The 115,343-nt window shown below is 33.1% G+C and carries 102 protein-coding genes (1 of these 102 running past the window's edge); 41 read left to right on the forward strand and 61 right to left on the reverse strand.

Features of this window, described 5'->3' with window-relative positions; all coding sequences use genetic code 11:
- Window positions 1-617: 617 nt before the first annotated feature.
- Both GSY47_RS21840 and GSY47_RS21845 read right to left on the reverse strand, forming a co-directional pair.
- The gene (locus tag GSY47_RS21840) at window positions 618-1,853 is read right to left on the reverse strand and encodes an ABC transporter permease (protein ID WP_179001685.1); all 1,236 of its coding nucleotides are present in this window, start codon (window positions 1,851-1,853) and stop codon (window positions 618-620) included.
- 95 nt (window positions 1,854-1,948) lie between these two features.
- Window positions 1,949-2,443 (reverse strand): YkgJ family cysteine cluster protein, encoded by a 495-nt coding sequence (locus GSY47_RS21845; protein WP_179001687.1) that lies wholly within the window; start codon window positions 2,441-2,443, stop codon window positions 1,949-1,951.
- 72 nt (window positions 2,444-2,515) lie between these two features.
- Between GSY47_RS21845 and GSY47_RS21850 the strand changes: the two genes are divergently transcribed.
- Window positions 2,516-3,223 carry a class I SAM-dependent methyltransferase gene (locus GSY47_RS21850; RefSeq protein ID WP_179001689.1) on the forward strand — a complete coding sequence of 236 codons (708 nt, stop codon included), beginning with the start codon at window positions 2,516-2,518 and terminating at the stop codon, window positions 3,221-3,223.
- A 19-nt stretch (window positions 3,224-3,242) separates the two neighbouring features.
- Window positions 3,243-3,788 (forward strand): YfiT family bacillithiol transferase, encoded by a 546-nt coding sequence (locus GSY47_RS21855; RefSeq protein ID WP_179001691.1) that lies wholly within the window; start codon window positions 3,243-3,245, stop codon window positions 3,786-3,788.
- A 60-nt stretch (window positions 3,789-3,848) separates the two neighbouring features.
- On the opposite strand, the gene GSY47_RS21860 is transcribed toward GSY47_RS21855, so the two are convergent.
- The 8 genes from GSY47_RS21860 to GSY47_RS21890 all read right to left on the reverse strand — a co-directional run bounded on the left by GSY47_RS21860 (window position 3,849) and on the right by GSY47_RS21890 (window position 10,315).
- Window positions 3,849-4,481 (reverse strand): 7-carboxy-7-deazaguanine synthase QueE, encoded by a 633-nt coding sequence (locus GSY47_RS21860; protein WP_179001693.1) that lies wholly within the window; start codon window positions 4,479-4,481, stop codon window positions 3,849-3,851.
- 99 nt (window positions 4,482-4,580) lie between these two features.
- Window positions 4,581-6,248 carry a tetratricopeptide repeat protein gene (locus GSY47_RS21865; RefSeq protein ID WP_179001695.1) on the reverse strand — a complete coding sequence of 556 codons (1,668 nt, stop codon included), beginning with the start codon at window positions 6,246-6,248 and terminating at the stop codon, window positions 4,581-4,583.
- Between the two features lie 16 nt (window positions 6,249-6,264).
- The gene (locus GSY47_RS21870; RefSeq protein WP_179001697.1) at window positions 6,265-7,188 is read right to left on the reverse strand and encodes a PstS family phosphate ABC transporter substrate-binding protein; all 924 of its coding nucleotides are present in this window, start codon (window positions 7,186-7,188) and stop codon (window positions 6,265-6,267) included.
- Window positions 7,189-7,193: 5 nt separating this feature from the next.
- Complete coding sequence (locus GSY47_RS26245; protein WP_246611375.1) at window positions 7,194-7,421, reverse strand: hypothetical protein; 228 nt, start codon at window positions 7,419-7,421, stop codon at window positions 7,194-7,196.
- Window positions 7,421-8,224 carry an energy transducer TonB gene (locus tag GSY47_RS21875; RefSeq protein WP_091494873.1) on the reverse strand — a complete coding sequence of 268 codons (804 nt, stop codon included), beginning with the start codon at window positions 8,222-8,224 and terminating at the stop codon, window positions 7,421-7,423. The genes GSY47_RS26245 and GSY47_RS21875 overlap by 1 nt, the downstream gene beginning before the upstream one ends.
- A 30-nt stretch (window positions 8,225-8,254) precedes the next feature.
- Entirely contained in the window at window positions 8,255-8,818 is a 564-nt protein-coding gene (locus GSY47_RS21880) for an ExbD/TolR family protein (RefSeq protein WP_179001699.1), read from the reverse strand.
- 17 nt (window positions 8,819-8,835) lie between these two features.
- Window positions 8,836-9,447, reverse strand: a complete 612-nt coding sequence (locus GSY47_RS21885) for an ExbD/TolR family protein (protein ID WP_109190732.1) — start codon at window positions 9,445-9,447, stop codon at window positions 8,836-8,838.
- Between the two features lie 43 nt (window positions 9,448-9,490).
- On the reverse strand, window positions 9,491-10,315 hold the full coding sequence (locus GSY47_RS21890; RefSeq protein WP_008464979.1) for a MotA/TolQ/ExbB proton channel family protein: 825 nt from the start codon (window positions 10,313-10,315) through the stop codon (window positions 9,491-9,493).
- A gap of 381 nt (window positions 10,316-10,696) precedes the next feature.
- Here GSY47_RS21890 and GSY47_RS21895 point away from each other — a divergent pair, with 381 nt between their 5' ends.
- Window positions 10,697-12,214 (forward strand): helicase HerA-like domain-containing protein, encoded by a 1,518-nt coding sequence (locus GSY47_RS21895; RefSeq protein WP_179001701.1) that lies wholly within the window; start codon window positions 10,697-10,699, stop codon window positions 12,212-12,214.
- 159 nt (window positions 12,215-12,373) lie between these two features.
- On the opposite strand, the gene GSY47_RS21900 is transcribed toward GSY47_RS21895, so the two are convergent.
- Window positions 12,374-13,717: an FAD-dependent oxidoreductase gene (locus GSY47_RS21900; RefSeq protein ID WP_179001703.1), complete on the reverse strand. Its 1,344-nt coding sequence runs from the start codon at window positions 13,715-13,717 to the stop codon at window positions 12,374-12,376.
- A gap of 302 nt (window positions 13,718-14,019) precedes the next feature.
- Here GSY47_RS21900 and GSY47_RS21905 point away from each other — a divergent pair, with 302 nt between their 5' ends.
- From GSY47_RS21905 to GSY47_RS21930, 6 genes are all read left to right on the forward strand, one after another.
- Window positions 14,020-14,613, forward strand: coding sequence for a GNAT family N-acetyltransferase (locus tag GSY47_RS21905; protein WP_179001705.1), 594 nt, complete (start codon window positions 14,020-14,022; stop codon window positions 14,611-14,613).
- A 78-nt stretch (window positions 14,614-14,691) separates the two neighbouring features.
- Window positions 14,692-15,483 carry a helix-turn-helix domain-containing protein gene (locus GSY47_RS21910; protein WP_179001707.1) on the forward strand — a complete coding sequence of 264 codons (792 nt, stop codon included), beginning with the start codon at window positions 14,692-14,694 and terminating at the stop codon, window positions 15,481-15,483.
- Window positions 15,484-15,566: 83 nt separating this feature from the next.
- Window positions 15,567-17,096, forward strand: a complete 1,530-nt coding sequence (locus GSY47_RS21915; RefSeq protein WP_179001709.1) for a serine hydrolase — start codon at window positions 15,567-15,569, stop codon at window positions 17,094-17,096.
- 26 nt (window positions 17,097-17,122) lie between these two features.
- Window positions 17,123-17,599, forward strand: a complete 477-nt coding sequence (locus tag GSY47_RS21920; protein ID WP_246611376.1) for a nuclear transport factor 2 family protein — start codon at window positions 17,123-17,125, stop codon at window positions 17,597-17,599.
- A 208-nt stretch (window positions 17,600-17,807) separates the two neighbouring features.
- Complete coding sequence (locus GSY47_RS21925) at window positions 17,808-19,259, forward strand: serine hydrolase domain-containing protein (RefSeq protein ID WP_179001713.1); 1,452 nt, start codon at window positions 17,808-17,810, stop codon at window positions 19,257-19,259.
- Window positions 19,260-19,409: 150 nt separating this feature from the next.
- Window positions 19,410-19,859, forward strand: coding sequence for a hypothetical protein (locus tag GSY47_RS21930; protein WP_179001715.1), 450 nt, complete (start codon window positions 19,410-19,412; stop codon window positions 19,857-19,859).
- A 111-nt stretch (window positions 19,860-19,970) separates the two neighbouring features.
- On the opposite strand, the gene GSY47_RS21935 is transcribed toward GSY47_RS21930, so the two are convergent.
- Window positions 19,971-22,361, reverse strand: a complete 2,391-nt coding sequence (locus GSY47_RS21935; protein WP_179001717.1) for a penicillin acylase family protein — start codon at window positions 22,359-22,361, stop codon at window positions 19,971-19,973.
- A 120-nt stretch (window positions 22,362-22,481) separates the two neighbouring features.
- Here GSY47_RS21935 and GSY47_RS21940 point away from each other — a divergent pair, with 120 nt between their 5' ends.
- Together GSY47_RS21940 and GSY47_RS21945 are read left to right on the forward strand one after the other, a co-directional pair.
- Window positions 22,482-24,038 (forward strand): hypothetical protein, encoded by a 1,557-nt coding sequence (locus GSY47_RS21940; RefSeq protein WP_179001719.1) that lies wholly within the window; start codon window positions 22,482-22,484, stop codon window positions 24,036-24,038.
- A gap of 293 nt (window positions 24,039-24,331) precedes the next feature.
- Complete coding sequence (locus GSY47_RS21945) at window positions 24,332-26,140, forward strand: hypothetical protein (RefSeq protein WP_179001721.1); 1,809 nt, start codon at window positions 24,332-24,334, stop codon at window positions 26,138-26,140.
- Between the two features lie 58 nt (window positions 26,141-26,198).
- On the opposite strand, the gene GSY47_RS21950 is transcribed toward GSY47_RS21945, so the two are convergent.
- The 21 genes from GSY47_RS21950 to GSY47_RS22050 form a co-directional block, all read right to left on the reverse strand.
- On the reverse strand, window positions 26,199-26,633 hold the full coding sequence (locus GSY47_RS21950; RefSeq protein ID WP_179001723.1) for a YMGG-like glycine zipper-containing protein: 435 nt from the start codon (window positions 26,631-26,633) through the stop codon (window positions 26,199-26,201).
- A 297-nt stretch (window positions 26,634-26,930) separates the two neighbouring features.
- Window positions 26,931-28,208, reverse strand: a complete 1,278-nt coding sequence (gene kynU, locus GSY47_RS21955; RefSeq protein ID WP_179001725.1) for a kynureninase — start codon at window positions 28,206-28,208, stop codon at window positions 26,931-26,933.
- Window positions 28,209-28,411: 203 nt separating this feature from the next.
- The gene (gene queA, locus GSY47_RS21960; RefSeq protein WP_109190745.1) at window positions 28,412-29,461 is read right to left on the reverse strand and encodes a tRNA preQ1(34) S-adenosylmethionine ribosyltransferase-isomerase QueA; all 1,050 of its coding nucleotides are present in this window, start codon (window positions 29,459-29,461) and stop codon (window positions 28,412-28,414) included.
- A 368-nt stretch (window positions 29,462-29,829) separates the two neighbouring features.
- Window positions 29,830-31,059, reverse strand: coding sequence for a 3-phosphoshikimate 1-carboxyvinyltransferase (locus GSY47_RS21965; protein ID WP_179001727.1), 1,230 nt, complete (start codon window positions 31,057-31,059; stop codon window positions 29,830-29,832).
- Between the two features lie 98 nt (window positions 31,060-31,157).
- Window positions 31,158-31,484 (reverse strand): nucleotide pyrophosphohydrolase, encoded by a 327-nt coding sequence (locus GSY47_RS21970; protein WP_179001729.1) that lies wholly within the window; start codon window positions 31,482-31,484, stop codon window positions 31,158-31,160.
- 3 nt (window positions 31,485-31,487) lie between these two features.
- Window positions 31,488-33,479, reverse strand: coding sequence for a DUF3857 domain-containing protein (locus tag GSY47_RS21975; protein WP_219071536.1), 1,992 nt, complete (start codon window positions 33,477-33,479; stop codon window positions 31,488-31,490).
- Window position 33,480: 1 nt separating this feature from the next.
- Window positions 33,481-35,490, reverse strand: coding sequence for a DUF3857 domain-containing protein (locus GSY47_RS21980; RefSeq protein WP_179001733.1), 2,010 nt, complete (start codon window positions 35,488-35,490; stop codon window positions 33,481-33,483).
- 109 nt (window positions 35,491-35,599) lie between these two features.
- The gene (locus tag GSY47_RS21985; RefSeq protein WP_219071537.1) at window positions 35,600-37,603 is read right to left on the reverse strand and encodes a DUF3857 domain-containing protein; all 2,004 of its coding nucleotides are present in this window, start codon (window positions 37,601-37,603) and stop codon (window positions 35,600-35,602) included.
- A 35-nt stretch (window positions 37,604-37,638) separates the two neighbouring features.
- The gene (locus tag GSY47_RS21990; RefSeq protein WP_179001737.1) at window positions 37,639-39,546 is read right to left on the reverse strand and encodes a DUF3857 domain-containing protein; all 1,908 of its coding nucleotides are present in this window, start codon (window positions 39,544-39,546) and stop codon (window positions 37,639-37,641) included.
- 64 nt (window positions 39,547-39,610) lie between these two features.
- Window positions 39,611-40,063: a D-aminoacyl-tRNA deacylase gene (gene dtd / locus GSY47_RS21995; RefSeq protein ID WP_179001739.1), complete on the reverse strand. Its 453-nt coding sequence runs from the start codon at window positions 40,061-40,063 to the stop codon at window positions 39,611-39,613.
- A gap of 165 nt (window positions 40,064-40,228) precedes the next feature.
- Window positions 40,229-41,206: a ribosome small subunit-dependent GTPase A gene (gene rsgA, locus GSY47_RS22000; protein ID WP_179001741.1), complete on the reverse strand. Its 978-nt coding sequence runs from the start codon at window positions 41,204-41,206 to the stop codon at window positions 40,229-40,231.
- A 259-nt stretch (window positions 41,207-41,465) separates the two neighbouring features.
- Window positions 41,466-42,548, reverse strand: coding sequence for a bifunctional 3-deoxy-7-phosphoheptulonate synthase/chorismate mutase type II (locus GSY47_RS22005; RefSeq protein WP_091494827.1), 1,083 nt, complete (start codon window positions 42,546-42,548; stop codon window positions 41,466-41,468).
- A gap of 13 nt (window positions 42,549-42,561) precedes the next feature.
- Complete coding sequence (locus GSY47_RS22010; protein WP_179001743.1) at window positions 42,562-43,419, reverse strand: prephenate dehydrogenase; 858 nt, start codon at window positions 43,417-43,419, stop codon at window positions 42,562-42,564.
- 160 nt (window positions 43,420-43,579) lie between these two features.
- Window positions 43,580-44,725: a pyridoxal phosphate-dependent aminotransferase gene (locus tag GSY47_RS22015; protein ID WP_179001745.1), complete on the reverse strand. Its 1,146-nt coding sequence runs from the start codon at window positions 44,723-44,725 to the stop codon at window positions 43,580-43,582.
- Between the two features lie 160 nt (window positions 44,726-44,885).
- Entirely contained in the window at window positions 44,886-45,713 is an 828-nt protein-coding gene (locus GSY47_RS22020; protein WP_012022608.1) for a prephenate dehydratase, read from the reverse strand.
- A gap of 437 nt (window positions 45,714-46,150) precedes the next feature.
- On the reverse strand, window positions 46,151-47,314 hold the full coding sequence (locus tag GSY47_RS22025; protein WP_179001747.1) for a DUF1501 domain-containing protein: 1,164 nt from the start codon (window positions 47,312-47,314) through the stop codon (window positions 46,151-46,153).
- Between the two features lie 12 nt (window positions 47,315-47,326).
- Window positions 47,327-48,724, reverse strand: a complete 1,398-nt coding sequence (locus GSY47_RS22030) for a DUF1800 domain-containing protein (RefSeq protein WP_179001749.1) — start codon at window positions 48,722-48,724, stop codon at window positions 47,327-47,329.
- Between the two features lie 175 nt (window positions 48,725-48,899).
- Window positions 48,900-50,162 carry a reverse transcriptase domain-containing protein gene (locus GSY47_RS22035; protein WP_317197946.1) on the reverse strand — a complete coding sequence of 421 codons (1,263 nt, stop codon included), beginning with the start codon at window positions 50,160-50,162 and terminating at the stop codon, window positions 48,900-48,902.
- 693 nt (window positions 50,163-50,855) lie between these two features.
- Entirely contained in the window at window positions 50,856-53,249 is a 2,394-nt protein-coding gene (locus tag GSY47_RS22040; RefSeq protein WP_179001753.1) for a ribonucleoside-diphosphate reductase subunit alpha, read from the reverse strand.
- 263 nt (window positions 53,250-53,512) lie between these two features.
- Window positions 53,513-54,490 (reverse strand): ribonucleotide-diphosphate reductase subunit beta, encoded by a 978-nt coding sequence (locus GSY47_RS22045; RefSeq protein ID WP_179001755.1) that lies wholly within the window; start codon window positions 54,488-54,490, stop codon window positions 53,513-53,515.
- A 335-nt stretch (window positions 54,491-54,825) separates the two neighbouring features.
- Window positions 54,826-55,395, reverse strand: a complete 570-nt coding sequence (locus tag GSY47_RS22050; protein ID WP_091494802.1) for a DUF3109 family protein — start codon at window positions 55,393-55,395, stop codon at window positions 54,826-54,828.
- A 318-nt stretch (window positions 55,396-55,713) separates the two neighbouring features.
- On the opposite strand from GSY47_RS22050, the gene GSY47_RS22055 reads away from it, so the two are divergent.
- The 3 genes from GSY47_RS22055 to GSY47_RS22065 all read left to right on the forward strand — a co-directional run bounded on the left by GSY47_RS22055 (window position 55,714) and on the right by GSY47_RS22065 (window position 57,212).
- Window positions 55,714-56,292: a MarC family protein gene (locus GSY47_RS22055; RefSeq protein WP_091494800.1), complete on the forward strand. Its 579-nt coding sequence runs from the start codon at window positions 55,714-55,716 to the stop codon at window positions 56,290-56,292.
- Window positions 56,293-56,401: 109 nt separating this feature from the next.
- Window positions 56,402-56,605: a hypothetical protein gene (locus GSY47_RS22060; protein ID WP_132987565.1), complete on the forward strand. Its 204-nt coding sequence runs from the start codon at window positions 56,402-56,404 to the stop codon at window positions 56,603-56,605.
- Window position 56,606: 1 nt separating this feature from the next.
- A complete protein-coding gene (locus GSY47_RS22065) occupies window positions 56,607-57,212 on the forward strand; it encodes an FAD-dependent oxidoreductase (RefSeq protein WP_179001936.1) in 606 nt (201 codons plus the stop codon).
- A gap of 2 nt (window positions 57,213-57,214) precedes the next feature.
- On the opposite strand, the gene GSY47_RS22070 is transcribed toward GSY47_RS22065, so the two are convergent.
- From GSY47_RS22070 to GSY47_RS22095, 6 genes are all read right to left on the reverse strand, one after another.
- A complete protein-coding gene (locus GSY47_RS22070) occupies window positions 57,215-57,832 on the reverse strand; it encodes a hypothetical protein (RefSeq protein WP_218651376.1) in 618 nt (205 codons plus the stop codon).
- Between the two features lie 37 nt (window positions 57,833-57,869).
- Window positions 57,870-58,187, reverse strand: a complete 318-nt coding sequence (locus GSY47_RS22075; RefSeq protein WP_179001759.1) for a hypothetical protein — start codon at window positions 58,185-58,187, stop codon at window positions 57,870-57,872.
- 89 nt (window positions 58,188-58,276) lie between these two features.
- Entirely contained in the window at window positions 58,277-58,642 is a 366-nt protein-coding gene (locus GSY47_RS22080) for a nuclear transport factor 2 family protein (protein WP_179001761.1), read from the reverse strand.
- Window positions 58,643-58,658: 16 nt separating this feature from the next.
- Window positions 58,659-60,236 carry a S41 family peptidase gene (locus GSY47_RS22085; protein WP_179001763.1) on the reverse strand — a complete coding sequence of 526 codons (1,578 nt, stop codon included), beginning with the start codon at window positions 60,234-60,236 and terminating at the stop codon, window positions 58,659-58,661.
- Entirely contained in the window at window positions 60,237-60,668 is a 432-nt protein-coding gene (locus GSY47_RS22090) for a deoxycytidylate deaminase (protein ID WP_179001765.1), read from the reverse strand.
- 5 nt (window positions 60,669-60,673) lie between these two features.
- The gene (locus tag GSY47_RS22095; protein ID WP_179001767.1) at window positions 60,674-61,267 is read right to left on the reverse strand and encodes a HupE/UreJ family protein; all 594 of its coding nucleotides are present in this window, start codon (window positions 61,265-61,267) and stop codon (window positions 60,674-60,676) included.
- Window positions 61,268-61,434: 167 nt separating this feature from the next.
- Between GSY47_RS22095 and GSY47_RS22100 the strand changes: the two genes are divergently transcribed.
- Window positions 61,435-61,866 (forward strand): TerB family tellurite resistance protein, encoded by a 432-nt coding sequence (locus GSY47_RS22100; RefSeq protein WP_179001769.1) that lies wholly within the window; start codon window positions 61,435-61,437, stop codon window positions 61,864-61,866.
- A 205-nt stretch (window positions 61,867-62,071) separates the two neighbouring features.
- On the opposite strand, the gene fbp is transcribed toward GSY47_RS22100, so the two are convergent.
- The gene (gene fbp, locus GSY47_RS22105; protein WP_179001771.1) at window positions 62,072-63,076 is read right to left on the reverse strand and encodes a class 1 fructose-bisphosphatase; all 1,005 of its coding nucleotides are present in this window, start codon (window positions 63,074-63,076) and stop codon (window positions 62,072-62,074) included.
- A gap of 262 nt (window positions 63,077-63,338) precedes the next feature.
- Between fbp and GSY47_RS22110 the strand changes: the two genes are divergently transcribed.
- Together GSY47_RS22110 and GSY47_RS22115 are read left to right on the forward strand one after the other, a co-directional pair.
- Window positions 63,339-63,827 carry a GNAT family N-acetyltransferase gene (locus tag GSY47_RS22110; protein ID WP_179001773.1) on the forward strand — a complete coding sequence of 163 codons (489 nt, stop codon included), beginning with the start codon at window positions 63,339-63,341 and terminating at the stop codon, window positions 63,825-63,827.
- A gap of 166 nt (window positions 63,828-63,993) precedes the next feature.
- Entirely contained in the window at window positions 63,994-65,253 is a 1,260-nt protein-coding gene (locus GSY47_RS22115; RefSeq protein ID WP_179001775.1) for an aspartate kinase, read from the forward strand.
- Between the two features lie 75 nt (window positions 65,254-65,328).
- On the opposite strand, the gene GSY47_RS22120 is transcribed toward GSY47_RS22115, so the two are convergent.
- Window positions 65,329-65,688: a helix-turn-helix transcriptional regulator gene (locus tag GSY47_RS22120; protein WP_179001776.1), complete on the reverse strand. Its 360-nt coding sequence runs from the start codon at window positions 65,686-65,688 to the stop codon at window positions 65,329-65,331.
- A gap of 490 nt (window positions 65,689-66,178) precedes the next feature.
- Here GSY47_RS22120 and GSY47_RS26470 point away from each other — a divergent pair, with 490 nt between their 5' ends.
- The 3 genes from GSY47_RS26470 to GSY47_RS22135 all read left to right on the forward strand — a co-directional run bounded on the left by GSY47_RS26470 (window position 66,179) and on the right by GSY47_RS22135 (window position 66,952).
- On the forward strand, window positions 66,179-66,403 hold the full coding sequence (locus GSY47_RS26470) for a hypothetical protein (RefSeq protein WP_379786789.1): 225 nt from the start codon (window positions 66,179-66,181) through the stop codon (window positions 66,401-66,403).
- Window positions 66,404-66,486: 83 nt separating this feature from the next.
- Complete coding sequence (locus GSY47_RS22130; RefSeq protein ID WP_179001780.1) at window positions 66,487-66,717, forward strand: DUF5808 domain-containing protein; 231 nt, start codon at window positions 66,487-66,489, stop codon at window positions 66,715-66,717.
- Between the two features lie 22 nt (window positions 66,718-66,739).
- Complete coding sequence (locus GSY47_RS22135; protein WP_179001782.1) at window positions 66,740-66,952, forward strand: hypothetical protein; 213 nt, start codon at window positions 66,740-66,742, stop codon at window positions 66,950-66,952.
- A 1-nt stretch (window position 66,953) separates the two neighbouring features.
- On the opposite strand, the gene GSY47_RS22140 is transcribed toward GSY47_RS22135, so the two are convergent.
- Together GSY47_RS22140 and GSY47_RS22145 are read right to left on the reverse strand one after the other, a co-directional pair.
- Window positions 66,954-69,191, reverse strand: coding sequence for a TonB-dependent receptor domain-containing protein (locus GSY47_RS22140; protein WP_179001784.1), 2,238 nt, complete (start codon window positions 69,189-69,191; stop codon window positions 66,954-66,956).
- 117 nt (window positions 69,192-69,308) lie between these two features.
- Window positions 69,309-70,370 carry a helix-turn-helix domain-containing protein gene (locus GSY47_RS22145; protein ID WP_179001786.1) on the reverse strand — a complete coding sequence of 354 codons (1,062 nt, stop codon included), beginning with the start codon at window positions 70,368-70,370 and terminating at the stop codon, window positions 69,309-69,311.
- 195 nt (window positions 70,371-70,565) lie between these two features.
- Here GSY47_RS22145 and GSY47_RS22150 point away from each other — a divergent pair, with 195 nt between their 5' ends.
- From GSY47_RS22150 to GSY47_RS22160, 3 genes are all read left to right on the forward strand, one after another.
- Window positions 70,566-74,000, forward strand: a complete 3,435-nt coding sequence (locus GSY47_RS22150) for a hypothetical protein (RefSeq protein ID WP_179001788.1) — start codon at window positions 70,566-70,568, stop codon at window positions 73,998-74,000.
- A 64-nt stretch (window positions 74,001-74,064) separates the two neighbouring features.
- Complete coding sequence (locus GSY47_RS22155; RefSeq protein WP_179001789.1) at window positions 74,065-74,661, forward strand: hypothetical protein; 597 nt, start codon at window positions 74,065-74,067, stop codon at window positions 74,659-74,661.
- Window positions 74,662-74,970: 309 nt separating this feature from the next.
- The gene (locus GSY47_RS22160; protein WP_179001791.1) at window positions 74,971-76,053 is read left to right on the forward strand and encodes a glycosyltransferase; all 1,083 of its coding nucleotides are present in this window, start codon (window positions 74,971-74,973) and stop codon (window positions 76,051-76,053) included.
- A 90-nt stretch (window positions 76,054-76,143) separates the two neighbouring features.
- On the opposite strand, the gene GSY47_RS22165 is transcribed toward GSY47_RS22160, so the two are convergent.
- The 3 genes from GSY47_RS22165 to GSY47_RS22175 form a co-directional block, all read right to left on the reverse strand.
- Window positions 76,144-77,454, reverse strand: coding sequence for a porin (locus GSY47_RS22165; protein WP_179001793.1), 1,311 nt, complete (start codon window positions 77,452-77,454; stop codon window positions 76,144-76,146).
- 163 nt (window positions 77,455-77,617) lie between these two features.
- Window positions 77,618-78,703, reverse strand: coding sequence for a sensor histidine kinase (locus GSY47_RS22170; protein WP_179001795.1), 1,086 nt, complete (start codon window positions 78,701-78,703; stop codon window positions 77,618-77,620).
- 193 nt (window positions 78,704-78,896) lie between these two features.
- Window positions 78,897-79,580 (reverse strand): response regulator transcription factor, encoded by a 684-nt coding sequence (locus tag GSY47_RS22175; protein ID WP_008465097.1) that lies wholly within the window; start codon window positions 79,578-79,580, stop codon window positions 78,897-78,899.
- A gap of 234 nt (window positions 79,581-79,814) precedes the next feature.
- Between GSY47_RS22175 and GSY47_RS22180 the strand changes: the two genes are divergently transcribed.
- From GSY47_RS22180 to GSY47_RS22195, 4 genes are all read left to right on the forward strand, one after another.
- Window positions 79,815-82,562: a TonB-dependent receptor gene (locus tag GSY47_RS22180; protein ID WP_179001797.1), complete on the forward strand. Its 2,748-nt coding sequence runs from the start codon at window positions 79,815-79,817 to the stop codon at window positions 82,560-82,562.
- A gap of 138 nt (window positions 82,563-82,700) precedes the next feature.
- On the forward strand, window positions 82,701-83,885 hold the full coding sequence (locus GSY47_RS22185) for a hypothetical protein (RefSeq protein ID WP_179001799.1): 1,185 nt from the start codon (window positions 82,701-82,703) through the stop codon (window positions 83,883-83,885).
- 189 nt (window positions 83,886-84,074) lie between these two features.
- Window positions 84,075-84,413, forward strand: coding sequence for a T9SS type A sorting domain-containing protein (locus GSY47_RS22190; protein WP_179001801.1), 339 nt, complete (start codon window positions 84,075-84,077; stop codon window positions 84,411-84,413).
- A gap of 126 nt (window positions 84,414-84,539) precedes the next feature.
- On the forward strand, window positions 84,540-85,520 hold the full coding sequence (locus tag GSY47_RS22195) for a LuxE/PaaK family acyltransferase (protein ID WP_179001938.1): 981 nt from the start codon (window positions 84,540-84,542) through the stop codon (window positions 85,518-85,520).
- Between the two features lie 6 nt (window positions 85,521-85,526).
- On the opposite strand, the gene GSY47_RS22200 is transcribed toward GSY47_RS22195, so the two are convergent.
- Together GSY47_RS22200 and tyrS are read right to left on the reverse strand one after the other, a co-directional pair.
- Window positions 85,527-85,871 (reverse strand): hypothetical protein, encoded by a 345-nt coding sequence (locus tag GSY47_RS22200; protein WP_179001803.1) that lies wholly within the window; start codon window positions 85,869-85,871, stop codon window positions 85,527-85,529.
- A 134-nt stretch (window positions 85,872-86,005) separates the two neighbouring features.
- Window positions 86,006-87,301: a tyrosine--tRNA ligase gene (gene tyrS / locus GSY47_RS22205; RefSeq protein WP_179001805.1), complete on the reverse strand. Its 1,296-nt coding sequence runs from the start codon at window positions 87,299-87,301 to the stop codon at window positions 86,006-86,008.
- Between the two features lie 222 nt (window positions 87,302-87,523).
- On the opposite strand from tyrS, the gene GSY47_RS22210 reads away from it, so the two are divergent.
- Window positions 87,524-88,516 (forward strand): NAD-dependent epimerase/dehydratase family protein, encoded by a 993-nt coding sequence (locus GSY47_RS22210; RefSeq protein WP_179001807.1) that lies wholly within the window; start codon window positions 87,524-87,526, stop codon window positions 88,514-88,516.
- Here GSY47_RS22210 and GSY47_RS22215 read toward each other — a convergent pair whose 3' ends face one another.
- From GSY47_RS22215 to GSY47_RS22225, 3 genes are read right to left on the reverse strand one after another with little or no spacing between them, the layout of a single operon-like run.
- Entirely contained in the window at window positions 88,517-89,020 is a 504-nt protein-coding gene (locus tag GSY47_RS22215; RefSeq protein ID WP_179001809.1) for a DUF4296 domain-containing protein, read from the reverse strand.
- A gap of 11 nt (window positions 89,021-89,031) precedes the next feature.
- Window positions 89,032-90,372 (reverse strand): dihydroorotase, encoded by a 1,341-nt coding sequence (locus GSY47_RS22220; RefSeq protein ID WP_179001810.1) that lies wholly within the window; start codon window positions 90,370-90,372, stop codon window positions 89,032-89,034.
- A 10-nt stretch (window positions 90,373-90,382) separates the two neighbouring features.
- Window positions 90,383-91,108, reverse strand: a complete 726-nt coding sequence (locus tag GSY47_RS22225) for a polyprenol monophosphomannose synthase (RefSeq protein ID WP_179001812.1) — start codon at window positions 91,106-91,108, stop codon at window positions 90,383-90,385.
- Between the two features lie 106 nt (window positions 91,109-91,214).
- Here GSY47_RS22225 and GSY47_RS22230 point away from each other — a divergent pair, with 106 nt between their 5' ends.
- The 3 genes from GSY47_RS22230 to GSY47_RS22240 all read left to right on the forward strand — a co-directional run bounded on the left by GSY47_RS22230 (window position 91,215) and on the right by GSY47_RS22240 (window position 93,360).
- Entirely contained in the window at window positions 91,215-91,883 is a 669-nt protein-coding gene (locus GSY47_RS22230) for a DUF4271 domain-containing protein (protein ID WP_179001814.1), read from the forward strand.
- 14 nt (window positions 91,884-91,897) lie between these two features.
- A complete protein-coding gene (locus tag GSY47_RS22235) occupies window positions 91,898-92,647 on the forward strand; it encodes a uroporphyrinogen-III synthase (RefSeq protein ID WP_091494726.1) in 750 nt (249 codons plus the stop codon).
- A 242-nt stretch (window positions 92,648-92,889) separates the two neighbouring features.
- Window positions 92,890-93,360 carry an Lrp/AsnC family transcriptional regulator gene (locus GSY47_RS22240; protein WP_091494722.1) on the forward strand — a complete coding sequence of 157 codons (471 nt, stop codon included), beginning with the start codon at window positions 92,890-92,892 and terminating at the stop codon, window positions 93,358-93,360.
- A 146-nt stretch (window positions 93,361-93,506) separates the two neighbouring features.
- On the opposite strand, the gene GSY47_RS22245 is transcribed toward GSY47_RS22240, so the two are convergent.
- The 3 genes from GSY47_RS22245 to GSY47_RS22255 form a co-directional block, all read right to left on the reverse strand.
- Complete coding sequence (locus GSY47_RS22245; RefSeq protein WP_179001816.1) at window positions 93,507-94,193, reverse strand: zinc metallopeptidase; 687 nt, start codon at window positions 94,191-94,193, stop codon at window positions 93,507-93,509.
- 102 nt (window positions 94,194-94,295) lie between these two features.
- On the reverse strand, window positions 94,296-94,925 hold the full coding sequence (locus GSY47_RS22250) for a response regulator (protein WP_179001818.1): 630 nt from the start codon (window positions 94,923-94,925) through the stop codon (window positions 94,296-94,298).
- A 17-nt stretch (window positions 94,926-94,942) separates the two neighbouring features.
- Window positions 94,943-96,931, reverse strand: a complete 1,989-nt coding sequence (locus tag GSY47_RS22255; RefSeq protein WP_179001820.1) for a sensor histidine kinase — start codon at window positions 96,929-96,931, stop codon at window positions 94,943-94,945.
- Between the two features lie 167 nt (window positions 96,932-97,098).
- On the opposite strand from GSY47_RS22255, the gene GSY47_RS22260 reads away from it, so the two are divergent.
- Window positions 97,099-97,500 (forward strand): MmpS family transport accessory protein, encoded by a 402-nt coding sequence (locus GSY47_RS22260; protein WP_091494716.1) that lies wholly within the window; start codon window positions 97,099-97,101, stop codon window positions 97,498-97,500.
- Between the two features lie 78 nt (window positions 97,501-97,578).
- Here the strand turns inward: GSY47_RS22260 and GSY47_RS22265 are convergent, their stop codons facing one another.
- The 4 genes from GSY47_RS22265 to leuS all read right to left on the reverse strand — a co-directional run bounded on the left by GSY47_RS22265 (window position 97,579) and on the right by leuS (window position 102,855).
- Window positions 97,579-98,175: a hypothetical protein gene (locus GSY47_RS22265; protein WP_179001822.1), complete on the reverse strand. Its 597-nt coding sequence runs from the start codon at window positions 98,173-98,175 to the stop codon at window positions 97,579-97,581.
- Window positions 98,162-98,635 (reverse strand): RNA polymerase sigma factor, encoded by a 474-nt coding sequence (locus GSY47_RS22270; protein ID WP_179001824.1) that lies wholly within the window; start codon window positions 98,633-98,635, stop codon window positions 98,162-98,164. The genes GSY47_RS22265 and GSY47_RS22270 overlap by 14 nt, the downstream gene beginning before the upstream one ends.
- 1 nt (window position 98,636) lies before the next feature.
- Complete coding sequence (locus GSY47_RS22275) at window positions 98,637-99,485, reverse strand: alpha/beta hydrolase (RefSeq protein WP_179001826.1); 849 nt, start codon at window positions 99,483-99,485, stop codon at window positions 98,637-98,639.
- Between the two features lie 475 nt (window positions 99,486-99,960).
- Window positions 99,961-102,855: a leucine--tRNA ligase gene (gene leuS / locus GSY47_RS22280; protein ID WP_179001828.1), complete on the reverse strand. Its 2,895-nt coding sequence runs from the start codon at window positions 102,853-102,855 to the stop codon at window positions 99,961-99,963.
- Window positions 102,856-103,044: 189 nt separating this feature from the next.
- Here leuS and GSY47_RS22285 point away from each other — a divergent pair, with 189 nt between their 5' ends.
- The 6 genes from GSY47_RS22285 (at window position 103,045) to GSY47_RS22310 (ending at window position 107,319) form a co-directional block, all read left to right on the forward strand.
- A complete protein-coding gene (locus GSY47_RS22285) occupies window positions 103,045-103,641 on the forward strand; it encodes a molybdopterin-dependent oxidoreductase (protein ID WP_179001830.1) in 597 nt (198 codons plus the stop codon).
- A 295-nt stretch (window positions 103,642-103,936) separates the two neighbouring features.
- The gene (locus tag GSY47_RS22290; protein ID WP_179001832.1) at window positions 103,937-104,812 is read left to right on the forward strand and encodes a cell division protein FtsX; all 876 of its coding nucleotides are present in this window, start codon (window positions 103,937-103,939) and stop codon (window positions 104,810-104,812) included.
- Window positions 104,813-104,922: 110 nt separating this feature from the next.
- Window positions 104,923-105,177: a DUF3098 domain-containing protein gene (locus tag GSY47_RS22295; protein WP_179001834.1), complete on the forward strand. Its 255-nt coding sequence runs from the start codon at window positions 104,923-104,925 to the stop codon at window positions 105,175-105,177.
- Window positions 105,178-105,254: 77 nt separating this feature from the next.
- A complete protein-coding gene (locus GSY47_RS22300) occupies window positions 105,255-106,052 on the forward strand; it encodes an undecaprenyl-diphosphate phosphatase (protein WP_179001836.1) in 798 nt (265 codons plus the stop codon).
- On the forward strand, window positions 106,052-106,747 hold the full coding sequence (gene truB / locus GSY47_RS22305; protein WP_179001838.1) for a tRNA pseudouridine(55) synthase TruB: 696 nt from the start codon (window positions 106,052-106,054) through the stop codon (window positions 106,745-106,747). Before GSY47_RS22300 ends, truB begins: the two co-directional genes overlap by 1 nt.
- Before the next feature lie 8 nt (window positions 106,748-106,755).
- Complete coding sequence (locus tag GSY47_RS22310; protein WP_179001840.1) at window positions 106,756-107,319, forward strand: hypothetical protein; 564 nt, start codon at window positions 106,756-106,758, stop codon at window positions 107,317-107,319.
- Between the two features lie 357 nt (window positions 107,320-107,676).
- Here the strand turns inward: GSY47_RS22310 and GSY47_RS22315 are convergent, their stop codons facing one another.
- Entirely contained in the window at window positions 107,677-108,282 is a 606-nt protein-coding gene (locus GSY47_RS22315; RefSeq protein WP_179001842.1) for a thioredoxin family protein, read from the reverse strand.
- 407 nt (window positions 108,283-108,689) lie between these two features.
- On the opposite strand from GSY47_RS22315, the gene pyrH reads away from it, so the two are divergent.
- From pyrH to GSY47_RS22330, 3 genes are all read left to right on the forward strand, one after another.
- Window positions 108,690-109,397, forward strand: coding sequence for a UMP kinase (gene pyrH / locus GSY47_RS22320; RefSeq protein WP_057115131.1), 708 nt, complete (start codon window positions 108,690-108,692; stop codon window positions 109,395-109,397).
- Window positions 109,398-109,548: 151 nt separating this feature from the next.
- A complete protein-coding gene (frr, locus tag GSY47_RS22325; protein ID WP_179001844.1) occupies window positions 109,549-110,112 on the forward strand; it encodes a ribosome recycling factor in 564 nt (187 codons plus the stop codon).
- 118 nt (window positions 110,113-110,230) lie between these two features.
- A complete protein-coding gene (locus tag GSY47_RS22330) occupies window positions 110,231-112,726 on the forward strand; it encodes a DUF5686 family protein (protein WP_179001846.1) in 2,496 nt (831 codons plus the stop codon).
- A 212-nt stretch (window positions 112,727-112,938) separates the two neighbouring features.
- Here GSY47_RS22330 and GSY47_RS22335 read toward each other — a convergent pair whose 3' ends face one another.
- Together GSY47_RS22335 and GSY47_RS22340 are read right to left on the reverse strand one after the other, a co-directional pair.
- Window positions 112,939-115,209, reverse strand: a complete 2,271-nt coding sequence (locus tag GSY47_RS22335) for a cation:proton antiporter (RefSeq protein WP_179001848.1) — start codon at window positions 115,207-115,209, stop codon at window positions 112,939-112,941.
- 113 nt (window positions 115,210-115,322) lie between these two features.
- Window positions 115,323-115,343: the end of a LytR/AlgR family response regulator transcription factor gene (locus GSY47_RS22340; RefSeq protein WP_179001850.1), read on the reverse strand. Its footprint extends 699 nt past the window's final position; only the last 21 of its 720 coding nucleotides appear in the window; its start codon lies off the right edge, out of view — the gene reads right to left on this strand; it ends in the stop codon at window positions 115,323-115,325.

The following is a 115,343-nucleotide window of genomic DNA, read 5'->3' on the forward strand; positions in this document are numbered from 1 at the left end:
TTGATCCTTATTTCCTGTCAGTATTTCTGTGAACGTTTTTCGCTGTTGCGGGTGCAAAAGTACACAACAATTCCAGTTACGCAAGGCTTTTTCCAAACTATTTTTATTCTTTTTCTTAACACTCTCATAACTCGCAGGTTATAATCGAAGTTTTTTCTGCTCCTTGTGGGGTTTTTCCTCGTTTGGCCATTGTTTCTCTTGTTTTACCGCAAAGGCGCCAAGTCACAAAGCCTTCTTTTCTACACTTTTTGATATTGAAAACACGCAAAGGCGCTGGGTTTTTAATTCGCTTTCTTGTCAAAACGTCTTTTGCTTCCGAAATTTTCTTCTGAAAACTGGTGTCCCAGCCCCGATAGCAGTGGAAATCCTTTTGTTTTTTCCTTTAAAAAGCAAAAGATTGAAGCGCATAGCGGGAAATAGCTCCTCAAAATTTAAATTCCAATTGCAATGCCTTAAATCCCATCTCTCTTTCATATCCATGATGCGCACTAGACGCACTGCGGTGCGTCTCTACGGAAAATCGGAATTACACTAATTATATATACATGTATAAAAACAAACCCGACAGGTTTTAAAAACCTGTCGGGTTGAAATCACACTTTAAACTCTTCTACTATTTAATCAAAGCGAATAGCTTTTACTGGAGATATCTTAGTTATTATATAGGACGGTATCAGCAGCACCATAAAACAAACTCCAACCGTAAGCAGATTTAATAAAAGAATATAAATCCAATTTAAATATACTGGCGCCTGATTCACATAATAATTTTCAGGATTTAATTGCACTATTCCGAACTGTTGCTGCACTAACAAAATCGAAATACCGATTAGATTTCCCCAAAACAATCCACGAAGGATTAAATAAAAAGCATTATATAAAAATACCTTTCTCACCGACCAATTGTTCGACCCCATAGATTTTAAAATCCCAATCATTTGAGTTCTTTCCAAAATAAGAACTAATAAAGCAACAATCATATTAATAGTAGCCACAAGAATCATAATCGCTAAAATGATTATGATATTAAAATCAAATAATTTTAGCCAATCAAAAATATAACTGTATTTCTCTATAATAGTCTTTGTATCTAAATTAGAATTTGTTTCTTGATAGATTTGATTGCCTACATTTTTAATATTATCAAAATCTTTTACAAAAACTTCAAATGCTCCTATTTGATCTGGATTCCATTTATTGATTCTCTGAATATGACGAATGTCTCCAATAATATACGTGGAATCAAAATCTTGAAATCCTGAATTAAATATAGCCGCAATCTTAAAACGACGACTATTTGGAAGTTTTCCTTGTTCTTCTTTTACAAAAAAAGTATTAAATTGATCGCCTACTTTTAAATTTAGCCGATCTGCAAGAAACTTTGAAATAATAACATCTTCATTCAATGTTTTCGTAAAATCCGGAAGTTTACCTTCTACTATATATTCATTAATATTATTCCAATCGTAGTCTGGACCTACTCCTTTAAAAACAATTCCTTCAAAAGCATTCTCTGTTCTGATAATTCCTGCCTTAGTCGCGATTGCCTGAATATGGCTTACTTCTGGCACCGATTTAAAATCAGGATAAAAATCTTGTTTTTTCGAAATCGGAACTAAAGTCACTTCAGAATTATTATTATCAAAATTCGAAATTATAATCTGCCCATTAAACGCCGAAACTTTGTCTCGTATTTTTTTCTGTAAGCCTATTCCCGTAGCAACAGAAACAATCATCATAATCATCCCTATCGCAATTGCGGAGATAGCAATTTTAATAATTGGTGCTGAAATACTGCTCTTATTTTCCTTTGCAGTTATTAATCTCTTGGCTATAAAATATTCTAAATTCAAATTGATAGTATTTCTTTAGATTGTTTAATCATTCTTTTTTCAAAAGTACACCTTAAAAAAAAAGAAAATGTTCTTTAAGACAATTAATCTAATTATTATAAAGGAAGTTTCTTTTTCATCTCTTCCACTATATTATAAGCAGCAGGACAAATCTCAACATTTTTTAATGTTAAGTTCGAAATCTGATAAAACTTATTTCGATCAGTATGCGGAAATTCACGGCAAGCTTTTGGACGCACATCGTAAATCATACAGTAATTTTCATTATCTAAAAAAGTACACGGCACACTCTGCAAAACATAATCCTTATCTTCATCGACTCTAAGATATTGTTCAATGAATTGCTGCGGCTTCTGTCTAAAATGTTTTGAAATTCTCTCAATATCTGCCAACGTAAATAAAGGACCTGTTGTTTTACAGCAATTAGCGCATTTCAAACAGTCTGTTCTTTTAAATTCCGCTTCATGCAAATCCTGCATAACGTAATCTAAATTCTTAGGCTGTTTCTTTTTGAGCTTATCGAAATACTTTTTGTTTTCGTTATGCTTATCTTTGGCTAACTTATGCAAGTTATTTAAAATCTGTTTCAAGTTTAAAATTTAAAGTTGATCTGCAAAATTAAACAACTTTGAACTTGAAACCTTAAACTTTGAACTAAAACAATGAAAGATCTTTTCGGAAAAGCCATATTTGATTTCCACACTAACAATTCACCTGAAGACATCATAACTGAAACTTCTATTTCCGAAGAAGACGAGATGAGCGTGGAATATCTTTTTCGTACTTATAATGAAATGCCAAAAATCGAACAAAAAGCGCTTCAACTGGCAAAAGGAAAAATATTAGATGTGGGATGTGGCGCAGGGAGTCATGCTTTATCACTGCAAAATGAGAGAAGTTTAGAAGTAACCGCTATTGACATTTCAGAAAAAGCAATTGAAACCTGTCTTTTAAGAGGAATCAAAAACGCCAAAGTTGAAAATATTTTAGATTTTGAAGGAGAAAAATTCGATACTATTTTACTTCTGATGAACGGAACCGGCATTTTTGGCAAACTAAAAAACTGTAATAAGTATTTAACTAAATTAAAATCTTTATTAAATCCTGGCGGACAAATTCTAATTGACAGCTCTGATATCATTTATATGTTTGACGAAGATGAAGATGGTGGAAAATGGATTCCTTCTGAAAATGATTATTATGGAGAACTTGTATTCAATATCAGTTATAAAAACGAGAAAGAAGAACCTTTTGATTGGCTTTATTTAGATTACAACACACTTCAAAATGCTGCAATTGCTAATGGATTAAAATGCGAACTCATTCTTGAAGGAGAACATTACGATTATCTAGCCAAGCTCTCTATTTAAACCAAACAAATTTAAACTCATGAAAGAATTAGATTTAGAAAAATTAAAATATCCCATTGGAAAATTCACAGCACCTAATGATTATTCATCCGAATATCTCTCTGGAAAAATTGAAGAACTGGAAACATTTCCAAAAAGATTAGAAGAAGAAGTTATTCATTTGACAGAAGAACAACTTAATACACCTTATCGTCCTGAAGGATGGACAATCAGACAAGTTATTCATCATTGCGCCGAGAGTCACATGAATTGCTATATCCGAATTAAATGGGCTTTAACTGAAAATAATCCAGTAATTAAAGCTTACGATGAAGTACTCTGGTCCGAATTAAATGATAATTTAACGATGCCAATTGAACCAACTCTCGAATTATTAAAAGGCCTTCATTTTAGATTAGGTTATATCATGAGAAATTTATCTGAATCTGACTTGGAAAAAACTTTTATTCATCCTTCAGACAATTCAGAAAACAAACTCAAAAAAATTATCGGAATGTATGCTTGGCATGGAAATCATCATTTAGCACATATTACCACTTTAAAAAAATATAAAAACTGGCAATAGCTTAAAAATACAACTGTCTTTTAAACAAAAAAATCTCTTCAATAGAAGAGATTTTTTTGTTTAAGGTATATTCAAATACTTATGTGTTTGTAACGAAACTCGCCATTTTGGATTATTCATGACATAATCGACAATAAGCGGTGTCATTTCTTCTTTTTTACTCCATTCCGGTTGCAAAAACAAAATAGCATTATCATTAACTAACTCAGCCTGTTCTTCTGCAAAGATAAAATCATGCTTATTATAAATAATAACCTTTAATTCATGTGCATTATCATACACCGTTTGGGTTGGCAATTTATTTTTTTTAGGAGAAAGACAAATCCAGTCCCAAGTTCCTGAAAGTGGAAAAGCTCCAGAAGTTTCAATATGAACTTTTAAATTTTTATCTTTTAATCTCTGCGTCAATAGTGTCATATCCCAAGAAAGAGGTTCTCCTCCTGTCACCACTACCGTATCAGCATATTTTGCTGCATTTTCCACGATTAAATCAATACTTGTCGGCGGATGACTTTCAGCATTCCAGCTTTCTTTTACATCACACCAATGACACCCAACGTCGCATCCACCAATTCTAATAAAATAAGCAGCTCTTCCTGTATGCGAACCTTCTCCTTGAATGGTATAAAATTCCTCCATCAAAGGAAGCATAGCTCCTTTATTTACCTCTAATTGTATTTCTTTTGATAACATTACTCTATTTTAAAGTGCAAAGATAGTCAATAATATACGTAACAAAAAAACCGATAGTTTATTGAACTATCGGTTTTCTATTTATTTTAAAATTCTAAATTATTTTAGAGCTTTAACAGATTGAGCAGCGTAAGTATTTGCTGGATCCAAAACTAAAGTTTTATTGAAATATTCAACAGCTTTAGCTTTATCTGTATTTGCATAAGCAGCACCAATTGCATTATAAGCCTCAATAACTTTTTTAGTTGTTGCAGGTTTTGCTAATTCTTCTGGACCTTTAGCAGTTATTTTAGCTACATACTCTTCATAGTTTTTGATGATCATGTCATCTTTATCTAATGCACTGTTGATTCTTCCTTTGTACAAGTAAGCTTCGTCATACGATGGAGATACTTCAAGAATTTTATCAAAAGTAGCATTTGCATTTTCTAAAGCAGCTTTATCACGGCTTTCAACAGGTTTACCAGCATTACCGTAATAAACAGAAATTCCATAATATACGGCATCATCTAAATAATTCTTAGATTCTTTATTATTTGCACCAAGCTCAAAAATTGCAGCTGCTTGATTGTATTGTTTTTTACCAAACAATTCTTTTCCAAAATCAGCAAATTCTTCAACTACTAAAGGCTCTAATTCAATTGCTTTTTTGATGTCAGCTAGACCTGCATCAAAAGCAGCTTGATCTATTGTACCGTCAGCAGCTGTTCCTTTTTTAATTTTTGACAATCCTAAGTAGTAGTAATCTCTACCAATAGCTTTATTCCCTGGCGCTTTAATAAAATCTTCAATAGATTTAATAGCCACATCAACATTTCCATTTTCGTAAGCTGCATATCCTAAATATCTGAAGATTCTAGGATTTACTTTATCTTCAGCAATCATTTTGTTTGCAACAGTTTCTAACTGTTTGTAATCTTTAACTAAGATCAAGAAATCTGCATGACGCATTTTAGAATCTAGAGAATAATCTGTTAGACTTAAATATTTCTCATAGTTTGTAATTGCGTTTTGCAAGTTTACTTTTGAAGTAGAAGGCTTGTTTCTTGCCCATTTGTAGTAAGTTTCAGCAAGCTCTCTATAAACTGGACCATAATTTGCATTTATAGCAATTACTTCATTGAATGATTTTATCGCTTCATCATAAGATTTAGCTCCTTTTAACAAAACACCTAATTGCATTTTTGCTCTTAACAAAGTATTGTCAGCAGCAAAAGCATCACGATATGATTTATAAGCATCATTTTGATTCTTATCACCATAGTATGCATCTCCAATAGCTAAAAGAGCTTGAGCATTTTGAGGATCAACTAATAATGCACGCTTTAAAACTTCAATAGCATTTTTGTAATCTGGATTATCAGAATTCATATATGCTCTCGCGATGTAAATAAACTCATTTACATCTTTTTTTCTCATGTCTTTAGTTGCTAGAGCAAAATTAGCTTGTGCTGCTGCTGTATTTTTAGCATCCAAATCCAATTGACCTAAACCAATATAGCTTAAGTTTTTCTTATCCGAAGCCTGCAATCCATTGTTGTAATAGATTTTCGCAGAGTCCACTACAGATTGATTTAAATAAACGTTACCTAAAACAAAATTTGCTTCTCCATCAGATGGTTTAGCTTTGATAATTGATTTAAGGATAGTTTTTGCCTTATCAAACTGTTCTGCATCAATTGCCTTTTTTGCTTCGTTGATGTCTTGCGCATTTGCCGCACCAGCTGAAGCAATCAATGCAAGACTAAAAATTTTAAATTTATTCATCTTTATCGTAATTAATTTATTCTTTATCTTTTATAATTTCATTTCTAATTTTAAGCTTACGCCCTGGAGTTTTATATGGCAACAAACCTGATTTCAAAACTATACGTTGACCGATATCTCCAGCTACAAATGAGGCAAATCCCATTCCAAGTCCTGTATAACCTTGACAATTAATAATAAACAAATCGCGTGCCAATGGATATTTTCCCAATGCCAGATCATCTTGCGTTGGACTATAATATTGATTATCATTCAAACCTTTTACACTTAAAACATTAATTTTCTTGATAGTCTCAATCATATCTGGAGTTGGTTGATACAACCAGTTAACTCCAATAACGCCAATCATTCCGTCATTTTCAGAAACAAACTTGATTACTTCATTGTTTGTTTTAAAAGAAAAAACTCCTGTCTTAGGAACTTCCGTTACTTTCGCCAGATCTTTCATATAACGCACTGTGCTTGAATTAGGATTGTCAAAAACTAAACCTTTAATTTTAGAGTCCGACTTTCCTTGTATAAAATCAATTACACTTTTCAACGCAATTAGTGTATCATTATTGTTTTTATTAGAAATAAATGCAATCGCATCATGAGCAAAAGGCGTTACACGAGGATTAATCTTATTTTTTTCAAAACGAGCTTTCTCTTCATTTGTTAAATCTCTTGTTGTGATAGCGACTTTAGATTTTTGATTTAATAAATCATTTATTACTTCAGCCTCTGACTTAGATTTAACATTAATTTTTGCATCATAGTAAGTCCCTTCAAATACAGCAACCTGATCATCTACAATCTGCTTTACGGTTTCATCAACCGCAACGTCAAGCGATCCTTTTAAAATGGTTTCTTTTTCAGCTTCATTTTTGCTTTTTTGGTTGCACATGGCAAACAAAAAGACAAAAACCACCAAACCTAAAGTCCTACTATATTTCAACATAATTATTATTCCTTTGAATTAATTAATCTTAAAAATCGTATTCCAGAATATACAATCAGTAAAGTTCCGAAAGCATATCTGTACTTCCATTCCATGTTAAGCGGGAGCTTTTCCCAAAACATGATCATTAAACCGAGTACAAGATAAATTAAAAAAAACAGTATTCCTAAAACAAGAAGAAATCGCTCTTTGAGCGATTTCTTCTGAATATTATTAAGTATATCTTTTAACATTATTCTGCAGATTGAATAGTAATAGGTAGAGAGTATAATACCCTAACTTTTTTACCATTTTGCTCGCCAGGAGTCCATTTTGGACATTTTTTAAGAACACGAATTGCTTCTGCCCCTGTACCGTAACCGATATCCCTTAAAACTTTAATGTCGGTTAATGAACCGTCTTTTTCAACTACAAACGTAACGTAAACTTTACCTTTTAAACCTTCTTCTTCTGGAGTTTTGTAATTGTTTCCTACGAATTTGTAGAATTTTTCAATTCCCCCTGGGAAATCTGGTTTTACTTCGATACCAGCTGTGTTATATACAGTGTTATCTTCTTGAATAACCTCTTGAACTGGTCCTTTACCAACTGGCTCATCAACAGTTAAAACTGCATCTGGATCTCCTTTGATGGTTTCTGCACCAACTTTTTTGTCTTTCAAATCCACAATTTTTGGTGGATCTTCAGTTACTTCTTCCGCTTTCGCAACCACAGGTTTTACGAATTTTACCTGATCCACTTTTGGTGGTGGTGGCGGTGGTGGCGGTTGATTTGGTTTTATTTCCTCTTTTTTCTTTGGAGGTAATTTTACCGTTGCAATCTTAATATCGTTGTTTACTTCTTCTTCTTGAGAATCAGGTAAAAAACTAGCAATAAGAGGTGCAGCAACAGCAAAGCTAAAAATAAGTGAACCAATAACAAGCGCTTTCACAGTTGTTTTTCCGTTCGATTTTCTCAGCTCGTATGCTCCATATATCTTATTACGTCCTTCGAATACGATATCAAGCCACTGATTTTTTATAATATCTAATTTCATATCTCTTGATTTTTAATTTGACAAAAAAGATTATTCCGCTTTTTTATCTATTAATTTCGTTTCCTCTGGTGAAAACTCAGGAACAATAGCGTAAGTATCTACTCCTGAAATTGCCATCTCGTCCAACATATCAACTAAATTACGGTAATTTGATTTTTTAGTTGGTTTAATGATTACGATAATTCCTTGATCAGGTTTTCCCTTAGCAGCAGAATAAGCTAAAACATTTTTCTTTTGTTTTAACAATTCTCTACGAATACCATCTTTACCATACGCAATGTCTTTAGGTCCTACTTTAGGAGTTGCTAATAATCCCATATAGTAAACAATTTTGTTATCACCACCTAACATTACTGTCATAGTACGATTCTCATCTACTTTAGTATCCTTTTGTTCCGGATTCTTATCATCTTTATCTGGCAACGACAAATCCATCGATTGAGGTTTTGACAACGAAGTAGTTAACATAAAGAATGTAATCAATAAGAATGCCAAATCCACCATCGCCGTTAAATCGACTTTCGAATTCTGCTTTTTACTTCTTACTTTACCGCCTTTACCACCACCGCCGTCGCCGGTATTTAATTCAGCCATTTAGTGTATTTTTTTAATTAAAAGTCTTTCCCTCTAGTTCCTGTAACTAAGTTAAAGGAATTGATTTTCTGATCTTGTAAAATATCCATAATTTTTTTGATTTGTGGATATTCTTCCTTCGCGTCTCCTTTAATAGCAATCTGCAATTCTTTATCATCTAAATCAATTGTAGCTCTTCTAGAAATAAGAAGCCATTCTTTTAATTGATTGTCTAATGAATCCAAAGGAATTCCAGGTTGATTTGCTTTGGTTCTGTCCGCCGCTTTCATGTCAATGATCTGCTTTAAACCTGTAACAGGAACACCAAAATCGTCCATCAATGCAAATTTGGTTTTATCGTCTTCAGAGAATTCGATACCATATTTTGCACCAATTCCTTCAAGAGTTCTTTTACGAATCTCTCTTCCTTTGATGTCAAAAAATACTTTTCCTTTTCCTACTGTAATAATTGCCAAATCAGTATCTGGTAATTTAGTTTGTACAGTAGATGCCGGAGTATCTACAGGAAGTGCTTCTGGCACTTTAGCAGTAGCGGTCAAAATAAAGAACGTTAGCAAAAGGAATGCAACATCACACATCGCAGTCATATCTGTCGATGTCGACTTTTTTTTCATTTTTATTTTAGCCATTATCTTTTATTTTATTTTTTTGATAGTAAATATCAAAAATTAATTATTGTCTTAAACTTCCTCTGAATTTTCTGTAAGTATTAACGATAGTAGTACCAGCCTCATCGATAGAGTAAGTTAAATCGTCAATTTTAGCAGTAAAGAAGTTGTAAGAAACAATTGCTAAGATAGAAGTAGAGATACCTGTTGCAGTGTTGATAAGTGCCTCAGAGATACCTGTTGCAAGAGCAGCTTGGTCAGGAGTACCAGCAGAAGCTAACGCACCAAACGCTTTAATCATACCAGATACAGTTCCTAATAATCCTCCTAATGTACCTAAAGATACTAAAGTAGAGATAATAGTCATGTTTTTCTCTAACATTGGCATTTCTAATGAAGTTGCCTCTTCAATTTCTTTGTGGATTACTTCTGAAGCTTCTTCGCTGTTGAATCCTTCTTTTTTAACATCTTGGTATTTTACCAAAGCAGATTTAATTGCATTTGCAACTGAACCTTGTTGTTTGTCACATGAAGCGATAGCAGCCTCGATGTTTCCTTCTTTAATACTTCCTTGAACACTTTTCATGAATTTGTCAAGGTTAGTTTTTCCAGCAGCTTTACCGATAACAATAAATCTTTCAATAGAAAAAACAACAACCATTAAAAACATACCTAATAATACTGGTACGATGAAACCTCCTTTATATACTTGTCCTAATGTATTGATTGGATGTCCTGTTTCTGGATTACCTCCTTCGAAGTTCGCAGAATCCCCCATGATTACTTTCCAAATAAACACCCCTACTAAGATACACGCTACAATAATGATTCCTGTGATCATTCCTCCGCCATTTGAAGTGCTTTCTTTTTTAACTTTAACGTTTGCCATTTTTTTTAATTTTAATAGTTTTAAATAATTTTTATTTTTTAGTTATATTTAACTTGTAGAGGAGCAAATTTATACGTTTAGTTTAAATAAAAAAACTTTTTTTAATTTAATTGACCGAAATTTAACTTCGATTTAAAAAATATCTCATTAAATTGCCAGCATCATTTTTTAAATAAAACAAAAAAAAGGACGATAATTAGAAAAATTACAACGTTTTAGTAAATATTCAAAGATTCCTTTGATATCTTCTTAAAAAGCTGCGAAATTTTTTTTTATTAATTTTTCAATCAAAAAAAGCTTTTTCTTACTAAAAAAAACCACATAAAATGAGCTCAAAAACAAAGCAATACTCATATAACCAACTAAATTACAAATAAAAAAATGAATAAAAAAGACAATTTTATTGCAGATATAAATAACGGATATTCTTCAAAGGGAGACAGCATTATTTTGGGAGGGGCAATCCTTGATGGTGAGCCAATTGCAGAAGCACATGTAAAGATCCCATTAAAGACTTTAAACCGCCACGGACTTATTGCAGGAGCAACTGGAACTGGTAAAACTAAAACAATCCAAGTGTTTTCAGAACAATTGTCTAATGCGGGAATTCCTGTTTTAATGATGGACATAAAAGGGGATTTTAGTGGTATTGCAAAAGAAGGAAAAGAAGAAGGTTTTATTACCGAAAGACATGCAAAAATAAATATACCTTATAATGTAAGCGCATTTCCAGTAGAACTGATGTCTTTATCAAAACAAAGTGGAGTCCGACTTCGCGCTACAGTTTCTGAATTTGGCCCTGTTTTATTTTCCAGAATCTTAGACCTTAATGATACTCAGGCTGGAGTTGTTGCTGTTATCTTTAAATACTGCGACGACAAACAAATGCCATTACTTGATTTAAAAGACATTAAAAAAGTAATCAATTATATTACCGAAGAAGGCAAAGATGAAATCGCCGCTAGTTATGGTAAAATCTCCACTGCTACTACTGGAACTATTCTTAGAAAAATAATCGAATTGGAGCAACAAGGCGGTGATTTATTCTTTGGTGAATTATCTTTTGAAACCGACGATTTAATGCGAATTGATGAAAACGGTAAAGGTTACGTAAATATCATCCGCTTGACGGATATTCAGGATAAACCTAAACTGTTCTCTACTTTCATGTTAAGTCTTTTAGCTGAGATTTATCAAAAAATGCCTGAAAAAGGAGATGCAGAACAACCTGAATTAGTAATTTTTATAGATGAAGCACATTTAATATTTAATGAAGCCAGCAAAGCTTTGTTAGAGCAAATTGAAACTATTGTAAAATTAATTCGTTCTAAAGGGGTCGGCGTCTATTTTGTAACTCAGAATCCGATGGATGTTCCTAGCGGTGTTTTGGCTCAATTGGGATTAAAAATTCAGCATGCATTAAGAGCTTTTACAGCAAATGATCGTCAAGCGATTAAAAAGACTGCTGACAATTATCCAACTTCACAATATTATAAAACGGATGAATTATTAACGAGTTTAGGAATTGGTGAAGCATTGGTTACAGCACTTAATGAAAAAGGTATTCCGACCCCGCTCGTTGCAACCATGATGCGTGCTCCTCAAAGCCGAATGGATATTTTATCTGCTTCAGAAATTGATGAAATAAACGGCAAATCGAAATTGGTTAAAAAATATGCTGAAGAGATTGACCGTGAAAGCGCTTTCGAAATCCTGACTAAAAAACTAAATGAAGCTGCTGAAGTTGCTTCCCAACAAGAAGAACAAGCTCCAGCTAGATCTTCAAAATCGGAACCAAGTACGGCTACTGTTGTTGGAAAATCGGTTTTAAAAGTCGTAACCAGCGCTACTTTTATACGAGGTGTTTTTGGCGTATTGAACAAAATATTTAAAAAATAAACTTTAAACCATATAAGTCATATAAGTTTATTTAATAATCAAATTGGAATTTTATATGATTTTCAAAAATAAACCCGACAGATTTCAAAAATCTGTCGGGTTTATAATTTACACTAAATATATTAAATGAACTTATATGACTTATATGGTTCAAAAAATTTATTTCTTTTGGAGTAACTCTAGAATTTTGTTTTCAACTTCTGGGCTGTTCCAAATGTTTTCGATGTTATCGATTCTTAAAACTTCTTCCATAATTCCGTTTTGATAATCTCCAATTGCTAAAGCTTCGGCATACGGACGATCACTGAAGGTTACTCGGCTGTAAAGCGGAATCCATTTGTCTGGATGTTTATCTGAAAAGACTTTTTCTATTTTCTTTTGCAGCAAGAATTTCTCATCTGCTGTTTTAGTACTCATTTCTAAGAAATTTCGATACGAAAGTTCTGCAATGGCATCTGCGTTTGGTTTACGTGAAATTTGATATTCTGCAAAAATCTTTTTCCAATCATCTCCGTACTTTTCAATCATTTCGTTTAAAACCGTGATATCTTCAAAGCCAGCATTCATTCCTTGCCCATAAAACGGAACAATAGCATGGCAAGCATCTCCAATTAGAGCGATTTTATTTTCAAAAGTCCACGGAAAACATTTCATGGTTACCAAGGTACTGGTTGGATTTTTGAAGAAATCATTTGCCAATTCTGGAATTACTTCAATTGAATCTGGAAAATTTTTCTCAAAAAAATCTTCTACCATTTTACGATCTGTAAGTGATTCGAAAGAGTTTGCTCCTTCAAAAGGCATAAATAAAGTACAGGTAAAACTTCCGTCCAAGTTTGGAAGCGCAATCAGCATGTATTCTCCCCTTGGCCAAATATGAAAAGAGTTCTTGTCCAGTTTATGTGTTCCATCTGAATTGGCTGGAATATTTAATTCTTTATATCCCATGTTTAAAAATTCCTGAGAATAATTAAACATACTCTGACGCTGCATTCTGTGGCGGATTCTAGAAAATGCTCCATCGGCACCAAAAACCATATCAAATTTTCTTTCCTCCCACTCGCCTCTTTCACTTTCTCCAATATGAAGTGTTGCGTCATTCAGCGTTACATCCCAAACTTTTTGTTCAAAATGAAATTCGGCTCCAGCTGCTTCCGCAAGATCAATCATTTTGCGGTTTAGCTTTCCTCTTGAAATCGAATAAATAGATTCTCCTTCCTGTCCATAGTTTTGAAAATTCAATTTATCCACTAAATGAATGGCGCGTTTGTCCATCGGAATCGCAATCTCACGCACTGAATCTCCAACACCGACAGCATCGAGAGCTTTCCAGCCACGATTAGACATTGCTAGATTAATAGAACGGCCAGAAAAGTTAATCTGACGAATGTCGGGGCTACGATCATATACATGAACGGTGTGACCAGCTTTTTTTAGATAAATTGCCAGCAGTGATCCTACAAGTCCAGAACCTACAACTGCAATTTTTAGTGAAGTTTGCATCAGGGATAATCTAATATTGGGTCGTAAAAATAACTAATAATTGTACATGAGCTTTAAAATAACTCAAATATTTGCCCATAAAGTCCAATATTTAGTTGGGCATGTCCCCGCAAAAAAATCGGGGTCGGGCTTTCGGCTATATCTTTTATTCCGTTTCACTTCATAAAAGGATACCGCCTCTATCCCTCATGCTAATCCGTTTTCATAACAAAATCCCGATTTATTCAATTTATTTAGATTTTCAAAAGAACTAATTTAGCTTCAACCACAACGATCTATCTTTCACTATTAAATTAAAATTGATGAACAGCGAACTTTTACAATCTGAGATTATTCTGGAAAACGAGAAAGTATTATTGATTCCATTTGAGAACGAAAGAAACATCGAACTCAAAGAAATTATTTTTAATGATGAAATCTGGAAATACATGGGAATGTATGTTCGAAACGATCAAGATTTCGAAAACTATATTCAAAGTACATTAAAACAAAAAGCAGACGGAATTTGCTATCCTTTTCTAATAATTGATAAAACAACTGACAGCGTTGCGGGAAGTACTCGTTACGGTTATATCAACCATGGAAGTGAAAAATGTGAAATCGGCTGGACTTGGTACGGCAAAGATTTTCAGGGAACTGGATTAAACAAAGCTTGTAAATATGAGTTGCTGCATTTTGGTTTTGAACAAATCCAGTTTAGAAGAATCCAATTCAGTGCCGATCTTGAAAACGAAAGATCGCAAAGAGCTATTGAAAATCTGGGCGCTTTAAAAGAAGGTTTGTTCCGAAACAATTATATCGATTCTCAAGGAAACAGTAGAGATGATGTTTATTATAGTATTATTTTGGAAGAATGGAAAAATACTAAACGAGATTATTTTGGGGAGTTTGTTTAATAAAAACTTATAATTAAAAAAGTGTTATTTTAGTCTGCGATTTAGTTATACAATAAACTAATTAAAGAACAAACTAAAATGAACCTCTATTCAGAACATTATCTATCTCAAAAAACAGAAAGGTTCATCAATAAGATTTGGTGTCTGGACAACAGCATCGGCGAAAGCCTGATTGAAAACAAACTCGTTTTACCAAATGGCTGTTTTAATCTCGCCATTGTAACTGGAAACGGAATCGAAGTCCATACGAGTAAAAACAAATACGAAATGAACGAAGGAATTTACTTCTGTTCTCAAATGACTAATAAAGTTTTAGTTAATATAAAGTCTAAAACTAAAGTCACTATTGTTCAACTTCATGCGTGGACACTTTCGATGTTTCCAAAATACGATTTAAGTAATTTTGTAGATTCGATTCTAAAAATTGACGCTTCAGAATTACCTTTTAAAATTGAGATTAATACTGATATTGAAACTTTATTAGAAACCATTAATCTTTATTTTGAAGAATTATCCAATACTAATCCAAACAAAAACAGTATTGAAAAAATAGCCGATTTTATTAAATCACACGAAGGCATTTCGGTTTCTGAAATTAGTTCTACGTTGAAGAGTTCACAGCGTTTATTGCAGATTAAATTTAAAGTTGCGACAGGATTAACCATTAAAAAATACATTCAGATTTTAAAGTTTAGAAAATCGGTTGACCAAATGGTGAATGCCGATTTAGAAAAGATGAGTCTGACCGAAATCGCTCTTTACAACAAGTACTTTGATCAGTCACATTTTATTAAAAAATTCAAAGATGTGACCAAAACAACTCCTAAAATGTTCGATCCAACTTCCTATTTCCTTTCTCAGAAAAGATAAGATTTCGCTTTTATACAATTTTGTGAATTCTGATTGGATTATTTTTGCAAAATCATCAATCAATCAATCAATCATCAATCACAATGAAAATTAATACTTCCTTTTTTCCATTAAAAATCTTTTTAGTAGGAATCTTATGTTTGCAATTCCAATTGGGAATTTCTCAGGAACAAAAAAACTCTCCATTGTACAAAACCATTATGACAAAAGACAGTCTTCTTTTTAATATTGGCTTTAATACCTGTGACATTTCTGTATCCGAAAGCCTTTGTAGCGATCAGTTGGAATTTTACCACGATAAAAATGGGCTTTCTAACAAAACGGATTTTGTAAAAACAATGAAAAACGGCTTATGTGCGTCTCCATCAACGTATCAATCTAGAAGAGAACTAATTGACGAAAGCACTAAAATTTATCCATTATATAAAAATGGGGTTCTGTACGCTGCTTTACAAAACGGAATTCATTATTTCTACGAAAATAAAACAAACAAAGGTGAGCCATTTTTAAAGGAAAATGAAAAACTAGTTGGAAAAGCGAGATTTTCCCATCTTTGGGTTTTAGAAAATAATGATTGGAAATTAAAACGAATTTTAAGTTACGATCACCAACCAACCAACTCTGTAGAAGAAAAAAGTGCTCTTTTTGACAATGAACAGGAAACCGAAAAATGGCTGAAAGAAAACAATGTTCCAACTTTAGGAATCGGAATTATTTCTGACGGAAAACTAAAACAGGTAAAAGTATTTGGCAAACTCAAAAGAAATGTTTCTGCTCCTTATAATACAATCTGGAATGTGGCTTCGTTAACCAAACCTGTTACAGCAGTTGTAACCTTAAAATTAATCAGCCAAGGAAAATGGGATTTGGATGAACCCCTTTCGAAGTATTGGACAGATCCGGATATTGCAAAAGATCCTTATTTAAAACTGCTAACAACGAGATTTGTCTTGAGTCATCAAACCGGTTTTCCGAATTGGAGATCTAATAATGAATCTAAAAAACTGGATTTCAAATTTAAACCGGGAACACAATATCAATATTCCGGTGAAGGTTTTGAGTATTTGAGAAAAGCTCTAGAAAAGAAATTCCATAAGACTTTAGATCAATTAGCATCTGAATTAATCTTCGAACCTTTAAAAATGAATGATTCTCAATTGGTTTGGAGTGATAAGATTGATCTTTCCAGATATGCCATGAATTATGACAATCAAGGAAATGCTTACGAACCCACAAAAAACAAAACTGCAAATGCTGCAGACGATTTATTAACGACAATTGAAGACTATGGCAACTTCCTTTGCAGTGTAATGAACAGTGAAGGTCTAAGCCCGAAAGTTTTTGAGGAGATGATTTCGCATCAGATTTCAACTAAAAAAGATAAATATTTTGGTTTAGGTTTTGAAATCTACGATCTCGGCAATCAAGATTATGCTTTATCTCACGGCGGTGCAGACAAAGGTGTTCAAACAATTGTTTTTATGCTTCCAAAAACCAAACAAGGTTTAATCATCTTTACTAATGTTGATGATGGTTATAAAGTTTATGGAAAGACAATTCAACATTATCTAGGAGAAATTGGAAACCGAATAATTTCCATTGAAACAAAGTAAATGTTAAATCATAAAATATGATACCGATGATCAATACATTAGTACTTTTTATGCTGTTTTTAAGCAGACAGGCGCTTGCCTATACGAAAAATGAACACATCCGAAAAAACCTTTTACATAACGAAATTATCGAAATGGATCATCAACTTTTTGATTATGCTTTTAATCAATGTGATGCTTCTCTTTTTAGAAAAATAATTGCAGATGATATCGAATTTTATGATGATCGATATGGATTAAACATCTCTAAAGGTGAAAATGTAAAAGATTTAATTGGCAGACAAACTCGTTTTCAAAAAGTGACAAGAAAGTTAAATTTCTGCTCGGTTGAAAAACTAGGTGATTTTGGTGCTTTGCAAATTGGTGAACATACCTTTTTATCTAATGATATTCCGCATTTAACTGGAAAGTTTATTCATGTTTGGGAACGAAAAGCTAAAAGTTGGAAATTAAAAAGGGTTATCAGTTATGAACACAAAGCCTTTCAGGACAATTTGGATTAAATTTTAAAATAAAAGTAAAAAAACTGATTGATTTATGAAACCAAATCAAAAAACGATCGTCTAAACTTTTGAGATCATTAATTTATTACAAGTGAAAAAATTGTAATTTAGATTTAAAACACTGAATATCTTTTCATTACAAAGTTTCAATCATCAATCAAAAACGAATCATTTTTATTAATCCAAAATCCATAATTATCAATCATTTATGAAAAAATCAATCAAACTTATTGTACTCTTTGTTGCTTTTCAATTCTCAACATTAAGTGTTTTTGCTCAAGATAAAGCAAAACAAATCGAACAACTTTTAAGCAAATACAACGAATACGGACAATTTAATGGCTCCGCGCTCGTAGCAGAGCATGGAAAAGTTATATTTCAACAAGGTTTTGGCCAGGCGAATATGGAATGGAATATTCCAAACCAGCCTGATACAAAATTCAGATTGGGTTCTATCAGCAAACAATTCACGGCACTTTTAATTGTAAAACTGGCCGAAGAGGGAAAATTAAAACTTGACGTTCCTATTACGACTTATCTTCCGGATTATCCAAAAGAAAACGGAGATAAAATAACCACTCATCACTTATTAACGCATACTTCAGGAATTCCAAATTATACCGATTCGCCAAATTTCTTTAAAGACAAAGCTCGAAATTATTATACTCCTGAAGCTTTTGTAAAAACATTTTCAAGTCTTCCTCTAGAATTTACACCAGGCGAAAAATTCAGTTATAGTAATTCTGGATACTTTTTATTAGGGTATATCATCGAAAAAGTGACTGGTAAAACTTACGAGCAATATTTACAGGAAGTTATTTTTACTCCTTTAAAAATGGTTAATTCTGGTTACGATCATAGCGATGTAATTTTAAAAAACAGAGCTGCCGGATACGAAAGAAAAGGTAAAATAATTACCAATGCCGCTTATGTTGACATGAGTATTCCATATGCTGCCGGATCTTTGTATTCTACTGTTGAAGATTTGTATTTATGGGATCAGGCATTATATACGACTAAACTACTTTCAGCAAAATCAATGGAATCGCTATTCAAGCCTTACATAAGTTTGGGAAGACCTGCTTATGGCTACGGATGGTTTATTGACGAAGTAGACAATGGAGATAAAGGAAAATTGAAAACTATTGGTCACGGAGGCGGAATTAACGGCTTTAACACTATTATCTCACGTTATCCTTCAGATAAAAACCTAATTGTTTTATTGAATAATACTGGCGGAACGGTTTTAGGCGAAATGAACGATGCTATTTGTGCCATTTTATACAATCAAAAGTTTGAACAGCCAAAAAGATCTTTAGCATTTGAGCTACTAGAAACATTCTCTAATAAAGGAACAAAAGCTGGAATAGACTCTTATAACAAATTAAAAAACGATCCGACTTATAATATTAAAGAAAATGATATGAATAGGGTTGGCTACCAATTATTACAAGACGGAAAAAAGAAGGAAGCAATTGAAATTTTTAAAATTAACGTTGAAACTTTCCCTAAATCTGGAAATGTTTATGACAGTTTAGGAGAAGCTTACTTAGCCGATGGAGATAAAAAACTGGCTATTGCCAATTATACAAAATCGGTTGAATTGGATCCTTCGAACGAAGGAGGAAAAAAAGCGCTCGCGGAGCTTTTGAAAAAATAAAATCTAATAATACTTTATCCATAGCACTTACAGAATCTTCTTAAAATTGATTTTGTAAGTGTTATTTTTTGTAACAACTTGATCATTCAGTTTGGAGATTTATTGTTGAAAGCACTATTTTAGCCCTACCCTAAAACAATAAATTAACCTATGAAAAATTTCAAAAAGCACAGTTTTCTGACTGTTTGTTTCTGCTTGTTTATTTCTTTTAAAAGCATATCTCAAACCAATTACACTTCTGCGAGAATGCCGTCTCAGCAAAATAAAATTATTATTGATAAAATTGTAGAAGCTACTCATTATAAGAATTATGTAGTCGATTTTTGTCTGTCTAAAATAAATGAAACTTCTGCAAAAGAAGGCTGGAACGAACAAAAAGCTATGGAAATTACCCAAAGCATTAATTATAAAAATTTCAGAGATGCCATCTACAACAGTTTTGTTGTTTTTGATGAAGTAGAACTGGAGACTTTATTGAAAGCATACGAAAAAGACACCGCTTATCAGACTAAAAATGTAATGACCAATAATAAAGTCCTCATTAATAATTTGAACATTTTTGCCAATGATATTGTTTTGGGGAAGTATGTTTCTAAGTAAAGGTTCAAAGTAACAAAGTAACAAAGGTTCAGAGGTTTTAAAAAATGAAAACCTCTGAACCTTTTTATTTTTAGATTTTAGTTAGAAAAACTTGAAACTTGAAACAAAAAACTAATTCTTCGGTTTCAGAACCAATTTAGTTGACGTTTTTATAATCTCTTCTTTATTTAGTTTCATTTTTCTGAATTTTCCAGCATTGTACATTTCGGCCTGATCATCATAATGTTTGCTGAATGGATTTCCGGATTGTCCTGTTGGCAAAATACTCCAGCTGTTTTCGATATCAGAGAAATCTACAATCCTTCTGGTTGAAGGCCCGCCTTTCGTATAATATTTTCCTTCCTCATTAAATCCGAAGAATAAATTATTGATGACTTCGTTTGAACCTGGAGAATTAAACGGACCAACATTAAATAATCCTCGAAGTGCTTTCACTTTTCCCAACGGATGTTCATGTTCAACTGTGTGAACTTGTCCCCATTTCCAATCTGAAACTTTATTTCCTAACTGATTTTGTAATGCTTTAACCGCATCGTGAAATGATTTAGTAACGATTTGTTTTCTAGTTTCTTTTACATTTTTGGTTTTAATATTATCCCACCAAACCGAATTTTCATTTTTAATCTGATTGGCGATAACTTGTTTTCCAACTGAAATTCCGAGAAATAAATTGAAGTTTTCTTTACCCATTTCGTCTTCAAAAGTATTTTTTAGATACAAATAAATCCATTTGTTGTAAATCGTTGGCGCAACATCTTCCAGATTGGTTGTGCCCTTCCAAGATTTTAAAACATTTATGACCTCTTTTTCTTCAGTTGAAATAGAAGTAAGATCCGTGTTCGCAATCAAATTCTTTACTGTTTCCACTGCAACATCCGAAGTATTATCGTAAATCATTTTACTGATGGCTTCTTTATCCCAATCTGATTTTGCATCCAGAATTCCAGATATCCTTTTCGCACGATCTTCCGGCAGATAATATCCAGGATACAAATAACCATCATCTATAGTTTCAGGCTGATTATTAGCAGAATAAACATAACCCCATTCTGGATTTTCTGCTGACGGATTTTGTTCGAAATCTAAATATTTTACAATATCATCTTTCCCGCTTGCGCCGTCTAAAATTAAATGGGTGTTTACACCTTCATTATGTCTGTATAATTTTCCTGTTGCCCACCAACCAACATTTCCTTTAGCGTCTCCATACATTACATTCAATCCCGGCGCTGCGATTAAACTGGCTGCTTTTTTAAATTCTTCTTTGTTTTTAGCATGCGAAAGTCCATATGCCGCATCCAGAATCTGAATGGGCTGATGCGTATAAGTCCACATCATTGCAATTGGATTTTTCTTTTCCAGACGTTCCATAAAATCATTCATAATTGGCCCATGACGACTCGATTTAATCGTCAGAACCACATCTGAAGAATCTTTTACTTTTATTGTTTTTTTTCTGATTTCATATTTTGCAAAACCAGTTGGTATCTGATATTGATTAGTATCGTCAGCTTTATTTTTTTCCTGATAAAAATCGATATCATCATTTTCAAACATCGTTAATCCGTAGGCATAATCACGGTTATGTGCCAGTAAAGGAAATGGAGTTCCGGCCAAATAACAGCCGTACAATTCATGTTGTGGCGTTACCAAATGCGCTTCGTACCATGTTGCTGGCTGAGAAAAACCAATATGTGGATCATTAGCAAAAATTACTTTTCCGCTTTTTGATTTCTTTGGTCCAACAACCCAGCTGTTACTGCCAATAAATGGTGGAATTGGAGACTGATTCAACATTGCTGTAATCGATTTTGAAATCTCGCTATATTCTTCTGTTTTTTCTTTTGAGATTTTAATTCTCGTAGTATTAAACTCGCCTTCAATGCCTAAATCTTTCAAATAAGAAGCTCCATATTTATTTTTAATATCAGTCAATAACGGGTCCGTTTTTTGAGCCATCGCAAAACTGAAGGACATATATCCGAAAATATTATAAACGTCTTTTATGGTAAACTTTTGTTTTTTAACTCCAACCAAAGTAAACTCAATTGGCGTTACGCCTTCTTCCATATATTGATTAATTCCGTCCAAGTAATCCTGAGTCAGTTTATAACTTTCACTGTTTTTGTCGAGTTTGGCAATCGCTTTCTCCGAAGCTTCTTCGATCCCAATTCCTGCAAAAAACTGATCATTTTTAAGTGCAACTCCACCAAAAATTTCAGCCAATCTTCCTGGAGCAATTCTTCGAAGCAATTCCATTTGCCATAATCTTTCCTGTGCATGTACATAACCAAGTGCTGTCATGGCATCTTTTTCTGAGTCGGCGTAAATATGTGGCACTCCAAATTCATCAAAATATACTGTTGTGGGTTTATCCAAATTTTTCAATTGTAACTCTCCTTCGTATTTGGGTTTTAAATGAAAAATATAACCACACAAACCAATTCCAAGAAGTACAATTAGTACCAATAAAACCAACAGAATCTTTTTAAGTATTTTCATATCGCACAAAAAAAATATAAATAAATGAATTCTAAAAAATGATGTAACAAAATTGAAGAATAATGTAAATATCCTTCTTTTTAAAACTCTAAATTTATGTATTTAAAATTAATAGAGTAAATGTCAATCTATAAAAAAATAGCAATCGGAATAATTTCTTTGTTTATCATTGTACTTTTAGCCAATTTTGGACTGAATTACTGGATTAAAAAACAGCTTCCGATTATTATCCATGAGAAGAATAAAACAGCCTACAATATCAATTACGAAAAAATAGAAGTTTCTCTTTTCTCCCGAAATATCTACGCACAAACTTTATTGGTCAATCCAAAAAACGAACCGAAAGACAGTAAAAATGGTCTTTTTACCAAAATAGAATCCATCACAATCAAACACTTTAATATTTGGGATCTGGCTTTTCGCGATATCATTCAGGCCGAAAGTATTATTATTAATAAACCCCGAGTAATTCTGTATAAAAAAGGCGAAAAACTTTTAAATAACAGCAAAAGCATTAAAAACGAAATCGTCGAACCATTTCAAAAAATTATAGGCGTTTCGAATATTTATCTGAATGACGGAACTGTTGATGTGGTTTCTTTGGATACTCAAAAACCTATTTTCAGCATTAAAAAAATCCTCCTGAAACTGGAAGGAATTTTAATTACCGATGCTACATTAAAAGAAAAAATTCCGCTTCAGTATAAAAGTTATGCTTTGGTCTGTGATAGTTTATTTTATCGCCCGAGCGAATTTTATCACATCACAATTGGTAAAATCAATACTGAAAAGAACTTTTTAGCAATTAATAATTTTGCTAATATTCCGCAGTTTTCCCGTCCAGAATTTGTGAAAAGACTAAAAACAGAGAAAGATATTTACACGCTGAAGGTAGATTCAGCCAGTATTCAAAAAATGGATTGGGGATTTAAAAATGATCGTTTTTTCTTTAAAGCCAACTCGATTGTGATAAATCACTTTGATGCGAATATTTATCGTGGAAAAATGCCAAAAGACGATTTGAGTAAAAAATATCTGTACAATCATTTATTACGAAATATAAAATTTCCGTTGCAAATTGATACGCTTCAAGTCTTAAAATCAAAATTGGTTTACGAAGAAGAAATAGATTTTTCTAAAGGCCCAGGAATTTTAACTTTTGACAAATTCAACTTGCAGGCAACCAATCTGCGAAGTGGTTTTGGGTTGAAAAAAACAGCTGATGTCAAAATCAAAGTAAAAACCATTTTCATGAAAAACTCTCCGCTCGATGTAGATTGGAGTTTTAATGTTTTGGATAAAAACGACGGATTTCATATTCAGGGCGTGATTTCAAATTTTGATGTGAGAGCTATGGGACAGTTCAGCAAACCTTATATGAATGCTTCCTTTACCGGAGTTTTCAATAAATACCGTTTTAATTTCTATGGAAATGATAATATTTCCAAAGGAAATGCTTCTCTCGATTATGATGATTTAAAAGTGAAATTGTACAAAAAGAAAAATCCGGAGAAAGAAGCCAAACTAAAATCGGCAATCGCTAATTTATTGGTAAAAAACGATTCTAAAGACAAAGCTAAAACTGCCGATGTTGAAATCGAACGAATTCAGGAAAAATCATTCTACAACTTTTTATGGCGAAGCATTGCGGAGTCTTTGAAGAAGATTTTGATATGATTTTTTTTCGCCACGAATTCACGAATTTTATTTAAAATGATTGTGTTGACAAACAATATTACGAATTGTAAATAAACATCGCCCATGGTTTCAATCACAGAGAACATATTGTGGGAATTCATTATGGAAATTCGTTGTTTTCCTGCGGTTTAAACCGCAGGCTATGCCGCCAGACATTTAAAATAAAATTCGTGAATTTGTGGCTAACAAAACTTTACCCGCAAACCTGACAATTATCAGGTTTTAGAAAAATGCTTTTTTCAATATTTGCCTTTATTTTAACCTAAAGACAAATGACAAAAACGCCTTTACACACTTTTCATATTCCTGTAATGGGGCTTGCGTACACGATTGACAGTCCGATTCGTGTGGCGCAGTACGGGATTTCGTCTGTTATTGCACTTGCTGATGATGACTTGATTGAAAAGATGCGTAATTTTTATAGCACTAAATTCAATATCCCGTACGAAGAAATCACACAGAAATTTCATGACTACCGCGCCGAAAGAATTACTTCTTATCTCAATTTAGTTGACAAAATCGTTAAAGAAAAATTCGAAAATTTCAAAACTGAACTAGCCGAAAGCAAAACATCTCTTGAAAATTTCATATCGATGTTACCTAATACTTCAGACATTAAAAAAGGTTTTCAGAATTTATTGGATGACGGAATTTCTTTTAAGGAAAACATTCAGAATTATATTGAATCACATCTTTTTCCAGGCGAAATTGATGTGAACATTATGACGAAATTGGACAAAGATAACTTCGAAAAAAACGAACAGCTTCCAGTTGAGTTCAACGATGCACACGCCGCCTTAAGAGGTTTTGCGAACAGTAATTTAGAATCTTCTGTGGTACTTTCAGCCGGAATGAATCCGAGATTGTTTGGTTATTTCGAAAATTTCGCAGCCTTTTTTCCAAATGAGAAAAACGAACTAAAAAAGAAAATTATCTTAAAAGTAAGCGATTTTAGATCGGCAATGATTCAAGGAAATTTCTTGGCTAAAAAAGGGCTTTGGGTTTCAGAATACCGAATTGAGTCAGGATTGAACTGCGGTGGCCACGCCTTCGCTACCGATGGACTTCTTTTAGGTACCATTTTAGAAGAATTCAGGCAGAAAAAAGAACAATTAGTACAATCTGCCCACGATTTAATGATTAAAGCTTTACAGGCAAAAAATCAAGCTTTCCCAGAAAAGCCTTTAGAATTAAAAATCACAGTTCAAGGCGGTGTGGGAACTTCGGAAGAACATGAGTTTTTATTGGACGAATACAAAGTCGATGCTGTTGGCTGGGGATCTCCATTTTTACTGGTTCCTGAAGCTACTTCTGTAGATCAAGAAACTCGTAATTTATTGATGAATGCCAAAGAAGACGATTTTTACCTAAGTAATATTTCGCCTTTGGGAGTTCCATTTAATACTTTGAAGGGGACAACAAATGAATTCCTGAAACAAAAAAGAATTCACGAGAATAAAGCGGGAAGTTCGTGCCCTAAGAAGTTTTTAGCATTAAGCAAAGAATATGATCCACATGGAATTTGTACCGCTTCTAAAAAATATCAGGATATTAAACTCGAAGAATTAGAAAACAAAAAAGACAGTTTATCTGCAGAAGACTTCGAAAAAAGCAAAATCAAAATAACAGAGAAATCGTGTTTGTGTGTTGGTTTAGCCAATGCTTCTTATCTTGAAAATGATATTAAAATAAAAGGTCAGGCACAAGGTGTAGTAATTTGCCCAGGGCCAAACTTAGCTTATTTTGATCAGGAAGTTTCTTTAAAAGAAATGGTACAGCACATTTATCAGGGAAAATCGGTTTTAAGAACCGACCGACCTAATTTGTTTGTGAAAGAATTAAAAATGTATGTGGATTATTTTAGAAATGAAATTGAAAATATTTCGGGAGAAGTAACTGCCATTCAAATAAAAAAATGGAATTCATTTAAAGCGAATATTTTAGAAGGAATCGAATATTATCATAAACTATTCTCTTCTACTTTTTACTTTAAAACGGATGAAAGGAAAATTAAAGACCAATTCGATTTTTATAAAACAGAATTAAATGCCATTCAAATTCCTACGCTGGAATTAGTATAAGCTAAACCGCCGATTTAGAAATTCTAAATCGGCGGTTTTATTTTATAGAAATTAAACTCTATTCTTTCTTTTTGTTTTTACTGTCAATAACAGCACCTGTTCCTGTTCCTAAAGCAGCACCGGCTAATCCACCAATAATAGCACCTTCGCCTTTTTTCTTACTCACAATTGCTCCGGTTGCAGCTCCTACTCCAGCACCAATTACAGCACCTTTAGCAGTTGCACTCCATCCTTTCTTTTTAGTCGTCGTTGTGGTAGTTGTAGTTTGCCCATTTGCTGGCTGTTGTACCACAACCACTTTTTGAGATTCAACTTTCTGCTCTTCTTTTATCTTCGCCATTTCAGTCTTCATTGAATCGATAACACGTTGTTTGTTAATTTCAACTTTCATGGAATCAATACTGGCTTGTTTGGCTTTGTTTACATCTTCTTTACTTTGATGCTGACATGAAGTAAAAATTATCGCTGCTAATAAAATATATAAGCCTTTCATGATTGTAGTGATTTAAAATTATACACTACAAAATACGGAATATCTGCTATAATAGTTATTACAGAATTCTTTTGAAAATTTATAAGATTAGAAGATTTTGTATTGTTTCTCGAAGAATTTTTACTGAAAGTTTAAATGATTTAATCTCGCAGAGGCGCAGAGGGGCAAAGTTTATTCTCATTTTTGTGGTTAAAGATTTTTTCACGCAGATTTAAAAAGATTTAAGCAGATGTTCGCGGATTATTTATAGAAATCATTTTAAATCTGCTAGAATCTGCAAAATCTGCGTGAAATAATTTACTTCCCTAAAATCCCTTTTTTCAGAATCTGTCCAAAGTCATACATATCTTCGTAAGAGCAATATAATGGAACTGGTGCCAGACGAATTACGTTTGGTTCACGCCAATCTGTGATCACTCCGTTTTTCATTAAATAGTCGAATAAAGCTCTTCCTTCTCCGTGCAAAAACACTGATAATTGAGAAGCTCTTTCTTCTGGGTTTGTTGGTGTAATGATTTCGAAAGTACTTTCGACCTCCTTGTCAATTTCGTGAAGAATAAATTCTAAATACGACGTAATATGATCGCGTTTTTTAATTAAAGCATCCATTCCAACTTCAGCAAACATTTCTACAGAAGCTAAGTAAGGTGCTAATGAAAGAACTGGAAGATTACTAATCTGCCATCCGTCTGCCCCATGAACGGGATCAAAGTTTGGTTCCATTTTAAAACGGCGTTCTTTGTTATGTCCCCACCAACCTGCAAATCTTGGAAGTTCAGAATTATGATGATGTTTTTCATGAACAAAACAACCAGAAGCATTTCCTGGACCTGAATTCATATATTTATAACTGCACCAAGCCGCAAAATCTACATTCCAATCATGCAGTTCTAATTTAATATTTCCTGCTGCGTGTGCTAAATCCCAACCTACTTTTGCTCCTGCTTTTTGTCCAGCTGCGGTTATCGTTTTAATATCGAAAACTTGTCCGGTATAATAATTTACGCCGCCAATTAGAACTAAAGCAAGCTCATCCCCAACTTCTTCAATTTTGGCTAAAACATCTTCCAAACGAATATTGTGTTCGCCTTCGCGACGTTTGATTTCGACAATTGCATCTTCTGGTTTGTAACCATGAAAATGAACCTGGCTTTGAAACATATATTGATCTGATGGAAAAGCTTTTTCTTCGCAGATAATTTTGTAACGTTTTCCTTTTGGCTGATAAAATGAAACCATCAACAAATGAAGATTCACCGTCAAAGTATTCATCACCGTAACTTCTGAAGGAAGTGCTCCAACAATTTTACTCAACGGTTCAGAAAATCTTTCTTGATAATCCCACCAAGGTTTCTCTGCATAAAAATGGCCTTCAACAGCAAGTTCTGCCCAGTCATTCATTACTTCATCTATGTAGGCTTTGGTACGTTTTGGCTGTAATCCTAAAGAATTTCCTGTAAAGTAAATTACTCGTTTGTCATTTACTTTAGGAAATATAAATTGTTCCTGATAATGGTTTAATGTGTCTTTCGAATCTAGCTCTCGTGCAAATTCGCGTGTATTTTGAAAAGTCATTGTGTTTTTGTTTTGTCTGCTAAAATAACACCTTTTGAAATATTTCGAATAAATTTAACAAGTTTTGCTTTTTAAAGTATTCAGTGATCAGATTTTTAGTGGTCAGAGCAATCTAAAACTGAATACTAAAAATCTGACCACTGAACACCATAAAAAAACCCGTCATCACTGACAGGTTTTTAAAATTCTGAAACAATCTCAGATTATAATATTAACATCGCATCTCCGTAAGAGTAGAATTTGTATCCTTCTTTGATTGCTTCTTCGTATGCTTTTTTCATTAAATCATGTCCACAGAAAGCAGAAATCATCATTAATAATGTTGATTTTGGTGTGTGGAAGTTTGTAATCATACAGTTTGCAATACTAAAATCGTGAGGAGGGAAAATAAATTTATTTGTCCATCCTTCGTAAGGATTTAAAGTATTTGCAGAAGAAACAGAACTTTCTATTGCACGCATAGAAGTTGTTCCTACAGCACAAATACGTTTTTTCTTTGCTTTTCCTTCGTTTACGATATCACAAGCTTCTTGAGTAATGATTAATTCCTCAGAATCCATTTTGTGTTTAGATAAGTCTTCAACCTCAACTGGGTTAAAAGTTCCTAAACCAACGTGTAAAGTTACCTCAGCAAAGTTTACTCCTTTGATTTCTAATTTTTTCAAAAGGTGTTTTGAGAAGTGTAAACCAGCAGTTGGTGCTGCTACAGCTCCTTCTTCTTTTGCGTAAATGGTTTGGTATCTTTCAGCATCTTCTGGAGTAACGTCTCTGTTGATGTATTTAGGAATTGGAGTTTCTCCAAGTTCTGTCAATTTGTTTCTGAATTCTTCATAAGAACCATCGTATAAGAAACGTAAAGTTCTTCCACGAGAAGTTGTATTGTCGATTACCTCAGCAACTAATGAATCGTCATCACCAAAATAAAGTTTATTACCAATACGGATTTTTCTAGCAGGATCTACTAAAACATCCCATAAACGTTGCTCTGAATTTAATTCTCTCAACAAGAAAACCTCAATTCTAGCTCCAGTTTTTTCTTTGTTTCCGTACAAACGTGCAGGGAAAACTTTTGTATTATTTAGAATTAAAACGTCTCCGTCATCAAAATAGTTGATCACGTCTTTAAACATTTTATGTTCGATTGTGTTTTTTTTACGGTCAATTACCATTAAACGAGATTCATCTCTGTTTTCTGCTGGAAATTCAGCCAAAAGTTCTTTCGGTAAATTGAAATTGAAGTGTGATAATTTCATATTTGAATTGTTGATTTTAGAGTGTAGCTTTTAGATTTGTTTATCTAAAAATTTAAATCGGATGCAAATATACGATTGTGAGATAGGCGTTGTCAAGTGTTTTGACGTTTATTTTCAAAAGTCCTTGATTTTGTGAGGTTTCGAGATGAATTAAAAATGCTTTTTTTGAACCATATAAGTTCATATTAACTGGATTTTTTAAAAACTGGATTCTATATATTAAACCCGACAGTCCCGAAGCCTCGGGATGAAAACCTGTTGGGTTTGCATTTGAATACGCATAAAAAAACCTCTGGTTTTCGACCAGAGGCTATTTAATTAAGCTTTATTTTAAATGAACTTATATAACTTATATGGTTCAAAAAATTTTACAATTCTGAGATTTGAAAGTTTAGCGCTTTTAAATCACTCCAAAAATCCGGGTATGATTTCGAGACCACTTCAGCATCATCAATAATAATTGGAACTTTAATTGCTAAAGGAGCAAAAGCCATTGCCATACGGTGATCGTTGTAGGTTGCAATATGCACATCATGGTTAATAGCTCCTGAAAGCTCTAAAGTCAGACTATCATTAGTTACCGAAATATTCGCTCCTAATTTTGTCAATTCAATTCTTAAAGCTTCTAATCTGTCAGTTTCCTTAATTTTTAAAGTATGAAGACCTGTTAAGTGACATCCAATTCCTAAACCTAAACATGTTACAACTATTGTCTGAGCAATATCTGGAGTATTATTCAATTCAAAATTTACGTCTTGATAAGTAAAACCAGCTACTTTTTCCAAAGTCATTTTATTGTTTTGGAAAGTCGTTTTTACACCCATTTTTTCATAAAGAGAAACTAATTCTGAATCTCCTTGTAAGCTGTTTTCTTTGTAACTGCTCAAAGTAATTTTTGCAGCATCTGATAGTGCTACTAAACTAAAGAAATAAGAAGCTGAACTCCAATCCGATTCTACAACCATTTCTTTTGGTTCCACAGCTTCTTTTGGATAAACTTTGATTACATTTCCTTCAAAACTTGTTTTGATATCTAAATCATTCAACAGAGCCAAAGTCATTTTGATATATGGAATCGAAGTAATTTCTCCTTCTAAAGTCAGTTCTAAACCATTATCTAATTTAGAAGCTACTAATAAAAGTGCCGAAATATACTGACTGCTTACATTTGCCGCCAAGTTTACTTTTGAAGCCGTTACCTTTTTTCCTTTAATTCGGATTGGCGGATAACCTTCTTCTTTTTCGTATGAAATCTCAACACCTAATTGTCTTAAAGTATCGACCAAAATTTTGATTGGACGTTCCTGCATTCTGCTAGATCCTGTCAAAACTACTTCTCTTCCTTCGTTAACCGAAAAATAAGCTGTAAGAAAACGCATTGCTGTTCCAGCATGGTGAATGTCTACAATTTCGTCATTTCCAGCTAAAGCTTTTTGCATTACTTCGCTATCATCAGAGTTTGAAGTATTGGCTAAAGTGATATTTGGGAATAAAGCTTTTAGTAATAATAAGCGGTTTGTTTCGCTTTTAGAACCTGTAATATTGAGTTGCGAATCATCAATGGTGAATGGTGAATTCGTCGTTAATTTTAAATTCATGATATTAGTTATGAGTTGCGAATTATGAGTAACATAATCCAAGCGCGCAATTTACCACTCCTCGCCCGTAAATCAAAATTCACGCTGAAATTTCACAATTATTTCAATTTCTCATTGTTTTTGTGACGATCTTTATCTCTAACCGATTTTAAGTCCATTTTTTTATCAAAAGCAGCTTGTAAATCGATTCCTGTTTGATTGGCTAAACATAAAACAACGAAAACAACATCTGCTAATTCTTCGCCTAAATCTTTGTTTTTATCACTTTCTTTTTCTGATTGTTCTCCGTAACGGCGGGCAATAATTCTGGCAACTTCTCCAACTTCTTCTGTAAGTTGTGCCATATTAGTTAATTCGTTAAAGTAACGAACTCCATGTTCTTTTATCCAAGTATCAACATCTAGTTGTGCATTTTTCAAATCCATTTTTTAAGCTTTTTTAAGGATAATTTTTTCGTTTTGACTAGCAAGCATTTTTTGAAACAATGTTTTTAATGCATTGTAGTGCTCAGCTGCAAAAATACTATTGTTGATGTCTTTTGTAAAGATAAATTGAATTTTGTTTCCTTCACTTAAAACATTTAGGGATAAACTTATAGCATTTTCTTCCAAAGAAAGTCTTGTTGGTTTAGGAAGTATCTCTATAGTGTAGCCTTCTGGAATATCTATATTTACAAAAAGCTTTTCTTGTTTAGGATATCCAAAATAAATTCCCATCTGCCTATTTTCCTGTACAAACGGATTTTTTGAAGGCGTGTAAAATAACATAGGGCTTATGTAAAGTTTGCCGCCAATACTCTCAACGAAATTATTCGTTTCAAAACTAAAAGTCTCCACAATTGGATCAGATATATTGGAAATTTTATTTGTTATTCCATAATCTGAAATCTTCAAATCTCCCAATTGTTGCTCTAATTTTTCTAAATAGCTGTCTTGATTTCTGTTTCCGTTTTGAACTCTAAATTTATAAGCTTCATAATCTGTTCTCTGAATTCTTACTTTACCGTTAATCTTTCCATCTTCATTTAATTTGATAGTGATACTTGCATTTTCTTTAGAGGGTTTTATCGGAACTAAATCAATTTCTTTGGAAGTCCCATCACTTTTAATTAATCTCCCTTTCCAGTTTAAAGTGTTTAGAGGCAATATATCTGGTGATGTAAATTTTCTGGAAGCATCTAATAGAACTTGCTTTTCATCTATTTCTGCTGCAACAATCACATAATTAAATCCTGTTCTTGTTGGATAAACGGGAACTCCATTTTCGACCGTACTTACTAAAACTGGATTTGCTTCTATTCCTGCCCATTTCAACATATTGAGCAAGATAAAATTGATTTCTGCTATATTTCCGGTTTGATCTGTATAGGCTTTTTCAACTCCTTTATCTGTATAATAACTATTTTTTTCATTCCAGTTCATTTTATTCTGTACGTATTGAAAAATAACATTCATTCTCTCTTTTGGAGATTGAACATTCGCAAGTATCTTTTTTACATCTTCGAGCAAAAAACTATTTTTATTAATTTCTTTCCCAAAATGGTCATCTTTAAAAATTGTTGAAGCCACACCTTCCCATGTAATCGTATAATCTTTTACAGGTTGTTCTGGCATTCGGACCCTTTCCAACTCATGTTTGATAGAGCCTCTGTAATTTTCGATATTATTGACATAAGGTTCTTCTTTTAAAGCTGGAATATCTTTTCCTGAATAAAAAGAGTCTATCTGCTGGTATAAAAAATTTCTGCTCTGACCATACTCATTTTCATAACTCTGACTTCCTGATACAATTTTAGAAGTGTTTTCTATGGTGCTGGTACCTACTAAAAGAGCTTTGTATATATAAAATTCCGGAAACTGCGTTTTGTATTCAAAATAATTTACTGGAATACTAAATTGAAAATCAAAATCTGGAAATTGAACAATATTTTCTGACTTTAGAACATATTTATATTCTAGAATAGATCCTACTTTGACATTTGGAAATGTTATTCCTTTTTCGTTCCAATATTCATTGATTTTTCTTTTAAATGTTCCCTGATTTTCCAGCTTAGTTTTTTCAATTTTTCCATTTTCTAAATTGTAAGTCACAGCATTCGAAAAAGACAGCAAATCTTCATTTAAGTTTTGGTATCCAACATAATACTGTACTTTTTGGTCGGCCCATTTTAAGCCTTCTTTTTTGTATATTTTGATTTTAAATTCATACGTATGAACTGCTGAGAAACCAGTTTTATAATTATACGTAAAAATAGTTTTTCCTTTTTTGAATAAAATTGCTGCTGGTGCCGAAGAATCTATTGGATGTACTTTTTCCTGAAGTTCTGCAACAGTAACTTTTCCAAGCTCATATTTTTGAGCTAGGACCTTAACATTGTTCCAAAAGAACACAAAACATATTAAAAGAAAACGAGCCCGCATCTTAAATACGTTTTAAAACTATTTTCTCTGTTTCTTTTGCAACCATTCCTTTGTAGTACTCTTTTAACATATCATATTGCTCATTAGATACAATCGCTTCGTTTATTTGATGAGAAATAGATAATTGCAATAAACTCTCATTTTGCGCAATGTGATATTTAAATACCCCTAAATTATCCTCCATGGTCAAAGCTCCTGATTTTGGTAATGACTCAACCGTAAAACCATCTGGAATTTTAATCGTTATATTAAATTTATCCATAAATGGGTATCCGAAATCAATTGGATACTCTCTTACTTCTTGTTTGAAAGGATTACTTGTTTTAGCAAAAAACAACATTGGATTAATGTAAATCTTATCTCCAATTAGATCGCATAAATTAGAGCCTGTAAATGAAAAAGATTCAATGGTAGGAAGTAAAAGTTCTTTTTCATTTGTTCTGCTGTAATCACTAATTTCAATCTTGCCACTTTCATTTTCAAGTTTTTCGAGATAAGCATCTTGTTTTACGCTTTCAAAATTATTTCTAAAAACCATTGCATTGTACTCTGTACATTGCCTTCTAACTTTTCCATCAATTTTACCAGTTGGATCAATTGTATAGTTTACAAAAACATTGTCATTAGAGATTGTATTCGGCATTAAATCAACCGCTTCAGAAGTCCCGTCTTTACGAATTAAACGTCCCTGCCAGTTCAATGCTCTTAAGGGCAAGATATTTGGTGATGAATATTTAGAAGAAGCATCTAATAATATATTTCCTTGATCGGTTTCTACTGCAGCAATTACATAATTAAAGGCTGTCCTATTCGCAAAAAAAGCAATTCCGTTAGAACGTGTGCTCACCAATACAGGATTTGCTTTCAATCCTGCATGACGGAGCATAGCTGTCAGCATTAAATTGATGTCGGCAATATTTCCTGTTTTTTCTTTGTATGCTTTACGTACTCCGTTATCACATGCATATCCATGAATACCGTTCCAGCTCACATTTGCTTTTACAAAATTTAAGATCATAAAAATCCTTTCTTCGTTGCTTTTTGCAGCGGCCAACAATGCTTTCAGGTCTTCTTCAAAATAACCTGTTTTATTTAACTCTGGTCCAAAGTCATCATATTCATAAATTGTTTTTACTACTGAATTCCAATCTGTTGAATACGGTTTTATTGGTTGATTCGGGAATTTAGTCATTGCCAGTTCAAATTGTAGGCTTGACATATAATTATTTACATTATTCACAAAAACTTCATCTTTCATGGCAGGAAAATTTTCTGCAACATAAGTAGTTTTTGCCTCTTGATACTCTTGCTTAAAAGTAGAAAAGGATGGTTTTCCCGAAACTAGATCTCTTTCTTTTTCATTAACCGTAAAAGATCCTTGGATAAATTCAGATTTAACTTTTGGGGAAATATATCCTTTTTGTCTCACATTATAAACAAAGTATTCTGGAATATAAGTTACATACTCTGAATAGTTAACTGGAATTTCTTCTTGAAAATCCCAATCGCGCATAAAATTTAAATGACGGCTTTTAATTGTATATCTGTATTCGATAACAGAACCTTCTTTTACATTAGGCAGTGTAATTTTTTTGTGCCCACTATACTTACTTCGGTTTTCCTTAAAAGTACCTTCTGCTTTCAATTTAGTTTTTTCTATTTTTCCATCGACCAAATTATAGGTTACTGCATCTGAAAAAACTACAGATTCCTCAACTCCTCCAGAGATGTAATAAAAAACATCTTGGTTAGCCCAGTCGTAGCCTTCTTTTTTATAAATTTTAATTCTATTTTCTACATCAGTAACAATTATAAAACCCTGGTCTTTATCATAAATAAATCTAGAAGTTCCTTTTTTATACAAAATAGCGGCAACAGCAGCCGAATCTTTTGGGTGTACTTTTTGTTGAAGTTCTGCGATAGATACTTTTCCTAATTTAAACTCTTGCGCTGTAACAGTTGAAACGACGAGCAACAGAAATAATGCATTGATTAGTTTGAGTAATTTCATTGGTTGGATAATTTATGTTTTTGGGTTAATTCTTGGTTGATATATCTTATAGGTTATTCTTTGAGTAAATTTGTTCTTCAGACTGATTAAGCGAAATCTGCCAAACCTGTTAAATACGCTTTAGAACTATTTTTTCTGTTTGTTTGGCAATCATTCCTTTGTAATAATCTTTTAACATCTCATATTCATCACTGCCAACAATAGCTTTGTTAATTTGATGTATTATGCTTAATTGTAAAATATTTTCCTCTACAACAATGTTAAACTTAAAACTCCCTACATTGTTCTGCATATTGTAAACTGCTGCTTTGGGCAGAGTTTCTATTGTGAAGCCATCTGGAATTTTAATCGTTATATTATATTTATCTAAAAATGGAAAACCAAAATCTACAGGATATTCTCTAATTTCCTGTTTAAAAGGGTTTTTATACTGTGTAAAAAACAACATCGGATTTACGTAAATTTTACCTCCAATTACTTCACACAGATTATTTCCTTTAAATGAATAGGTCTCAATAATAGGAGCTAGTAAATCTTTCTCATTCGTTCTTAAATATTCACTCACTTCGATTCTCCCACTATTGTTTTCAAGTTTTTCTAAATATTCTTCTTCTTTTAATTTTTCAAAATTTTCTCTCGATATCATTGCATTATAATCAGAACACTGTCTTCTGGTTTGTCCCGATATTTTGCCTTCAGAATCAATATTATAATTTATAAAAACAATATCACTGGATGCTCTCTTTGGCATTAAATCAATTTCCTGAGAAGTTCCATCATTTCTTATTAATCTTCCAATCCAATTCAAAGCCCTAAGAGGAAGTACGTTAGGCGTTGAATATTTATCCGTAGCATCTAGCAAAACATATCCATTTGGAGTTTCTACAGCTGCTATAACATAATTAAAAGCATTTCTGCTTGGAAAAAAAGCAATTCCATTAGAACGTGTACTTACTAAAACGGGGTTTACAGTTAATCCTGAATAACGGAGCATTGCAATCAGCATCAAGTTAATATCTGCGACATTTCCTGTTTTTTCTTTATAAGTTTTCTTAACTCCGTTATCGCAGCCATATCCGTTAACGCCGTTCCATTTCACATTAGATTTTACATGATTTAGAATCGCCAGCATTCTTTCGTCTGTTACATTAATTCCTGCTAATATTTTATTGAGATCTTCTTCAAAATATCCTGTCTTGTTTAATTCTGGTCCAAAATCATCATATTCATAAATTGTTTTCACAACCGAATTCCAATCTGTAGAATATTCTTTAATCGGCTTGTTTGGAAACCGTACGAATGACAATTCATGTTCGATACTTGCTCGATAGTTATTAATATTATTAACATAGTTCTCTTCCTTCAATGCTGGAAAATCGTGTGCTGTATAAGTTATCTCTGTTTCTATATAATTTACTTCCTCCTTACGAGTTTCAGTTTGATTCATAAATCCAACTATTGTACTTGTTACGACAATAGATTTTGATCTTGTTGTAGTTGCAATTTTTGGAAATACATATCCCTTTTGTCTCGGTTTAAAAACATAATATTCTGGATATATCACTTTAAACTCCGAATAATTTACAGGAATAGAAGTCTGAAAATCCCATTCTCGAATCATAAAATTACTAGAGGACTTTATTGTATATCGAAATTCGATTACAGAACCTTCTTTTACATTTGGCATTGTAATCTTTTTTTGCGCTGTATATTTTGAAAGTACTTCGTCAAAAACCCCATCGGTTTTAAGCTTTGTCTTTTCTATTTTGCCATTTACCAAATTGTAAGTAACAGCATCTGAAAAAAGGACTTTTTCATTTAATGTGTTATTGTAGTACCAAACCTTTTGATTAGCCCAATCATATCCTCCTTTTTTATAAATTTTAATACGAGTTTCTACATCGGTCACCATGCAAAAACCTTCATTTTGATCAAATTCTAGTCTAGATATTCCTTTATCATAAAGAATAGCGGCAACAGCAGATGAATCTTTTGGATGCATTTTTTGTTCAAGCTCTGCAATTGAAACTTTTCCTAATTTAAACTCTTGTGCTGTAATTGCCGAAACGAAGAACAGCAGAAATAGTACACTGAGAAGTTTGGTTAATCTCATTGGTTGGTTTTGGTTGAGTTAGTTTTTATTTTGGGTTAATTCTTGGTTAATATTATTTTGGCGTTATCATTTCGGGAAACTTGCTCCATAAACAATCGATATTCATCATATTCTTTATTTGAATATTTTCCTTTGTTTAGAAACATCGATCTTTTATAGGTTAGTTTGTTAGAATCATTTTTGATGATTTCGGTTTTATACTCGCCAAATTTTCCTTTCAGCTCATAATTTTGCGGCAGAAATTCAATGCTGAAACCTGCAGGAAGATTGATTTCGATTTCATCTGTATCTAAATAGCCACGCTGAATTTGGAATGGATTTTTACGGTTTCTTATTCGTTTTACGTTATCTGAATTTTGGTTAAAAGCATCAACCGTAAAAATCATTTTATTCCCAGAAATTACTCCATAATTGGATGCTGCTATTTGAACATCTTCTGTAAAACGAATATTCTCTTTATCATTCGTAAAAGTAATTTTACCCAATTTTAGATTGTTTATATTTCCCCAATAATCCTTGTAATGTTTCTCTTTTTCGTGAGGCTGAAAAGTTTCAACTCTCGATTTAGAAGCATATTGACTACCTTGAGATGCTATTTTTAAATTACCCGAAAAATCACCGTTTTCATTAATGGTATAAGTTCCTTTACCGTTTTGAGTATTTCCTTTATCCTCATAGATTGTTGTACGAACAATTTCTCCTCCTTGAGGTTTAACGACCAAAACATCTCTGTCGTCTGTAAAAGTTCCTTGGTAACCAAAAGGATCATCTTGACTTGTACATTCCAGCCATATATAATTGTTTCCATTTGGAACCGCTAAAATCATGTGATTGCCTTGCATGGAAACAAAATCAGATTGAATATTTGACTTATAACGATCTCCATACAAAATAGTATTATAAGATGGAACATCGACAACTTGTAAAAGTGCTTTTGTATAATTGGATAACGCCTTACAATCTCCGTAGCCTAAACGATCAACATCTGAAGCCAGCATAGGTTTCCAACCACCAATACCTACAGCTATATTTACATATCTTGATTTTTTCTGAACATAATCGTAGATAATTTTTGTCTTTTTAACCAAGTCAGTTTCATTCCCAACCAAAGCTTTAATCTTAGTTTTAGTTTCTTCCGGCAATGTCGTAGTTCCTGCTAGAATCTTGTCGCCATACCATTTCCCAAAAGCTTCCCAAGTGGTAGCTGTACCATCAACTCCCTCTAAATGGAAATGTTCCAATCCCATCATTACTTTAGGATAAAGATCTGAAGGATATGGACTGTAATCTTCTGCTTTTTGAGCCAATATATTATGGGCTTCATAACTAAGTTTCGTATCAGTATCAACTGTTTTTTTTATTTTAAAATCTTCGAACTGAAACTCTTTCTTTTTAAAACCTAAATTATTTGGAAAGGATACATTTAAGATGCAATTCTCTACGCTAACATTATAACCGCCTATGAAATACCATCTTGGTATAAAAGCTGTGTTCGATGTTTCGATTTCACTGCTATACGCAACTGTAAATGGGTACGTAATTGGGGTATAATCTAAGAAAAGTACACGATTGTCTGAAAAAAGCGTACTGCCACTTGCTGCACTTTGGTCTTTAAAATCCTTTCGTTTTATTTTTTTAATTTCGTTACCAAATGCATCATATACAACAGCTTCGATACTTTTTATATAGGTTGATTTATCGTAATACTCATAACCATCTATTTCATTAAGCCCTTTTTGATTTAAAACGGTAATGACTCTTTGCTTTTTAATATTCATGCTTCGCTGCGAAAGAATATTAATATCCATTTGATCTAATCGAAGAACAGCATTTGCATTGTCTTTAAGACTGTCAGAAATTTTAAGAATCGAATAATTATTCTTTTGAGCAAAAGAATGAGAGGTAAAAATTAAAAAAAATAATGCGTAACAGAGGTTTTTCATTAGTAGGTATTTTCTCCAAATATAATTTTTTTTGAGAAATCCTTAACAAACGTTTAATAATATTTTACTCCCTATTTTTACTGTCTATTAAAATCGTGACAGGACCATCATTTAGGAGTTTTACTTTCATATCTGCACCAAAAATTCCGGTTTGTATTTTTTTACTAAATTCTTTTTCCAATGTTTTAACAAAGTTCTCATACATCGGAATTGCGAAGTCTGGTTTAGCAGCTTTTATATAAGATGGGCGGTTTCCTTTTTTGGTAGAAGCATGAAGTGTAAATTGGCTTACAACAATAATATCTCCGTCAATATCTTGAACCGAACAGTTCATGACATCATTTTCGTCTCCAAAGATTCTCATTTTAATGATTTTTCCAGCAAGCCAGTCAATATCTTCTTGGGTATCGGCATCTTCAATTCCAACTAAAATCAATAAACCTTTTTGTATATCGGCTGTTTTTTGACCATCGACTGTTACTGATGCTTCTGAAACTCTTTGGATAACTACTTTCATTTTTATTTTGATCTAAATGCAGCATAATTAATTAGCCACAGATTACATGGATTAAAAAGATTCTAAATTTTGGCGTTAGATGTACTGCAGTTCATGTCTACAATAAACAATCATATTCTACTTGAGATTTTTGGAATTTGGAGTTTTAGAAAAATTGGAATTTACTTATTTTCTCGTTTCATCACTAGCTGCACGATCTTCACCATAAGTATCTGTGCGGTAATGTTCTTCATCTCCTTCCAAAATTTTCAGATAACTATTGTAACGAGACCAAGCAATTTCATCTTTTTCTAAAGCCGCTTTTATGGCGCAGTGTGGTTCTTCTTTATGCAAACAATTGTTAAACTTACATTGATCTTTCAATTTGAAAAATTCCGGGAAGTAACCACTGATTTCTGATGGTTCCATATCGACAATTCCAAAACCTTTTATCCCTGGAGTGTCAATAATTCTAGCATCAAACGACAAATCGTACATTTCGGCAAAAGTTGTGGTGTGTTGTCCTTGTTTGCTTTGTTCTGAAATGACAGAAGTTTTTAAATGAAGACTTGGCTCCATAGCATTTACCAAAGTCGATTTTCCAACTCCCGAATGTCCAGAAAACATGCTTACTTTGCCAATCATCATTTCTTTCAGTTGGTCAACACCTTTATTTTCTGTTGATGAAATTCGGAGGCATTTATATCCAATTTCCTGATAAATATGCTGGAGATACAATTGATCGTCTAAAGTCTGATCGTTTAGTGTATCAATTTTATTAAAAATAAGAATAGCTTCAATCCCGTACGCTTCTGCAGTAACCAAAAAACGATCAATGAAGCTTGTCGTCGTTGGCGGATTGTCAATCGTAACCAATAAAAAGACCTGATCAATATTAGAAGCAATAATATGAATCTGCTTAGACAAGTTGACCGATTTACGAACGATATAATTTTTTCTTTCATGAATATTATGAATCGTACCCGTAATGGCATCCGATGTTTCCTCTAATTCATAATCCACAATATCGCCTACAGCAATAGGATTGGTACTTTTAATTCCTTTTATTCTAAATTTCCCTTTCATACGGCATTCCACAAAATCTCCATTTTCAGATTTTACGGTGTACCAACTTCCTGTAGATTTATATACGGTTCCTGTCATTCTTTTACTTTAGATTGCTGATTTTAGATTTTAGATTCAAAACCTAAATCTTCGCAAAGATAAATGAATAATTTTAAACATAGCCCAAGGTTTCAACCGTGAGCTATATTATACAAAACAAAAATCCCCATCACTTCTTTCAAAGTAATAGGGATTTTAAAAAACAATCTATTTTTAATATTTTGCTATAAGAAAACTCAAAGTCAAAGTTTAGTATAAACTTAAATTATCTTATATCACTTATAGGATTTAAAGAAAATTATGCGTTGAAAATTTTCTCTTGGTGACCAATACTTTCTTGGTGAATTGCTTTGAACATTCTTAAAACGAATTCTTCAGTAAGACCTTTTTTCTCTCCTTCCAAAATCATTTTTCCTAAGATTTCATTCCAACGGTTGTTTTGAAGAATCGCAACGTTTGCGTCTTTTTTAACCTGACCAATTTCGTCAGCTACTTTCATGCGTTTTCCTAACAACTCTAATAAGTTAGCATCCAAAACGTCGATGTTAGCTCTTAATTTTTTCATTTTTTGGCTGTACTCGTCTGTAGTATCATCCGTTTTTCTGATAGTCAAATCTTTGATGATTTGTTTCAAAGCATCTGGAGTAACTTGCTGCGCTGCATCAGACCAAGCGTTGTCTGGATCGATGTGTGTTTCGATGATCATACCATCGTAGTTCAAATCTAAAGCCTCTTGCGTTACTTCAAAAATCATTTTACGATCTCCAGTAATGTGAGATGGATCGATGATTAATGGTAAATCAGGGAATTTATTTTGTAATTCGATAGCAATCTGCCATTCTGGAATGTTTCTGTATTTTGTTTTTTCGTAAGTAGAGAAACCTCTGTGGATAACTCCTAATTTCTCGATTCCAGCCATGTGTAAACGCTCAACACCACCTAACCATAAAGCTAAATCTGGGTTTACTGGGTTTTTAACCAAAACAATTTTATCAGTTCCTTTTAAAGTATCTGCAATTTCCTGAACTGCGAAAGGATTTGCCGTTGTACGTGCTCCAACCCATAAAACATCGATATCGTATTCTAAAGCTAATTTACAGTGCGCTGCAGTTGCTACTTCAGTTCCCATTAATAAACCAGTTTCAGCTTTTGCTTTTTGTAACCATTTTAATCCGATTTCTCCAATACCCTCAAATCCTCCTGGACGAGTTCTTGGTTTCCAGATTCCAGCTCTGAAAACACTTACTTTTGAATCTTTCAATTCGTGAGCAATTTTCAAAACCTGATCTTCAGTTTCTGCACTACAAGGTCCAGCTATCACAAGTGGGTGATTTAAATTGAAATCTTCTAACCACTTTCTCATTTCTTTCTTATTTTCCATTTTATTATAGTTTTTACTTTTTAATTGTTAATCCGTTTAATATCTCTTTTATTTTATTTGTGCTTTCCATTTCTTCAAAAATGGCGTTGTAATCTTCTTCTTTTAGCAAATCCCTAAACCGACTGAGGTTTGCAATATAAGCTTCTAAAGTTTCTAGAACATGTTCTTTATTCTGCTTAAAAATAGGTGTCCACATCGCCGGCGAACTTTTTGCTAAACGAACGGTACTTTCAAATCCACTACCCGCCATATCAAAAATATCTTGTTCGTCTTTTTCTTTATTCATTACTGTTTTCCCAAGCATAAACGAACTGATGTGCGATAAATGCGAAACGTAAGCAATGTGTTTATCGTGCGAAGTCGGATCCATATATCGAATTCTCATTCCTATTGAGGTAAAAAGATTCAAGGCTTTCTCCTGCAATTTAAAAGCCGTCTTTTCGACTTCACAGATAATGTTTGTTTTTCCTTGAAACAAACCTCTTATTGCTGCCGAAGGCCCAGAAAACTCTGTTCCTGCAATTGGATGTGTGGCGATAAAATTTCTTCTTTTCGGGTGGCTTGCTACCGCTTCACAAATTGGCTTTTTCGTCGATCCAACTTCAAAAACGATTGTTTTATCTCCTACTGCGTCCAAAACTTTAGGTAAAACCGTCAGCGCTACATCTACGGGAACCGAAACAATTACAAAATCGGCTTTTTGTAAATCTTCAAAACTTCCCGCTTCGTCAATAACACCTAAATCAATTGCCTGCTGCAAATGCTCTTCGTTACTGTCGATTCCTAAAATAGTCGCATCAGGATAACGCCCTTTGATGTCTAACACCATCGAACCGCCAATTAAACCTATTCCTATTACGTATACTTTCATATTTCTTTTTATTTGAAGCTGTTTCCTGCTATCCGCTGTATCTTTTATGGCGAACCCCGCCATAAAAGGATGCCGCTTCTATCAGGGCTAGGGCTTCTCGTTTTCATAAGAGCTTTACACTTCCTGCAAGGTTTTGAAAAACTTGCAGGAAATCTTAATACTAAAATCGATCTATCGCTTCCTGTACTTTTTCTTCTTTCACACACAATGAGAATCTGATATAACCTTCGCCGTTGCTTCCAAAAATGGTTCCCGGTGTAATGAAAATATGTTTCTCATATAATATTTCGTCAATGAACTTTTCTGCTGATTCGATTCCTTCTGGCAATTTCGCCCAGACAAAAAGTCCAACTCCTTCTTTATACACTTTACAGTTTAACTTTTCAGCTAATTTCTCCGTTAATTCTCTACGGCGTCTATAAATTTTGTTTTGATCTTCGAACCAAGATTTATCACATTTTAAAGCGGCAATTGCTCCTTTTTGAATTCCGTAATACATCCCGCTGTCCATGTTGCTTTTTACTTTTAGGACTGCATCGATAATTTCAGGATTTCCTAAAACCATCCCGACTCTCCAGCCTGCCATGTTAAAGGTTTTGCTTAACGAATTCAATTCTAAAGCTACATCCTTCGCACCTTCAACCTGTAATAAACTCATAGGATTATCATTCAAAACAAAACTATACGGATTGTCGTTGATTAATAATATATTGTGTTTTTTAGCAAAAGCAACCAATTTTTCAAATAACGCTAAACTTCCTCTAGCTCCTGTCGGCATGTGCGGATAACCAAGCCACATAATTTTTACTTTCGAAAGATCCAATTTTTCTAAAGCTTCGAAATCTGGTTCCCATCCGTTTTCTTCTTTCAAATCATAATAAACCGGAACTGCTTGAACCAAATTGGTTACCGAAGTATAAGTTGGATAACCTGGATTCGGAATTAAAACATGATCGCCTTCATTTAAAAATGCTAACGAAATGTGCATTATTCCTTCTTTCGACCCCATCAATGGCAAAATCTCATTATTCGCATTCACTTCAACACCAAACTGATCTTTATAAAAATCGGCCATCGCTTGTCTCATTTCCGGTAATCCCTGATAGCTTTGATAACCATGCCCGTTTTCATCTTGAATTGCCGCAGCGACTGCTTCAATTACTGCTTTTGACGGACTCAAATCAGGGCTTCCAATTCCCATATTGATGATCGATTTTCCTTCAGACATCAACTGACGAACTTCTCTTAACTTTGAGGAGAAGTAGTATTCTTCAACTGTGTCTAATCGTTTTGCTGTTGTAATCATGATTTATATATTCTCTTTTAGAGTTTCTCTTCTTTTTTGTCCTCCTGAGCGAAGTCGAAGGACTTTTATATTTTTCAATCTCTTTATTAAAATTAAAGGGCTTCGACTTCGCTCAGCCTGACAAAAACTTTTAACTTCTAACCTATAACTTTTAACTTTCTTATGGTCTGGTATTTTTATATTCTCCCAATACTTTAAAATACTCTGCCATGATATTTAATAATGCTTTGGCTTTTGCAAAATCTTCGTATTTCTCGAATGTCACGTCTACGAAGAATGAATATTTCCAAGGTGTTTCAATTTTTGGAAGCGACTGGATTTTTGTCAAATTCAATTTGCAGTCACTCATTACATTCAAAACTGCTGCTAAGCTTCCTCTTTTGTGATCTAATTCAAACTTAATAGACGCTCTATTAATTTCGCTTTCCGGCAAAAATGAATTTTGCTTTTTGATGATCACGAAACGTGTCATATTGTTTTTAATCGTTTGAATCGATGACGCGATAATATCCAGATCATACATTTCAGAAGCTGTTACACTTGCGATTGCCGCAATTCCTGTTAACTGCTTTTCCTGAATTCTTCTTGCCGTTTCGGCTGTATCTTTATCCTCAATCAATTTGATATTTGGATATTGTTTCAAAAAATCCATACACTGCAAAAGTGCCATTGGGTGTGAATGAACTTCTTTTATGTCCTCAATTTTCTGACCTTTTAAAGCCATTAAATTCTGCTGAATATTTAAATAATGCTCTCCAATTATGTGTAAATTATTCTTGTCAATCAAAGCATAATTCGGAATAATTGGCCCTGCAATTGAATTTTCGATCGCCATTACGGCCTGATCAGATTTTCCGGCAATAAGGCTGTCGATCAATTCTTCAAAAGACAAACATTCATCAATATCCACATTTTCAGAGAAATACTCCTTTACAACTTGATGATGAAATGATCCTTTAATACCTTGTATTGCAATTTTCGTTGTCATATAGTCAAAAAAAAATCCTGATTTGCATCAGGATTGTATATTAGTTTTATTTGTCTTTTATATTTTTCAAATAACCATAGCACAATCCTCACTTCTACTAAAGAAGAAATAAAAGTTGTTGCTAAAATAAAAACGGTTAGTTGCCATTTTGTTTGTGTTATTTTGTAAATTCTCTGCGAATGTATAAATTATTTTTAGTGCACCAAAAAAAAGATTGCATTTTATGAAACAAAAAAGGATTTCTTAACAAATTTAGGACGATTTGTATGATAATATAAAAATATGGGCTTTTTTTTGAGGTTCTAAGACACTAAGTTGCTAAGGTTCTGAGATTTTTTCGCCACGAATTCACGAATTAGCGCAAATCATTTTGGTTATAAAATTCAATTTCACAGATTTTAAAAAATAAAATTCGTGAATTCGTGGCTATTTTTCAATCAAAACAATCCTGAAACTGGTTTATTCGAAATCCCAATTTTTGAATAATCGAAATTCATCTTTTCTTTTAATATAGACGCATAGACACTTCTAAAATCTATTTCATATTTTAAATCGCCATTATCTAAGTCTGCTAGATTTGGATTTTTGCCTAAAATTGTGCCTTTGTTATTTCCACCAATGATGAACATTGGCGCTGCAGTTCCGTGATCTGTTCCATTTCCGTTATCTTTTACTCGTCTTCCGAATTCGGAGAAAACCACAACTGTAACATTTTGCAATAATTGAGCTTCTTTTAAATCAGAATAGAAACTAAATAAAGCATCATTTAAATCGGTTAGTTTTCGTTCGTGAATGGAAAGCTGATTATCGTGTGTATCAAATCCGTTGAGCGATGTGTAGTAAACTTTTGAATTTAGGTTTCCTTTTATTAAACGTGCAATCCATTCCAAGTTTTTCGATAGTTCAGTTTTAGGATAACTTATTTCCGTTTTAGATTTTGCCAACGCTTTCTGAATCTCATCTGAACCTTCTGTAACCGAATTAGCTATTTTTCGAACAAAATCTAAATGCGGATTTTTAGACAATGTCACATTCTCTTCTTTGGATTTTACCTTAAATCGATCTGGATCTTTTACCGTTATAAAATTCGGTTCAACTCCTTTCAAAGCTAAATTATCAATCGAATCTAAATTAATTCCGGCTGTTGCTTGATGTCCGTTGCATTGCAGATCTAAAAATCTTCCAAGCCAGCCTTCATTTATATATTTATTAGAATCCGTTGCCGTCTGCCAGATTTCCTGACTTCTAAAGTGTGAACGAATCGGCTCCGGATAACCAACATTTTGAATTACCGTTAAATCGCCGTTTTGCTGCATTTGGGCAAAATCTTTTAACGAAGGATGAAATGCCATTCCTTTATTCTTTCCAACAACCAAATCTTTATTTAAAGCAATCTTCGTTCGTAAATCATAATATAACGGATCATCGTATGGAATGAAAGTATTTAAACCATCATTTCCGCCATTCAGCTGCACAAAAACAACGCATTGTTCTCCCACAATCAAATTGTTTTGAGAACCAAAAGCGTGTAAAAAATCGGGAAGTACAAGTAATCCGCCTGTAAAAGTTCCTGTCAGTGTTAGAAAATTTCTTCTGTTCATGATTACTGCTTTTTAGATTAATTGATATTCTGGAAGTTTGGTGATGTAATTAAAAAGTCTGACCACCGCAAAATCAGCATGCGGATCTTTCGGGTCAAAATCGTATTTCAAAAGGTTTTCCATGTCTTTTTGAGCCGAATCGCTAACGGTAAATAATAACCGGTCTGACAATTCAGAAATGATGGTTTTGTTATTTCCTTCTGAATCAAAATTGACTTTTACCGCAACTTTTTCATATTCCGATTTTTCTTTTTCAACTCCGTTCATCATCGTTTTCAAAACTCTTCTATTTAGGCTTTTACCACTGCACAATAAATCGGCCGTATTATTTCTTTGAAGATAAATCTGTGAAGTCAACCAGGAATTTCCGCCATCCCAACCTTTTACATTAACCTGATTATACAAATCCATTCCCTGCTGTTTTACAAATGCCATAATCGCTGCGTCATCAACATTCTGTATCTGCAATTCCTCACAAAGCTGTAAAATATAAACCAGCGGATTTTTGATTTTATTTCCAGAATTTTCTTTTTTAAATTCTTCAGTAAAGATTTTAGTCAATAAAGGTTCAATTTCAAACTTTTGCTTTCGAAAATAATCGCCATAATACACTACCAGATCTTCGGGCGGATTATCATAGACAAACCATTTCAGAATTTTTCTTGTAATGAGATATGGAATGTTTTTTTGTTCGAAAATAATATCTACTAAATCATCTGCTTTCCAGTTTCCAGTTTTTCCGAAGTAAGTTTTATCGCTGTTGTCTTCGATATTTTTTCTGTAAACAGCACCTTCATCGCCAATATTCAATCCAGCCAAAGCTTTTGCACCATTTTTAATATCATTTTCTGTATAATTTCCAATTCCGATTGTGAATAGTTCCAGTAATTCACGGCTTAAGTTTTCGTTTACTTTACCTTTTTTGTTATCGCCATTGTCTAAATACCGAACCATTGCATTCGATTTCAGAATCTGTCTGGTTAATTCTTTAAAATTGCCAAAAGCATTTTCGCGCAAAATCATATTGTGCTGGTAAATCCAGTAATTGATTTTCACTTTTTGTGAAGTCGAAACAAAATGATTGTGCCAGAAACAAACCATATTTTCACGTAATGGAAATTCGTCATTACGCATTTTAGCAATCCACCATTTTTTGAATTCGGCAGTCGCTTGATTTTCTTTTTTCTGAATTTCCTTTTTGACTTCGGGTTCTGAAGTTTTGATTATTTCCCGAACTTGTTTCAACTCTAAAGTGGTTTTAGGTTGATCTTGCAGAAAGTCTGGAAGTGTTGTATCAAATTTCGAATTATAAGATTGCTTTAGAAATTTTTCTAAGCCGAGTTTTTCAATTTTTGAAGTTTGTTTTCCTGAAAAACCTAATCGTAAGGACCAAAGACTGCTTTTTTTCATTGTTCAGAAATTATTACAATAAGACTTGAGTTTCTTTTAAAGGTTTAATTTTAAAAGAGGCTAAGTTGCTAAGATTCTGAGGTGCTAAGTTTTGAAAAGTCTTTGGTAATAATTAGAACGGAGGAAATTGGGAGTTATTGCAGTTTTAAATTATAAAAAATGCTGAGAAAAGATTTTATTTTTTATTTTCTAAGTTCTCATTATAACTTTTCCATTTATCCCTTATTAATTTTGAAGAAAAAGGAATTCCTGAATTTAATCTTTGTTCCTTACACAAGCAATCTTTACTCTTATTTGTATGTCTATATTTTTTTGGCAGCTCTCCCAAACTTGCCTTAGTAAATTTCCAGCCAAATTTATTAAGAGCTAAAAACACCTGTCTATCAATATAGAAATCGAGTTCTTCAGAATATTTATATAAATTAGTATAGATAAATGATGATATCCAACCATCATGAATATTAATTATTTTCTTTAAGAGTGAAAAAACGGTATAATCTACTTTGCCATTACAAACATCTCTAATCTTCGATTTTAATCTTTCAAAATTAGCTAAAGATGGATAAATTTCCTTACCATCAAAAGTTACTGAAAGGAAAGTCAAAAAATCAACATCAATCTTTAGGATTTTAGTTTTTTCTCCTTCCTCTAAACTATGAATATCTAATTTTAATTCTTTTAAAATTTCGCAACAATCAATATAAGCTTTTTCACATTCTTCCTTAGTTTTGCAAAGAATTACAAAATCATCCGCGTAACGGACTAATTTATAATCCCTTTCAATAAGAAATTGATCAAAAGGCGAAAGGAAAATATTAGAGAACAATGGTGACAAAGGACTACCTTGAGGAATACCTTTACCTACATCTTGAAAATTAGACCTTTTTTCAACATCTATATCATCTAATCCTCCTAACTCCTGATTAAGTGCTTTATGTAATAATTTATTGATAGAATCATCTTGAAGCTTTGGATAAATGTAATTATTTAATAAATCCTCCTTGTTAACCTTGCCAAAAAAATTTATTAAATCTGCTTCTAAGGAATATATGTAACCATTTTTATAATGCTCGATGATTTTGAAAATTGCATCTTTCGTTCCAAGACCTTTTTGATAGGCAAAACTAAAACCATTGCTTTTTTCTAGTAATTCTTTAAATACTTCTTCAAGTTCTATAGCAATAGATTTTAATACAACCCTATCTGAAACTTCAGGGATTTGCAAAGGTCGAAATTTTCCATTATTTTTTGGAATTAAGACAGCTCTGTTAGGCGAGAAAAAGTATTTCTCTTTTAATAAATGAGTTGATATTGAAGAAATTTTATCATCTCTATTTTGTTCAAAATCTTCTATAGTTTCTCCAGAAATACCATGCGAAGTTTTTCTTGTCTTATCTAAATTTTCCCAAGCTTTTTTTAAAGACTCAACTGAAGATATTTTTTCTAATAATGTTTTTGACTTGTAGTTATATGATTGTAAAGACCCTTAGAATAACAATTTGTTAGTATGACAGACTCCACAAAATGAGCGCAGAACCCTTTAATGAAATGAATAGCCAAACAACTAATGAAGTTCGAACTAACACTTTGGAAAGGTGTTCTTGGGCAATCCTGACGAAAGATTGAAGAGCCAATCTAAAGTCGAACGCTAACTTAAATCGAAATCTAAGCTGGAACTCTTGAGCGTTAAAGACTGCATTTTTTTGGTTTGCTGGGTTTTCTCCAGTTTTGAATTCGATAGTGTATTCATAGTTTTCAAAATTAAGGTTTTTTCCGACATACGAAAGTTTTTTCGAAATTTCGCATTCTTTTTTAAATCCGCAGCTTTCTGCCTGTCCGCCTCACTAAATAAATAGCTTGGTGCCAATGTTTCTATAGGTTTCTGTCTGTCATACACAGTGGCATCAAACGAGATAGACACAGAACCCTTTAATGAAATGAATAGCCAAACAACTAATGAAGTTCGAACTAACACTTTGGAAAGGTGTTCTTGGGCAATCCTGACGAAAGATTGAAGAGCCAATCTAAAGTCAACCAAATTAATTCAAAGAACTAAATTTTAAATAGTTAAGTTTTTCTTTTAAATTAATTATAAAAAAGAAAAACTTAACCATATATTTTATCACGTACATTAACTTCCACACATCTCACAATCTTCAGGATCTGCCGCTTGTGCTTTTAAAAGCATCGCTTTGTAATCCTCAACACTGATTGCTTCAGTTTCTGCAACTAAAGAAGGAGCTGTTTCTTCTTTTTTATCATTGTTTAATGTGAATTTAATCGCATCTACAGCCGCTTTTGTTCTTAGGTAATACATTCCTGTTTTTAAACCAGACTGCCAAGCATAGAAGTGCATTGAAGTCAATTTAGAATAGTTGGCATCCTGCATGAACAAGTTCAACGACTGAGACTGGTCAATGAAATATCCTCTTTGACGAGACATATCGATAATATCTTTCATCGACATTTCCCAAACTGTTTTATAAAGATCTTTCAAGTCTTGCGGAATCTTATCGATGTTTTGAACAGATCCGTTATGACGCATAATTTCTTGTTTCAAATCTTCGTTCCATAAACCTAATTTTACTAAATCTTCTAGTAAATGTTTGTTTACTACGATGAATTCTCCAGACAATACACGACGTGTATAAATGTTTGATGTATATGGTTCGAAAGCTTCGTTGTTTCCAAGAATCTGAGAAGTCGATGCAGTTGGCATTGGCGCCACTAACAATGAGTTACGAACTCCGTGTTCTACTACTTCTTTTCTTAATGAAGCCCAGTCCCAACGGCCTGATAATTCTTCATCTTTCATTCCCCACATATTGTACTGGAATTCTCCTTGTGACATTGGCGAACCTTCGAAAGTTGAATATGGCCCTTCTTCTTTTGCCATTTCCATAGAAGCGGTTACAGCAGCGAAGTATAATGTTTCGAAAATCTCTTGGTTTAATTTTTTAGCTTCATCACTTGTAAACGGCATACGCAACATAATGAAAGCATCTGCTAAACCTTGCACACCTAAACCAACTGGACGGTGGCGCATGTTTGAGTTTTCAGCTTCTTTTACTGGGTAATAGTTTCTGTCGATAACTTTATTCAAGTTACGCGTTACACGTTTTGTAACATTGTAAAGTGCCTGGTGATCGAATTCTCCGTTATCAATGAACATTGGTAAAGAGATTGAAGCTAAGTTACAAACTGCAATTTCATCTTTAGATGTAAACTCCATAATCTCTGTACACAGGTTAGAAGAACGAATTGTTCCTAAATTCTTGTGGTTTGATTTACGGTTTGCTGCATCTTTATACAACATATATGGCGTTCCAGTCTCGATTTGAGATTCTAGGATTTTCTCCCATAATTCACGAGCGCGGATTGTTTTTCTTCCTTTTCCTCTGAATTCGTAATCTGTATACAATGCTTCGAATTCATCTCCGTAAACATCATATAATCCTGGACATTCATTAGGACACATCAAAGTCCAAGTTGAATCTTCCTGAACACGTTTCATGAATAAATCTGAAGTCCACATCGCGAAGAATAAATCTCTTGCACGCATTTCTTCTTTTCCTGTATTTTTCTTTAAATCCAAGAAATCAAAGATATCAGCATGCCAGGTTTCGATGTAAATCGCAAAACTTCCTTTACGTTTTCCACCACCTTGATCTACGTAACGAGCGGTATCATTGAACACTCTCAACATTGGAACAATTCCGTTTGAAGTTCCATTTGTACCGCGAATGTAAGATCCAGTTGCACGAACGTTATGAATAGAAAGCCCAATTCCTCCCGCAGATTGCGAGATTTTTGCTGTTTGTTTTAAGGTATCATAAATTCCGTCAATACTATCATCCTGCATAGCCAAAAGGAAACAAGAAGACATCTGTGGTTTTGGAGTTCCCGCATTGAACAACGTTGGCGTTGCATGCGTAAAGAACTTTTTAGACATTAAATCGTAAGTTTCAATAACCGATTTTAAATCGTCTAAGTGAATACCAACAGAAACACGCATTAACATGTGCTGCGGACGTTCTACGATTTTTCCGTTTATTTTAAGAAGATAAGAACGCTCTAAAGTTTTGAAACCAAAGTAATCGTAATTAAAATCTCTTGTATAAATGATATGAGAATCTAAAAAAGCAGCATTTTCCTGAATCACTTTGTATACATCATCAGCAATTAACGGCGCATCTTGACCATTTCTTGGATTAACGTAGTGATACATATCTTTCATCGTTTCTGAGAAAGATTTTTTTGTATTAGAATGTAAATTTGAGATTGCTATACGAGCTGCCAATTGTGCATAATCCGGATGAGCAATAGTCATAGATGCTGCAGTTTCTGCCGCAAGATTATCCAATTCAGAAGTCGAAACTCCGTCATACAATCCTTCGATAACTCTCATCGCTACCTTTACCGGATCTACAAGCTCATTCAAGCCGTAGCACAATTTTTTGATTCTTTCTGTAATCTTATCAAACATTACGGGCTCTCTATGGCCATCTCTTTTTACTACATACATAAGCTTACCTTTTATAGTTATTGAAAAAATGAAAGTACATAGAGAACGAACTCCAGCACTTAAACATTGCGTGTTTTTAAATTAATTTTAGAGAATTACCAAATTCTCAATAGTTACTTGTTTCAAATTCGAAAATCGAATTTAAATACGTCAAAAATTGCTATTGAACCTGCGACTTGGGGAAAGAGGCTCAACCTTAAAAAATAATCTGTAATCTTTTTTTAGTATCTCTAGAAGATAGACACTAAAAGTATTTTTGTTGTCTAAAAATCTGCATCAAATGAAATTTTCTGAGCATCACTGTCATTGTTCATGACACCTGACTTTTGATACTCCGCAACACGTTTTTCAAAGAAATTAGTTTTTCCTTGAAGCGAAATCATGTCCATGAAATCAAATGGATTGGCTGATCCGTAAACACGCTCACATCCTAATTCAACCAAAAGTCTATCGGCAACAAACTCTAAATACTGTGTCATTAAACCAGCATTCATACCAATTAAACTTACCGGAAGAGACTCAGTTACAAACTGTCTTTCGATATCCAATGCATCAACAATAATTTCTTTAATTCTTTCTTTTGGCACTTTGTTTACCAAATGATGATTGTGCAAGTGAACTGCAAAATCACAATGTACACCTTCGTCACGAGAAATCAACTCATTAGAGAAAGTCAAACCTGGCATTAAACCACGTTTTTTCAACCAATAAATAGAACAGAAAGCACCTGAGAAAAAGATTCCTTCAACAGCAGCAAAAGCAATAAGTCTTTCAGCAAACGAATCAGACTCGATCCATTTTAAAGCCCATTCTCCTTTTTTAGCAATTGCAGGGAATACTTCCAAAGCATTAAACAATTCTGTTTTTTCAGCTTCATCTTTAACGTAAGTATCAATCAATAAAGAATACGTCTCACTGTGAATATTCTCCATCATGATTTGAAATCCGTAGAAAAACTTCGCTTCAGCATATTGAACTTCATTTACAAAGTTCTCAGCCAAGTTTTCATTTACGATTCCATCAGAAGCTGCGAAGAATGCCAAAATATGTTTGATGAAATATCTTTCATCATCATTTAATTTGTTATTCCAGTCTGTCAAATCTTGGTGCAAGTCAATTTCTTCGGCAGTCCAAAAACTTGCTTCCATCTTTTTGTACCATTCCCAAATATCATGATGTTTAATCGGAAAAATAACGAAGCGGTTTTTATTTTCTTGTAATATTGGTTCGATTTGTGACATGACAGATTCTGTTAATTTTTGTATTGAATTTTGCGCTTAAACAAGCAGTACAAAGATTGTCAATTAACGGGAAAAATGAAAGGCAAACTTATTCACAATCTGCTGTAGTTTTTAACAACGCTAAAAATTGCGATATTTTTCAGACAATAATTAATTATTTGTAAATGAGATATTTAAAACTCGGAAATCTTCGGAAACAGCCGTAAAATATAGACTTTTAAATATAAAATGCAAGTAATTTTTAATAGTTTTCAAAAAAGATTTTTTGAGTTAAAAGTTTATTTTTTTGAGTTAAAAATATGTAGTCAAAAAGACTATATAACGGATAGGTATTTTTATGAATTTTTAAGCTCTTCGGCTACTTTTTCCAGCTCCATATACCAATCCTCACCAAAACGACGAATCAACGCTTCTTTGACAAATTTGTAAACAGGAACTTCCAATTCCTTTCCTAAAGAACAAGCATCATCACAAATATCCCATTTGTCATAATTAACTGCTGCAAATTCTGTGAAGTCCTTTACACGAATTGGGTATAAATGACAAGAAACTGGTTTTTTCCAGCTTACGATTCCTTGGTTATAAGCCTGCTCAATACCACAAAGTGCCGTTTTCCCATCAAAAATTACATAGGCGCAATCTTTATTATCGATAAGTGGTGTTTCAAGATCTCCATCGGTTCCTTTAACCCACGTTCCCTGTGCTTCGATCGCTTCGATTCCTTCCTTTCTTAAAAAAGGCTTTACTTTTGGGTAGATTTCTTCTAAGATTTTAGTTTCAGCCTCATTCAAAGGCGCGCCCGCATCTCCATCAACACAACAAGCTCCTTTACAAGCAGACAAGTTGCACACAAATTCTTTCTCCAGAATATCCTCTGAAATAATAGTTTTACCTAACTGAAACATGATATTAAAATACTCTAATTTATAAAGTGCAAAGATAGTCAAAGAAAGCAGATAAAAAATGTACCGCAAAGATTCGCAAAGGTTTCTCGCAAAGATTCACAGAGAATAATTCTATTTCTACTCTTTTATAATTTAAACTTCGCGAATCTTTGCGGAAAATTTTTGCGAAACTCTGTGGCAAAAAACACAATTGTTACAAATATCACTTTTTTAATACATAAAACATGTTTTTATAACAAAAATACATATTAGAGAAAAAACACCTAACTTTATTATTTACTTTTGCAGCAGTTTTTAAACGCTTAAAATCAAAATGATATGTTAGAAATCGACTTCAAAGAAATCATTACTGTCAGCATGGTACTTTTTGCCGTAATTGATATTGTAGGTTCCATCCCAATTATTGTGAATTTAAGAGCTAAAGTAGGCCATATAGAATCTGAAAAAGCTTCTATTGTTGCCGGAGCTATTATGATTGTTTTTCTTTTTGTTGGGGAAGGCTTACTAAATCTCATCGGTATTGATGTCCATTCATTTGCCGTTGCAGGATCCTTTGTGTTGTTTTTTCTGGCTTTGGAAATGATTTTAGGAATTCGAATTTATAGAGACGAAGAACCAGGTTCTGCTTCTATTGTGCCATTGGCTTTTCCATTAATTGCAGGAGCAGGAACTATGACTACTTTATTGTCGCTTCGTTCTCAGTTTCATACTATTAATATTATCATTGCCATTTTACTCAATATCATATTGGTTTACATTGTTTTGAAGTCTTCTAAGAAAATCGAAAATTTACTGGGAGAAAATGGACTTGGAGTGGTTCGCAAGACATTTGGCGTGATACTTTTAGCAATTGCTGTTAAATTATTCGCCGCTAATGTTAAAGGTTTGTTTGTCTAAAATTTATTTTTATACTTTTACCCCATAAAATTTCTAAAATACAACTTTAAGACATTTTTTAAACCTTAAAGTTTTACTTTATTATTTTAGACCAAACAGAAATAATCTTATGAAAATTTTTACTTCAATCTTAGTGCTTTTAGCATTGGCTTTAATCGTTTTTAATATTACGTTATTAGACTTTAAAAACCCTTTTCAAGGAGATAGTATGGTAGCTTTTATTGGAATAGCCGCTTCATTTTGCGCCGTTTTGATTCTTTTGATTTTTAGAATCTCAAAAAGAATCGAGGAGAAAATGAATGAAAACAGATAATATGTTTGATGTTTTAATCATAGGCGGTGGCGTATCGGGAATATCTTGTGCTCTTGTCTTAGGATCTGCAAAAAATAAAGCTTTTGTGACCGATAAAAAAATCGGAATTTTTACGCATCAAAAAACTTCTTCTCTGCAAGAAGCAATTTTTTATAATGCTTACGGCATTACACCGGGCAAATTAGGCTCTGAATTACTTACAGAAAGCACGCAGGATCTAGCCTCGACTTATCCTCATATTGAACAGATTCCAAATGAAAAAGTAATTAAAGTAGAAGGAACTTATCCTGAATTTACTGTCACTACTAATAAAAACTCCTACCAAACAAAAAATATCGTTGTGGGAATTGGTTCTGCCAATACTTTTGACATTGAAGGCTTAATGCAATATATTGAACCTCATAAAAAAGCACTTCCAGAAAAACAGCGTATTCAGTTAAAAAATGAAGATCATAAAGTTGCTGACGGTATTTACGTTATCGGCACTTTAGCAGGTTGGAGAAGTCAGCTGGCAATTGCTGCCGGAAGTGGCGCTGCAGTCGCAACAGATATTCTTACTTTATGGAATAACGGCGTACAGACTCACGCTCATGATAGCATTCGATAAATCTATTTTTTGAATTGCACTTTATTATATTTTGGTAATGGAGGTAAAGGCATTAATAATGTATCAGTATGCATTGAAAAAGCTATTATCGCTTTCTTTTTTTTAGCAAAAGAGAGAGTGTCTCTCATCTTTTCATATTTTCCCTCAACCTGATTTACTTTTAAAGTAACGTACAATTTCTTTATAGCCGAATCTATATTATTGCTTTTTTTAAAATAATACTGATAATATTTTTCTTCGTTGTTAAAATAAACAACTTTTAACCTAAACATTGGAGAGCTTTCCATACAGCCATCTTGCTTATAAGAGTGCACAAGAGCTTTATTTTCGTCTATTTCAGGCAAAAACTTCAATAAATCATTTAATAATTTCGAATCAATCTTCGAATGAAAATAAACTTCATTTTTATTAGGAGAGAATTCACACACATAACTTTGATTATCTCCCTCTAAATTTAGAATGGAATATAATTTTGGCTGAATGTAAAATTCCCCTTTAAAAGATTCTGTAGGGTACTTTAAATCCCAATTGTAACATATCAACTCAACACTTCTAATATCTTGCTGATTTGAAGAACATCCAAAAGTTAAAAAGATCAAAACTATCAGAAGCTTATTCATTTAATATTGATTAGTTTCTTTTAATAAGTTTCAACTACTACTTAACAGAAACAATTTCTGTTACTTTTATATGGTTCTCGTCGTCGGTTTTCCATTTTTCTCCTTTTACAGCAACTACATCTCCAATTTTTAATTGTTTATAGTTTTGAGGCCCGCCAACATTTACAATACTGATTGTGGCGAAATATACTTCTTTAGTATCTGTTGTAATTTTTGCGGTGTAACCGTCTTTTCCTCCTTCTATAGATTCTACTTTTCCTGAAATTGGAGCATTGGAATCATTTTTCATAGTGTTGCAAGAGATTACGAAAGCCATTATAACTGCTAGTAAAGTTATTCTTTTTAGATTTTTCATATATTTTAGTTTAACCGCGAAGTTCGCAAGGGTTTATGCTAGGTTCGCTAAGTTTTATTTTAAGTTTATATTATTTTCTTTTCCAAGATTCATGCCAGCCGAATACAGCTTCCCGCAATAACTTTTAGATTATTTTCAAATTGTTTCCATACTCTGATGTATTTGAAGACACCGTTTATTGGAGTTGTTTCGTAAGTTCCTTTTAATGAAATGGTAACAGCAACTACAGCCGAATCATCAATGATATTAATAATTTGATCCGAAGCTTCCAAAGAATCAATTTTCATTTTACCTGAGCGATACGAATTCAAATCAAATTCTTTAGTTATCGTTTGTCCGTCTGGAAGATTGAATAATAAATCATCGTGAAGAAAGGTTTCCAAAGCTGTAACATCCGAATTCTTAATAGCAGTTAGAAGCTCAACTTCTGTATTAATAACGGTTTCTATTTTCATGATATAAAAATTGATTTTATTTCTTCGGATTGAGAATGGTTTTAATCATGGCATCATCTTTTAAGATCACATCATAATAGTACAATTCTCCAAACAATTGTCGTGCAAATTCAGCCGTAATATAGCGATTTACTAATGCTTTGGTCTTGTCTAGTTTTAAATCTAAACCAGTCAACAAAATGTAGTTTTTAAACTTTTTAAAGTACACATCTGAATTCTTCATTTTAGCCAAAAACGTATTGAAATTATCTCCTGCAAAAGCATTTCTATCTTTGTCCAATTCTTCAAAAACAAAATGCCCGACAATTCCTGTCTGCAATAAATAGCCTACATTTTCATTTCCGTGCTCTGCTTCCATCGGAACAAAAACATCAGGAACAATTCCGCCGCCACCATAAACGATTTTACCTTTTGGTGTTTTGAATTTTAACGAATCGGCTACTTTTATACTATCTTTAGCATACAATTCTCCCGTCGTAATTCTGGATTCAGATTCTTTAAAATAATCTTCATTCCCTTTTTTATAAGGCTTTTGAATTGATCTTCCTGTTGGTGTGTAATAACGTGCTACAGTCAAACGAACAGCAGAGCCGTCGTTAAAATCCATTTCTCTTTGAACTAAACCTTTTCCAAAAGAACGTCTTCCTACTATTGTACCGCGATCATTATCCTGAATTGCTCCAGCTAAAATTTCACTCGCAGAAGCACTGTTTTCATTAATTAAAACATACACTTTTCCGGTTTCAAAACTTCCCGCTTTTGTAGCAAATGTTTTATCGATAGAACCATTTTTACTTTTTGTAAAAACAATCAATTGTTTGTCTTTTAAAAATTCATCTGCAATTGCAATTGCTTCTTCCATATAACCACCACCATTATCACGAAGATCAATTACAAGCGACTGAATTCCTTTTTGTTTTAATCTCGTTAAGCCTGTTTTGAATTCGTTAAAAGTAGTTTCTGCAAAACGATTTATCTTGATGTAACCGACATTATTTCCAATCAGTAAAGAAGCATCAACGCTCTTAATTGGAATAACATCTCTTTTTACTTTAAATTTTAATTTTTTCTGTTCTGATTTTCTAAAAACCGTCAATTCGATTTCAGATCCCTGCAAACCTTTTAATTTTGAAAACAAACTATCTGAAGGCAGTTTTCTTCCGTACAATTTAGTTTTTCCGGCAAATAAAATTCGGTCTCCCGATTTCAGTCCCGCTTTCGCTGAAGGGCCGTTTTCAATTGGTTTTATAATGGCAACCGAATCTTTATACATATAAAAATTGATCCCAATTCCAACGAAATCCCCCTTCATGCTTTCTGCAACCTCAGCCTGTTCGCTTGGCGGAATATAAACCGAATGCGGATCTAATTTGGAAAGAATATTATCTACAGTAAGATTAACAATAGAGTCTGTATTGATGCTGTCAACGTATTCATTATTGATAAAATCAATCAGTTTGTTGAGTTTGGTTTTAGAGTAATTTTTAGCCAAAAGCTGATCATCGGCTGGAGCATTCATAAGGCTTCCAACAACCGTTCCCAGAGCAAAGGTTGCTCCGATTATTATGGGTAAATATTTCGAATTAAATTTCATTTACTCTTCTAAGTCAGGAATATGCTGTACTTCTACCCCTGCTTTTATTAAAAATTGAATTCCAGAATCATCGCGATATCCATCTTTATACACCACTCTTTTTATCCCCGACTGGTGTATTAATTTACTGCATTCTTTGCAAGGCGAAAGCGTAATATATAATGTTGCCCCTTCACAAGATTGTGTTGATCTTGCTACTTTCAGGATAGCATTTGCTTCGGCATGTAAAACATCCCAGCGTGTTAAGCCTTCTTCATCTTCACAGCAATTTTCAAATCCGGATGGCGTTCCGTTGTAACCGTCAGAAATAATCATTCGGTCTTTTACGATAATAGCACCAACTTGTTTTCTTTTACAATAAGAAAGCTGACTCCACTCTCTTGCAATTCGAAGATACGCTTTATCGTATTTATTCAATTTTTTTACTTCCATTTATTTTATCTGTTCCAAATCGGACTTTCGATAATCATTGGAATTACAACTCCAATAACAAAAGCCGACATTACCAGTGCCCAGTCGCGTTTTGAAAAACGAAAAACGGTTTGCACTATATATGATATTATTAAAACCACAAAAACCACTACGAGTTGTGCAGCTTCAATCCCTAAGGCAAACTCTCCCAAAGGTAACAATTTTGATGTTGCAGATCCTCCTAAAATTGTTTTGAAATAATTAGAAAAACCTAAACCATGAATAATACCAAAGAATAAAGTTATAAAAAATACCAGATTTACACTATCATTTTTTGAAGTCTTTCCAGCTGTAAATAAATGATACAGAGCCGTTATTAAAATCGTAATAGGAATTAAGAACTCGACCAGATTAACTTTTATAGTTACTATGCCGTAAACCGAAAGAATTAAAGCCAATGTATGTCCAATTGTAAACAACGAAACCAATAGAAAAATTCTTTTCCAGTCCTTAAATAAATATGGAACAGTTAGGGCGATTAAAAAAAGAACGTGGTCGTAGGCATGAATATCCAAAACGTGTTTTAATCCTATTTGAAAATAAATCCAAAATTGTGACATAGGTGTAATATAATTAAATAATTAGGGGCTGTAAACTTACGATTAATTTTCAAAATTAAAGATTTAGGCTATCAAATCCTTCAATAAAAATAAGTTAAATTTTATGAGAAATTTAAAATCAATAATTTAAAAATAGGATTATATTTGTTCTTTAAAACTAATTAATTATGCCATTTTCAGAATTATTTGATAACGAATTCAAACAAAGAAACAGAGGTCATTTCTCTGCAATTGTGCGTGTTGCTTTTGCTGACGGAAAAATAAGCCCAGAGGAACAGGAATTTTTGAATAAAATTGCTTCTACATTACAAATTTCAGACGAAGAATATAAAGAAATCCTTGCCGATCCTTGGAAACATCCTATAAATCCTCCTTATTTATATACACAACGTTTAGAGCGTTTGTATGATCTAGCCAAAATGGTTCATGTAGATCACCATTTAGGAGACAAACAAGAAGTAATGTTAGTTCGTATGGGACTTGCTTTAGGTTTTACTCCAGGAAACGTAAACTACATTGTTTCAAAAGCATTATCTCTTGTGGATCAGAAAGTAGATTTAGACACTTTCTTATTTGAAATGGAGAATATGAATAAATAGTATTCAGTAGTCAGTTTTTAGTGTTCAGTTTATAACTGATGAAAAATTGAAACGAAATTTAATTATAAACCCGACAGGTTTTGAAAACCTATCGGGTTTGTTGTTTTTAATCCTAATGATCTTGAAACCAAAAAACCTAACAGGTTTTTAAAACCTGTTAGGTTTGCGTAGTGACTGAACACTAAAAACTGACTACTGAATACTTTTATTCAGCCGCCATAAATTCCTCCGCCTTTTCTACCATATTATAGCTTCCGCAGAAAAATGGAACTCTTTGGTGCAGTTCTGTTGGCTGGATTTCCATAATTCTATTAAATCCGTCTGTTGCTTTTCCTCCGGCTTGTTCTGCAAGAAACGCCATTGGATTACCTTCATACAATAAACGCAACTTTCCTTTTGGCGCTTTAGAACTTGTTGGATAAATATAGATACCGCCCTTAATCATGTTTCGATGAAAATCTGAAACCAAACTTCCAATATATCTTGAAGTATAAGGTCTGTCACCTTCTTCTCGCTGACAATATTTAATGTAATTTTTTACCCCTTGTGGAAAATGAACATAATTTCCTTCGTTTACCGAATAGATATGTCCATCTTTTGGAAATTGCATATTCGGATGTGAAAGATAAAAAGTCCCTATTGCGGGGTTTAAAGTAAATCCGTTTACTCCATGTCCTGTCGTGTAAACCAGCATGGTTGAAGTTCCATAAATTACATAGCCTGCTGCCACCTGATTGATTCCCGGTTGTAAAAAATCCTCGCTGGTTACCGGAGTTCCAATTGGCGTTACTCTTCTAAAAACAGAAAAGATCGTTCCTACTGAAACATTCACATCAATGTTTGAAGATCCGTCAAGCGGATCCATTAAGATCACGTACTTATTATTATGACAGTTGTCGCTCCCCTGAACTGTAATATAATCGTCGTTTTCTTCTGAAGCAATACCACAGACAATCTCACGGTTTATTAACGTCTGGATAAATACTTCGTTGGCATAGACATCTAATTTTTGCTGGTCTTCTCCTTGGATATTCTGTTCGCCCGCGGCGCCAATAATATCCACCAAACCCGCTTGGTTTACTTTATGATTGACGACCTTGGCAGCCAATCTAATAGAGTTGATAATTCGCGAGAGCTCTCCCGACGAATACTGAAATGCTTTTTGGTTCTCAATAATAAACTCTCCCAGTGTTTTATTGCGTTCTTCCATTGCTAAATCGTTATAGTTTTATTTTTAAGTCACAAATATCGCTTATTTTGTGAGAATGATTTAAAAATTATTTTGTTAGTTTGCCCTTATTGTATATTTGCTAATATTTTGCGAAAAGCAACTTTTAAAATGATTTTTATTTGATAATAATTAAATAAAAATACGAATACATAAAATTGCTTCTTTCAAATGTTTGTGAAAACAAATTCTATATCGGGAAAAAGCAATACTATAAAGGACAAAAAAATAAAGTTTACCAATTATGAATATTAGAAAAGGAAATCCTGAGGATATGAAATCGGTGTTGGAGCTAATTCAGGAGCTGGCAATATTCGAAAAAGAACCTGAAGCTGTAGTGATTACAGAAGAAGATTTAGTTCGTGACGGATTTGGAGAAAAACCGCTTTTTCAGGTTTTTGTGGCAGAGATTGAAAACGAAGAAAAACAAAAAGAGATCGTTGGAATTGCTTTATACTATTACCGTTATTCGACTTGGAAAGGAAAAACAATACACCTTGAAGATTTAATTGTAAAAGAAAAAATGCGAGGTACCGGTTTAGGTTCCGCGCTTTACGCCGAAATCATGAAACAAGGAAAAAGAGATGGAGTTCGAAGAGTAGAATGGAATGTTTTGGCTTGGAATACACCAGCCGTTAATTTTTACAAAAATTCCGGTGCAAAAATCCTTGACGATTGGCAGGTCGTTCAAATGGATGAAGCTGGAGTGAATGCGTTCTTAGAAAAATTATAAAAGTCTTTAGCCACTAATTCACGAATTATTATTTTTTAAAATCTTAGTGAATAAAAAATTCGTGAATTGCTTCGCCTCTTCGCTATCGCTCGGGTCGTGGCTAATAAAAAAAATAATAGATTTCCTCAAATCTAAAATCTAAAATCTAAAAAATCTAAAATTAAAAATGAGAGTATTTAAATTTGGTGGTGCGTCGGTGAAAGATGCAGATGGAATTAAAAACGTATATGACGTTTTACAAAAAGTGGGGTATGAAGATGTAATATTGGTTGTTTCCGCTATGGGAAAAACAACAAATGCTCTTGAAGTGGTTATCAAGAATTATTTTGATAAATCGACAGAGTTGAATTCTTCTGTACAAGAAATCAAAAAATACCACAATCAAATCTTATTGGATTTATTTGAAGATGAAAACAATGACGTTTTTGCAGCTGTAAATGCGCAGTTCGCTGAATTGGAATATTTTTTAGCACACAATAAATCTCCAAATTACAACTTCGTTTACGATCAGGTGGTGAGTTTTGGTGAATTGATTTCTACCAATATTTTAAGTCATTATATGAATTTCAGAGGAATTCAGACACAATGGCTTGATGTTCGTAATTTCATTAAAACGAATGCCAACTACAGAGATGCGGAAGTGGACTGGGAAACGACGCAGCAAAATATCAGCAAAAATGTTCCAAGAAAACAACTAAATATTACACAAGGTTTCTTAGGTGCTGACGAAAACAATTTCACGACAACTTTAGGCCGTGAAGGTTCTGATTATACTGCTGGAATTTTTGCTTACTGCTTAAATGCCGAGAGCGTAACCATTTGGAAAGACGTTCCTGGAGTTATGAATGCCGACCCTCGTTATTTTGAAAATGCAAGTTTACTAAACCAAATTTCATATCGTGAAGCTATCGAATTAGCATTTTACGGAGCAACGGTTATTCACCCAAAAACGTTACAGCCGTTACAGAAAAAAGAGATTCCTTTGTATGTGAAATCGTTTGTGAATCCTTTATTAAAAGGAACCTGCGTTTCTAAAGGTGTTGATTTGGAACCACAATATCCATGTTTTATTGTAAAAAGAGAACAGCTTTTAATCTCTCTTTCTTCTATTGATTTCTCTTTCATTATGGAAGAAAACATTAGTGAAATTTTTGGTTTGTTTCACGAGTTTAAAATCAAAGTAAACTTAATTCAGAACTCTGCCATTAGTTTCTCTGTTTGTGTAGAAGATAAATTTGGAAATTTCCCTGAATTAAATGCTATTCTTTCTAAAAAATTCAAAGTTGAATATAGTGAGAATGTAACATTATATACGATTCGTCATTTTACAGAAGAAGCTGCACAAACTGTTGAAGCTAACAAAGAGGTTTTACTAAAACAAGTTAGCCGTGAAACGATGCAGATTGTGACTAAAGAACTTAATTAATATTGCTTTATAAAAGGTAATTATTTCAATTCAAATATATTTTAGAAAGGCTTCACTTAATTTGTGAGGCCTTTTTTAATTTTGTTTTTTTTCCTTATTCAGATACTTAATGATCTTCTTCAAATCTTTAATTTGTAATTCGTATTGTTTTATTATTTTTCTATAAACAGTCATCAAGGCACGTTCCGTTTGACGTTCTGCATCAAATAAATTTTCACTCGAATTAATGCCTAGTTCTTCTTTTACTAATTCCTCTGGGGCTCTACCAAACAGCTCACAAATGTTTTTAAAATGATTTGCCCACGAAGTACTGTCCCCACGTTCCATTCTTGCATACGCAGATTGTGAAATATTTAAATGATCTGCAACCTGTTCCTGTGACATGCTTTTAGATTTACGTAACATTTTTAAATTATTTCCTACAATTTTATTCATAATTTAATTATTTTTACAAATATAAATACAGGAATTATCTTATAATTATTCGATTATAGGTTTTTATTACCCTATTTTAGGGTAATATTTGAATTATTTAGAAAAGATTAAATTGCATAAATAATTATTGAAACCATGAAACCAAATCATACTAAAACATACATAATAATCAATTACATTTTGCTTCCCCTCTATGCATTATTAATGTTTAGAATCATGTTTTTTGAAGATAGCGATTCTTTTCTTGAAAAAATAATAGCTAACAAAAGCAATCCTATGATGTATTTGGCAATTCTATTATCAATCCTTACTTCGTTATGTCTTCGATGGGGTACGAAATTTCCAAAACAAACCAATTAAAAATATGGAAATACTAAATCTTTTATCAAAAAACCCAACAGTTATCCTTGTATTGTTTGTGATGCTTATAACCAAAATATTTCCTCCAAAGAATATAAATTCTTTATATGGTTATAGAACAGCAAATTCAATGAAAAGTAAATCCAACTGGGAGTTTGCTCAAAAATACAGCACTAATCTTTTTCTAGTTCTATTATCTCTTCTGCTTCTCATTCAAATTACATTGTACATAATTTACGGCAGTACCAGATTCACTGAATTGTCAGTACTTATAGGTTTGATATTGTTTGTTATAATTGTTTTGTACAAAACAGAAAAAAAATTAAAACTAAACCATTCTAAAAGCAATGAATAACACAACTTTACTAATCTCTTTACTTGTAATTATTATTGCATTAGGTTATCGATACAGTAACAAAACAAAATGATCCAAAAAACATGAATCACAACCATGAACCATCTGAAGAAGAAAAAGATAATTGGAGCCAAGATCCAGACAATTGGATATGGGGACTTTTTTATTATAATCCTAAGGACAAAAGAATATTTCCTCCGAAAAGGATAAAAGAAATGGGATGGACAGTTAATTTTGCTAATCCTAATTCGGTTTTTCTTTGTGTTATTATGATTCTCATTTTAATGATTTTGTGTGAAAGCGTAAAAAGATAATTTACCCATTTTCTAAAATTATATGAAACCAAAAAAAAACCTTTTATTGACTTTCCTTATTGTTGTTCTATTATATATCTGTTTTGACTTAAGTTCTTTATTTCAAAAAGATAGTCTTGAAGATATCTCTTTTTCAGATTTTAGATACTCAATTGGCCCTGCACTGACATGGTTTGCTGTCTTTTTAAATTACAGGGTAGAAATCAAAAAAGAAAAAGAGCCTAAAAACATATAACTTACCTCGCCCTAGTATTTTCGGACTGTTCAATTTCAGATTTTGTATAAGTGGTCTTTTTCGAATTTCCAAAATTATAAGTTGCGATCAATTTAAAATAATTACTGGCATAAGTTCTATGGTAATAAATTTGAGTCTGGCCAACATTATAATCTCCAGAAACCATAAATTTATGAAAGATATCATTGGCTGAAAAGTTGAGTTTTAAAGCGTCTTTGAAAAAATTTCTTTCGATTCCTAAAGTTACGGTCGAACGGCTGTTTTCATTTCCTAATCCATAACTTCTGTCGCTTAAATACCAAGCTAAAAGTTGCAGCTTAAAAAGTTTAGGAATTGTAAATGTATTATTGCTATAAAAATAAAACTGAGGTTTTACCGGACTAAAAACAAATGCATAATAATTATCTACAGATTTCTGCCAGCTAACACTAATAGTATTCGTAGAATTCCACCATCTATAATTAAAAGATCTTGAAAGCGAACTGAAAACAGTATGCCCTTTTTCCAGATTTAAAGCTCTCAAAATATAACTATTTGGTGTATCGCCACGCAACGCCGCTGCTGAAATCGGGTCAATTTTATAAGTATAACCCATTTTAAAATCGAACTTTTTGTACATCGTCCCAATTTCAAAAGCATGTGTTTTTTCCGGAAGCAGGTTTGGATTTCCTTCAATAGTTGTAAACGGATCTTGATAAATCACATACGGATTTAAAGCCTGATATCTAGGTCTTGTAATTCTAGCAGCATAAGAAAAGTGCCCTTTCCAGTCCTCTGAAAAATCAAAATTCATAACTAGGTTCGGAAAGAAATTACCATAGCTTTTTTCGAATTTCTGAATTCCGTCTGTATTGGTAAATAAATTATAACTTGTTTTTTCGGCTCTTGCACCAAGTGAAAAATTGATTTTATCATTCCATGTTCTGACATAATTGAAATAAGCAGCAGCTATTTTTTCATTATACTCAAAATCACTCGAAAGTTTATCATCCAATTCAAAATTGACATCATCGCTGGAAACCAAAAAATCTGTTCCAGAATTTATGGCTGCATAACTAAATTTGGCTCCTAATTCTAACTTTGTTTTTTCATTGATTTTTTTGGAATAATCTGTTTGGATGGCCATTATATTAATTCGGCTTCCGACATTATTTTTCAAATATCTATCAGAATCTGTTTCTTCAACCAAGCTATTTTCTTCAATAAAATCTCTTATGGTTTGATTATAATTAGAAAATTGCGATCCGACAAATAAGGTTGAACCTTTTTTTGTGGTCAAGTTATAATTCAGATTAATAAACTGATTCAGTAAAACATCATTTTTGTGTACATCGGTAGCATAAAAACTATTTCCAGAATTATTAACAATAGCGTTTCTGCTTTCTGTAATACCTCCTAAGTCATTCACATTTCCACTATAGGCTAATGAAATATAAGCTTGAGAAGAAAAATTATATTGCAGTCCGAAACCAAAATTGGAATAGTTATTAAATCTTCTTTTCCAATCCGTCGTCAATTCTGATTTCATAAATTCTTCCGGATTCGGACGAGTTCTTGTCGTGTACAATAATTCCCGATTCCTGCCTAACTGCAAGCCATAATTACTGATAAAAGAAAATTTTCCTTTAGAATAACTAAAATCAAAAAGTGTATTATAACTTGTTCCTCCAAATTTAGAAACCGAAACATGCTGATTTGCAGTTCCCATAATCCCGCTTTCTATATTTTGCTTTGTAATGATATTAATTACTGCTTTTCCTTCGGCATCATATCGGGAAGAAGGATTTGAGATGACTTCAATTTTCTGAATTTGCGAAACCGGAATTGCAGCAAATCGTTCGTAATTAATCAAAACTCCGTTGAGATAAATAATAGCTTCCCCTTTTCCTAAAACATTAATTTCTCCATCGGCAACGACAACATTTGGCACTCTTCCTAACAATTCGTTTACTGAACTACTTGTTGCGAGAACAGTTCCATTGACATTAACATCAATATTTCCATTTGCTCCATATTTTAATAAGGAAGCCTGTCTTTTTATAACCACTTCATTTAACTCATTGTGTTCTTTTTCTTTAGTCTTTACAGTATCTTGAGCAGACTTTAATAACTTCCCAAAAAGTACATCATCACTATAAAAACTTTTATCTGTAACTTTTTTTATGCGCTGGGCTTTTACTTCTATTGATAAGAAAAACAGGAAAAAAATACAAATGATAACTAATTTTAGAAATCTCATAAAAATTTAACGATTAACGGTTTGACTTTTATTTGAAACAAAAGTCATCCGAAAATCAATAAATGAGGTTGCAGAAAGTGAAATCAGGAGTACGAATTTATAAATCGATACTCTAGTTTAGGCCTGTAAAGCCTGTATTTGATAGTTTAAAGGTGTAGTTCCGGTATGTTTTTTAAATGCAGCAAAAAAAGTTGATTTTGAATTAAAACCTACATCATAACCAACCGATTCCAAAGTCAGTTTATCATTTGAGGTTATGATTTTGCAAGCTTCATTAATTCTAAATTCGTTCACAAAGCTGGTGAAATTCTTTCCGAGGTTATTATTTAAAAATTGTGATAATTGATGGCTCGAAATATTAATTTCCTGAGACAAATCCTGAAGACTTAAGTTGGGGTTTTTATACAGACTCTTTTCATTCATTATATTTTCCAGCTTTTCCGAAATAATGTTAGCTTCAGTAGAATCAATTTTCTTTCCTGAATTCTTTTGAGCATTCAACAAAAACAAATCGTCGGTTTTTTTTCTGTATAAAAGAATAGAAATTATCAGATATAAAATAAAAGAGAAAACTACCGCTCCGCTGATGTAAGTTGCAGCAGAAGCGCCCATAATCGCTAAAAAATAAAAAAGGAATAATAGAAAATTTCCCAGAAAAAGGGTTCCGAACCACATTTCAGACGGGCTTGTTTTTTGTTTAAGGCTGAAAAAATTCTTTAAAACGCCTCTAATTGTAAATCCAGAGAAAACGATATAAACAAACCATTGAAAGTAAATGATGATGATGAGATAATTTCTCCATAAATCGGAATGGTTTTCATACGGATATATAATTCCAACTCCAACAATCAGAGTTCCCCAGAACAGCAGTATCATTTTCCAAAGTTTTGGCATTATATGAACTTCTTCTACTCCGGATTTTAGAAAATAATACAAACAAGGTCCAATGAAAAAACAAGCTGTAAGTCCCAACTGTAAATACATTCTTGGCAATTCAGGGTGAAAATAAACAAACACCGATTTCCCAATTCGAATACTTAAAGCAAATAAAAGCGCGCCCAGAAAATAATTGGTCAGGTATTTTTTCTTGGTAAAAAAGAAAAAATAAATGCCCAATATAATTCCGTTAAAAGAACCCAAAGCACTAAAAAAGAATAAAAGTTCTTTACTGGTATCCATAATTTATGTTTGTTATATCCTGAACAAAGCTAAAAAAAAGATTGATTTACGATGAGAATAATACTTCAAAAATATATTTGACAACTATATTTAAAAATGAAAAAGTATTTTAAATCCATCCATTTGTCAATAAACAAAAGCCTCACGATTTCTTGATTATAAATACTACTTTTGACTTTTCAGAGTTAAGGTATTATGTTGAAAAAATTATTGTTTTTGACGGTTTTCATTTGGTTTTCGGCCCTTCAGGCTCAGGAAACTGAATCGTTATACAAAACCAAAAAAATAATAACGACAAAAGATACTATTCGGATTGAAAATGTCAGCATCAATTCGGGTTTCTTTCAGCTTTTAAATACTAAAAAAGAACCAATCGATTCGTCTTTTTATAAAATTGATTTCCAAAAAGGCTTTTTACTCTTAAAAGAAAACTTTCCCTCAGCTTCTGATACTTTAATTGTCAATTATCTCAAATATCCGGATTTCTTAACCAAAGAATACAGCCTTTACAAATCGGATCAAATTGTAAACAGCGATGTTGGAACCGAAAAATTATACCGAATCGATAATAATGCAAATGCCAAAAAAGTAACACCTTTTGACGGATTAAATACTTCCGGAAGCATTACACGAGGAATCACTGTTGGGAACAATCAGAGCACGGTTTTAAATTCCAATCTGGATTTACAGATAACTGGTAAAATCTCAGACAAAGTAAGTCTTCGTGCTTCTCTTCAAGATAATAACATTCCGTTGCAAGATGGCGGTTATTCTCAAAAACTCGATCAGTTTGATAATATTTTCATGGAACTTTTCAGTGACGATTGGAGCATTCGCGCAGGTGATGTTTTTTTAGAAAACAGAAAAACCCAATTCATGAATTTCAATAAAAAAGTTCAGGGACTTTCTGCCAGTTTTGATTTTGATACCGAAAAAAGCAAAACGAATGTCTTTGCTTCTGTTGCTTTTGTAAAAGGACAATATGCCAAAAGTACCTTTACAGGTCAGGAAGGAAATCAAGGACCGTATAAACTAAAAGGACAAAATGGCGAATTGTACGTTTTGGTAATTTCAGGTTCTGAACGTGTTTACGTAAATGGTGTTTTATTGAAACGTGGCGAAAACAATGATTATGTTATTGATTATAATGCTGGTGAAATTGTTTTTACTTCGCTTTTCACCATTACTTCAGAAATGAGAATTAATGTAGAATACCAATATTCTGAACGAAATTACAATCGACTTGTGACCTACGCAGGCGCAACACACGAAAACAAGAATTGGAGTTTTGGCGGTTATTTATATTCTGAAAATGATTTAAAAAATCAGCCTTTACAACAGAATCTTTCTCCGGAACAAGTCCAGATTTTAAGTGAAGCAGGAGATGATATTAATTTAATGAAAGCGCCTTCTGCCTACGAAGACAAATATGCCGACAATAAAATTTTGTATAAAAAGATTATAATAAATTCGGTTGAAGTTTACGAGTATTCGAATAATCCGCAAGATGTTTTGTACAATGTGAGATTTAGTCAGGTTGGAGCCAATGCAGGAAATTATATCATTCAAAACAATAATTCGGTAGAACGTATTTATCAATATGTAGAACCTATAAATGGTATTTTACAGGGAAATTATGAACCTATTGTACAGCTTGTTGCGCCAATGAAACTTCAGGTTGCCTCTTTTTTAGGAAAGTATAATCCAAACGAGAAAACTTTGGTCGATTTTGAATTGGCTGTCAGCAACAACGATCAAAATTTATTTTCTCCAATTGACGATTCTAATAATGAAGGTGTTGCTTTTAAAACCAATCTTAAAAAAAGACTTTTTTCCCGAAGCTGGAGTTTAGATGCCTTTGCTAATTATCAATATGTACAGCAGGATTTTAAATCTATTGAACGTTTGTATAATATTGAATTCAACCGCGACTGGAACTTAACGGGAACACTTTTGGGTAATCAGAGCCTTTTGGTTACGGGTTTTAATTTTGATTTGTTTTCAAATAAAAAAAACTCAAATATTGGTTTGGTAACGTATCAATTTGAGAAATTAGATTTCAGTGAAAGTTATACAGGTTCTAGACATACGACTTCGGCTTTATTTAAGATAAAAAATTGGACAATTGAGAATAATGGAAGTTTTCTGAATTCTGATGCCACAGCTTCAACTTCAAAATTCATTAGAAATCAAACCAGAACAAAATATCATTTTGGAAAAAATTGGGTTGGAGGAACAATGCAGCTTGAAGACAATCAGGAAAAGGATAAAGTGACCAATCAGTTTTCGGCTTTAAGCCAGCGTTTTTCAGAATATGGAGTTTTTACTGGACGTGGCGACAGCACTAAAGTATTTGTAGAAGTTGGTTTCCTGCAAAGGCGAAACGACAGTTTGCAAAATGGACTGTTACAGCATGTCAATAATTCTCAGACCTATTATTTAAAGTCCAAACTAATTCAGAACAAAACAACCGATCTAGCGGTTTATGCGAGTTATCGAAATCTGGATTTTACAAATCAATCCAGACAAAATGAACCTTCTTTAAATTCGAGAGTTTTATACAATGACCGTTTCTTTAACCAATTAATGCAGATTGGAACTACTTACGAAACCAGTTCCGGAACTATTGCACAGCAGGAATTTACGTATGTCGAAGTGCCAACGGGACAAGGTGTTTATACCTGGAATGATTATAACGGCAACGGAATTCAGGAATTACAGGAATTTGAAATCGCAGTTTTTCAGGATCAGGCAAAATATGTAAGGATCTTTTTGCCGAATCAGATTTACATCAAAACCAATCAAAATAAGTTTTCACAGTCTTTAACTTTAAATCCGTTGCAATGGCAGAACGAAAAAGGTTTCAAGAAACTGCTGTCTTACTTCTACAATCAGACTTCTTTTATAATGGATCGAAAAGTAAAAAGTGAAGGAGAAAAACTGGAACTGAATCCGTTTAATTCTTCTGAAGAAAATATTTTAGGTTTAAATTCGAGTTTTAGAAACAGTTTATTTTACAACCGAGGCCGTCAGAAACATTCGGTTACCTATTCTTATCTTGTCAATAAAGGAAAAAGTCTGCTTTCTATTGGTTCACAAAATGTCCGCAATTATTCACATCAAATTCAATATACGCATTTGTATCAAAAAAGCTGGTTATTTAATTTCTTTACTAAAACCATCAAAACTGATTTGGTTTCAGAAGATTTTGAAGAAAAAAACTATGATATTAATGGCTGGCAATTGGCACCAAAAGTGAGTTATTTGTTTTCAAAAAACACTAAACTAGATTTCTTTTATGAACTTCAGAACAAGAAAAATCAAATAGGCAATTTTGAAACTTTAAAACAAAACCGCATAGGAACTTCGTTTTCTTATGCCGGCGAAAAGAAAGTAACTGTAAATGGCGAGTTTTCTTTTTATGAAAATAAATTTAATGGTAACGAATTTTCATCCGTAGGTTTTCAAATGCTCGAAGGACTTCAAGCAGGATCTAATCTAGTTTGGAAACTACTTTTACAAAAGAACATTACATCATTTTTAGATGTTAATTTGAACTATCTAGGACGTAAAAGCGAAACTGGAAATACGATTCATACTGGCAACATTCAGCTTCGAGCATATTTTTAATGCACTGCGAAAAAGGTGACAAAAAAATGTTTAACTTTAATTGAAAATTTAAACGTATAACCTTATGAAAAAATTAGTATTAATCTGTTTATTAGTTGTTTTCTCTTCCAATTTCTACGCCCAAGAAACAACTGCAAAAGCGGCAAAAACAAAAACAGAAGCTTCAGCAAAAAAAGCAAAAGCAAGTGCAGACAAAGCTTCGGCTGATGCCAAAAAAGAAGCAACAAAATCTAAAAAAGCAGCAGATGACGCCAAAGCAGCTTCCTCTAAAGCAAAAAAAGAATCGACTGACGCAGCAAAAAAAACTGCCGACAAAGAAGCCACAAAAGCAAAAGCCGATGCTAAAAAGGCGACAGTTGCATCTGACAAAGCTAAAAGTACAGCAGATAAGGCTAAAGCCGATGCAAAAAAAACAACCGCTAAAGCGGACGATACTAAAGCGGAAGCTAAAAAAACCAAGGCTAAAGCTGATGACGTAAAAAAAGATGCTACTGCTGCTAAAAAATCTGCCACAAAGACTTTAAAGGAAACTAACGAAAAAGCACCGTCAGTTCCAGACAAAGTTACTGGCGAATACAATGGTAAAAAAGTTTACACTGGCCCAAGAGGCGGGAAATACTACATTAACAAAAATGGTAATAAAACTTATATTCAGGATTAAGAAAGATACTGAGATACTAAGATGCTAAGTTTCTAAGATATTTACTTAGAATGCTCCAATTAAGAACCGAACATACGTTCGGTTTTTTTATATTATAACTAAACCTACAAATTTCCTTATTAAGGTCATTTCAAAAAATCGAAAATTACTTAACATACAGATAATCTTATTTAAGAAAATGAAAATATTTTTGAAACACCCCTGTAAATCTCTAGTGTTTATAAGAATATAGAGTTAATAATTTAGTAATACCCTCGAAATAACATCCAAAACATATTTCTTTATCTTCGTTTTTAAAAAGCATTAAAAATGAGCATTGATTATTCTGCGAATAAAACTATTTTAGTCGCTCCATTAAATTGGGGTCTTGGCCATGCAACTCGTTGTATTCCTATTATAAAAGCGCTTCAGGAGAATAATTATATTCCGATTATTGCCTCAGATGGGGTTGCGCTGGCTTTATTGCGAAAAGAATTTCCTTATATACAGACTTTAGAACTTCCTTCTTATCATATTGAATATGCCAAAAATGGAAAAAACTTTAAATGGAAGCTGATCAAAAACCTTCCTAAAATGATTACTGCCATTTTGGATGAGAAAAAAATGGTCAATACTTGGATTAAAAAGCATGGAATTGATGGTATTATCTCTGATAATAGATTGGGAGTTTTCAGTAAAAAAGTACCATCCGTTTTTATGACGCATCAGTTAAATGTGATGACAGGAAATACAACTTGGTTTACGAGTATATGCCATCAGAAAATCATCAAAAAATATACGGAATGCTGGGTTCCTGATACCAATGATGAAGTAAATCTTACTGGCGAGTTAGGTCATTTAAAAACTGACGAACTAAATTTAAGATATATTGGTCCGCTAAGCCGAATGCGAAAAAAAGACACTCCAAAAATATATGATTTGATGATTATATTGTCTGGACCAGAACCGCAGCGTACTTTCTTAGATGAAAAACTACAGAAAGAAGCAGCAAAATATCCAGGCAAAGTGGTTTTTGTTCAAGGGATTGTAGATAAATCTCAAGAAAAGTGGCAGGCTGGAAATGTTACTTATTACAATTTTATGAATTCGAAACAGCTGGAACAAACCTTTAACGAAAGTGAATTTGTCCTTTGCCGCTCTGGTTATACCACTGTAATGGATTTGGCTAAATTGGGCAAAAAAGCTTTTTTTATTCCAACTCCAGGACAATACGAACAGGAATATCTTGCGGTAAAACTGCAGGAAGAAAATCTTGTGCCTTATGCAATGCAAGACGACTTTACTATTGAAGATCTATCAAAAGTAAAGGCTTTTAAAGGACTATCTCAATTTGAAAACAATATAGACTGGGATTCCTTATTTTCTGTTTTCGAAAATAATTCTCAAGCATAAAAAAATCCGTTTAATCTGTGTCTATAAACGGAACACGGATTAAACGGATTTGCTTTCGCAAAAACGCGGATTAATGCAGGTTTTATTTTTTTAGAAGTTAAACTGCGCTTGTAATCTTAGTACATTTCCTTGTTGTCTGTTTATTGGGAGTGCGCTGTCTTCAAAAGTTCTGTCAGCAATTACATATTCTGCTGTCAACTCAAAAGCTTTGATGGGTTGCCATTCTACACCAAATTCGTAATCTCTTACCACGTAGCTTCTCGCGTCTTTCTCATATTTTTTACCTCCATCATAATATTGAAATTTGGCAAAAGGATAAATACGCTGTTTTTTAATATCCCATTTATAATTTAATAAAACGTAACCTCCGTTTAGATCTGTTTCATCAACTGTATTTGTAGTGGTATTGTATCTTGGTCCTTTCCCAATATTATATTCCGTCTGGATTCCGAAAGGTCTTGGATATAAAACGAATGTTGCTCCTACCCTTTGATCTTTTACATATTGCGGATCATTTACCGTAACACCTGAAGAAATTTCTCCAGTAAAAGCCCATTTTCCTGTATAAGCTTGGATTCCTGGTTCGATAATCTGGCTTCCAATTACGAATGGATATGTAACTCTTGTAACGACGTTTAGATCACGATTTCCATCTAGCTTATTAGCAATTTGTCCGTTGTAAACCCCAAAAGCAAATACCCCAAAATCTCCAGAACCTTTGTAACCATCTTTTACCAGCATTTCAAAACGTTTTCTTATTTCGGCTGGAGCCCAATAAAAGAAGATTCCCAAATCACGTTCGTTTAATATGGAACTATTTATCGCATCAGCACGATCCATAGTTAAACGCTGTGAACTTGACTGCATATTTTCGAATCCGTAAGGGATTTTACTTTGTCCAACACGAACACGATATTCTCTTTTCTTATCAAAAGAAAGATCGAAATACAAATCACGAATCTGAACGAAGTTCTGAATTCCTGTACTTGGCGAACTTGCAAAATCAGGCTGGAAATAGAAAAATACATTTGGATGAACTTGTCCTGAGAACACTAAACGGGCACGGCGAATAAAAAGTCCGTTATTTGCTTTTGCATCTGGAGCTGTCGAAGTTGTTCCCCAGGATTTATCACATTGTTCGCAAGAAACTTTATCATTTGTAGAAAGCAGACCATTGTATCGAATCTGTGCATAACCTCTTAACGAGATTCTATCATACCAATGTTCTTCAATTCCTCCTCCAGATTTTGTGTCTGGAAGTTTCGCTTTGTTGATAGAATCTAAAATACGCATTACTTCGTTTTTTACATCCTGCTTATTTAATTCTTGTTTATTTGTTTCCTGTGCATTAGCAGCACAAGTTAACAGTAATAAAACTGCTAGTAATTTTCTTTTTATCATTAGTTCTCTAAATCCCTTAAATTCAGGATGCAAAGATGGAGCACCTATGTTAAGAAATCATTAACCAGATGTTACTATAATAAAAATTTAATGTTACCGACTGAATCGGAATGTTTATTTATTGTTAAAACCCTTTGTTTTAGGACTTTCCGCAAAAATCAGCTTACGATTTTTTAACCTCAGCTTTTGGGTTTTTAAATGCTTTTTCGAGCGTAAAAGAGAATTCTGAGCCAATTCCGAACTCACTTTCTACATAAACTTTCTCTTTATGCGCTTCAATAATATGCTTTACAATCGCCAAACCTAAACCAGAACCTCCTTCAGAACGCGTTCCACTTTTGTCAACTCGATAGAAACGTTCAAAAAGTCTTGGAATATTTTGTTTCTCAACTCCTTCTCCATTATCGCTAATACGGATTAAGACTTTTTTCTTTGTTAAATTTACCACACCAACTTCTGTTAAACCACCTTCTTTTCCGTATTTAATAGAATTCACAATCAGGTTTTCTAAGACTTGTTGAATTCGATCCTGATCTCCGCGAATAATTACAGATTGAACATTCTTGCTTTCAAAAGCTAGTTTTATTTTCTTTTTATCGGCTTTCATTTCCAATAAATCAAAAACATTTTGGATTAATTCGACAATATCAAAATCGGTCATATTTAGATTTAAATCACCTGATTCCAATTTGGTAATCATATCTAAATCTTCAACAATATATATAAGACGCTCCACACCTTTTTCTGCGCGTTTTAAATATTTTTTTCTAATATTTTTATCATCCATTGCACCGTCAAGCAAAGTCGAAACATAACCTTGAACAGTAAATAGAGGTGTTTTCAATTCGTGCGAAACGTTTCCTAAAAACTCTCTTCTGTATTGTTCACGAATTTCTAGCATTTCGATTTCCAGTTTTTTATCGGTCGCAAACTTTTTCACTTCGCGTGAAAGCGTCTCCATATCCGTATTAATTGGCTGATTGATCAAAGTGGTAGATTCTAACAACGAAACCTCATCGTAAATTTTCTTCACTCTTCGATAAATGAATCGTTCTACACGATATTGTAAAACCAAAAATGAGAATATATAAATGACGATAATGAAAATTATTCCAAATGCAACTTGATGTTGTAATTGATTCTTATAAAATAAAGACATTAACATCAGCACAAATGCGGTAGTAAAGAGACTTATATACAAAGCCGATTTTATGGCGAATTTGTATGTTTTTTTAAAATTAATTTTCATTGAAATTATTTAACCATTAAGAGATTGTTTTTCACCATATAAGTGATATAAGTTCATTTTACTTTTGACTATAAATGACTTAGCACATGTAAACGCTATGTTTACATGTGCTAAATATAGTAATTTTTAAAAAATGCGAACAACAAATTAAATGAACTTATATCACTTATACGGTTCGAATTTTTATAGGATGTTATACCTCAAATTTATAACCAACACCTTTTATGGTTTTAAAAAGGTCTTCGCCAATTTTTTCGCGCAGTTTTCTGATGTGAACATCAATTGTTCTTCCTCCAACTACTACTTCGTTACCCCATACTTTATCCAGAATTTCATCTCTTTTAAAAACTTTTCCTGGTTTTGAAGCCAATAGATAAAATAATTCGAATTCTTTTCTTGGCAAAGCAATTTCTACATTGCCTTTTATGATTTTGTATTCTTCACGGTTAATCTCGATTCCGCCTACATTTAAAGTATCAGTAACAACTTCTTGTTCTTTTAACCTTCTTAACAACGCCTTTACTTTAGAAACCAATAATTTTGGCTTGATTGGCTTTGTAATATAGTCATCAGCACCAGCATCAAAACCAGCCACTTGAGAATAATCTTCACTTCTTGCTGTAAGGAATGTTATGATAACATTATTTAGTTCAGGAATTTTTCTGATATGCTCGCAAGCTTCCATTCCGTCCATTTCTGCCATCATCACATCCATAATAATTAATTCTGGCAATTCTTTCTGAGCTTTAGCTATAGCATCTTTTCCATTAGAAGCAGTAACAATTTGATAGCCTTCCTGCGCAAGGTTATAGCCAACGATTTCTAAGATATCTGGTTCGTCGTCAACTAATAAAATCTTAGTTTGTGTTTTTTTCATAAATAGCAAAAATTGAGATTTTTACATCAAATCTTTTTAATTATTTATCCGATGTTTTTTATTTCACGGGGTAAATATACTAACAAAAGAACCTTTAAAAATTGGTGTTAACGGTAATTTAATCTGGTAACAATTTGATAATCTTAAACACACAAAAACATAACAAGTTGGTAACATCGACTTCACGGTGCGGTTCTTTCTTTGCACCAAAATAAATTAACACAACACTGAACAATGAAATTCAATTTAAGATTTCTATTTATCGCATTATTTATCTGCACGATTTCAATCGCGCAAAACAAAGGTACGATTTCTGGAGTTCTAACCGACAAGGATATGAACAATGATCCGTTACCATTTGCTAATGTTTTAATTAAAGGTACAAATATTAGCGTAAATACCGACGTTGACGGAAAATATTCTTTGAGCGTAAATCCAGGAAATTATACTCTTGTTTTTAGCTTTTTAGGATATGAATCTGTAGAAACTCCAGTCGCTGTTAAAGGAAGCGAAACTGTAGTAGTGAATCAAGCTCTTTCTTCGGGAAGTTATACGCTTAAAGATGTCGTGGTACAAGCGGCGGCTGTAAGTAAACAAAAAGAAACGGCTCTTTTATTAGAGCAAAAAAATGCGGTTGACATCAAACAAACTATTGGTGCGCAAGAACTTTCTAGAAAAGGTGTGGGAGACGTAGCTGCTGCTGTAGCTAAAACATCTGGTGTTTCCAAACAAGAAGGAAGCAACAACGTTTACGTAAGAGGATTAGGTGACCGTTACAACTCTACTTCGATGAACGGATTACCAATTCCATCAAATGATCCACAAAGAAAAAACATTGCGCTAGATCTTTTCTCAACTGATATTGTGGAGTATATTTCAATTGACAAATCATACGGAGCAAAAATGTATGGTGACTTTGCTGGAGGAAATGTAGATATCGTATCTAAAGATTACCGTGGAAAAGGAATGTTTGAAATTTCTTTAGGATCTAAAGTTAATACTAACGCAGTATCAAACTCAAGCAATTTCTTATTACAACAAGGACCAAGCAAATCTGGTTTTGTTTCTTACGGAGTACCAAACAATCCTTTAAATAGTTTTAGTTTTGAAAACAGCTTAAATCCTAAAAAAGAATCTCCATTTGGAGGAAACTTTAACCTAAAAGCTGGTAAAACTTTCAACATTGGCGAAGAAGGAAAATTAAGTCTTTTTGCTACTGTTGGTTTTGGAAATGGTTATGAATTTAGAGAAGGTCTTAGTCAAAGTGTAAATGCTCAGGGCGCTTCATTAAAATCTTTCCAACAAGAAAAATTCACTTATAACACCAATACTACTGGAATGTTCAATGCTAACTACCGTTTGAACAAAAACCATAAAATTGGATATAACTTTTTGTTTGTTAATACATCTGAACAAACTAGAGATACTTATTACGGAAGCGATCGTGATTTTGATAATGATAATGCTGATCTGCTTGTTCAGAGAGGTACATTTACACAAAACACAGTTTTTATCAATCAGCTTTTAGGAAATGATAAATTAACTGATAAAATTGATTTGGACTGGGGTCTTTCATACAACACTGTAAAAGGTGATATGCCGGACAGAACTCAAAACAAAATGTTCCATAACCCAACGACAGACGTTTACACACTTGCTCAAAGAACTACTACAGACAACCAAAGATACTTCCAAAATCTTACAGAAGATGAGGCAGCAGCCAACCTTGCATTATCTTACAAATTAGGAAATGAAGATGGCGAACCAAAAGGAAAAATTACTGTAGGTTATAACGGAAGATTTAAAAAACGTGATTTTGAAGCTATTCAATTCAACTTCAACATCAGCCAGACTGGTCAAAACACAAGTGTAAATCCAAATAATTTAGATGCCTTTTTTAACCAAGCAAATTATGAAAGTGGTTTATTCTCAACCGCTTCTTTTGCAGGAATGACTCCTCAAACTTATGATGGTAAACAAGATATCCATGCTGGATTTGGTAATATCGAATACAAATTCACGGATAAATTCAGCTCTGTTATTGGTGTGAGATACGAAAGAATTTCTCAAACAGTTAACTGGAGAACACAACTTGATGCAGGCGGAGGAACAAATACGTTTGAAAGAAATGAATTTTTACCAAGTGCAATCTTAAAGTATGAATTGAACGAAAAACAAAATCTTCGTTTAGCTGCTAGTAAAACTTACACATTGCCACAGTTTAAAGAACGCGCGTTATTTATCTATGAAGATGTAATGGAATCTGTAATTGGTAACCCAAGTTTGTATCCTTCACAAAACTACAATTTGGATCTAAAATGGGAAATGTTCCCGAAAAGCGATGAGTTATTCTCTGTAACTGCTTTTGGTAAATATATCATGGATCCAATCAACCAAATCATTATTGCTTCTTCTACAAATGATATCTCTTTTGTAAATATTGGAGACACTGGTTATGCTTATGGAGTTGAATTCGAAGCAAGAAAAAATATTTTCGAAATCGAAGGAGAATACACAAATAAACTTTCTTTTGGATTTAATGCTTCGTTAATGAAAACTCACCAAGATATTGATGCTGACAAAGTAAGAGAAGAAACAGATGGAAGATTAAATATCAATACTACAGACAGCAGTTCAGGATTTACGGGAGCTTCAGATTTGATTTTAAATGCTGATTTGTCTTATACTAAAAACTTCAGAAACGACTCTGGAATTATGGCAACTCTTTCGTATAACCATTATTCTGATAAGCTTTATGCAATTGGAAACGAAGGAAAAGGAAATTTAGTTGATAAAGCTATGGGATCTTTAGACCTTATTTTAAAAACAAAATTGACTAAAAGCTTTGGAATTGATTTTGGAGCAAGAAACTTATTGAATCCAGAATTTAAAAGAGTTCAAGAAAATGCAGGTGGAGACGTATTGGTTTTCAACTACAAAAAAGGTCTGACATTCGGATTGGGAATGAACTACCAATTCTAAGAAACACACAGGAAATATTGGGTTATCAATTCCTTAACGTTAGAATAAAAAACACATAACAAATAGATGACAACGGCTTAACGTTGATTAAAGCTTAAGTTCTAATCTTTGCATAAACACAAACTAATTAAAAAAGTAATGAAAAAAACAATTTCAACAATTTTCGGTTTAGCGGCATTATCGCTTGCAACACTTACAACATCTTGCTCAAGCGATGACAACAAAAACGACGGACCAAAATCTGATTTCGTAGTAGTAAGAGACAACTTACAAGGAGAAATCAACAGTGGTGAGGTAGTATTAGAATCTGGAACTTATAAACTAACAGGGAAATTAGTAGTTAAAAACACTGCTAAACTTACAATCAAACCTGGAGTTATCATTGAAGCAACTGCAGTAGCAGCTGATCAATTAGCAGCTGTAAGATATATTGCTGTAGCACAAGGAGGACAAATCGATGTTCAAGGAACTGCCTCTAGTCCAGTTATTATGACTTCAGAAACAAAAAAACCAGCTGCTTGGGGTGGTTTAGTAATCTGTGGAAAAGCACCAATCAACAAAGGAACTACTGCTAGTGCTGAAGTTTCTGATTTAACTTATGGTGGAACTGTAGCTAATGACAACTCTGGATCAATTAAATATTTAAGAATTGAGTACCCAGGTTTCTCTTACAGCAGTGACAAAGAATTTAATGGACTTTCTTTATTTGGAGTTGGAAGCGGAACTGTTATTGATTATGTACAAGTTTACGAAAGCTCTGATGACGGATTCGAATGGTTTGGTGGAACTGTTAGCGCAACTCACTTAGTAGTTTCTAACAAAGATGCTAATGCAGTTGGAGATGATTTATTTGACTGGACAGAAGGATGGAACGGAAACGGTGAATTTTGGTACGGAATCAGAACAAATGGAGGTAACAGAGGTATCGAAGCTGACAACAATTCTAACAATCACTTAGCTACTCCAATTTCTTTCCCTAACATCAAAGGCCTTACTTTAATTGGTGGACCTTCAATTGGTGGAGAATCTCAAGGAATGAAATTAAGAGTTGGAACTAAAGGTAAATTTGACAACGTAGTTTTAAAAGGATGGGCTACTGGTTTTGATGTTCAACATGACGAAACTCTTTCATATGTTGGAGTTGATTTATTAGCAACTAATGTTAAATTCGAGGATGTAACACTTAAAGTAAAAGGTACAGCTACTTCTACTGGAACTGTTCCTGATATGACTAAACTTTTCACAGAAAAAGCAGATGCAACTGGAGCAGGAAACGGATCAGGAGTTCCTACTTGGACTGCTGGATGGACAAAAGGTCTATAATCTCGTAAGACAAACAATATTCAAAAACACTCTAATTTTATTAGGGTGTTTTTTTTGCTTCATTGCAATTAGGCATTCTCTAATGAATTCGGACACAAAGTGTTAAAAACATCATAAATTTCAGGATATTTATTTTTGGCGCACTTTTTGTAATTTTTTTTGTATATTTACGATATCCAAATACACGCGATGGCAAAAAACTACTTTTATATTACATTCTTATTGGCATTTTTCTTTACTGTAAGCGTTTCAGCGCAAGACAGCAAGCAATTACCAAAACCTCAGGAATCTACTTCTATTGAGGGTCTCAGCTTGTATCCTAATCCCGTTACAAACGGAAAAGTGTACATATCTTCTAAGAACGATTTAGAAAAGGAAATTATTGTGTTCGATATTTTGGGTAAAAAAGTACTTCAGGCTCATTTAGTAACAAAAGAGTTAAACGTTTCAGATTTACCTCCAGGTGTTTACATTATAAAAATAAGCGAACAAAACGCGTCAACAACACGAAAACTCATTATACGATAAAAGCTCCTTTGGAGCTTTTTTTAGTTTACAGTCTCAGTCACGGTTTTCAGTTTAGATGCTTTGTCGAAAACTGCGACTGAAAACTGCGACTGAACACTAAATATAATATCTTTGCAAAAAAAAGTTTTGATTACAGCCAGCGATATATTTACCATTTCGAGTCAGAAACAATTTGAAAAAATAGCACTAAAAGTGTTTCGTTTTCAGCACGAAAACAACAAAGTGTATCGTGATTTTTGCGATTTTCTAAAAGTGAATCCACAGCAGGTAAAATCATTACAGCAAATTCCTTTTTTACCCATCCAATTTTTCAAAAGCCATGATGTAGTTTCGAATAACGATTCTGCACAAGTTACGTTTACCAGCAGCGGTACAACCGGAATGATTACAAGCCGACATTTAGTGACCGATGTTTCCCTATATGAGGAAAGTTACCGCAAAGGATTTTCGCAGTTTTATGGCAATATCGAAGATTACGTTGTTTTAGCCCTTTTACCGTCTTATTTAGAGCGTGAAGGCTCTTCGTTAATTTATATGGTAGAAGATCTAATAAAAATCTCGAATCAGCCTGAAAGTGGGTTTTATCTGCACAATCACGATGACTTAATTAAAAAATTAACAGAATTGGATGAAGCAGGCCAAAATGTAATCTTAATTGGCGTTACTTATGCTTTATTAGATTTAATCGAAAAACATCAATTCAATCTTCAAAATACCATCATTATGGAAACTGGAGGCATGAAAGGAAAACGTAAAGAAATGATTCGTGAAGAATTACACGAAATTTTATGTAAAGGTTTTGGAGTTTCTTCCATTCATTCAGAATATGGAATGACCGAGCTTTTAGCACAGGCGTATTCTTTAGGTGACGGAATTTTCGAATGTCCATCGTGGATGAATATTCTAGTACGAGATCCAGAAGATGCACTCACTTACATAAAAGACGGAAAAACTGGCGGAATCAATGTAATAGATTTGGCCAATATCAATTCTTGTTCCTTTATAGCAACCCAAGATTTAGGAAAAAAAAATCCCAACAACTCTTTTGAGGTATTGGGACGTTTTGATAATTCTGATATTCGTGGTTGTAATTTGATGGTTTTGTAAAAAAGGTTAATTTTCGTCAATTACACCAATACTGTCTATTCCTTCTTTTTTGAATAGTGCTTTTTCTTTTTCTCCTTTATTTTCCAAAAGCTTGTAAACACCATAACAAGCCAAACCTCCGCAAAGCACAAAAAATATATTCCATCCCGGGTTAATAAAACTATCGTCGGCTACATTATCAACACCGCCAATTAGAACAGACAAAAGGCCAACAGCAAAACCTGAGACGAGTGTGCCACCATAATATGACGCTATTCCAATACCAAAATAGCCCCATTTACTCTTATCATACTCAAGAGCTAAACCGGTAAATCCTTTCCAAATCCAGTAAATAAATAAAATTCCAATCATAGTTATTAGGTTAGTTTATCGGGAATAAACTTAATAAAAAAAGATTTACGTTTTCATTACCAATAAATTAAAATAAAAAATCCCAATAACTTCTAAAAGTTATTGGGATTCATAATATGTTTCAATTAAAATAATTAAACCACTCTAATCACAAAGTAATTTTTCTTTCCGCTCTGTAATAGCACAAACTGATTATTGATTAAATCGTTTGTTGTCAAAGTAAAATCTTCTTTGATTTTTTCTCTATTTACAGAAATAGAATTTGCTGTTAAAGCTCTTCTTGCTTCTCCGTTAGATTTAAAGAAACCAGTTTTTTCGTTTAAAACCGTAATAATATCCAATCCGTTTTCTAAATCTGCTTTTGTGATTTCAGCCTGTGGAACTCCGTCAAAAACTTCTAAGAAAGTGGCTTCGTCCAATTTCTTCAAATCTTCCGCAGTTGAATTTCCGAATAAGATATTGGATGCCTGAATTGCTTTTTCCAATTCTTCACGATTGTGAACAAAAACAGTAATTTCTTCAGCCAGTTTCTTTTGTAAAACTCTTAAATGTGGCGCTGTTTGATGTTCTTCAATTAATGCATCAATTGTATTTCTATCTAAGAAAGTAAAGATTTTGATATATTTTTCAGCATCAACGTCTGTTGTATTTACCCAAAATTGGTAGAATTTGTAAACAGAAGTTTTATCTGCATCCAGCCAAACATTCCCTCCTTCAGATTTTCCAAATTTAGAACCGTCTGCTTTTGTAATCAAAGGTGTTGTCAAAGCGTATGCTTTAGCATTTTCACCTCCCATTCTGCGCACTAATTCTGTTCCCGTGGTAATATTACCCCATTGATCAGAACCTCCCATTTGCAGCACGCAATTGTTGTTTTTATATAAATGATAAAAATCGTAACCTTGAATTAACTGATACGTAAACTCTGTAAAAGACATTCCTTCTCCTTCTCCACTAAATCTCTTTTTTACAGAATCCTTAGCCATCATATAATTTACAGTGATACGTTTTCCAACTTCACGTGCAAAATCGATAAAAGAGAATTCTTTCATCCAATCGTAGTTATTTACCATTACTGGCGCATTTGCTTCGGTTGAATTAAAATCTAAGAAACGAGACAAAACACTTTTAATTCCAGCAACGTTTTTAGCCAAAGCTTCTTCATCAAGCAGGTTTCTTTCATCAGATTTACCAGAAGGATCTCCAATCATTCCAGTTGCTCCACCCACTAAAGCAATCGGTTTATGACCGAAATTCTTTAAGTGAACCAATAAAATAATCTGAACCATACTTCCAATATGCAGTGAATCTGCCGTTGGATCAAAACCGATATACGCAGAGGTAGCTTCTTTTAGTAATTGTTCTTCCGTTCCAGGCATACTATCATGATATAACCCGCGCCATTTTAATTCTTCAACTAGATTCTTCATTTTTTTAAAATAATTTGCGCAAATGTAATCAATGTCAATGGTAATGGCAAAAAAGTCTGCCACGAAGACACTAAGGCACAAAGTATTTGTTTTTTACTATGGAAGTATCGTGTAAAATAAAAAACTTTGCGCCCTAGCGCCTTTGTGGCAAAAGCAAAAAACCTTTGCAACTTTGTCCCTCTGCCACTTTGCACCTTAAAAGCAAAAACTTATCTTTACAAAATGGTATTAGTAACTGGAGGAACTGGTTTAGTCGGCGCGCATTTATTACTTCATTTAATTGAAAATGGAGAAAATGTTCGGGCTATTTACAGAAGTCAAAGCAACATTGCGAAAACCAAATCGGTTTTTGATTTTTACAAAAAAACAGACTTGTTTGAAAAAATTAATTGGCTTGAAGCCGATGTTTTAGACGTTCCTTCATTAGAAATTGCTTTTATTGATATTACAGAAGTTTATCATTGTGCCGCTTTGATTTCGTTTGACCCAAAAGACGAAGAAAAGCTTAGAAAAACGAATATCGAAGGAACTGCAAACATCATTAATTTTTCGATTGCCAAAGGAATAGAAAAATTCTGTTTTATCAGTTCTATTGCTGCCTTAGGCGATATCGCTCCCCACGAAACCCACATAACTGAAGAAACCGACTGGAATCCTGAAAAACCGCACAGCGATTATGCTATTTCTAAATATGGTGCAGAAATGGAAGTTTGGCGCGGACAACAAGAAGGACTAAATGTTATCATTGTAAATCCAGGAGTAATTTTAGGTCCGCCCAAAATGATGAGCGTTTTTGAACAAGGAAGCAGTGAGATCTATCAAAAGGTTTCAAAGGGACTTTCTTTCTATACTCTTGGAAGCACTGGTTTTATTACGGTTGATGATGTTGCTAGAATCACTTTCGAATTAATGAAAAGCGACATCGTAAACGAGCGTTTTACTTTGATTGCTGATAATATTGTTTTCAAAGATATTTTGAATACTGTTGCAGACACCTTGAAAGTAAAAAGACCACATATTCATGCCAAACCATTTTTTATGAATATGCTCTGGATTCTGGACGGAATGTTTTCAACTTTATTCTTCAGAAAAAGAAGCATTACCAAAGCAACAGCAAAAGCCTCTTATTCTAAAAATTTATACTCTAGTGAAAAAATAAAAACCGCTCTAGGAACGGTTTTTACTGATGTGCATGATTATATCAAAAGACAATAATTATTTTATCTGTTTTGCATTTTGTCTTCTATGTTGCATTTGAATCCTTTTTATAGAATCAATATTGATTTTTGGAGTTGTTTTTTTCACAGAATCTTTTGACTCTTGCTTCAACTTCTTTAATTTTTCTTTATTTGCTTTCGCTGCTTTTTTCTCATCAATTTTAGCTAGAGAATCTGCTGCTCTTTGATTTACCGCTATTCTTTTGTTCACTTCATCAAACATATCTTTATACGTTTCATAGTCGGAAGCGTAATAAATATTATTCTGGGCAAACTGAAGACTATCAACTTTATATTTTTTCAAAATAAACTTGGTCGGATCGTTTTCAACAGAATCCAAAGACAATGGCTTTTGATAGCGCATAGCTTCCAAAAGCGATAAATCGTACATAATATCAATCATTTTGCTCTTATCGATAAGCTTTTCCGGCTGTTTTACGAGCTCTTTTTTACAGCTTATAGAAAGAAACAAAATCAATACTATTAAGACAAAATTCTTCATAGTTCTTTTTTTTATCTGTCAAACAATAATCTTTTTCCGGCTCTAGTATCTTTCACTTTAAAATTATTATACACCAATTCTCCGTTTACAAAAGTGTGTGTAATTCTAGATTTAAAAGTAAAACCTTCAAAAGGAGACCAGCCACATTTGTATAAAATATTATCTGATTTCACGCTCCAAGGCAAACTTGGATTTACGATAACTAAATCGGCATAATATCCTTCTTTAATAAAACCTCTTTTTTCAATCTTGAAAAGTTTAGCAGGATTGTGGCACATTTTTTCCACGATTTTCTCCACGCTGATTTTTCCTTGATGATGCGCTTCAAACATTGCCACAACTGCATGCTGTACTAACGGACCTCCAGAAGGTGCATTTAAGTACGACTGTTGTTTTTCTTCTTTTGTATGAGGAGCATGATCGGTTGCAATAACATCGATTCTACCATCATTTAAAGCTTTCCAAAGTTCTGCTCGATCATCAGCCGTTTTAACAGCAGGATTCCATTTAATGAAATTTCCTTTTGTTTTATAGTCTTCATCTGTAAACCAAAGATGGTGCACACAAACCTCAGCCGTAATTTTTTTCTCTTCTAATGGAATTTTATTGGTAAACAATTCCATTTCTTTTGCAGTTGAAAGATGAAAAATATGCAATCTCGCTCCAGTTTTTTTAGCTAACGCAACAGCTTTTGAAGAAGAAATATAACAAGCCTCAGCGCTTCTTATTAAATTGTGAGCCGTTACAGGCACATCATCACCGTATTGCTCTTTAAAAGCGGCAAGGTTATTTTTAATTGTAGTTTCATCTTCACAGTGAACTGCAATTAACATTGGCGTACTAGAAAAAATCTTTTCTAAAACTGCTTCATTATCCACCAACATATTTCCAGTTGATGAACCTAAGAAAATCTTGATTCCAGCAACATTTTTGGGATTGGTTTTTAAAACCTCTTCCAAGTTATCGTTTGTTGCTCCCATCATAAACGAATAATTCGCAAATGATTTTTGAGAAGCAATTTGATATTTATCTTCTAAAATTTCCTGCGTAACCGCATTCGGAACGGTATTCGGCTGTTCGATGAACGAAGTAATTCCGCCCGCAACCGCAGCTCGAGATTCCGATTCGATATCCCCTTTATGTGTTAACCCTGGCTCTCTAAAATGCACTTGATCATCAATTGCTCCCGGCATTAAATAATTACCTTCGGCATCCACTACTATGCAATCTGATGTTTTTAATGAAATGCTGTCAGCAATTTCAACAATCAGATCATTTTCAATTAAAACATCACCTTCAAAAATTGTCCCTTCGTTTACAATTTTGGCATTTTTTATTAAAATCCTGTTCATCGTGCTTGGTTTATAATGAATTGACTAATTTTCTTAATCTTAGCGAAATTACTCCAAGTATTGCTTCTTTAATAATAGCATTACTCATTTTAGAAACTCCTTTTGTTCGGTCTGTAAAAATAATAGGAACTTCGGTGATCTGAAATTTGGCGCAGTACGTTCTGTATTTCATTTCAATTTGAAACGCATACCCCACAAATTTTATTTTATTTAAATTGATTTTCTCTAGAACTTCTCTTTTGTAACATACGAAACCAGCAGTGGCATCGTGAATCTTCATTCCGGTAATAAATTTAACATAAACCGATGCAAAGTAAGACATTAAAACACGACTTAAAGGCCAGTTAACCACATTTACCCCAGTTACATACCGCGAACCAATTGCTAAATCTGCTCCACCAAAATGACAGGCATCATATAACTTTTCCAAATCATTTGGATTATGAGAAAAATCGGCATCCATTTCAAAAATGAATTGATAATCTCTTTCCAAAGCCCATTTAAACCCATGAACATAAGCTGTTCCTAAACCTGATTTTTTAGTTCTTTGTTCTAAAAAAAGTTTGTCTGGAAATTCTTCCTGCAAAGCAATTACTTTCTTTGCTGTGTGATCAGGAGAATTATCATCGATAATCAATAAATGAAAAGCTTTATGCTGCGAAAGTACAGCTCTTACTATACTTTCTATGTTCTCGATTTCGTTGTATGTGGGAATTATGACAATACTATCATTCATTTTTTCTGGGTAATTTCACGGCAAAAGTAAACTTTTTATAGCATTTGATTCATAATAAATATATAATAAAAGTATTGCATCAAAAAATTACTAATTTTGTAACGCTATGATTGAACAACTTCATCCTCGAATTCTTGAAAACAAAGACTGGGCAACACTTTTATTTGTGCTGACCTTTGCTGTTGTTGCCATGACAAAATCGGCTTACGAAACTAGATTCAGTGAATTTAGTAAACTTATTTTTTCTGACAAATATGCTAAGATTTATCGCGACAACAGTCACATGAAAAGCAGCTTTACGGTTGGTTTGTTTTTTGTACAAATTATTTCGTACGCTTTTTTCATTCTGCTTACGATGAACATCTTTGAACATGCTTCTAAAACCGACTGGATTTTGTTTATTCAGATTGCCACTTTCCTTCTTTATTTCATTTTAGGGAAATATTTAATTGAAAAAATTGTAGCGACTTCCTTCAATATTGATGATTTTGTAGAACTATTTAACCTACAAAAGGTAACTTACAGGACTTATATAGGCGTTTTGATCCTTCCAATCAACGCTATTTTGTTCTATTACAACAATATTCCGCAAATAATACCACTTATAATCATTGGTATTTCGCTGTGTATTAGTGTATACTCCTACTTTATTTCAATTAAAACGTATCAAAACGTAATAATCGGCAAGTTATTTTATTTTATTTTATATCTTTGCGCTCTCGAAATAGCCCCTTATTATTTTCTTTATTACTGGATAACAAAAGGGAGTGCTTAGAAAATGTTTATAATATGAAAGTGAAAACAATTTTGGTGTCACAGCCTGAACCTAAAGTGGAGAATTCTCCTTACTTTGAGCTCCAACACAAACACAAAATAAAAATTGATTTCAGACCATTTATTCATGTGGAAGGGGTTAGCGCAAAAGAGATTCGATTACAAAAAATCGATCTTAATCATTACACTGCGATCATTTTAACAAGTCGAAATGCTGTAGATCATTTTTTTAGAGTTGCTGATGAAATGCGTTACAAAGTTCCAGAAGGATTGAAATATTTCTGTCAATCTGAAGCCGTTGCATTTTACCTTCAAAAGTATGTTGTGTACAGAAAACGTAAAATTTACGTTGGAGCAAAAGATTTTGCAGATTTATCTCCGCTAATTAAGAAGTACAAAGACGAGAAGTTTTTACTTCCTGCATCTGACCAGTTAAATGCAGATGCTCCTGTAACATTAAACAGTCTAAAAGTAGATTGGGCACAAGCAATTTTCTACAGAACTGTAATGAGTGATTTATCTGATTTAGCAGACGTTTATTACGACGTTTTAGCTTTCTTCAGTCCAACCGGAATCAAATCATTGTTTAAAAATTTCCCAGATTTTAAACAAAATGATACTCGAATTGCTGTATTTGGAAGCACAACTCAGAAAGAAGCTTTAGACCACGGATTAAGAATCGATATTCTTGCTCCGACACCTGAAACTCCTTCGATGACAATGGCGCTTGAAAAGTACGTTGCAGAAGCAAACAAAGGAAAATAACCTGACCAAGAGAAAAATATACAAATTTTTAAAAATCCAAATTCCAAATTAATCACTTGGAGTTTGGATTTTTTGTTTTTTAACCAATTCTTAATTCCGTTCGTTTCCTGTGGTTGAAACCACGGGTTATGTTTTTGGAATTTGGAATTTCTAACATTGAAATTTTATTCTTCCTTCATTTTAACTACATTTGATTTCTATTCTAAACCCAAATCACAAGAAATAGTTTCAAATTGTAAGTTATGAAAATCAACTCCCTTTTAATTGAAATTGACGGTATCGATAAAGAGATCCTCCGCTACTTAATGGACGATGCCCGAAAACCAATTTTACAGATTGCCAACAAAATTGGAATCTCCGGCGCAGCAATTCATCAGCGCTTAAAAAAACTGGAGCAATCTGGTGTTATTTCTGGATCTAAATTCACAGTAAACCCAAAAGTTTTAGGCTATAACACTATGGCTTTTGTTGGAGTTTATCTGGACAAAGCATCTAGAAACTCCGAAGCTGTAAAAGAATTAAGAAAAATACCTGAAGTTTTGGAATGTCATTATACTACCGGAAACTGGTCGGTTTTAATTAAAATCATTTGTCGCGACAATGAGCATTTAATGTCTCTTTTAAACAATAAAATACAGGCTATTGAAGGCGTTTCGAGAACCGAAACGTTTATTTCTTTGGATCAGCAGATTGACAGGCAGATTCAGCTTTAGAAAAAAATTCCAAATTTTCAAATTCCAAATTCCAAAAACATAGCTCGTGGTTTCAACTACGGAAAAAGAAAGGTCATAAAAAAGAAAAATTCCAAACCCAATAAAATTGGAATTTGGAATTTTATGATATTGAAAATTAAATTTATTTAATTCCTTCTGTTCCCTGCATAAATCGAGATATAGTACAACAACGTTGCTATAGAACCAATCGCAGCCACTACATAAGTTCTGGCGGCCCATTTTAACGCATCTTTTGCTCCTGCTTGTTCTTCTTGCGTAAGCATATGTTTGTTTTCCAACCAAGCTAAAGCTCTGTTACTTGCATCGTATTCTACGGGAAGTGTAATAATGGTAAACAAAGTTGTTGCTGCAAAAATGACAATTCCAACTAACAATAAACCTGGAAAAACTTTGATCATCAAAATTCCCGCAAGTAAAATCCATTGTACAAAATTGGAAGCCACGCTTACGATAGGCACTAATTTAGAACGCATTGTCAACCATTCGTAACCAATTGCATGCTGCACAGCATGACCGCATTCGTGCGCTGCAACTGCAGCTGCAGCCGCATTTCGATGATTATAAACAGCCTCACTTAAGTTTACTGTTTTATCTGAAGGATTATAATGATCTGTCAACTGACCTAGAGTCGAAATTACACGAACATCTGTAATTCCGTTATCTGCAAGCATTTTTTCGGCGATTTCTCTTCCGCTCATTCCGTTTCTTAACTGTAATTTCGAATACAATTCAAATTTACTCTTTAGCTGAGAGCTTACCAGCCAGCTGAACAACATGATTGCTCCAGCAATAATTAGGTATCCTGATCCCATTTTTTTGTGTTTTTAGATTGATTTTTAAATTTACAAAACAAACATCAAATTGCGAACCATTTTAACAAAATGTCATTTTGACATTTTTAAACCAAATTTGTCTCAATTCAGCATATTATTCTTCAGCAGAAAAGCGATTAATTCTGCCACATTTTTCATTTTATACTTCTGAAGAATATTTCGGCGGTGTGTTTGAACGGTCAAAAAGCTCAAAAACAAATCATCTGCAATTTCCTGAGTCGATTTTCCCTGCGAAAGCAATAATGCGATATCGCGCTCTCTTCGACTCAAAGCAGGAATACGTTCCAACTCTTCAGATAAGGGCTGACTGATTATTGTTTTTACTTCTTCGCTAAAAACAATTTCGCCAGCAATGGCTTTATAAATACAATTTTTGAACTCATCAAAAGAAGCATTCTTTAAAATATACCCATTTCCTCCGTTCTGAATAAACTGCATAACCAAACTTCTTTCAGACTGACTGCTCATCCCAATAATAACAATTTTAGGATGCTTCTGCTTGATTGTTTTGCATAGATCAACTCCATTAATTATGGGAAGAAAAACATCCATCAAAATTAAGTCGACTGTATTATCTTCAATGTAATCTAACAGGGCTATCCCCGATCCAAATTTTTCTACGATTTTTATGTTTTCAAGATCAGATAACAAACCTGAAATTCCTGAAATTACAATTGGATGATCGTCTACAATTACCGTTTTATATATCATGATTTTATAAACTATAATTAAATTTTCAGCTCAATATAAGTTGACGTTCCTTTACCAATTTCCGAATCAATTTCTAATTTTCCATTTAAAAATGCGACACGGTTTTTGATGTTTCGCAATCCCATACCTTCTCTCTTTTCTGCATGCTTAATATTAAAACCTATTCCATTATCTTCAACAGTAATAAAATAAACATCTTTATTCTGAGAACAGGAAACTAATATTTCTGTTGCTTTTGCATACTTTAAAGCATTATTTAAAAGTTCTTGAATGATTCTAAAAATCATCACTTTAAAATGTTCTGGAACGCTGGATTTTTTTATCAAATATTGCAATTCAATTACAGTTTCTGAAGTAGAATGTGAAGCACATAGATCTTTCAATGCATGTTCGAGTCCCAGTTTCATTAAACTTTCCGGCATTAAATTCTGAGAAATATTACGAAGCTCCTTAATAGAATCATTCAGCATTTCGTTAATATTTGGACTATTTTCTTTATTATCACGATCTGCAATATTCAAATGCATCTTCAAGCCCGAAAGCATACTGCCGAGTCCATCATGTAAATCTCTGGCGATTCTTTTTCTCTCGATTTCCTCTCCTTGTATTAAAGCATTTGAAATAGATAATTTCTTTTCATTTTCAAGCACATCCAACTCCTGTTTATGATTGACTTCTTTTTGATAGCTTAGTTTTTTCTGATAATTGTTCCAACTCCACAGAAACAAAACTGTCAGAAATAGTAAAAAAGAAAGCACTGCAAAAAGCATCATATTCAAACGATTATTATTAACCTGCAAAACTGCTTTTTCATTTTCTGACTGAAGCAAAGAAATCTTTTTCTCGCTTTCCGCCTTTTTGTATTTCGCTTCAAGCTCTACAATTTCGTTTTTTAATTTATCGCCATTAAGACTATCATTTACAACATTGTATTTATTAGAATAATAATAAGCTTTCGAATATTCTTTTGTAGCATTATACACCTTTGATAGTTCTTTGTAATAATTTTTCTTATCTATTATAAAAGGTGTTTTTTCTATTAGATATTCTATATTACTTTTTGCCTTTTCATAATTTTTAAGTTTAAAAAGAACTTCATATTCAGCAAATTTCAATCTGTTTAAGGCAATCAGATTATTATGTTTTGCAGATGATTTTATTCCTTTATCAAAACTTACCAAAGCTTCATTATGTTTGTTTTGTTTGGCATAATAAATCCCTTCCGAATAAAAATAAGAGTCGTTCAAGTTTGATTCTGGATAATCTTTTAAAATCTCGAATGCTTTATCCAGAATACTTTTAGCATCATAAAAATGTTTGAGCTCTACTAAATTCTCAGCATTAATAATATAGGTTTCCATTCTGGATTCTGCCAATGTTGCTGATTTTTTGGTTGCACTTTCAATGTATTTCTGTGCTTGATCGAGATATTCAGCAGCTTTTTCCCTTTCACTATTATTCATAAAAATGATGGCAACTGCTTTATTTAATGCACTGATTAATTCGTAATCACCACTTTTTTTAGCAATAGGAATCGCCTCATTCACCAGCAATTTCATATAAGCGTTTTCATTATTCTTACGTTGCTGCATAATACCATAATTCTGCAGTATCACGGCACGAAGTTTATAAGCTTCCTTATTACGGTATTTTTTAAGTTTAGTATTGGCTTCCAATAAAGCTTTTTCAAAACCCTCCAAATCGCCTTTTTCTATAAAACTGTAGGCATTATAAAAAATAGAAGCATCTTTTAGAAAAGGAAATTTGACTTTAAGTTTATTTGCCTGTTCAAGATATTCCTTAGATTTTTCAGCATCCTGCGCCATTAAAAACAGTTTTGATAATCTAAAGCTATTCAAACTTTTAACACTGTCGGATTTTGTGTTTTTTGTGATTTTGACAATACTGTCGATATAAACAGTATCATCATCTAATGAAAGAATGACTTGTGAATTGGAAATTGCGGTAAAAAATAAAAAAAACAAAAAGGCGTAGAGTTTCTTCATAGATGTGGCATTTACTCAAAGTTATTAAAGCTTAATGACTTTCAAAAAGAAATCTCCTGCTTTTACCTGATATCAGGTAATAAAAAATACATTTTATCAGGTATTGCCGTCCGCAGGATAAGCATCTAACTTTGTTCTGTTATGAATATTAATTAAAGAATTTTATTATGAAATCAGTTTTGAAAACTTTAGCAATTGTATTGACTCTTGCTTTTACAGCAGTTTCTTGCAGTAGTGATAATGACGATAATGGATCTGGAAATAACTCAAGAGATGTAAGATATGAAATTACTGGAAATTACACAGGAAATGCTTCTGTTACATATTTTGAAAAAGGAGGAAATGCATTAAATGAAGACATTACTAAACTTCCATGGACAAAGGAATTTACTGCAGAAGCAAAATCGATGGGAGCATCATTAAGCGCTAGCGGTTATGGTGGTCAGGCCGGACAAACTTTAACGGGAAAACTTTATATCGGAGGAAAATTAGAAAATGAACTAACTGCTACAGCAAATAGTGACGGAATCATTGTATTATCTCTTACTCCTTATGTTTTTCCTCTTTAAGAATTAGTTTTAGAATTTAGATTTAAGTTTTTGGTAAAAAGAAAGCTTCGTAGGGGAAATTACGAAGCTTCTTTTTTTTTATGATTCCAATTGATTGTTTACTTCTTCAAACTTTTCAATTAAACTATTTAATTTACTTTGCTGTTTTTTGATTTGTTTTGGACGAATATAAAACCAATTAAACAATATCCACAACAAAGTTATTCCATACGTCAAACTTGCTCCCAAAAGCGACATTCTGCTGGCGTATTCATACATATACAAACAAATTCCTAGCGTAAGTGCTATAAAATAGAAACTCATCATTTTAGTTTGTAAAAACTGCTGTTTCTTTTTTATTTCAATCAATTTCTGAAGATAGTCGTGATTGCTTTGTTCTGCATCAATATGATTGTAATTCTTTAATAATCGATTATAAATTACTAGGTAAATTACCATTGCTAATAGAGTTACTACGATTCCTATTTTGGTCGAAATAAACTGCGGCTGGTAATAAATCCATATAAAAATTATAAAAACGCTTGTCGCAAAAAGTAAAATATTGGCAAACCATAAACTTTTTAAAGCCGCTTTTTTAAACTTCCCTACCCTTTCCAGCAAATCTTTCATATCGGGCTGACTTACGGTCTGCTTTTTCCATAAATCTTTAAAATCTATATTGTTATCGTTGTTCATTTTCTTTAAATTTTTGAGTCAGTTTTTCTTTGATTCTGTGAATTTTCACTCTAACATTCGCTTCTGAAAGTCCGATGATTTTGGCAATTTCTGCTTGCTTAATATCTTCTAATTCCAACGAAATAATAATACGATCGGTTTCAGGCAATTCTGCGATACATTTATATAAAAACTGAATTTGAGGTTCAAATGAGGTTTGTTTTTCTTCTGAAAGATGAACTGGAAGTTCTGATTTTGGAAAACGTTTTTGTTTTTCAATCTGCCTCAGACAATTGTTAGAAGCAATCCTGAAAATCCATGTCCCAATCGCCGATTCGTTTCTAAAAGTTTCTAGTTTCTGCCAGACAATTATAAAAGTTTCCTGTGCCAAATCCTGTGCCACATCATAATCATTCACAAATCCCATGCAGAGCCTGAAAATTCTATCCCAATATGTTTTGTAGATTTTTTCGAATTCCATTTTAAGATTTTATAAAATTGTTTAACTGCCCCATATACCAAGCGGTATCATCGTACATAATAAAGTGCAGACCAGTTGCGGCATACTGAAAATTAGCGGTCTTTAAATTTTTATATTGACCTTCAATTGCTGGTTTTAAATTTATAAAATAAGATTCTAACAGAATTAATGCTGGACATTTAATCTGTTCTATTTTTTCTCTTAAATCGATATTGAAAAAGTCACAATACATTTGCCCAAAAGTTGTTCTATCTGATTTTACACTCCAATCTACCACCATATCCAGCTTAGACGCATCAGCTAAAAGTCTTGGCATTGTCTTCTTTTGCATATCGTAAAACTGATCATTGGTCATTCCTGTCATTTGATTTACAGTTGCTGAACAATCATTATTTTCTTTTGATATAAATGTGGAATCATTCAAAGCTGCCAAACAAGGAATCGCATCCACTACCACAATTTTACTTATCAAATCTGGATAATCGGCGGCAATTGCAAGCGCAAGTCCACCTCCCATACTATGGCCTACTAAGATTGGCTTTTCAATATTATTTTCTTTGATATAATTGGCAATTCCATTTTTCCAATTTTCAAATGAAGCATTTGGCTGTGCTTTTCTTCCCGCAAAACCAGCCATTGTGAGTGTATAACAAGTAAAATCACTTTCGAAAGTAGCTTTGGTTTCATTCCAAACATCTCCAGAAGAAGCAAAGCCAGGAATAAATATAATAGATCGGTTTCCATTTCCAGTTTTTAAAACTTCAAACGGAAAATGTTTTGTTTGTCCGAAAACATTTAAACATAATGCAGAGAATAAGAATACGATAATTAAGATGATATACTTTTTCATTTTTAATAGTTTTGTTTTAAGTTGTTAATTAAATCGGATCCATGCTTTTGATACGACAACTATTAAAATGTTACAACTTAATTTAAAATTTCAATGAAAAAACCCCAAATCCCAATATTGGTGTGGATTTTTAACCGCAAAGTGCGCGGAGGTTTACGCAAAGAACGCAAGTTTTTTTTGCCACAAAGGTGCTAGGTCGCAAAGTTTTTTCCTCAATCTTGTCATTTCGACTGAAAGGAGAAATCACGCAAGAAACTCCGCAAACTGAATCGCCAATCTTTGTAGAGCTACTTGTGGAGATTTCTCCTTCGTCGAAATGACAAACGGTATTTATTGTCAGTCTGAGCGAAGTCTAAGACCTTACGTAACGCAAAAGCCCTTCAACTTCGCTCAGGGTGACAACGGTATAAAAAAATCCCAAACCCCAATCGTAAAATTGGAATTTGGGATTTTTAATATTTAAAATCAAATCGGTTTATCCAACCAAATTAATGATTTTTCCAGGAACAATAATCACTTTATTTGGTGTTCTACCGTCTAATTGTTTTTGTGTTCTTTCGTCTTTCATAACGATTTCTTCGATTTGTTCTTTGGTTAAATCCAAAGGCAATTCGATTGTGAAACGCATTTTTCCGTTGAAAGAAACTGGATATTCTTTATTTGTTTCAATTAAATGTTTTTCATCAAAAGCTGGAAACGCCACTTCAGAAATTGAAGTTGTATGCCCTAACTGAGCCCATAATTCTTCTGCTATATGAGGCGCATAAGGAGAAACCAAAATTGCTAATGGTTCTAAGATCGCTCTTGAATGACAATTTTGAGAAGACAATTCGTTTACACAAATCATAAACTGAGAAACTGAAGTATTGAAAGAGAAATTCTCGATATCTTCTGCTACTTTTTTGATGGTTTTATGCAATGATTTTAAGTTATCTTTTGTTGGTTCGTCGTTGTTTACGATTAAGCCATTATCATCAAAATACAATCTCCATAATTTTTTCAAGAAACCGAAAACTCCCGAAATTCCGGCAGTATTCCAAGGTTTTGCCTGCTCTAATGGCCCTAAGAACATTTCATATAAACGTAATGTATCTGCACCGTATTCTGCACAAATATCATCTGGTGTAACTACATTATAGTATGATTTTGACATTTTTTCGACTTCACGGCCTACAATGTATTTTCCGTTTTCGTCAAAAATAAATTCTGCTGTATTGAAATCTTCTCTCCAAGTTTTGAATTTTTCAATATTTAATTCATCCGAAGAATTAACGAAATTTACATCAACGCGAATTGGCTGTACATTTTGACCTTCAATTTTATTTTTAGATACAAAAGTATTTGTTCCTTCCAATCTGTAAACATAAGCCGTCGTACCCAAAATCATCCCCTGATTGATCAGTTTTTTGAATGGCTCTTCAGTTGGAGCAAAACCTTTGTCTTTTAAGAATTTGTTCCAGAAACGAGAATACAATAAGTGACCTGTTGCGTGTTCGCTTCCTCCAATATATAAATCTACATTTTCCCAATAAGCCAAAGCTTCTTTACTTGCAAATTCATTTTCGTTGTGCGCATCCATATAACGCATCCAATACCATGAACTTCCCGCCCAACCTGGCATTGTATTCAATTCTAATGGAAAAATTGTTACATTATCAACTAAATCGGTATCAACAACTTTATTTTGTTTTGTATCCCAAGCCCAAACCGCTGCATTTCCTAATGGAGGCAAACCGTCTTCAGTTGGCAAATATTTCTCTACTTCAGGCAAAATAATTGGCAAGTGCTGTGTCTCAATCATTTTTGGAAGACCATTCACATAATAAACTGGAAATGGCTCACCCCAATAACGCTGACGTGAAAAAACAGCATCACGCAAACGGTAATTAGTTTTACCTTTTCCTTGTCCGATTTCTTCTAATTTATAAATCGCTTTTGCTGTTGCTTCTTTGTAATTTAATCCGTTTAAGAAATCAGAACCAGCAATTTCAACGTTGTCTTTTGATCCGTAAGCTGCTTCAAAAATATCAACATTAGCGAAGATATTTTTGATTTCCTGCATTCCGTTTTGACCTTTAAAGAAATTAGCAAATGCGTAATCTCTTTCGTCTCCACAAGGAACAGCCATTACAGCGCCAGTTCCATAACCCGCCAAAACATAATCACCAATCCAAACTGGAATCGCTTCTTTTGTAAATGGATGCTCAGCGTAAGCTCCAGTAAATACTCCTGAAATCGTTTTTACATCGGCCATGCGCTCACGCTCCGAACGTTTTGCTGTTTTTTCGATATACGCTTCAACAGCTTCTTTTTGTTCTGGAGTTGTAATTTTAGCAACCAAATCATGTTCTGGCGCCAAAGTCATAAAAGTAACTCCAAAAATGGTATCAGGACGAGTGGTGAAAACTTCGATTACTTCATCATGATTTTTCACATTAAAAGTAACCAAAGCACCAACCGATTTCCCGATCCAGTTTCTTTGCGATTCTTTGATAGACTCACTCCAGTCAATATCATTTAAACCTTGAAGCAAGCGTTCGGCATAAGCAGAAATTCGCATACTCCATTGTGTCATTTTTTTTCTTATAACAGGAAAGCCTCCACGTTCTGAAACTCCGTTTACAATTTCGTCATTTGCCAAAACAGTTCCTAAGCCTGGACACCAGTTGACTTCGGTTTCTGCCAAATACGTCATTCTGTACTGCAACAAGATTTTTTCTTTTTGATCTTCAGAATAGGCGTTCCACTCGTCAGCAGTAAAAATGGCTACATTGTCGTCGCAAACTGCCTCAACTAATGCATTTCCACTTTCTTCAAAAACAGTTACAAGCTCAGAAATGTCAAATGCTTTTCCTTGTTTTTTGCAATACCAAGAATTGAACAATTGGATAAAAATCCATTGTGTATGTTTGTAGTAATCTGGATTTGATGTACGCACTTCACGCGCCCAGTCAAATGAAAATCCGATTTTATCTAACTGTTTTCTATAACCAGCAATCTGCTTTCCTTCTTTGTCTACTCCACCATCAATATTTACGCGTGTTGTATCTTCTGGACGCTGTCCTGTCTGAATCGCGTACTGTTCTGCTGGTAATCCGAAACTATCGTAACCCATTGGATGCAAAACATTGAAACCTTGATGTCTTTTAAAACGAGAATACACATCTGAAGCTATATAACCCAGCGGATGCCCTACGTGTAATCCTGCTCCAGACGGATAAGGAAACATATCGAGAACATAATGTTTCGGTTTAGCTTCGCTCAGTTCGGTTTCACCTCGGGTTTCAGAGTTATTTTTTGCTGCAAAAGTTTGATTTTCTGCCCAATATTTTTGCCATTTGGCTTCAATTTCGTTTGGATTGTACTTCATTTCTAAGTGACTAAGATTCTAAGTTACTAAGGTTCTAAGCTTTTCACTAAATTAATTAAGTCGCAAATTTACATTTATTGCGCATTGTAGCAAAGCTATTTCATTGACAAACAAATAAAATATCAAATTACTTATTTAAATTAAGTAAAAATACGTAATATTGAATTTAATATTAACCGCTAAGTAACTATGAAAACACAAAATTACATTCTTATACTTTTGATTGCATTTTCATGCACGATGTGTAATTCTTCTAAAAAAGATAAAGAAGAAAACATTTCAACAGAACAGGCTTCAAAAACAGAAAAACACGAACATAAAACTCTAACTGCTGAAGACAGTTTAAAATTAGTCAATCATCAAATTGAAATAAAAGGCGATGTCGAATTTCCTCTTCAACTAACAATCGATTCTTTAAAGAAAATGAAAGTAGTTACCATTGAAAATCTCAAAATAACGGGTAAAGGCGGTGTAATTAAAAGAGAAGTCAAAGCTTGCAAGGCTGTTCTTTTGAGAGATGTTTTAGATAAAGCTAAAATCAAACAAACCGATCATAAAGACAGAAACTTTTATATTGTAGAAAGAGCTTCCGACGATTATAAAGCAACTTTTTCGTGGGCTGAAATTTTCAATAATCCAACGGGAGATAATGCTTATATTATTTTTGAAGAAAACGGAAAACCAGTTAAAAATGGCGAAATGATTGGGCTTTGCAAAAATGATATTGCCACTGGACCTCGTCACGTTTATTGGCTTAAAAGCATTGAAGTTTATAAAATAGAATAAGATTCTGAGACGCTGAGATTCTAAGATTTTTTTAGCCACAGATTAAGAGGATTCACACAGATTTAAAAAATCATTTCAATCCTTATTAATCTGTGGTTTCATTTTTTTATTTTGCGAACCTTACGAATCCAGATAGTTATCGGGATATCATCCTTGCGGTTAAATTTCACGCAAAGCTTTGCGGTTAAACCCTAACTTATTCAAGATTTAAATCGTACTTTTAAGGATAAAAGTTTGTTATTAACTTTAAATAAAGAAATTCTTTATTATTTTTACCACATAATTTAAGCAGACTATGAGTTCTAACTTTGATAAATTTCAAAAACGCAGGTTAATTTCCTCTTATTTTTCAGTAGTTTTAAGTGTATTTCTAGTATTGTTCCTTTTAGGAGTACTGGGATTATTCATTATCAATTCTAAACAGCTGGCAGACGATTTTAAAGAAAAAATCGCGATGACGGTTTTCTTCAAAAATGAAGCAAACGACAGTATTATCAAAGCATTTGATAAAGAACTTAAAAGAGCTCCTTTTGCACTTTCATACGTTTATGTATCTAAAGAAAAAGCAGCAAAAGAACATACTGACATTATCGGGGAAGATTTTCTAACTTTCTTAGGAGAAAATCCTTTATTGAACTCATACGATATTCACTTAAAAGCAGATTATGTTGAAAGAGACAGCATCGTGAAAATCGAAAACCGTTTCCGCAAAAACACCATGATTTCTGATATTGTTTACGACAAACAATTGGTAAATCTGGTAAATGACAACATCAGAAAAGTAAGTATGTGGATTTTGATTATCAGTGGTTTCCTTACTGTTATTGCTGTATTATTAATCAATAGTTCACTTCGTTTATCCATACATTCGAATCGTTTTATCATTAAAACCATGCAGATGGTTGGGGCCACAAAAGCTTTTATCAGAAAACCTTTTGTGATGCGAAGCGTAAAATTAGGAATGCTTGGCGCTGGTCTAGCAATCATTGCTTTAATTGCACTTTTACTTTATGTAGAAACTAATTTCCCTGGTTTAGGAATTTTAGAAGATAAATTCTTAACTGGTTTAGTTTTAGTTGGCGTTTTCGGATTAGGTGTTTTAATTACTTGGGTAAGCACACACTTTGCTACACAGCGTTTCCTTAACCTAAGAACTGACGATCTTTACTAATTTTAGATTTTAGATCGTAGATTTTAGATTTAAAAAAAGCGCCTTCGACCTCATTCAGGCTGACAAATAAATAAAAATGCCCTTATATTTAGGGAAACAAAATATAAAAAATGAAAAACAATAATAAAGAAGAACAACAAGTTCAAAAACAGGAATTCCTTTTTGACGGCATCAATTACAAAATCCTTTTAATTGGTATCGCTGTAATCGCCTTAGGATTTGTTTTAATGTCTGGCGGAGGAAGTAAAGATCCAAACGTTTTTAACGAAGACATTTTTAGCTTTAGACGTATCCGTTTAGCTCCAACAACTGTTTTGATTGGTTTCGGAATCACGATTTATTCTATTTTCAAAAAATCTAAATAATTATAGATTTAAAGATTTTAATTATCTGAGCGAAGCGAAAGAATCTAAAATCTAAAATCCAAAATCTAAAATTCTAAATGAATACACTACAAGCTATTGTTCTTGCTATTATTGAAGGAATTACAGAATTCTTACCTGTTTCTTCAACTGGGCACATGATTATCGCATCTTCTTTTTTCGGAATCGCCCATGATGATTTTACCAAGCTTTTTACCATTGTAATTCAGCTGGGTGCAATTCTTTCGGTTGTAATTTTATATTTCAAACGTTTCTTTCAAACCTTTGATTTCTACTTTAAACTTTTAGTAGCTTTTATTCCAGCGGTAGTTTTAGGATTGCTTTTAAGTGATTTTATAGATGGTTTATTAGAAAATCCTGTTACTGTAGCAGTTTCACTTTTAATCGGAGGAATTATTTTATTGAAAGTTGATGAATGGTTCAACAAACCAAACGATCCTGAAGTTTCTACTGAAATCACATATGCTAAAGCATTAAAAATTGGTTTATTTCAATGTTTGGCTATGATTCCTGGAGTTTCACGAAGCGGTGCAAGTATCGTTGGAGGAATGTCACAAAAATTAACTAGAACTTCAGCTGCCGAATTTTCATTTTTCTTAGCAGTTCCAACTATGTTAGGAGCAACAGCAAAAAAATGTTACGATTATTACAAAGCTGGTTTCGAATTATCTCAAGATCAAACCAACATGTTGATTATTGGAAACATTGTGGCTTTTGTTGTGGCATTATTAGCTATCAAAACTTTTATTGGATTCTTAACTAAAAATGGTTTTAAAGTTTTTGGTTATTACAGAATTCTTGCTGGAATCATTTTATTATTGATCCACTTTTTCATTCACCCGCTTACGATTATATAATGACACCTGAAGAATATTTAAACGGGCAAGTTTTATTGATTGACAAACCTTTAAAATGGAGTTCGTTTCAAGCTGTCAATAAATTAAAATACCTTTTGATCAATAAAGTTGGACTTCCAAAAAAGTTCAAAATCGGTCATGCAGGAACTTTAGATCCTTTGGCAACTGGACTTTTATTAATCTGTACAGGAAAATTTACCAAAAGAATTTCTGAACTTCAAGGTCAAGCCAAAGAATATACGGGAACTTTTTACATTGGAGCCACTACTCCATCTTATGATTTGGAAACTGAAATCGATCAGACTTTTCCAACGGATCATATTGATGAAGCTTTGATTCATGAAACCGTAAAACAGTTTTTGGGCGAAATCGATCAAAAACCACCCATTTTTTCTGCCATTAAAAAAGACGGCGTTCGTTTGTATGAACATGCGCGCGCTGGAGAATCGATAGAAATTGAAAGCAGAAAAACGACAATTCACGAATTTGAAATTACAAGAATTGCATTGCCTGAAGTAGATTTTAGAGTAGTTTGCTCTAAAGGAACTTACATTCGTTCCCTTGCTTACGATTTCGGAAAAGCCATGAATTCAGGCTCTCATTTAACCGTTTTACGCCGTACTAAAATTGGTGACTACGATGTAAAAAATGCAATTGATATTACTTTGTTTGAAGAAGAACTTCTAAAAAAATAAAAACTTATATGAAGAGAATTTTACTGGTTATTGCATTTACAACTTTCTTTAGTTCTTTTATACATAGTCAAGCCAGTAAATTCACTTACACTCAATTTGATATTGCTGTTTCTATAACTGGAAATCCAGATAGAGACAATTCCATCGATTCTTCCGAATCCAGTTATTCAAATGCTTTTTTTGTACCCAATGGTTTAGGCTCACAAATAGGCTATGGAGTTCATTATAAAAAATGGCTGACATTAGGAGTTCATAGCGGTATTGACTGGAAATGGGACAATAAACTTGTTGCTGTTCCCGTGTTTTTAAATCTAGGCTTAAATCCGAAAGTGGGCGTCGATACCCGAATTATGCTTCAAGTTGGTTACGGAAAAGGGTTCGCTTTAGGCCGTGGTAATTTAAATGGAGAATACAAAAAATTAAAACTCGGGATTGGATCCGATGATTTTACCATTTTTGCAGAAATCAGTGATTATGCATTTCCGCTTCACAATGAAAAAAGCATTGGTGCCATATCCTTTGGGGTAACAATTCAAGATTTCTTTTATTACAAATCAGAAACTTCAGAATAACGACTTTCTAAAAAAATAAAAAGCACATTACATAAAAACATAATGTGCCAGGCTCTTAAAATAAGTAATACTATTTCATACTTATCTTGAATTAATAGTGAGGCACATTTTTTCCTCCAAATAAAAATTGAGAGAAGAAATCATAAAACCTTTCGAATAACTTTTTCATAATAGTGCACTTTTAATTGTTAAACATTAAATTAAACACCAATAAAAAGAGTAAATCAGAAAGTTATAATAGAAGTGGGATTAGTATTACTAAGATACAAAATCTTATTTAAAACAAAAACACTTTAAGACAATTTTATCAACCAATATATTTGTTTATCAACACATTAAACAAAATCACAGGCGATTCTATTTAATATTCTCCATAATTTCAAGCAATTCTTCCTGTGTAGAAATTCCTTTATCAGCCAGATACCATAACTGAAGATCGGTTTTAATTTTTTCATCAATTGGTCCAACTTCCCTTTTATGCGTTGCCATTAACTCTGTTGCTCCTTTTGGTCTTGGTCCCCAATCTGCACGAACAATTCCAGCTTCTTTACAAATTATGATCACTTTCGGAATTGCTCGTCCTCCATTAGTCAAATATTGATTCATTAAATCATTGTTTTCATCTCGAAGCGCAATTCTAAGATCAATTCTTTTATTAGAAACATGAGCCATTTTTTCTAAAACAGGAAGAATCTGCGCAGCATCGCCACACCAACCTTCAGACAAAACAAGCCAGATGTAATGATTGTCTAAGTTTTGAAGTTTTTCAGCAACAGTCTCAGAAATTTTGATGGTTTTTTCCAGTCTGTTCATTCTCGCTTCATTCAATTTAGAATAATTAGTCAAACTTTCTGATTGTTCATTTCCCGTTGATTTTCCTTCAGTTAATAAATCGGTAACTAATTTTCGGTATTCAGCATAAGAATGACTATTAAACAATGCTTTGGCTACGATGCTTTTCATATTTGTTTATTTTTTTAATATATATAAAAATACAAAAATTAGAAAAATGCAGAAATGACATTTGTCACATTTAATAGTCTATTAAAATTTTATTGAAGACTAATTTGAAATGAGAATTCAACGCAATCCCGATAGCTATCGGGACTAAGATTTTATAATTATTATTGAATTAAGAAGCTTTAAAGTTCGCAAAGCTGTTTGAAGACAAAGATTTGCGAACCTTATGAATTGTAATAGACGCATCTATATAAAATTCTTAGCGCGCTTTGCGGTAAAAAACAATCCGTTTCATTTGCCTTTTAAAGGTTTTTTTTATCCTAAAATCGCACCTTCGATTAATTTTTTGCAAACATTATTTTTAAAAATCAGAATATGTCTATATTTGCACAAATTAACGCGACACACACATGAAATATAAAAGAATTCTTCTAAAACTTAGCGGCGAAGCCCTAATGGGTGATTTACAATACGGTATTGACCCAAAAAGATTAGCCGAATATGCAGACGAAATTAAGCAGATTCACAGTAAAGGAGTAGAGATTGCAATTGTTATTGGAGGAGGAAATATATTTAGAGGAGTTGCTGGTGCAAGCTCTGGAATGGATAGAGTTCAAGGAGACTATATGGGAATGCTTGCTACTGTAATTAACGGAATGGCTTTACAAGGTGCCCTTGAAGATAAAGGAATGAAAACACGTTTGCAGACTGCTTTGAAAATGGAATCTATTGCAGAACCATACATCAAAAGAAGAGCTGACCGTCACTTAGAAAAAGGCAGAATTGTAATTTTTGGTGCAGGAACTGGAAACCCATACTTCACAACTGATACAGCTGCTGTTTTAAGAGGAATCGAAATCAACGCTGATGTGATTTTAAAAGGAACACGTGTTGATGGAGTTTACGATTCTGATCCTGAAAAAAATGCCTCTGCTGTAAAATTTGATTTTATTTCTTTTGATGATGTAATCAAAAAAGGATTGAATGTTATGGACACCACAGCATTTACATTAAGCCAGGAAAACAAATTGCCAATCGTAGTTTTTGATATGAACAAAATTGGAAACCTATTGAAAATCTGCGAAGGCGAAAATATAGGGACTGTAGTAAATATTTAAACCGCTTTAGATTGAAGTTTATTGAAATTCTAAATATTCTTAAAAAAACAATCTTTAAAACATAAAAACAAAACTATATTAGTTGATTAATTAGATCATAAAGTTTTTTAAGCCAAAAACCAAATATCTAAAAATCTAAAATCTAAAAAAAATGACTGAAGAAATAGACTTTATTTTAGAAAGTACTGAGGAATCAATGAACGGTACGATTGCACACTTAGAGAAAGAATTTCTTAATATTCGTGCAGGAAAAGCTTCTCCAGCTATGCTTGGAGGTGTTTTTGTTGATTATTATGGTTCAGCGACACCGCTTTCGCAAGTATCTAAAATCAGTGTACCAGATGCAAGAACAATTACATTGCAGCCATTTGAAAAAAATATGCTGCAAGCAATTGAGAAAGCTATTTTGATTGCTAACATTGGCTTTAATCCAATGAATAATGGCGATATGGTAATTATTAGCGTACCACCATTAACAGAAGAGCGTCGTCGCGATTTAGCAAAACAGGCAAAATCTGAAGCTGAAGATGCTAAAATTGGTATTCGTAACTCTCGCAAAGATGCAAATACTGATATTAAAAAATTAGAAAAAGAAGGAACTTCAGAAGATATCTGTAAATCTGCTGAAGAAGAAGTTCAGAACTTAACAAACGCTTTCATCAAAAAAATCGATGAATTATTGGCTTTAAAAGAAGCTGAAATCATGAAAGTGTAATTAGTTTTATAATAAAATATAAAATCCGTCTGGTTTATTGTATCAGACGGATTTTTTTATTGCTATTTTTGCATACGAAAATTTAATTCTTTTCGTTTTTGAAACTATATCATTCTGTATGAAGCTATTTTGTTTTTTGACTTTGTTTTTTACGCTTACACTTCAGGCGCAAATTCAAATAAACGGAATCGTAACCGATTCAAACAACAAACCTCTTCCGTTTGCCACAATTACTACTTCAGAAAACAACAACACTATTACAGATGTTGATGGAAAGTTCATTTTCAAGATTAGTACATCAGCAAATTCTTTAACAGTCTCTTACGTTGGTTTTCAAAAGAAGACAATTGCATTAATCAAAAACAAAACCTTTTATGCTGTTTCACTTATACAGCAGACAGATGATTTAAAAGAAGTTATTGTTTCCAACGAAAATCCAGCTTTAACTATAATCCGAAAAGTAATAGCCAGCAAATGGCAAAATGATCCGCAGAAAAAGCTCAATAATTTCGAGTACAAAACATACAATAAACTTATTGTAACAGCAAATCCAGATTCTATAGACGGTAGAATTGATTCTTCTGCATCTTATAAAGATTTAGATAAAAAAACAATCAATGTCGATTCTTCTGATTATAAATTCAAAGAAATTGTAAGCAAACAGCATTTATTTCAAACAGAGAAAGTCTCTCAATATCAATTTACAAACAAAAAATTAAAAGAAACTGTTCTTGGCACTAAAATGGCAGGATTTAAACAGCCAATTTATGAAGTGCTAGCATTTAATCTTCAGTCAATTTCAATTTATGATCCTAAATATGAATTGTTTGAGACTAAATATGAAAATCCAATTTCAAACTCTGCAACATCTACCTACATTTATAAATTATTAGACACTGTAAGTATTAAAGGTCGTGACGCTTACATGATTTATTTCAAAAATAAGCTTAAGCGAAGATCATCTGGTTTAGAAGGAGTTTTATATATTGACAAAGAAAATTTTGCTGTCGCTAAAGCCGTCATGCGAATAAAGGGCGTTTTGGATATCAGCGGTATTCATGAATTTGAATATATTCCGAAAGAAAAAATCTGGTTCCAAAGCAATACCACTTTTAAAATTGTAAAAGGGAAAAATGATGATGACATTAGAATTCTTGGCGGCACCATTCAGTTTGACGGAGACGTTGAGGAAAACTTTGAGCCGAGAAAAAAAGTGGCTTCGGATTTTACCTATTTGATTTCTGAAAGTAATAGTTTTGATATTCGTGTCAACACCAAAAATCCCGTAAAAGATCCATCACTTTATATCGAAATTAAAGATGATGCTGCCAAAAAACCAGAAAGTTTTTGGGAAGCTTACCGAAAAGAAAATCTAGATTTAAAAAGCCAAAAAACGTATCAATTACTGGACAGCATTTCTGTCAGCAACCGAATTGAAAAACGTCTGGGAATTGGTCGAAAAATCATTAATGGTTTTTATCCGATTGGTCCAATTGATTTGGATTTAAAAAAGATTATCAGCTATAATAATTACGAAGGATTTCGTCTTGGTTTAGGCGGTATCACAAATGATCGTTTATCAAAAAACTTCCGAATTGAAGGTTATACAGCATACGGAACAAAAGATGGTGCTTTTAAATACAGTTTAGGAGCCGGGGTTTTATTAGACAAATACACCAATACTTGGTTTAACGGATATTACACCGATGATGTTCGTGAGATTGCAAGTACTGTTTTTGCAGTTGACAAACGTGTTTTTAAGATTTATGATCCACGCCCAATTAACATTAGTACTTTCTATGAATATACAGGATGGCGAGGTAATATTCAATCCAAAATTATCCCGAAAACTGAAGCTGTTCTAGAATTTTCAAGAAATTACATCGAGCCAAAATTTGATTATCTGTTTAATTACAATGGAAAATTGTATTCGAGTTATGTGATGACAACGGCAATGCTTTCTATTGTTTGGGCGCCTTTCAGCGATTTTATGCAGACTCCAACAGGAAGAAATGAATCGGAAAAAAGATTTCCTAGATTTACTTTTCAATACACGCAGTCTTTGCCGAATGTATTTGACAATGATTTTACTTTTAGCAAAATCGATTTTAAAGCAGAATACGAAAAGAAATATTTAAACCGTCAGAAAACAAGTTTGCTTTTCCAAGCAGGTCTAGCCATGGGAGATGTACCGATTACACATTTGTACAATACTTCTCCGAATAATTTAACTAAAGAAACGGTTATACAACGTATTACTTTTTCGGGAAGAAATGCTTTTGAAACGATGTTTTTTAATGAGTTTTTCTCTAGTCAATACTTAATGTTTCAAATTAAACATGGTTTCGACCGTATTACAATTCTCAAAAAGGTCAGACCTTCATTGGTTATAGTTTCCAGAATGGCTTGGGGTAATATGGAAAACCCTGAACAGCATGTTGGCCCATCTTACAAAACACTTGAAAGGGGCTTTTATGAATCAGGTTTAGAATTAAACAAAATTTACAAAGGTTTTGGTTTGGCTGGATTCTATCGTTATGGCCCAAATCAGTTATTGAAGTTTGAAGATAATATTGCGGTTAAGATTTCTTATGTCTTAGATTTGGGACTTTAAATAATTAAATTCCAATACAAAAAATCCAAATTCCAATTTTACAGCCCGTTTGTCATCCCGAGGAACGAAGGATCACACTAGAAACTCCGTAAAGTAAGTTACCAATCTTTGTCGAATAGCTTGTGTGAACCTTCGTTACTGAAAAAAAAATCCCAAACCCCAATCAGTAAAAATTGGAATTTGGAATTTAAAAAATTGAGATTTAAAACTATCTATGGCTTCAAAATCAAAACCGAAGGTGTATTATTCAGCCACGTACTTTGAGATTCAATTAGTTTTTTCCAACTATCAAGGCTAATAATCATTAAGTTTTGACCATCTAAAAACTCTTTTTTAATTGTTCTGTCATTCATAATCATAATATGATTTGGGGCAATCTGTTCTATAGATCGGATGGTTTCCTGAATCTCACGAGTACTTCGAACTTCTCCGCTTGCATCCAGAACCGTGATCTGAGAACCATTATTATTGATTAATTTTTTAGCATAATCTATTAAAAAAGCATCTTCTTTACTAAAAACAGGAATAAACACTTGATTCATTTCTTCTAAATCTTTATCAATAAAAATACCAACTGGCATTTTGGTTTTTGCAATTATATGACGTGTTCTTTCATCAAAAGGATTGTTTTCGAACAAACCTTCTTTTCCGGTAAACTTATCAATCAAACGATCTGGGTTTACAATTCGGGTTGTAAATCCAAGGATTTTTCCAAGCAAAGTTCCATCAAAGATAGATTGTCCAAGACCAACCAATAACAAATCATAATCTCCATGATTTGCCGAATCAATAATATCGGTATCAATATCATTAGAAACTTTAAAAAGACTTACAATCTTTTGATTTAAACGATTGGATTCTTCGATAACTGGAACCAGCATTTTTTTCTCATGATCTTTTACATCAAAAGAGTGAATTTCTGTACTCAATGACAAATGCATCGCTGTTACAATCGAATTGTCGGGCTGTTTTTTAACTAAACTATTAGCGATTTGAAGCAGTTTTTTCCCTCTTTCTGGTGTAGCAAACGAAAGCAGAATTTTATATTTACTCTTACTTCCTATTTCTTCTGGAACAGCGGTTTCTTTATCTTTAAAAATGAATCCGATAAAATCTAAAGCCGGGCCTGTCATAAAAGTCGTAACCAAAGCCATGATTACCATCATCGTAAAAATCTCTGTAGATAAAACTCCAAGATCGTAACCGATATTCAGAACAACAAGTTCCATCAAACCACGTGTGTTCATTAATGCTCCAATTGCTAAACTATCTTTCCAGCTTTGTCCGACAAATTTTGCTGCCAAAGCACTACCGAAAAATTTACCAGCTACAGCAACGGCAATAATTAAACCTGTAATTTTCCATAATTCAGGATCATTCAGCAAACCAATTTGTGTACGTAAACCAGTAAAAACAAAGAATAATGGCAATAAAACGATAATGGCTACATCTTCTACTTTTTCAATAAATATGTTTCTGAATTTATTGTTTTCCGGCATAATTGCTCCTGCCAAGAAAGCTCCAAATAAAGCATGAATTCCGATTAATTCTGCTGCATAAGCAGAAACCAAAAGTGTGATAAAGAAAATCGCAACAACTGGTTTATTCAAACTTTCACGAGTCGAATTTAAATCTCCAACACGTTTTAAGAACGGACGAACGATTTTCAACATAATAATTACGTATAAAATCGCTAAACCGATAACATATAACGAACTTGTAAATGAACCTGCTTTTACGATAGCAATTACAACAGCCAAAATACACCAAGCTGTAATATCATCGGCTGCCGCACACGTAATCGCGATGGTTCCTAGTTTTGTTTTCTGCATTCCTCGTTCCTGTACAATTCTGGCCAAAACCGGAAAAGCAGTTATACTCATGGCAATTCCCATAAATAATCCGAAAGAAGAAAACTCAACACCAATTGGGGCAAAAGTGTGGTATATAAAATAGGCTAAAGTTAATCCTAAAGCAAAAGGAATTACAATACTGGCGTGGCTGATTACAACCGCATCATGTGCTTTGTTTTTTAGTACTTTAAGATCCAATTCCATTCCGATTACGAACATGAAAAGAATTAAACCAATCTGGCTTAAGAACTGTAAGTTTCCTAATGATTCTTTTGGAAATAAAGCGGCTGAAAATTCAGGAAAATACATTCCAACCAAAGACGGCCCAAGAACAATACCTGCAATCATTTCTCCAATTACAGATGGTTGACCGATTTTTCTGAAAAACCATCCAAATAAACGGGCTACTAAAATGATCGTAACGATCTGCGCCAATAAAATGGCTAACGGATGCTGTAAATTATGAACCATAGAATCCAAGAAGTCATTCCAATGGTTGCTTTCGATTTGTTTTTTTACGATGTTGCGCCCCACTTCTAATGCGGCTCCTTTTGAAATTACCCAATAAATCAGTGCTGTAAAACCACCAATAATTGTAATGTAAAATACAGAGTTTTTAATGTTATTCATAACTCATTCTTTTGATTTATTGCCGCAAATATCAGAACTGAGTTTTAAGTGAAAAAGCAAATTACAGGCTAATTTTCAATGTATGTAACAAGATGGAAAAACTTTGTAATAAGTTATAATTTTACCTTTTTCAA

Source organism: Flavobacterium quisquiliarum (genome assembly GCF_019308285.1).
GTDB classification, from domain to species: Bacteria; Bacteroidota; Bacteroidia; order Flavobacteriales; family Flavobacteriaceae; genus Flavobacterium; species Flavobacterium quisquiliarum.

What these genes read in the sequence shown, in the direction of transcription:
- GSY47_RS21850 (WP_179001689.1), top strand. Translation starts at nt 2,516, where the DNA reads ATGAAAGATCTTTTCGGAAAAGCCATATTTGATTTCCACACTAACAAT.
- GSY47_RS21855 (WP_179001691.1), top strand. Translation starts at nt 3,243, where the DNA reads ATGAAAGAATTAGATTTAGAAAAATTAAAATATCCCATTGGAAAATTC.
- GSY47_RS21860 (WP_179001693.1), bottom strand. Translation starts at nt 4,481, where the DNA reads ATGTTATCAAAAGAAATACAATTAGAGGTAAATAAAGGAGCTATGCTT.
- GSY47_RS21865 (WP_179001695.1), bottom strand. Translation starts at nt 6,248, where the DNA reads ATGAATAAATTTAAAATTTTTAGTCTTGCATTGATTGCTTCAGCTGGT.
- GSY47_RS21870 (WP_179001697.1), bottom strand. Translation starts at nt 7,188, where the DNA reads ATGTTGAAATATAGTAGGACTTTAGGTTTGGTGGTTTTTGTCTTTTTG.
- GSY47_RS26245 (WP_246611375.1), bottom strand. Translation starts at nt 7,421, where the DNA reads ATGTTAAAAGATATACTTAATAATATTCAGAAGAAATCGCTCAAAGAG.
- GSY47_RS21875 (WP_091494873.1), bottom strand. Translation starts at nt 8,224, where the DNA reads ATGAAATTAGATATTATAAAAAATCAGTGGCTTGATATCGTATTCGAA.
- GSY47_RS21880 (WP_179001699.1), bottom strand. Translation starts at nt 8,818, where the DNA reads ATGGCTGAATTAAATACCGGCGACGGCGGTGGTGGTAAAGGCGGTAAA.
- GSY47_RS21885 (WP_109190732.1), bottom strand. Translation starts at nt 9,447, where the DNA reads ATGGCTAAAATAAAAATGAAAAAAAAGTCGACATCGACAGATATGACT.
- GSY47_RS21890 (WP_008464979.1), bottom strand. Translation starts at nt 10,315, where the DNA reads ATGGCAAACGTTAAAGTTAAAAAAGAAAGCACTTCAAATGGCGGAGGA.
- GSY47_RS21895 (WP_179001701.1), top strand. Translation starts at nt 10,697, where the DNA reads ATGAATAAAAAAGACAATTTTATTGCAGATATAAATAACGGATATTCT.
- GSY47_RS21900 (WP_179001703.1), bottom strand. Translation starts at nt 13,717, where the DNA reads ATGCAAACTTCACTAAAAATTGCAGTTGTAGGTTCTGGACTTGTAGGA.
- GSY47_RS21905 (WP_179001705.1), top strand. Translation starts at nt 14,020, where the DNA reads ATGAACAGCGAACTTTTACAATCTGAGATTATTCTGGAAAACGAGAAA.
- GSY47_RS21910 (WP_179001707.1), top strand. Translation starts at nt 14,692, where the DNA reads ATGAACCTCTATTCAGAACATTATCTATCTCAAAAAACAGAAAGGTTC.
- GSY47_RS21915 (WP_179001709.1), top strand. Translation starts at nt 15,567, where the DNA reads ATGAAAATTAATACTTCCTTTTTTCCATTAAAAATCTTTTTAGTAGGA.
- GSY47_RS21920 (WP_246611376.1), top strand. Translation starts at nt 17,123, where the DNA reads ATGATCAATACATTAGTACTTTTTATGCTGTTTTTAAGCAGACAGGCG.
- GSY47_RS21925 (WP_179001713.1), top strand. Translation starts at nt 17,808, where the DNA reads ATGAAAAAATCAATCAAACTTATTGTACTCTTTGTTGCTTTTCAATTC.
- GSY47_RS21930 (WP_179001715.1), top strand. Translation starts at nt 19,410, where the DNA reads ATGAAAAATTTCAAAAAGCACAGTTTTCTGACTGTTTGTTTCTGCTTG.
- GSY47_RS21935 (WP_179001717.1), bottom strand. Translation starts at nt 22,361, where the DNA reads ATGAAAATACTTAAAAAGATTCTGTTGGTTTTATTGGTACTAATTGTA.
- GSY47_RS21940 (WP_179001719.1), top strand. Translation starts at nt 22,482, where the DNA reads ATGTCAATCTATAAAAAAATAGCAATCGGAATAATTTCTTTGTTTATC.
- GSY47_RS21945 (WP_179001721.1), top strand. Translation starts at nt 24,332, where the DNA reads ATGACAAAAACGCCTTTACACACTTTTCATATTCCTGTAATGGGGCTT.
- GSY47_RS21950 (WP_179001723.1), bottom strand. Translation starts at nt 26,633, where the DNA reads ATGAAAGGCTTATATATTTTATTAGCAGCGATAATTTTTACTTCATGT.
- kynU (WP_179001725.1), bottom strand. Translation starts at nt 28,208, where the DNA reads ATGACTTTTCAAAATACACGCGAATTTGCACGAGAGCTAGATTCGAAA.
- queA (WP_109190745.1), bottom strand. Translation starts at nt 29,461, where the DNA reads ATGAAATTATCACACTTCAATTTCAATTTACCGAAAGAACTTTTGGCT.
- GSY47_RS21965 (WP_179001727.1), bottom strand. Translation starts at nt 31,059, where the DNA reads ATGAATTTAAAATTAACGACGAATTCACCATTCACCATTGATGATTCG.
- GSY47_RS21970 (WP_179001729.1), bottom strand. Translation starts at nt 31,484, where the DNA reads ATGGATTTGAAAAATGCACAACTAGATGTTGATACTTGGATAAAAGAA.
- GSY47_RS21975 (WP_219071536.1), bottom strand. Translation starts at nt 33,479, where the DNA reads ATGCGGGCTCGTTTTCTTTTAATATGTTTTGTGTTCTTTTGGAACAAT.
- GSY47_RS21980 (WP_179001733.1), bottom strand. Translation starts at nt 35,490, where the DNA reads ATGAAATTACTCAAACTAATCAATGCATTATTTCTGTTGCTCGTCGTT.
- GSY47_RS21985 (WP_219071537.1), bottom strand. Translation starts at nt 37,603, where the DNA reads ATGAGATTAACCAAACTTCTCAGTGTACTATTTCTGCTGTTCTTCGTT.
- GSY47_RS21990 (WP_179001737.1), bottom strand. Translation starts at nt 39,546, where the DNA reads ATGAAAAACCTCTGTTACGCATTATTTTTTTTAATTTTTACCTCTCAT.
- dtd (WP_179001739.1), bottom strand. Translation starts at nt 40,063, where the DNA reads ATGAAAGTAGTTATCCAAAGAGTTTCAGAAGCATCAGTAACAGTCGAT.
- rsgA (WP_179001741.1), bottom strand. Translation starts at nt 41,206, where the DNA reads ATGACAGGAACCGTATATAAATCTACAGGAAGTTGGTACACCGTAAAA.
- GSY47_RS22005 (WP_091494827.1), bottom strand. Translation starts at nt 42,548, where the DNA reads ATGGAAAATAAGAAAGAAATGAGAAAGTGGTTAGAAGATTTCAATTTA.
- GSY47_RS22010 (WP_179001743.1), bottom strand. Translation starts at nt 43,419, where the DNA reads ATGAAAGTATACGTAATAGGAATAGGTTTAATTGGCGGTTCGATGGTG.
- GSY47_RS22015 (WP_179001745.1), bottom strand. Translation starts at nt 44,725, where the DNA reads ATGATTACAACAGCAAAACGATTAGACACAGTTGAAGAATACTACTTC.
- GSY47_RS22020 (WP_012022608.1), bottom strand. Translation starts at nt 45,713, where the DNA reads ATGACAACGAAAATTGCAATACAAGGTATTAAAGGATCATTTCATCAT.
- GSY47_RS22025 (WP_179001747.1), bottom strand. Translation starts at nt 47,314, where the DNA reads ATGAACAGAAGAAATTTTCTAACACTGACAGGAACTTTTACAGGCGGA.
- GSY47_RS22030 (WP_179001749.1), bottom strand. Translation starts at nt 48,724, where the DNA reads ATGAAAAAAAGCAGTCTTTGGTCCTTACGATTAGGTTTTTCAGGAAAA.
- GSY47_RS22040 (WP_179001753.1), bottom strand. Translation starts at nt 53,249, where the DNA reads ATGTATGTAGTAAAAAGAGATGGCCATAGAGAGCCCGTAATGTTTGAT.
- GSY47_RS22045 (WP_179001755.1), bottom strand. Translation starts at nt 54,490, where the DNA reads ATGTCACAAATCGAACCAATATTACAAGAAAATAAAAACCGCTTCGTT.
- GSY47_RS22050 (WP_091494802.1), bottom strand. Translation starts at nt 55,395, where the DNA reads ATGTTTCAGTTAGGTAAAACTATTATTTCAGAGGATATTCTGGAGAAA.
- GSY47_RS22055 (WP_091494800.1), top strand. Translation starts at nt 55,714, where the DNA reads ATGTTAGAAATCGACTTCAAAGAAATCATTACTGTCAGCATGGTACTT.
- GSY47_RS22060 (WP_132987565.1), top strand. Translation starts at nt 56,402, where the DNA reads ATGAAAATTTTTACTTCAATCTTAGTGCTTTTAGCATTGGCTTTAATC.
- GSY47_RS22065 (WP_179001936.1), top strand. Translation starts at nt 56,607, where the DNA reads ATGTTTGATGTTTTAATCATAGGCGGTGGCGTATCGGGAATATCTTGT.
- GSY47_RS22070 (WP_218651376.1), bottom strand. Translation starts at nt 57,832, where the DNA reads ATGAATAAGCTTCTGATAGTTTTGATCTTTTTAACTTTTGGATGTTCT.
- GSY47_RS22075 (WP_179001759.1), bottom strand. Translation starts at nt 58,187, where the DNA reads ATGAAAAATCTAAAAAGAATAACTTTACTAGCAGTTATAATGGCTTTC.
- GSY47_RS22080 (WP_179001761.1), bottom strand. Translation starts at nt 58,642, where the DNA reads ATGAAAATAGAAACCGTTATTAATACAGAAGTTGAGCTTCTAACTGCT.
- GSY47_RS22085 (WP_179001763.1), bottom strand. Translation starts at nt 60,236, where the DNA reads ATGAAATTTAATTCGAAATATTTACCCATAATAATCGGAGCAACCTTT.
- GSY47_RS22090 (WP_179001765.1), bottom strand. Translation starts at nt 60,668, where the DNA reads ATGGAAGTAAAAAAATTGAATAAATACGATAAAGCGTATCTTCGAATT.
- GSY47_RS22095 (WP_179001767.1), bottom strand. Translation starts at nt 61,267, where the DNA reads ATGTCACAATTTTGGATTTATTTTCAAATAGGATTAAAACACGTTTTG.
- GSY47_RS22100 (WP_179001769.1), top strand. Translation starts at nt 61,435, where the DNA reads ATGCCATTTTCAGAATTATTTGATAACGAATTCAAACAAAGAAACAGA.
- fbp (WP_179001771.1), bottom strand. Translation starts at nt 63,076, where the DNA reads ATGGAAGAACGCAATAAAACACTGGGAGAGTTTATTATTGAGAACCAA.
- GSY47_RS22110 (WP_179001773.1), top strand. Translation starts at nt 63,339, where the DNA reads ATGAATATTAGAAAAGGAAATCCTGAGGATATGAAATCGGTGTTGGAG.
- GSY47_RS22115 (WP_179001775.1), top strand. Translation starts at nt 63,994, where the DNA reads ATGAGAGTATTTAAATTTGGTGGTGCGTCGGTGAAAGATGCAGATGGA.
- GSY47_RS22120 (WP_179001776.1), bottom strand. Translation starts at nt 65,688, where the DNA reads ATGAATAAAATTGTAGGAAATAATTTAAAAATGTTACGTAAATCTAAA.
- GSY47_RS26470 (WP_379786789.1), top strand. Translation starts at nt 66,179, where the DNA reads ATGAAAAGTAAATCCAACTGGGAGTTTGCTCAAAAATACAGCACTAAT.
- GSY47_RS22130 (WP_179001780.1), top strand. Translation starts at nt 66,487, where the DNA reads ATGAATCACAACCATGAACCATCTGAAGAAGAAAAAGATAATTGGAGC.
- GSY47_RS22135 (WP_179001782.1), top strand. Translation starts at nt 66,740, where the DNA reads ATGAAACCAAAAAAAAACCTTTTATTGACTTTCCTTATTGTTGTTCTA.
- GSY47_RS22140 (WP_179001784.1), bottom strand. Translation starts at nt 69,191, where the DNA reads ATGAGATTTCTAAAATTAGTTATCATTTGTATTTTTTTCCTGTTTTTC.
- GSY47_RS22145 (WP_179001786.1), bottom strand. Translation starts at nt 70,370, where the DNA reads ATGGATACCAGTAAAGAACTTTTATTCTTTTTTAGTGCTTTGGGTTCT.
- GSY47_RS22150 (WP_179001788.1), top strand. Translation starts at nt 70,566, where the DNA reads ATGTTGAAAAAATTATTGTTTTTGACGGTTTTCATTTGGTTTTCGGCC.
- GSY47_RS22155 (WP_179001789.1), top strand. Translation starts at nt 74,065, where the DNA reads ATGAAAAAATTAGTATTAATCTGTTTATTAGTTGTTTTCTCTTCCAAT.
- GSY47_RS22160 (WP_179001791.1), top strand. Translation starts at nt 74,971, where the DNA reads ATGAGCATTGATTATTCTGCGAATAAAACTATTTTAGTCGCTCCATTA.
- GSY47_RS22165 (WP_179001793.1), bottom strand. Translation starts at nt 77,454, where the DNA reads ATGATAAAAAGAAAATTACTAGCAGTTTTATTACTGTTAACTTGTGCT.
- GSY47_RS22170 (WP_179001795.1), bottom strand. Translation starts at nt 78,703, where the DNA reads ATGAAAATTAATTTTAAAAAAACATACAAATTCGCCATAAAATCGGCT.
- GSY47_RS22175 (WP_008465097.1), bottom strand. Translation starts at nt 79,580, where the DNA reads ATGAAAAAAACACAAACTAAGATTTTATTAGTTGACGACGAACCAGAT.
- GSY47_RS22180 (WP_179001797.1), top strand. Translation starts at nt 79,815, where the DNA reads ATGAAATTCAATTTAAGATTTCTATTTATCGCATTATTTATCTGCACG.
- GSY47_RS22185 (WP_179001799.1), top strand. Translation starts at nt 82,701, where the DNA reads ATGAAAAAAACAATTTCAACAATTTTCGGTTTAGCGGCATTATCGCTT.
- GSY47_RS22190 (WP_179001801.1), top strand. Translation starts at nt 84,075, where the DNA reads ATGGCAAAAAACTACTTTTATATTACATTCTTATTGGCATTTTTCTTT.
- GSY47_RS22200 (WP_179001803.1), bottom strand. Translation starts at nt 85,871, where the DNA reads ATGATTGGAATTTTATTTATTTACTGGATTTGGAAAGGATTTACCGGT.
- tyrS (WP_179001805.1), bottom strand. Translation starts at nt 87,301, where the DNA reads ATGAAGAATCTAGTTGAAGAATTAAAATGGCGCGGGTTATATCATGAT.
- GSY47_RS22210 (WP_179001807.1), top strand. Translation starts at nt 87,524, where the DNA reads ATGGTATTAGTAACTGGAGGAACTGGTTTAGTCGGCGCGCATTTATTA.
- GSY47_RS22215 (WP_179001809.1), bottom strand. Translation starts at nt 89,020, where the DNA reads ATGAAGAATTTTGTCTTAATAGTATTGATTTTGTTTCTTTCTATAAGC.
- GSY47_RS22220 (WP_179001810.1), bottom strand. Translation starts at nt 90,372, where the DNA reads ATGAACAGGATTTTAATAAAAAATGCCAAAATTGTAAACGAAGGGACA.
- GSY47_RS22225 (WP_179001812.1), bottom strand. Translation starts at nt 91,108, where the DNA reads ATGAATGATAGTATTGTCATAATTCCCACATACAACGAAATCGAGAAC.
- GSY47_RS22230 (WP_179001814.1), top strand. Translation starts at nt 91,215, where the DNA reads ATGATTGAACAACTTCATCCTCGAATTCTTGAAAACAAAGACTGGGCA.
- GSY47_RS22235 (WP_091494726.1), top strand. Translation starts at nt 91,898, where the DNA reads ATGAAAGTGAAAACAATTTTGGTGTCACAGCCTGAACCTAAAGTGGAG.
- GSY47_RS22240 (WP_091494722.1), top strand. Translation starts at nt 92,890, where the DNA reads ATGAAAATCAACTCCCTTTTAATTGAAATTGACGGTATCGATAAAGAG.
- GSY47_RS22245 (WP_179001816.1), bottom strand. Translation starts at nt 94,193, where the DNA reads ATGGGATCAGGATACCTAATTATTGCTGGAGCAATCATGTTGTTCAGC.
- GSY47_RS22250 (WP_179001818.1), bottom strand. Translation starts at nt 94,925, where the DNA reads ATGATATATAAAACGGTAATTGTAGACGATCATCCAATTGTAATTTCA.
- GSY47_RS22255 (WP_179001820.1), bottom strand. Translation starts at nt 96,931, where the DNA reads ATGAAGAAACTCTACGCCTTTTTGTTTTTTTTATTTTTTACCGCAATT.
- GSY47_RS22260 (WP_091494716.1), top strand. Translation starts at nt 97,099, where the DNA reads ATGAAATCAGTTTTGAAAACTTTAGCAATTGTATTGACTCTTGCTTTT.
- GSY47_RS22265 (WP_179001822.1), bottom strand. Translation starts at nt 98,175, where the DNA reads ATGAACAACGATAACAATATAGATTTTAAAGATTTATGGAAAAAGCAG.
- GSY47_RS22270 (WP_179001824.1), bottom strand. Translation starts at nt 98,635, where the DNA reads ATGGAATTCGAAAAAATCTACAAAACATATTGGGATAGAATTTTCAGG.
- GSY47_RS22275 (WP_179001826.1), bottom strand. Translation starts at nt 99,485, where the DNA reads ATGAAAAAGTATATCATCTTAATTATCGTATTCTTATTCTCTGCATTA.
- leuS (WP_179001828.1), bottom strand. Translation starts at nt 102,855, where the DNA reads ATGAAGTACAATCCAAACGAAATTGAAGCCAAATGGCAAAAATATTGG.
- GSY47_RS22285 (WP_179001830.1), top strand. Translation starts at nt 103,045, where the DNA reads ATGAAAACACAAAATTACATTCTTATACTTTTGATTGCATTTTCATGC.
- GSY47_RS22290 (WP_179001832.1), top strand. Translation starts at nt 103,937, where the DNA reads ATGAGTTCTAACTTTGATAAATTTCAAAAACGCAGGTTAATTTCCTCT.
- GSY47_RS22295 (WP_179001834.1), top strand. Translation starts at nt 104,923, where the DNA reads ATGAAAAACAATAATAAAGAAGAACAACAAGTTCAAAAACAGGAATTC.
- GSY47_RS22300 (WP_179001836.1), top strand. Translation starts at nt 105,255, where the DNA reads ATGAATACACTACAAGCTATTGTTCTTGCTATTATTGAAGGAATTACA.
- truB (WP_179001838.1), top strand. Translation starts at nt 106,052, where the DNA reads ATGACACCTGAAGAATATTTAAACGGGCAAGTTTTATTGATTGACAAA.
- GSY47_RS22310 (WP_179001840.1), top strand. Translation starts at nt 106,756, where the DNA reads ATGAAGAGAATTTTACTGGTTATTGCATTTACAACTTTCTTTAGTTCT.
- GSY47_RS22315 (WP_179001842.1), bottom strand. Translation starts at nt 108,282, where the DNA reads ATGAAAAGCATCGTAGCCAAAGCATTGTTTAATAGTCATTCTTATGCT.
- pyrH (WP_057115131.1), top strand. Translation starts at nt 108,690, where the DNA reads ATGAAATATAAAAGAATTCTTCTAAAACTTAGCGGCGAAGCCCTAATG.
- frr (WP_179001844.1), top strand. Translation starts at nt 109,549, where the DNA reads ATGACTGAAGAAATAGACTTTATTTTAGAAAGTACTGAGGAATCAATG.
- GSY47_RS22330 (WP_179001846.1), top strand. Translation starts at nt 110,231, where the DNA reads ATGAAGCTATTTTGTTTTTTGACTTTGTTTTTTACGCTTACACTTCAG.
- GSY47_RS22335 (WP_179001848.1), bottom strand. Translation starts at nt 115,209, where the DNA reads ATGAATAACATTAAAAACTCTGTATTTTACATTACAATTATTGGTGGT.